Here is a 115343-nt window from a genome sequence, read left to right on the forward strand (position 1 = left end):
ACGATCAGCCGGTCGACCGCCAATCCGGCGCGGTGGGAGAGGAAGATGCCGATGGCCAGCAGGGCGCTCAGACTGCCGCCCCATTTTGCATCAAGCCCCAGCAGCGCGTTCAGACCCAGCCCGGCACCGGCGATGTTGCCGACGTTGAATACCAGCCCGCCGAAGATCACCAGCACCGCTAGCAGGTAACCACTGCCTGGAATCGCTTTGTTGGCCACATCTGCGGCACGCATTCGGGTCAGGGAGACGATACGCCATACGTTAAGTTGAACCACGAAGTCGATCAGAATCGACGCCAGGATACCGAACGCAAATGCCGCCCCCATCTTGGCTGTGAACGTGGCGGTCTGGGTGATGAATCCAGGACCGATGGCAGAAGTCGCCATCATGAAAATCGCGGCGATCAAAGAAGCGCGCCGAGCTTTTGTAAACTCTTGAGTGGTCTGTGTCACGGCATCCACGGCATCATTCCTACGGTGAGAGATACCTTGACAGAGCAATGAGCATGCCAAGAGTCAAGCAAACACCACGCAATGTAGGTAGATCAATGCTTCTTTGTTGAACAATCCAATTCTGATGGTTGAGCTATCGGCACCAAATTGTTACCTCGCCCTATAAAAGTGCTACTTAATGAAGCGCACTACACGTTTCGTCCTTGTGCCATGCACTGAGCTCTGATGGAATAATGGAGCGGTTTTTCTCACCCTGGATTTTTTATGAATGACGCCTCTCCCGCTCTTCCTCGAACACTGGGAGAATCCATCACCCAAGAAATACGCAGAATGCTGGTCGAGGGTGAGCTCGTGCCCGGCCAACGCCTTTCAGAAGCCGCACTGGCCGAAAACCTGGACATTTCGCGGAACACCTTGAGAGAGGCATTCAGAGTCCTGACGCGTGAAGGGTTGCTCAAACACGAACCCAACCGTGGCGTAACAGTTGCGGAGCCTGACATGTCGTCGATTATCGACATCTACAGGGTGCGCCGTTTCATCGAATGCAAGGCGATCGCCCAAGGTTACCCCCAACACCCAGGCACCCTGCACATGCAAGAGGCGGTCGAATTAGGCGTCCGCGCGCGCGAAGCGAAAGACTGGGTAGCGGTCGGCACTGCTAACATGATGTTCCACAAATCAATCGTCGAACTGGCCGACAGTCCACGCCTGCTCGTTTTTTATGGGCAGATATCGGCTGAATTGCGGCTGGCCTTTGGACTGCTCAACGATCCCCAATTCCTGCATTTGCCGTTTCTCGATATGAATGCTTCGATACTTCGATGCGTTGAGGAAGGCCGCTCGGACGAGGCGACTATTATGCTGGATGCCTACCTGGTCCAATCGGAGCGAACTGTCTTGGCAGCCTATGAGCGCAGCAGGAACCGATAGTCGACTTGATGTGCGGTGCAGGTAGGCCTGAAACACCTGTATTCACTGGGTTTCAGGCACAAAAAAAGACGTCCGTGGACGTCTTTTTTTGTTGAAGTGGTGGAGCCGGGGGGATTTGAACCCCCGTCCGCCAGTACTCCGCTGTCGGTACTACATGCGTAGCCGTGTCTATTAAGTTAACCCTCAGCGACCCGACGGGCAGGGTGCTTTGGGCGAGTTGTGTAAGTTTTAGCCGCTTCGTCCACAACGTACTGCACGGCGATTCTGTTCTATATGACAATCACTTTGGGTTTACAGACATCCCCTGATGATTGCTGGACCCGAAGGTACCAGAAGGGAAGGGCTAAGGCTGCTTACGCAGCGAGAGCGTATTCCCCGTAGGTTTCGTCATTGGCAACTATAGAAAGTTGCAACAGTGGATTTACGAGTTCTGTTACCAACTCGGCATGCACCTAAAGTTTCGCAACCGGCGTCGAATCCTAAACGGCCCCGAGCCTGCTGCTCCGTGAATCCAAGTGAGCAACAAGCCTGTGCAGTGTACGCCAACGCGGCTCAGAAGGCCAACCCGCGTTGGCCACCAGCGATTATGGATTGGGTTCATTGCGCAGTTTGTCAGCGAGTGCCGATGCCTGGGTGGCCTCGGTGACGCATTTTTTGTCGTCCCCGGAAGCCTGGGACGCTTCGGCGCTGGACATCAGTCTTTTGATCTCCATCGCGGTGTTGCTGGAGCTCGCCGGCAGTGAGTTCACTTTGCTTTTGAGCTCTTGAAGCTTGCTCGTGCAGAGGTTGTTGTCCGCGGCAAAGACGGGGGAGGCCAACATAGCAGCAGAAATGAACAGACCAGCGAGTGCGGTACGTTTCATGGATATCTCCTTGAACTGATGGTCTCGGTGCTGCCGTATGAGCGTGCGGCTCGGCCGAGGTCGGAAAATAAGCCACGATTGATGAGGCCTACTTAAAAGACTACGGCACTGCGCAGGAATTCGGTTCTTGCAAAAAAGGCTATGGAAAAACTTTTTGATAGAACCAGACCCCAGTTGCACCAAAACCCGCACTTGGCGGGTTTTGGTGTGTTCATTGGGGTGACGCTGGGAGCAGCAGAATGGGGCTAGGGTTTGCCGCCGTCACTGGTCTTCTGAATGGACTGAATGGTTTTGGTGGTCTCGGCGACGCAATCATCAGTCCCTTCCTTGGTGCCTTTTGCATGATCAGCTTTGGCTTTCTTGACGCTGTCCATGACCTGTTCAGTCATATCCGGAGGAATCTGTGTCTTGGCATTTTCGATGGTTTTCAAGTTGACCGCGCAGAGGTCTTCCGCGGCAAACGACGGGGACGCCATCAGCGAGACAGTAACGAACAGACCTAACAGTACAGAACGTTTCATGAGTATCTCCTTGAACTGAGGTGCCAGGCATTTGCTGGCCATCAGGACGGGCTGCCAAGTTTGGGTAAGGCCCGGCAATGGCCGGGCTTAACCAGTGGACTACGACCGTGCGTCAGGGTTCTATTTTTCTTCAGAGGACCCTCGCCCTAGTGACTCGGTCCACCAGATAGACCAGCCCGTGGTAGTCAATTCCCCCGTGTTGCGTCAGACCGATCTCACAGGTGCGGCTGGTGGAAATCCCTTCGCTGCACTGTTGCACCGCATCCTTGAGCGTGCGCAGTGAATGGGCGTTCAGCTCCGGCGTGGTAAAGCCCTTGTCGCCGGCAAATCCACAGCAGTGAATGCCCTCGGGAATGACCACGTTCTTGCTGCATTTACGCGCCAGATCAATCAGCGCCTGGCTCTCTCCCAAGTGTTGAGTGCTGCACGTGACGTGCACGGCGATGGGCGCTTCCTGTGGCGTGAATTCAAGCCGGTCCATCAAATGCGTACGGATGAAACGCACCGGATCGTACAGGTCCAGTCGAACATCACCCAAGTCCTGAACCAGGCGCAGCGTGCAAGGGCTGGTGTCGCAGTAGATCGGGTCGAGCCCGCCACGGCTGGCGTGCAGCAACGCGCCGATCAGTTCCTGGCGTTTGTGTTCGGCTTGCTCGGCGTAACCCTTGGAGGCGAACGGCTGACCGCAGCAGAGGCTGTCCTGATTGTCCGGAAAGACGACCTGGTAACCGGCTTTTTCCAGCAGGCCACGGGTTTTGTCGTACAGCGACATTTGTTCTTTATCACCCGCCGCAGGCCCCATCACCCGCGAGACGCAGGCGGCCAGGTACACCACTCGCGGACGCGCATCCGTCACGGTCGGGCTGAAGCGAATGGCCTTTTCCGGCTGCGGCATGGCGTTGGTCCATTGCGGGACCTGACCTTTGGACAGCTTCGTCAGCGTCGCCGAAAGTTTCGCCAGGCGTGGCGCCCCCAGCAGCATCCGCGCACCGTTAGCCACATGCAGGGTGAAACGCGCGCCTTGCAACGCGGTGGCGAAATTGCCTTCAAGCCAATTAGCAGTTTTCGTATGCGTTGCGTTACGGCTGCGGAGCTTTTTCACCAGCTCGCCGGTGTTGATTCCTACAGGACAACGCTGGGCGCACAAACCGGTGGCGGCGCAGGTGTCGATGCCCTGGTATTCATAAGCGGCTTCGAGTTCAGTGGTGTCCACGCCGGCGCGTTTTTTAGCCTGAATGTCCCGCCAGATCACGATGCGCTGGCGCGGGCTCAGGGTCAGGCCCTTCGACGGGCAAACCGGTTCGCAGAAACCGCACTCGATGCACTTGTCCACAATCTCGTCGGCGGCCGGCAGCGGTTTCAGGTTTTTCAGGTGGATCTGCGGATCGTCGCTGAGCACTACGTCGGGATTGAGAATGCCATTCGGGTCGAGCAGGCGCTTGAGCTGCCACATCAACTGGTAGGCATCGCTACCCCATTCCAGTTCGACGAAGGGCGCCATATTGCGGCCGGTGCCGTGCTCGGCCTTCAGCGAACCGCCGAATTCCACGGCGACCAACTGCGCGACGTCATCCATGAACGCCTGATAGCGTGCGACTTCTTCCGGGTTGTTGAAGCCCTGGGTGAAGACAAAGTGCAGATTGCCTTCCAGGGCGTGTCCGAAAAGAATCGCTTCGTCGTAGTGATGTTTGTCGAACAGCTCGATCAGACGGTTTACGCCGATGGCCAGTTGTTCCACCGGGAAGGTCACGTCTTCGATGATCACCGTGGTGCCGGTTTTGCGCACCGCACCGACGGCGGGAAAGGTGTCCTTGCGAATCGCCCACAGACGAGCGTTTTCGACGGGGTCTTCGGTGAAGTCGACTTGTTTCTCCACCGGGAATGAGGCCAGCGACGCCATGATTTGCGTCAGTTGCTCGTGCAGCAAAGTGGACGACGCGGCGCGGGATTCGATCAGCAGGGCGCAGGCATTGTTCGACAGGTGCTGTACGAAAGCCGGCATGCCGGGTTTGTTCTGCACCGATCGCAGACTGCGGCGGTCCAGCAGTTCCACGGCCGACACCGGTTGGCTTTTCAGCACGGTCACGGCATTGCAGCAGGTTTCCACATCCGGGAACACGATCAGCGCCGAGGCCTTGTTCGGGTGGTCGATCACGGTGTCGTAAGTCACGGCGCTGATGAACCCGAGGGTGCCTTCGGAACCCACCAGCAAGTGGCTCAAGATATCCACAGGCTCGTCGAAATCCACCAGGGCGTTGAGTGACAGGCCGGTGGTATTTTTCAGGCGATATTTGTGGCGGATTTTTGCGGCCAATTCGGAATTGGCGCGGGTCTCGCGGCCCAGCGCCGCCAGACGATCAAGCAGTGCTGCGTGGCTCTGGCGAAATGCCGCGAGACTCGCCGCATCTTCGGTATCGAGGCGGCTGCCGTCGGCGAGCACCAGGCGAATACCGGCCAGCGTGTGATAGGTGTTTTGCGCCGTGCCGCAGCACATGCCGCTGGCATTGTTGGCGACAATGCCTCCGATTTTGCAGGCATTGATCGACGCCGGGTCCGGGCCGATCTTGCGTCCGAACGGTGCCAGCCAGGCATTGGCCTGTGCGCCGATCACGCCCGGTTGCAGGCGGATTTGCGTGCCCTGGCCGCGGATCTCCCGACCGTTCCAGTTATCCCCCAGCACGATCAGCACTGAATCGCTGATGGCCTGGCCGGACAGGCTGGTGCCGGCGGCGCGGAAGGTCACCGGGACTCGATCCCGTTGCGCCAGTCCGAGCAGCGCCACCACTTCGTCTTCGGATTCGACACGGATCACCAGTTTCGGAATCAACCGGTAGAAACTGGCGTCGGTGCCGAAGGCCAATGTCGACAGTGGATCGTCGAAACGTCGGTCTTCAGGGATGAGTTTCTGTGCATCTCGCAGGAAAGCCGCCGGTAGACTCATTGGTCCTCCAGAATCAAAACCACCAGGTCTTTCGGACCGTGAGCGCCGTAGGCCAGGACTTGCTCGATGTCGGCGGTCTTCGACGGGCCGGAGACCAGCAGTGCGTTGGTCGGCATGCCTTGCGCCCAGTTGAATTCCTGCTGCACCTGATAGAAGTTGTCGCGGATTTCACTGGCCTTGAGCAGGGCAAAATGCACCGGCGGCACCAGGCTCATCAAGCGCGGTTCTTCGCGTGTCGGCCAGACAATCAGACTGCCTGTGGCCGCGATTGCACCGAGGGTTCCGGTCAGGCTGGCGGGCGTGTCGTTGAACAGCTGGGCTTTCCATTCTTCGACCGGACGGTCGTAGGACTTGAGCGCTGGTAGCCCCGGATTTTTCTCCCAGTGCTGAGCGACACGTTGACCGTGAGGCGTCGTCGGCGCGATCAGCAGGCTCGGCAATTGGCGATCTCGAAGCAATTGTGCGAGCAGGGCGGGCCAGCCTTCGCCGGAGGTCAGATGGATTTCCGTGTGGACCGCTTCCATCAGTTTGCGCAATTGCGGAATGCGTTGCTCGGGCGCGTAGGTGTAGGGCGCTGTCACCAGTTCGACGTCGAATTCGTCCGGCACGGGCGTGGTGCCGGTCAGACTATTGCGTAACTTGGCGAGGATATTCTGTTTGGCGCTCATCGGCGGTCTCCCTGTTTGGCCAGATGCTCGCGGGCCATGTCGTGCAGTGAGCGGGCAGCGGGTTTCGGGGCGCTGTGGTTTTGCGTCCACGGGCCAACGTTGCTCGGTGCGAGGGCGCGCAGTCGTGTAGCGAAAAAGCCGAACAGCCGGTACAGCGTCGGCGAGCTGTTGAGCTTCGCCCAGGCATTCCAGATAAAGCGTTCCTTGCGCGAATATTTGCTGCCCTGGCCGCGCATGACTTGATGCGGACTGTCCGGTGCTTTGACGTTCTCTTCCCGTAGGCGACGCAGCAAAGCGGGGATAGGAATTTTTACCGGGCACACTTCACCGCAAGCACCGCACAACGACGATGCGCTCGGATGGTCCGGGACATTCGCCAGGCCGACCATGTGCGGGGTGATGATTTTTCCGATCGGCCCAGGGTAAACCTCCCCATAGGCGTGGCCGCCGATTCGAGTGTAGACCGGGCAATGATTCATACAGGCGCCGCAGCGAATGCAGTTCAGGGTCTGGCGCAATTCACTGTCGGCAAAGGCCTGGCTGCGACCGTTGTCCAGCAGCACCAGATGCACTTCCTGCGGGCCATCGAGCTCATGGGCCTTGCGCGGGCCGGAGATCATGTTGACGTAGGTGGTGATGGGCTGGCCGAGCGCTGAGCGGGTCAGCAGCGACAACAGGGGCACCACGTCGCGCAGGTTTTCCACGACTTTTTCGATGCCGGTGACAGCGATGTGCACCGGCGGCACCGTAGTCGTCATGCGCCCGTTGCCTTCGTTTTCCACCAGCAGCAGGGTGCCGGTTTCGGCCACGGCGAAGTTGACGCCGGAGACGCCGATGTCCGCTTCGAAGAATTTCTGTCGCAAGACTTTGCGACCGATCTGAATGAGTTGGTCAACGTCCTTGGTGTACTCCACGCCAAGTTTGTCGTGGAACAAGGACGCGACCTGACCGGCATTCTTGTGGATCGCCGGCATAATAATGTGTGAAGGCTTCTCGTGGTCGAGCTGGACGATGTACTCGCCCATGTCCGATTCCAGGCATTCAATGCCCCGATCAGCGAGGAAATGGTTCATTTCCATTTCTTCGCTGACCATCGATTTGCCCTTGATCACTTGCCGCCCCTCGTGAGCGCGGATGATCGAGAGGACGATGCCATTGGCTTCGTCCACCGTTTCCGCCCAGTGCACTGTCACACCGTTGCGGGTCAGGTTCCGTTCAAGTTGCTCGAGCAGGTCGGGCAACTTCGATAACGCACGGGCGCGGACCGCATTGCCCAGTGCTCGTAGATGTTCTCTTTCGTGGGCATCGCTGAAGGACGCTGCCCGTTTTGTCATCAGTGAATCCATCGCAGTGCGAAAGTTGTTTCGCAACTGCTTGTCACCCAGCGCGGTGTGAGCGCGGGTGCGGAAATCTTCTTCTACGGCAACCGTAGGAATAATCGCGGAAGCGTTCATTGACCGCCTCCGGTTCGCTGCCAGAGGAAACTGGCCAGATGCTGACCGCGTAACGCTTCCTTCTGTTTCTCCAGCGAGCCGTTGATGTTCATCAGGCAACCGCAGTCGGCACTCAGTACCTTGTGCGCCCCGGATTCCTTCAACGACCGGGTCTTGTCAGCCACCATCGCGCCGGAAATGTCCGGCATACGGACGCTGAAAGTCCCACCAAAGCCACAGCATTCACTTTCATGGCTATGGTCGACACGTTCCACATTGCCCAGCTGCGCCAACAACTCGCGGCCGTGCAAGTGGGTGTTCATCTCACGACGTGCCGAGCACGAGGTGTGCAGCGCCACTTTTACCGGTTCGCCACTGTCCTTGAGCTGCACCTTGCAGACGAACAACAGAAACTCGGCCAACTCGTAAGTCCGGGCAGCCAGCGCCTGAACCTGTTTCAGTGTTTGCGGCTCGTCCTTGAACAAGTCGGCGTAGTGTTCGCGCAACATGCCGGCACACGATCCCGACGGCACTACCACTGGATAATCGCCAGCGAACAGCGCCAATTGCGAGCGTGCAACGGCCCGGGCCTGGTCGGTGTAACCAGAGGTGTAGGCCGGTTGCCCGCAACAGCTTTGCCCCTGCGGGTACTCGACACGGATGCCTTCGCGTTCCAACAGGTGAATCGCGTCCATTCCGGCTTCCGGGTAGAACAAATCCACCACGCAGGTCCCGAACAGGTAGACCCGTGACGGTTTTTCGCCGGGGTATTGCCGAGGCTCGGGCAGTGGCGGGGCGACGCGTGTTGCGTTCGGCACGGCGTTGTAAAAAAGCTCGCTCATCAGGCGTGTCTCCGGGTGGGCCCGGTTATCCGTCCGCTGAGGCTGCTGAATATAGTGAGTGATGCTTTCAGCAGCCTTACAGACCGGGTTGTGAATAGCTGACGCCGGAATCGTGGTCCGGCGTCGGTTTTTGCGTTTTTTCTCGTAGTACTTAGTGCACCAGCATGCCGGTGAACCAGTAGGCCTGAGCCAACGTGATCAAGCCGACGATTGTTGCAAAGAACAGACTGTGCTTGAGGGTGAAGCGGAACAGATCCGACTCCTTGCCCACCAGCCCGGTCGCGGCGCAGGCCACGGCGATCGATTGTGGCGAGATCATCTTGCCGGTGACGCCGCCGCTGGTGTTTGCCGCGACCAGCAAGGTGTCGTTGACGCCGATCTGGTGTGCGGTAGTCGCCTGCAACGAACTGAACAGCGCGTTGGACGAGGTATCGGAACCGGTGAGGAACACGCCCAGCCAGCCGAGGAACGGCGAGAAGAACGGGAACGCCGCGCCGGTGCCTGCCAGTACCAGTGCCATGGTCGAGGACATGCCCGAGTAGTTGGTGACGAAAGCAAACGCCAGCACCATACCGATGGACAGAATCGGCCAGCGCAGCTCGTAGAACGTCTCTCTAAAAGTGGTCAGACCAGTTTTGAGATTGATTTTCAGCACCAGCATCGAGATCAGCGCGGAGAAGAAAATCGCCGTGCCGGTCGCGGAAATCGGATCAAGTTTGAACACGGCCGGAATGGCGGTTGGCGCGGTCACGATCGGGGCGACCTTGATCACCATTTGATCGAGGTGCGGGATTGCGAAGTTGAACACCCAGCCGTACATCGAACCGCCAGCGGCAAACATCGCCTTGAACGGCTTCAGGGTCCAGATGGTGACCAGTACGGTGAGGATCAGGAACGGCGACCAGGCCTTGAAAATTTCACCCAGGCTGTAAGGCGAAGCCACGGTTGTGCGCGGCTGGCCGAAACCGCCGGCGCTGGCAGTCACAACGGAGGCCGAGACCGCGCCTGCGATGTGTTGGCCTGCAGCGCGTTTTGGCTGCCAGACTTTCAGGAACAGCGTCAGGGAGATCAGGCTGGCCAAGGCCGAGGTGATGTCCGGCAACTCAGGGCCGATGAAGTTCGACGTGAAGTATTGGGTGATGGCAAAGCTCAAGCCGGCCACCAGCGCTGCCGGCCAGGTTTCCCGCACGCCGCGCAGGCCATCCATCATGAACACCAGCCAGAACGGCACGAACAGCGACAGCAGCGGCAATTGGCGGCCGGTCATGGCGCCGATCTTGAACGCATCGATACCAGTCACTTGCCCGGCCACGATGATTGGAATCCCCAGGGCACCAAACGCCACCGGCGCGGTGTTGGCGATCAGGCACAGGCCTGCGGCGTACAGCGGATTGAAGCCCAGTCCTACAAGCAGTGCGGCAGTAATCGCTACCGGTGCGCCGAAACCGGCTGCACCTTCAAGGAACGCACCGAAGCAGAAACCGATCAGCAACACCTGCAAGCGCTGGTCGTCGGTGATCGACAGGACGGAGCTGCGAATCACCTCGAACTGACCGCTCTTGACCGTCAGCTTGTAGAGGAAAACCGCTGCCACGATGATCCACGCAATCGGCCACAAGCCGTAAGCGAAGCCATACCCGGCGGCGGCGAATGCCATGTCGACCGGCATCTGGAAAGCGAAAATGGCCACGGCGATGGACAAGGCCAGCGTGATGCTGCCCGCCACGTGCCCTTTGAGCCGGAACACGGCCAACGCCAGAAAGAAAAACACGATGGGAATGACGGCCGCGAGCGCGGAAAAGCCGAGGCTGCCGAGCGGGGTATAGAGCTGTTGCCAGGTTTGCATATGGGGTGGCCCCTAATTGTTGTTGGTCATGCACTGTCAGCGTTCTTGGTTAATTGGTAATACCAATTTACAATCGCTGTTCGCTAGGGTAAAAGCCTTGTGGGCGGTGTGTCAATTTGCCGCCCTAAAACTTTTGTCGAACACGCGCTGTGGTTTCCGAGTGATGCGCTCGAACAAATGCCGTCGGGTGGGTGCTGGCACAGCGCCGATAGGCCAGAATAGAGAGCCCGGCGAGCCGTCGGGATCGCGGAGATTTGAGTTATGGGGTTTGATCAAATTCGTCAGCGCCGTTTGTCTGACGATATTGTCGAGCGGCTCGAGGGGATGATCCTCGAGGGCACGCTGAAGGCAGGTGAGCGCTTGCCGGCAGAACGCGCGCTGGCCGAGCAGTTCGGTGTGTCACGCCCTTCGTTGCGCGAAGCGATTCAGAAGCTGGCGGCCAAGGGCTTGCTGGTCAGTCGCCAGGGTGGCGGAAATTATGTGGTGGAATCACTGGGCACGACGTTCAGTGATCCACTTCTTCATCTGCTGGAAAGCAACCCCGAGGCCCAGCGTGATTTGCTGGAGTTTCGCCACACCCTGGAAGCGTCCTGCGCCTATTACGCAGCGCTGCGCGCCACGGATGTCGACCGCGAGCGACTGACCGCGGCCTTTAATGAATTGCAGGATTGCTACACGCGCCACGATGAAGTGAGCCGGGCGGAAGAGGGCGCGGCGGATGCGAAATTTCACCTGGCGATTGCCGAGGCCAGTCACAACGCAGTGTTGCTCCACACGATTCGTGGACTGTTCGATTTGCTCAAGCGCAACGTGGTGACCAACATCGGTGGTATGTACAAACAGCGCACTGAAACCCGCGACATGCTGATCACGCAGCACCGCGAGTTGTACGTGGCGATTATCGAAGGAAGGGCGGAGCAGGCGCGGGAAGTTTCCAGTCGACACATTTTGTATGTGCAGGAAGTACTGGAAGAGGTGCGTCAGGAAGTGCAGCGCATGGCCCGGGCGGAGCGGCGCAAGGGAATGTAGAGAGCGTCTGTGGCGAGGGAGCTTGCTCCCGCTGGGGCGCGAAGCGGCCCTCAAGCCAGTCAATACAAGATTGTATTTACCGGTTTGCGACTGCTTCGCAGCCGAGCGGGAGCAAGCTCCCTCGCCACAAAACGCGCCGGGGTCGGAGAGCTACTCTTCCTTGCCCTTGTTGCGCACCGCGCGCTGCAACTCGCGACCGGCGTCGCGTTCGCGTTCGGTATCACGCTTGTCGTATTCCTTCTTGCCCTTGCCCAGCGCGATCTCGCACTTGACCATGTGCTTGCTCCAGTACCAGGACAGGCACACGCAGGCGTAACCCTTTTGCTGCACGGCGGCGGCCAGCTTTTCCAGCTCGCGGCGGTTGAGCAACAATTTTCGGGTGCGCGTCGGATCAGCGATGACGTGGGTGCTGGCGGTCGTCAGGGGCGTAATGTGGCTGCCGAGCAGCCAGGCTTCGCCATCCTTGAGCAGTACATAACTGTCAACCAGCTGTAGCTTGCTTGCCCGCAGACTTTTTACTTCCCAGCCGGCCAGGACCAGACCAGCCTCGAACCGATGTTCGATGAAGTAATCGTGTCGCGCCTTTTTATTTTGCGCGATGGTCCCTGTTGGGTGTTTCTTCTGTTTAGCCATAGGGGCGGCATTATAGGGAGTTGCAAGCGAGTCGGCTACGGTGACGCAGCGTGCTTGAGCAGGTTGATTGAATCCCGGACAATGCGCCCTCTTTTTTCAATGCTTGGACGTGGTAACGATGTCGACAGACAAGGTTTCTGTCCACGGCAGTTGGGCTAGCCGTTGGGTCTTCATACTCGCCGCGACCGGTTCGGCCGTGGGCCTGGGTAGCATCTGGAAGTTCCCGTACATGGTCGGGGTCTACGGCGGCGGTGCGTTTGTTTTGATGTTCCTCGCCTGTATCGCACTGATCGGCGTGCCGGTCATGCTGGCGGAAACCCTGATCGGTCGGCGCGCCCGGCAAAGTCCGGCCAACGCCTTGAAGGTGCTGGCGCTGGAGGCGGGGCATTCGGGCAAGTGGGCCTGGGGCGCGTTCGCCGGGATGATCACGGCGCTGTTGATCCTGTCTTTCTATAGCGTCGTCGGCGGCTGGTCGCTGGATTACATCATCGACATGGGGCGCGGCGATTTTCAGGGGGCAGCGCCTGATCAGGTTGGCGCTTACTTTGGCAAAGTGATCGCCGATCCATGGCGACTGACACTTTGGCACACGATTTTTATGCTGCTGTCAGCCATTGTGATTGCCAAAGGCGTCGTTGCCGGGCTTGAGCGCAGCCTGCGCATCATGATGCCGTTGCTCTTTGTAATGATTCTGGTGTTGCTGGGCTACAGCATGACCACCGGCCATTTCATGGAGGGCGTGCATTTCATGTTCGACTTCCAACCGGAAAAAGTCCTCGACGGTTTACTGCCCGCCATGGGGCATGCGTTCTTCTCCCTGAGCGTGGGCGTGGGTTCGATCATGATCTACGGCGCTTACATGCCAAAGGATTCGTCGATTTCAGGCACTGTCGTCGGAGTAGCGCTGCTCGATACCTTTGTTTCTCTCGTGGCTGGCCTGGCGTTGTTCCCAATAGTGTTTGCTGCCGGCCTGAATCCGAGTGAAGGCCCTGGCCTGATGTTCGTCAGCCTGCCATTTGCCTTTGGTAACATAGCCTTTGGCCAGTTGATGGGCGTAGTGTTCTTCGTGCTGGTAGCGATTGCGGCCTGGAGTTCGGCGATTTCGTTGCTGGAGCCGATGGTGGCTTACCTGGTTGAGCGTACGAAAGTCAGTCGCGCCTGGGTGACATTCTGGCTGGCGTTCACGTGCTGGTTCGTCGGTCTGGGCACGGTGTTTTCCTTCAATATCTGGAAGCAAGCCAAATTTTTCGTGAACGAAGGCGGGATGTTCCATCTCTATCAATGGGGTGCGACCGGCGGCCTGGATTTCTTTGGTGTGATCGATTTCTTTACCTCGCGGATCATGCTGCCTCTCGGTGGTTTGTGTTTCGTGGTGTTTGCGGGCTGGGTGATGGGGCGTGAAGCGGTGCGCGACGAGTTGTCGATCCGCAGTCCCAGGCTGTTCACTCTGTCCCTGTTTTTGATGCGCTATGTAGCGCCCATCGGCATTCTCGTAGTGTTTGCCGCCCAGCTGTGGAAGTGACGCTGACATGACGACACACATTCAACGTTCGGCCCTGCTGCCGTATCCGGCGCAAGCGCTGTATGACCTGGTCAATGACGTGGCGCGTTACCCGGAGTTTCTGCCGTGGTGCTCGTCGGCCGAAGTCCTGGAAAGCTCTGAGGAGCATATGCGCGCGAGTGTAGGTGTGGCCAAGGGTGGACTCAGCCAGCATTTCGTGACGCGCAACACACTGGTGCACGGGCAATCGATCGAAATGAATCTCGAGGAAGGGCCGTTCACTCAGTTGCACGGCATCTGGGTGTTCAAGGCATTGACCGACAAGGCCTGCAAGATCAGCCTGGACCTTTCGTTCGACTACGCCGGGCCGATTGTCCGCGCAACGCTGGGGCCCTTGTTCAATCAGGCGGCCAATACGCTGGTGGATGCGTTCTGCCAGCGCGCCAAGCAAATGCATGGTTGAGGCCGTGATCGAGGTTGAGGTGGTGTATGCCGCCGTTGATCGTCAAGTGCTTCTGAGTGTGACAGTGCCAGCGGGGGCGACGGTGCGCGCGGCTTTGCTGGCGTCGGGAGTGGATCGCGAGTTCCCTGAGCTGGACCTGGCTGAATGCCCGGTGGGGATCTTCGGCAAGGTGGTCGCGGATCCCGACACTCGTCAGCTTCAGGCGGGGGATCGCATCGAGATTTATCGGCCGCTGCTGGCTGATCCGAAAGAGGTTCGCCGGCTTCGCGCCGCCAAGGCTGCCGAGGCGAAAGCACGGAATCAGTGATGCGCCAAACGCCAGGCAATAAAAAACCCGGACATTCCGGGTTTTTTATTGCGTCGCAAATTATTGCGGCGAGGTGTCCAGCGGTTCTGGCGTCGGGACAGGAACGGTTTCTACGCCGTCCACGTCCTTCTGGATCTGATCCAGCAACGAACCCGGCTTGACCGGTTTTTCCGGTTTCGGCTTCTCGGCGTTTTCTGCAGGTGCGGTCACGTTAGTGCCACTGTCCTTGCCGAGAATGGCTTCGTCCCGGCTCACGCCTGGCATGAAATCGCCAGAGAGGCTGACAAGTTGGTCATTTGGGTTGAAGATAACGCTGATGCGTTCCTGTTGGCGTTCACCGCCACCCGGTTGCAGGCTGTACAGATAATCCCAGCGATCGGCATGGAACGTGTCGGTCAGCAGAGGGTTGCCCATGATAAACCGTACTTGCCGACGGGTCATTCCCGGGCGTAACTGGTCTATCATGTCCTGCGTGACGACATTGCCCTGCTGGATGTCGATTTTGTAAACCCCGGGGAATGAACAACCGGCGAGTGCGAGCAGTCCCACAAAGGTGAAACTGGTTAGCAAGAGCTTGGTGTTTTGCATCGGTGGGCGACTTCCACTATCTTGGCTGGGACAACGTAAACGCCGATCATACCCGCATTAAGAGAAGCTGCGAAGCAGCATCGCGAGAAAGCTGACCATGGTTGAAAATAGCGAACTACGCAAAGCCGGCCTCAAAGTGACCCTGCCACGGGTCAAGATTCTTCAAATGCTCGATTCCGCCGAGCAACGCCACATGAGTGCCGAGGATGTTTACAAGGCGCTGATGGAGGCTGGTGAGGACGTCGGTCTGGCCACGGTTTACCGTGTACTGACCCAGTTCGAGGCAGCTGGCCTTGTGGTGCGGCACAACTTCGACGGAGGCCATGCGGTCTTCGAGCTGGACGACGGCAAGCATCACGACCATATGGTCAACGTCGAGACCAGTGAAGTGATCGAATTCTTCGACGAAGAAATCGAGCGTCTGCAGAAAGCCATTGTCGACAAGTATGGCTTTGAGATGGTTGATCACAATCTTGTGCTGTACGTGCGCAAGAAAAAGTAAGCATGTCGCGCGAACTTCAGGTTCGCGAAACGAGCGAAGGCGACCCCAGGGTCGCCTTCGTGCTTTCTGCCGTTCCTAGATTTTTGCGGTAACGACCATTTTTTTCGCGTGTGCCAAAGATTCCTTGGTCAGGTCGATACCCCCCAGCATCCGGGCGACTTCTTCGACACGATCATTCTTGCTGAGTTTGGAGACGGCCGTGTGGGTCGCATCCTCGCCACGGACCTTGTGCACAAATAGATGCTGATGTCCCTGCGCCGCCACTTGTGGCAAGTGAGTCACCGTCAACACCTGCCCGCGCTCGCCAAGACGACGCAACAGTTGGCCGACAATCTCAGCGGTCGGTCCGCCGATACCCACGTCCACTTCGTCGAATACGAGGGTTGGTACGCGTGAAGTCTGCGCGGTGATCACCTGAATCGCGAGGCTGATCCGCGATAGCTCACCGCCCGAGGCTACTTTTGCCAGGGCTTTCAAGGGCTGGCCGGGGTTGGCACTGACCAGCAGTTCTACCTGTTCGAGCCCGTTAGGCAGCAACTCATCGTTGCTGTTGGGCCGCAGCTCGATGGTGAAGCGACCGCCAGGCATGCCCAGTCGCTGGATTTCCTGCTCCACGGCGCTGGCCAGGCTGCTTGAGGCCTGGTGGCGCAAATCGCTCAATTCCCGCGCCTTCTCCTGATAGTGGCGGGCATAGGACGCCAGCTCGTCACTCAGTCGTTCGATGGATTCGTCGTTCGCATTCAACGTTTCGATTTCATCCAGCAATCGCTGCTGCATCTCGGCCACCTCGGTGGGCTGGATGCGGTGCTTGCGGGCCATGGTGTAGATCGCATCGAGGCGTTCTTCCAGGTATTGCAGGCGCGCCGGATCGGCATCGAAGTTATCGAGGAAGCGGTTCAGCTCGCCCACGGCTTCTTCAACCTGGATCTGCGCACTGGTCAGCAGGCTGCTGGCTTCGCCCAGCGCACCAATCGAGTTGTTCACGCTCGACAGGCGATTAAGGCTGGCGGTCAAGGCGTTCAGGACATTGCCGGAATCACTTTCGCTGCATTGCTCGACCACTTGTCGGCAGATGCCCAGCAAGGTCTCGGCATTGGTCAGGTTTTTGTGTTCCTGCTCCAACTGCTCCAGTTCGCTTTCGCCGAGGCCAAGGTTTTCCAGTTCTTCGAGTTGATAGCTCAGCAATTGATGGCGGGCGCGCTGCTCATCACCGGAGTTGGACAGGCGTTCCAGTTCCTGGCGCGTCTGGCGCCAGCGCTGGGCGGCGAGCTGAACCTGGCGGGCAAGGTCGGTGGCGCCGGCGTACTCGTCGAGCAGGCGGCGGTGAGTGTCGGTCTTGAGCAGGGATTGGTGTTCGTGCTGGCTGTGGATATCAATCAGCAGCTCGCCCAGGGACTTGAGATCCCCGAGGGGGCAGGGCGTGCCATTGATATAGCCGCGCGAGCGTCCTTCGGCGGTGATCACCCGGCGAAGGATGCACGGGCCATCGCTTTCGAGGTCGCGCTCGGCCAGCCAGGCACTGGCTTCCGGAATGTCGACCAGGTCGAAGGTGGCCAGGATGTCGGCCTTGTCGGCGCCGGGGCGGACGACGCCACTGTCGGCACGATCACCGAGGGTCAGGCCGAGGGCGTCGAGCATGATCGACTTGCCGGCGCCGGTTTCCCCTGTGATCACGCTCATCCCGCGATCGAGTTCGAGATCGAGATGTTCGACGATGGCGTAGTTGTGTACGGACAGGTGCACCAGCATAAAGGCCGCTCCCAGGCTTTAGGTCTGGTTATTTATACAGTGTTTTATTTGCGCCTGACAATGCCCTCGCTTAGCTTGATTTGCTTGATCCGACGAAATCGTCAGTGCATCGAGGAATGACAATGCAGCTGTTTTTTGTAGGGTTAATCACAGCAAACCCCTTGAAGCTGATTTTTGCGGCCCCATATAGCTGGGCAGAAGCGCGAGTTGAGCTCGCGGACGATATTGAAAGGAGAAATCTATGGCTGACGAACAGACAGTGGATACGCAAAATCAAGATGCCAACCAGGGCTCCGCGGCTTCGGGTGAAGACCTCGCGGCTCGTGTACAAGTGCTCGAAGAGCAACTGGCAGGCGCGCAGGATCAGGCTTTGCGTGTTGCCGCCGATCTGCAGAACGTCCGCCGTCGCGCTGAGCAGGATGTAGAAAAAGCGCACAAATTCGCCCTGGAAAAATTTGCAGGCGATTTGCTGCCGATCATCGACAGCCTGGAGCGTGGCCTGGAGTTGTCCAACCCGGACGACGAAAGCATCCGCCCTATGCGCGAAGGCATCGAGCTGACCCTGAAAATGTTCCAGGACACCCTGAAGCGTTATCAGCTGGAAGCGATCGATCCGCATGGCGAACCGTTCAATGCCGTTCTTCACCAGGCAATGGCCATGCAGGAAAGCGCTGACGTCGAGCCGAACAGTGTGCTCAAGGTGTTCCAGAAGGGTTATCAGCTCAATGGACGTCTGCTGCGCCCGGCCATGGTCGTGGTCAGCAAGGCCCCGGCACCTGTTTCGCCATCGATTGACGAGCAGGCTTGAAATTAGCCGCAAGGCCCCCATTTAGAAGTCAAGCGTTTAAGTATTACCGCAGTTAGCCACCACTGCTGCGGCAACCAAATCCAAAGTTTCGGGAGAGTGAACATGGGCAAAATTATCGGTATCGACCTGGGGACTACCAACTCCTGCGTCTCCGTGCTTGAAAACGGCGTAGCCAAAGTTATCGAAAACGCCGAAGGCGCGCGTACCACGCCGTCGATCATCGCTTACGCCAACGACGGCGAAATCCTCGTGGGCCAGTCGGCCAAGCGTCAGGCAGTGACCAATCCGCACAACACCCTGTATGCGGTGAAGCGTCTGATCGGTCGTAAGTTCGACGAAGAAGTCGTGCAGAAAGACATCAAGATGGTCCCTTACAAAATCGCCAAGGCTGACAACGGCGACGCGTGGGTAGAAGTGAACGGCCAGAAAATGTCGCCGCCACAAATCTCGGCTGAAATTCTGAAGAAAATGAAGAAGACCGCCGAAGACTACCTCGGCGAGCCTGTGACCGAAGCGGTGATCACCGTTCCGGCCTACTTCAACGACAGCCAGCGTCAGGCGACCAAAGACGCCGGCCGCATCGCGGGCCTGGACGTTAAACGTATCATCAACGAACCGACCGCAGCCGCACTGGCTTACGGTATGGACAAAGCGAAAGGCGATCACACCGTGATCGTTTACGACCTGGGCGGCGGTACTTTCGACGTTTCCGTGATCGAAATCGCTGAAGTCGATGGTGAGCACCAGTTCGAAGTATTGGCCACCAACGGTGACACGTTCCTGGGCGGTGAAGACTTTGACATTCGTCTGATCGACTACCTCGTCGACGAATTCAAGAAAGAAAGCGGCATGAACCTCAAAGGTGACCCGCTGGCCATGCAGCGCCTGAAAGAAGCTGCTGAAAAAGCCAAGATCGAACTGTCTTCGAGCATGTCGACCGACGTGAACCTGCCGTACATCACTGCAGATGCCACCGGTCCTAAGCACTTGAACGTGAAAATCTCCCGCGCCAAGCTTGAAGCGCTGGTAGAAGACCTGGTTCAGCGCACCATCGAACCTTGCCGCATCGCTCTGAAAGACTCCGGCATTGACGTTGGCGCTATCAATGACGTGATCCTGGTGGGCGGTCAGACCCGTATGCCACTGGTTCAGAAGTTGGTGACCGAGTTCTTCGGTAAAGAAGCACGTAAAGACGTGAACCCGGACGAAGCCGTTGCCATGGGTGCTGCTATCCAGGGCGCCGTATTGGCCGGTGACGTGAAAGACGTTCTGCTGCTCGACGTCAGCCCGCTGACCCTGGGTATCGAAACCATGGGTGGCGTGATGACCGCGCTGATCGAGAAAAACACCACGATTCCTACCAAGAAATCGCAAGTGTTCTCGACTGCCGACGACAACCAGGGCGCCGTGACCATTCACGTGCTGCAAGGTGAGCGTAAGCAAGCTGCTCAGAACAAGTCCTTGGGCAAGTTCGACCTGGCCGAGATTCCACCAGCACCACGTGGCGTGCCACAGATTGAAGTGACCTTCGATATCGACGCCAACGGCATCCTGCATGTCGGCGCGAAAGACAAGGCTACCGGCAAGACTCAGTCGATTGTGATCAAGGCCAACTCCGGTCTTTCCGAGGAAGAGATTCAGCAGATGATTCGCGATGCTGAAGCCAACGCCGAGGAAGACAGCAAGTTCGAAGCGCTGGCAGCAGCCCGCAACCAGGGCGACGCGCTGGTTCACTCGACTCGCAAAATGGTCGCAGACGCTGGCGATAAAGTGACGGCTGAAGAGAAGACTGCAATCGAAGCTGCCGTGGTTGCCCTGGAAGCCGCCGTTAAAGGCGACGACAAGGCTGCCATCGAAGCCAAGGTTGAAGAGCTGTCGAAAGTCTCCGCTCCAGTGGCGCAGAAGATGTACGCCGAACAGGCCCAGCCTGCTGAAGGCGCTGCACCGCAAGGCGAATCGGCTGAGAAGGCTGACGACGTTGTCGATGCCGAGTTCGAAGAAGTCAAAGACCACAAGTAAGTCAGTGGTCGTCCGGTTGACTGCCTTGCGGCGGTGACTGGTAGGATGTCGCCGCGCGGGAGCTTGCTCCCGCGTTGGCGTGTCTGGAGTACACGAATTTTTACAGCATGCGACAGCGTTTGTGTGTTGGCGGTATGGCCGAAGATGCTCCTGCTTTTCGGGCCGAAAGTACTGCAATGAAATCAAAGACCAGGATCGTTGAATTGACGTGAGTTGGGTCCGGGCCTGTATTGGGGCTCAACGAGTTTGGCGAGGCTCAGGAGGGGTTTGCCGAACGTCCTTAAGAGTGCAAAGACTTATGGCAAAGCGTGACTATTACGAAGTATTGGGTGTTGAACGAGGCTCAAGCGAAGGGGACCTGAAAAAGGCCTACCGTCGCTTGGCGATGAAGCACCACCCGGACCGTAATCCCGATGACAAAGCGTCGGAAGAAATGTTCAAAGAGGCCAACGAGGCCTACGAAGTGCTGTCCGATTCCAGCAAGCGCGCGGCGTACGACCAGTATGGTCATGCCGGTGTTGACCCAAGCATGGGCGGCGGCGGTGCCGGGTTCGGCGGTCAGAACTTCTCCGACATCTTTGGCGATGTCTTCAGTGACTTCTTCGGTGGCGGTCGCGGCGGTGCTCGTGGCGGCGCTCAGCGCGGCAGCGACTTGCGCTACACCCTGGAGCTGAATCTGGAAGAGGCGGTGCGCGGTACTACCGTCAACATCCGCGTTCCGACACTGGTCAACTGCAAGCCATGCGATGGCTCCGGTGCCAAGAAAGGCTCCTCGCCGGTTACCTGCCCGACGTGCGGCGGTATCGGTCAGGTCCGCATGCAGCAAGGTTTCTTCTCGGTGCAGCAGACCTGCCCGCGCTGCCATGGTCAGGGCAAGATCATTTCCGATCCATGCACCTCCTGCAACGGTGACGGTCGCGTCGAAGAGTACAAGACCCTTTCCGTGAAAGTGCCGGCCGGTGTCGACACCGGTGACCGCATTCGTCTGTCCGGCGAAGGCGAGGCGGGTGCCCAGGGCGGTCCGACTGGCGACCTGTACGTGGTGATCAATGTGCGTGAGCACGCGATCTTCCAGCGTGATGGCAAGCACCTGTTCTGCGAAGTGCCGATCAGCTTCGTCGACGCGGCGCTGGGTGGCGAGCTGGAGATTCCGACCCTCGATGGTCGGGTCAAACTGAAAATCCCTGAAGGGACTCAGACCGGCAAACAATTCCGTGTGCGCGGCAAAGGCGTTGCGCCCGTGCGTGGTGGCGGTGCCGGTGACCTGATGTGCCGTGTGGCGGTAGAGACTCCGGTTAATCTGGGTCGTCGTCAGCGCGAATTGCTGGAAGAGTTCCGCAGTTCGCTGGCGGACGACAACAGCCATTCGCCGAAAACCACCGGTTGGTTCGAAGGCGTGAAGCGCTTCTTCGGCGATCTGTAAGGAGTGAGCATGCGACGTATAGCTGTGATGGGCGCTGCTGGCCGCATGGGCAAAATCCTGGTCGAAGCCGTGCAGCAACGCGCGCCGCAGACAGGTCTGACGGCCGCCATCGTTCGCCCCGGCAGCACTCTGATTGGTGTGGATGCCGGTGAGCTGGCTTCGTTGGGGCGTATCGGTGTGCCGTTGTCCGGTCATGTCGAGGCGGTGGCGGATGAGTTCGATGTGTTGATCGATTTCACGCTGCCGGAAGTCATGCTGAAAAACCTGGCTTTCTGCCGCAAGGCAGGCAAGGCCATGGTGATCGGCACAACGGGGCTCGATGCTGCGCAGAAGCAATTGCTGGTCGAGGCGGGCAAGGACATTCCTGTCGTGTTCGCGGCCAACTTCAGTGTCGGCGTGAATCTGTCGCTGAAGCTGCTCGACATGGCTGCTCGCGTGCTGGGTGATGAGGCGGATATCGAAATCATCGAGGCTCATCATCGGCACAAGATCGACGCGCCTTCAGGCACGGCCCTGCGCATGGGTGAAGTGATTGCCAGCGCACTGGATCGCGATTTGCAGAAGGTCGCGGTCTACGGGCGTGAAGGCCACACTGGTGCGCGTGAACGGGAAACGATCGGTTTTGCGACGGTGCGTGGCGGTGATGTGGTCGGTGATCACACGGTGCTGTTCGCTTGTGAGGGCGAGCGCCTCGAAATCACACACAAGGCGTCGAGTCGCATGACTTTCGCCAAGGGTGCGGTGCGTGCGGCGTTGTGGCTGGACGGTCGTGAGCCTGGCCTTTACGACATGCAAGACGTGCTCGACCTGCGTTAAGATGCACCCGAAACCGGGTTCCGACTCAACGATGGGGCCCGGTTTTATTACGCCAAGCGACGTCCTGTCGCATTCTCCGGCCTTTAAGGCTCATTGGCGGTAGACCAAAAAAGCCTTTTTCTGTAAGCTACAGCTTTAGTGTGTCCACTAAAAGCGCGCAGAATAATTCAGTGAAGAAGCGGGGTGACGTGTCCATACGTCACTCCGCTTTTTTACAACCTGCGATCGCCCTTTCAGGCTTTATTTACGGGAGGTCTTCTTGACTAAGCCAGCCATACTCGCCCTTGCTGATGGCAGCATTTTTCGCGGCGAAGCCATTGGAGCCGACGGTCAAACCGTTGGTGAGGTGGTGTTTAACACCGCAATGACCGGCTATCAGGAAATCCTTACCGATCCTTCCTACGCCCAACAGATCGTTACCCTGACTTACCCGCACATCGGCAACACCGGCACCACGCCGGAAGACGCCGAGTCCGACCGCGTCTGGTCCGCTGGCCTGGTTATCCGTGACCTGCCACTGGTTGCGAGCAACTGGCGTAACACGATGTCCCTGTCCGACTACCTGAAAGCCAACAACGTTGTGGCCATCGCCGGTATCGACACCCGCCGTCTGACACGCATCCTGCGTGAAAAAGGCGCACAGAACGGCTGCATCATGGCCGGTGACAACATTTCCGAAGAAGCGGCCATCGCCGCTGCCCAAGGCTTCCCTGGCCTCAAGGGCATGGACCTGGCGAAAGTCGTCAGCACCAAGGAAACCTACGAGTGGCGCTCGACTGTCTGGGACCTGAAAACCGACAGCCACGCGACCATCGATGCCTCCGAGCTGCCATACCACGTGGTTGCCTACGACTACGGCGTCAAGCTGAACATCCTGCGCATGCTGGTCGCGCGCGGTTGCCGCGTCACCGTGGTGCCGGCGCAAACACCTGCCGCTGATGTGCTGGCGATGAAGCCGGACGGCGTGTTCCTGTCCAACGGTCCTGGTGATCCGGAGCCTTGCGACTACGCGATCCAGGCGATCAAGGACGTACTGGAAACCGAAATCCCGGTGTTCGGTATCTGCCTCGGTCACCAGCTGCTGGCCCTGGCTTCCGGCGCCAAGACCTTGAAAATGGGTCATGGCCACCACGGCGCCAATCACCCGGTCCAGGACCTGGACACCGGCGTGGTGATGATTACCAGCCAGAACCACGGTTTTGCGGTAGACGAAGCGACCTTGCCCGCCAACGTCCGCGCGATTCACAAGTCGCTGTTCGACGGCACCCTGCAAGGGATCGAGCGTACCGACAAGAGCGCCTTCAGCTTCCAGGGTCACCCGGAAGCCAGCCCTGGCCCGAACGACGTAGCGCCTCTGTTCGATCGCTTCATCAACGAAATGGCCAAGCGACGCTGATCGCTGGCCTTGATGCAGCAAGGCCTGGGGGCGGTCCCGACACCGGCGACCCCTCCAGGCTTCACAGATTGAACAAGACGGCTTGCCGACTGACCTGCGGATTTGAGTGACAAACCCATGCCAAAACGTACAGACATTAAAAGCATCCTGATTCTCGGCGCTGGCCCGATCGTTATCGGCCAGGCCTGCGAATTCGACTACTCCGGCGCCCAGGCCTGCAAAGCCCTGCGCGAGGAGGGTTACCGCGTCATCCTGGTGAACTCCAACCCAGCGACCATCATGACCGACCCGGACATGGCCGACGCCACCTACATCGAGCCGATCAAATGGCAGACCGTTGCCAAGATCATCGAGAAAGAGCGTCCGGACGCGCTGCTGCCAACCATGGGCGGCCAGACCGCGCTGAACTGCGCACTGGACCTGGAGCGCGAAGGCGTTCTGGAGAAGTTCGGCGTAGAGATGATTGGTGCCAACGCTGACACCATCGACAAGGCTGAAGACCGTTCGCGCTTTGACAAGGCAATGAAATCCATCGGTCTGGACTGCCCGCGCTCGGGTATCGCCCACAGTATGGAAGAAGCCAACGCAGTGCTCGAGAAGCTTGGCTTCCCGTGCATCATCCGTCCGTCCTTCACCATGGGTGGCACGGGTGGCGGTATCGCTTACAACCGTGAAGAGTTTGAAGAAATCTGCGCCCGCGGCCTGGACCTGTCGCCGACCAAAGAGCTGCTGATTGACGAATCCCTGATCGGCTGGAAAGAGTACGAGATGGAGGTTGTCCGCGATAAGAAGGACAACTGCATCATCGTCTGCTCCATCGAAAACTTTGACCCGATGGGCGTGCACACCGGTGACTCGATCACCGTTGCTCCGGCACAGACCCTGACGGACAAGGAATACCAGATCATGCGTAACGCCTCCCTGGCGGTACTGCGCGAGATCGGCGTGGAAACCGGCGGCTCCAACGTCCAGTTCGGCATCTGCCCGGACACTGGCCGCATGGTGGTCATCGAGATGAACCCGCGTGTATCCCGCTCTTCGGCACTGGCCTCGAAAGCCACTGGTTTCCCGATTGCGCGTATCGCAGCCAAGCTGGCGATCGGCTACACCCTGGACGAACTGCAGAACGAAATCACCGGCGGTGCTACGCCTGCATCCTTCGAGCCGTCCATCGACTATGTCGTGACCAAGCTGCCACGCTTCGCGTTCGAGAAATTCCCGAAAGCCGACGCGCGCCTGACCACTCAAATGAAGTCGGTGGGTGAAGTCATGGCCATCGGCCGGACTTTCCAGGAATCCCTGCAGAAAGCTTTGCGCGGTCTCGAAGTGGGCGTTTGCGGCCTGGACGAGAAGCTTGACCTGAGCAATCCGGAAAGCATGAGCATCCTCAAGCGCGAACTGACCGTGCCGGGTGCTGAGCGTATCTGGTACGTGGCGGACGCGTTCCGCGCCGGTCTGTCGGTCGAAGACATCTTCGGTATGAACATGATCGACCCGTGGTTCCTGGTGCAGATCGAAGATCTGATCAAGGACGAAGAGAAGGTCAAGACCCTGGGTCTGGCCAGCATCGACCGCGACCTGATGTACAAGCTCAAGCGCAAGGGTTTCTCCGACATGCGTCTGGCCAAGCTGCTGGGCGTGACCGAGAAGGCACTGCGTCGTCACCGTCACAAGCTGGAAATCTTCCCGGTCTACAAGCGCGTTGACACCTGCGCGGCCGAGTTCGCCACTGACACCGCCTACATGTACTCGACTTACGAGGAAGAGTGCGAAGCCGCGCCGTCGGGCCGCGACAAGATCATGATCCTCGGCGGCGGTCCAAACCGTATCGGCCAGGGCATCGAGTTCGACTACTGCTGCGTGCACGCGGCGTTGGCTCTGCGCGAAGACGGTTACGAGACCATCATGGTCAACTGCAACCCGGAAACCGTTTCCACCGACTACGACACCTCCGATCGCCTGTACTTCGAGCCGGTGACCCTGGAAGACGTGCTGGAAATCTGCCGCGTCGAGAAGCCGAAAGGTGTGATCGTCCAGTACGGCGGCCAGACCCCGCTGAAACTGGCTCGCGCCCTGGAAGAAGCCGGCGTGCCGATCATCGGCACCAGCCCTGACGCCATCGACCGTGCCGAAGACCGTGAGCGCTTCCAGCAGATGGTCGAGCGTCTTAACCTGCGTCAGCCGCCAAACGCCACTGTGCGCAGCGAAGACGAAGCGATTCGTGCCGCCGCCAAGATCGGCTACCCGCTGGTGGTGCGCCCGTCCTACGTACTGGGCGGTCGTGCGATGGAAATCGTCTACGAAGAAGAAGAGCTCAAGCGCTACCTGCGTGACGCGGTGAAAGTGTCGAACGACAGCCCGGTGCTGCTCGACCACTTCCTCAACTGCGCCATCGAAATGGACGTGGATGCGGTCTGCGACGGCACCGACGTAGTGATCGGCGCAATCATGCAGCACATCGAGCAGGCTGGCGTTCACTCCGGTGACTCCGCTTGCTCCCTGCCGCCGTACTCGCTGCCTGCCCACATCCAGGACGAGATGCGCGAACAGGTCAAGAAAATGGCCCTGGAACTGGGCGTAGTCGGCCTGATGAACGTTCAGTTGGCGCTGCAAGGCGAAGACATCTACGTCATCGAAGTCAATCCGCGCGCTTCCCGTACCGTACCGTTCGTCTCCAAGTGCATCGGTGTGTCCCTGGCGATGATCGCGGCTCGCGTAATGGCCGGTAAAACCCTGAAGGAAATCGGCTTCACCAAAGAAATCATTCCGAACTTCTACAGCGTGAAAGAGGCAGTGTTCCCATTCGCCAAATTCCCTGGCGTGGACCCGATCCTGGGCCCAGAGATGAAGTCCACCGGTGAAGTGATGGGTGTGGGCGATACCTTCGGCGAAGCCTTTGCCAAAGCTCAGATGGGTGCCAGCGAAGTGCTGCCGACTGGCGGTACCGCGTTCATCAGCGTGCGTGACGATGACAAGCCACTGGTTGCAGGCGTGGCCCGTGATCTGATCAACTTGGGCTTCGAAGTGGTCGCCACTGCCGGTACTGCCAAGCTGATCGAAGCCGCAGGCCTGAAAGTGCGTCGTGTGAACAAGGTGACCGAAGGCCGTCCACACGTGGTCGACATGATCAAGAACGACGAAGTCACCCTGATCATCAACACCACCGAAGGTCGCCAGTCGATCGCCGATTCCTATTCCATTCGTCGTAATGCCTTGCAGCACAAGATCTACTGCACCACTACCATTGCTGCTGGCGAAGCTATCTGCGAAGCGCTGAAGTTCGGTCCCGAGAAGACCGTGCGCCGCTTGCAGGATCTACACGCAGGATTGAAGGCATGATCAAATACCCAATGACCGTCCAGGGCGCGAAAGCCCTGGAAGAAGAACACGCTCACCTGACCAAGGTCGTCCGTCCGAAGCTCAGCCAGGACATCGGTACGGCTCGCGAGTTGGGTGACTTGAAGGAAAACGCCGAATACCACGCTGCTCGCGAGCAGCAAGGTATGGTCGAGGCGCGGATTCGTGACATCGAAGGCCGGATTCAGAATCAGGTCATCATCGACGTCACGACCATTCCTCACACCGGCAAAGTGATTTTCGGCACCACCGTTGAAATCGCCAACGTCGAGACTGATGAAAGCGTCACTTACCACATCGTGGGTGAGGATGAGGCTGACTTCAAACTCGGCAAGATTTCGGTAGGTTCGCCATTGGCCCGCGCCTTGATTGCCAAGGAAGAGGGTGATGTGGTCGCGGTGAAAACGCCAGGTGGCGTTATCGAGTACGAGATTGTCGAAGTCCGCCACATCTGAACGCAGGCGCCCGCTTCGAGCGGGCGCGTTGCTTTGGCAGCTGACTCAGATGTTGTGGGTCGGCGGCCTGTGGCTGTTGCATATCGGTCTGTTGCCGGTGCTCGACCATATTGGTCTGGCGCCGCTGCTGATCGACGAAATTGCAGGCATGCTGAACTCGCTGATGGTGGGATTCGCCGCAGCGTGTGTGATTTTTCAGGCTTTGGTGCTGGTTCAGGCCGAGGGCTTTGCCAGTCTATGGCGCGATATTCGCGGGCAGTTGCTGCTGATGGCGTTGTATGCGTGCGCGATGTATGTCGCGGTGCGTGTCGGCTGGCCGGATGCCGTGCGTTGGCAGGTGTTCAGTTATCTGGTTCTGGGTTTTTCCGGGCTGGTGCTGGTACTGCAACCGGTGCCCGGATGGAGTGGCAGGGTGCGCGAAGCACACCCTTGACCCTTGCCATCACTTGAAGCGATGAACGTTCGACAGCTGCTTGTTGACGCTGAAGTTCTTGCGGTAAATCAGTGCCATCTTGCCGATGACCTGAACCAGATCCGCTTTGCCGGCCTTGCAGAGCTCTGCAATGGACGCCAGGCGCGATTCGCGATCGAGGATGTTGAGCTTGATTTTGATCAGCTCGTGATCCGCCAAGGCGCGTTCAAGTTCGGCTAACACACCTTCAGTCAAACCGTTGTCAGCCACGATCAAAACCGGTTTCAGATGGTGGCCGATGGATTTGTACTGTTTCTTCTGCTCTTGAGTGAGCGGCATAATCTGACCCTTTAGTCTGGATTCTGTAAAATGGCGGCCATTTTACCCGAGGGTTCGTGGATCCGCCCAATTAATCACGACCCTTATCATCGAGGTGCCCAATGGCGCGTTCCAAGACAAGCCTTGGTTGGCTGAAAAGACATGTCAATGATCCCTATGTGAAGCAGGCGCAGAAGGATGGTTACCGCTCGCGTGCGAGTTACAAGCTTCTGGAGGTCCAGGAGAAATACAAGCTGATCCGTCCGGGTATGAGCGTTGTCGACCTGGGAGCGGCGCCCGGCGGCTGGTCGCAGGTCACTAGTCGGCTGATCGGTGGTCAGGGGCGTCTGATCGCCTCGGACATCCTGGAAATGGACAGCATTCCGGACGTGACTTTCATCCAGGGTGACTTCACCCAGGACGAAGTGCTCGCTCAGATTCTTGAAGCCGTGGGTAATTCGCAGGTGGACCTTGTGATTTCCGATATGGCCCCCAATATGAGTGGTACGCCTGAGGTGGACATGCCCAAAGCCATGTTCCTATGTGAGCTGGCTCTTGATCTGGCGGCTCGGATACTCAAGCCGGGTGGTAATTTCGTGATCAAGGTGTTTCAGGGTGAAGGGTTTGATGCTTACGTGAAGGACGCTCGTCAGAAATTCGACAAGGTCCAGATGATCAAGCCGGACTCTTCCCGTGGCAGTTCCCGCGAGCAATACATGCTGGCTTGGGGCTACCGCGGCCGTAGTGAGTAAATCGAGGTTTTTTTGCGGGTCGATAGGATTTTCGTATTTCGCCCCGTGAGCTTTAGCGAATACTGTGTAGAAAGTGTTTCACAAAGGGTTACAGACGGCGCCTGCCAGAGCCGTAGGTAATGTAGTAAGTTAGGCCGGTGAATATCATGCGAAGCGCGCGCCATTAGCGGAGCTTGCTTCAGAGGGTAGTTAATTGAACGATATGGCAAAGAATCTGATCCTGTGGTTGATCATCGCGGCTGTCCTGGTGACGGTGATGAACAACTTCTCCAGCCCTAACGAGCCGCAGACCCTCAACTATTCCGACTTCATCCAGCAGGTCAAGGATGGCAAGGTCGAGCGCGTAGCCGTTGATGGCTATGTGATTACCGGTAAGCGCAACGATGGCGACAGCTTCAAGACCATCCGTCCCGCTATCCAGGACAATGGTCTGATCGGCGATCTCGTGGATAACCACGTGGTAGTCGAAGGTAAACAGCCTGAACAGCAAAGCATCTGGACGCAACTCCTGGTCGCGAGCTTCCCGATCCTGGTGATTATTGCCGTGTTCATGTTCTTCATGCGGCAGATGCAGGGCGGCGCCGGAGGCAAGGGCGGGCCGATGAGCTTCGGCAAGAGCAAGGCGCGCCTGTTATCCGAAGACCAGGTGAAAACCACCCTGGCTGACGTTGCCGGTTGCGACGAAGCCAAAGAGGAAGTCGGCGAACTGGTCGAGTTCCTTCGTGATCCGGGCAAGTTCCAGCGTCTGGGCGGTCGCATTCCACGCGGCGTGCTGATGGTCGGTCCTCCAGGTACCGGTAAAACCTTGCTGGCCAAGGCGATTGCCGGCGAAGCCAAAGTCCCGTTCTTCACCATTTCCGGTTCCGACTTCGTCGAAATGTTTGTCGGTGTCGGTGCGAGCCGTGTTCGCGACATGTTCGAGCAGGCCAAGAAGCACGCTCCATGCATCATCTTCATCGATGAAATCGACGCCGTCGGTCGCCACCGTGGTGCCGGTATGGGCGGTGGTCACGACGAGCGCGAGCAGACGCTCAACCAGTTGCTGGTAGAGATGGACGGCTTCGAAATGAATGACGGCATTATCGTCATTGCCGCAACCAACCGTCCGGACGTACTGGACCCTGCGTTGTTGCGTCCGGGCCGTTTCGACCGTCAGGTCGTGGTGGGTCTGCCGGATATCCGCGGTCGCGAGCAGATCCTCAAGGTCCACATGCGCAAAGTGCCGATGGGTGACGACGTTGCTCCGGCGGTAATTGCTCGTGGTACACCTGGCTTCTCCGGTGCTGACCTGGCCAACCTGGTGAACGAGGCGTCGTTGTTCGCTGCCCGTACAGGCAAGCGCATCGTCGAAATGAAAGAATTCGAACTGGCCAAAGACAAGATCATGATGGGCGCCGAGCGCAAATCCATGGTCATGTCCGAGAAAGAGAAGCAGAACACCGCTTATCACGAAGCAGGCCACGCCATCGTGGGTCGCGTCGTGCCAGAGCATGATCCGGTCTACAAAGTGTCGATCATCCCGCGCGGTCGTGCACTGGGTGTGACCATGTTCCTGCCGGAAGAAGATCGCTACAGCCTGTCCAAGCGTGCATTGATCAGTCAGATCTGCTCGCTGTACGGCGGCCGTATCGCTGAAGAAATGACCCTGGGCTTCGACGGTGTGACCACCGGTGCGTCCAACGACATCATGCGTGCCAGCCAGATTGCACGGAACATGGTGACCAAGTGGGGGCTTTCGGAAAAACTCGGTCCGTTGATGTATGCCGAAGAAGAGGGTGAAGTGTTCCTCGGTCGCGGCGGCGGTGGTCAGAGTGCAAGTTTCTCCGGTGAGACAGCCAAGCTGATCGACTCCGAAGTGCGCAGCATCATTGATCAGTGCTACGGCACGGCCAAGCAGATCCTCACGGATAACCGTGACAAGCTCGACGCCATGGCTGATGCCCTGATGAAGTACGAAACGATCGATGCTGATCAGATCGACGACATCATGGCAGGTCGTACGCCTCGCGAACCTCGCGACTGGTCGGGCGGCACCGGTACTTCCGGAACACCTCCGGCAGTACAGGATCCGCGTCCGGAAACACCGATCGGCGGTCCGGCTGCTGACGTTTAAGGTTTGAAATGACTTCTGTTCAGTCCTCGACCCGGTTGCCATGCGGCAACCGGGTTCTCGATTTGGCCCAGACGCATGTCATGGGCATTCTCAATGTCACTCCCGATTCATTCTCTGACGGCGGCCAATACAGCCAGCTCGACGCGGCCTTGCGTCACGCTGAGGCCATGGTGTTGGCTGGCGCGACGCTGATTGATGTCGGCGGCGAATCGACCCGGCCCGGTGCCAGGGCGGTTTCCCCCCTCGAAGAGCTGGAGCGCGTAGCGCCGATCGTTGAGCGCATCAATCGCGAGCTGGATGTGATCATCTCGGTCGATACCTCCACGCCAGCCGTCATGCGTGAAACCGCGCGGCTTGGGGCAGGTTTGATCAATGACGTTCGCGCATTGCGCCGTGAAGGCGCCCTTGACGCGGCCGCGGACACCGGTTTGCCGGTTTGTCTGATGCATATGCTGGGCGAGCCGGGCGACATGCAGGACAATCCGCATTATCAGGACGTGACCAAGGAAGTGAGCGAGTTTCTCGCCGAGCGCATGGCGCAGTGTGCATTGGTCGGAATTCCGGCTGAACGGATCATCCTGGATCCGGGTTTCGGCTTCGCCAAAAACTTGCAGCACAATCTAAGTTTGTTCAAACATATGGAAGCCCTGCATATCTTCGGGCGCCCCTTGTTGGTCGGGGTTTCGCGCAAGAGCATGATAGGTCAGGCCTTGAATCGCCCGGTTGGAGAGCGACTGCATGGCGGTTTGGCGCTCGCGGCGCTGGCTTCATTCAAGGGGGCGCGTATATTGCGCGTCCATGATGTGGCCGAAACCGTCGATGTGGTGCGAATGATCGCTGCAGTGGAATCAGCCGAATAAGAATGATGGAGTACTTATGACTAAGAAATACTTTGGCACCGACGGGATTCGTGGTCGGGTCGGCGAATATCCGATTACTCCTGAATTCATGCTCAAGCTCGGCTGGGCTGCAGGCATGGCGTTCCGCAAAATGGGCGCCTGCAAGGTGCTGGTGGGCAAGGACACCCGGATCTCCGGGTACATGTTCGAATCGGCGCTCGAGGCCGGGCTGACTTCGGCGGGTGCCGACGTGATGCTCCTGGGCCCGATGCCGACCCCGGCCATCGCTTATCTGACGCGTACGTTCCATGCCGAAGCCGGGATCGTGATCAGTGCCTCGCACAATCCTCACGATGATAATGGCATCAAGTTTTTCTCCGGAAAGGGCACCAAGCTCCCGGATGAAGTCGAGCACATGATCGAAGAGTTGCTCGACACCCCGATGACCGTTGTTGAATCGAGCAAGATCGGCAAAGTGTCGCGAATCAACGACGCTTCGGGTCGGTATATCGAATTCTGCAAGAGCAGCGTGCCGACCGGCACCAGCTTTTCGGGCCTGAAGATCGTGATCGATTGCGCTCACGGTGCGACCTACAAAGTGGCGCCAAGTGTGTTCCGCGAGTTGGGCGCCGACGTTGTTGTGCTTTCCGCACAGCCGAACGGCCTGAATATCAATGACAACTGCGGTTCGACCCATATGGGCCCGCTGCAGGCTGCCGTACTGGCTGAGCATGCCGATCTCGGGATTGCTTTCGACGGTGATGGCGATCGGGTCCTGATGGTCGATCACACGGGCGCCGTCGTCGATGGTGACGAGCTTTTGTTCATCATTGCCCGCGACCTGCATGAGCGTGACCTGTTGAAAGGCGGTGTGGTCGGGACATTGATGAGTAACCTGGGGCTGGAGCTGGCCCTCGCGGATCTGTCGATTCCATTTGTGCGTGCGAATGTCGGTGACCGTTATGTGATCGCGGATTTGCTGGAGCGCAACTGGCTGGTGGGTGGTGAGAACTCGGGTCATATCGTTTGCTTCAATCACACCACCACCGGTGATGCGATTATTGCAGCGTTGCAGGTGCTGATGGCATTGCAGACGCGCTCCGAAGGGCTGGGTCAGGCCCGGCAGGCGCTGCGCAAGTGCCCTCAGGTGCTGATCAACGTGCGGTTCGGCGGTGGTGCGAGCCCGCTGGATCATCCGTCAGTGAAAGAGGCCGGCGAGCGTGTGACCAAAGCCATGGCGGGCCGTGGGCGCGTGCTGTTGCGTAAGTCCGGTACGGAGCCGTTGGTGCGAGTCATGGTCGAAGGCGAAGACGAAACACAGGTTCGCGGCTACGCCGAAGAGCTGGCAAAACTGGTTACTGAAGTTTCTGCCTGAATTCGGCTTGCCAGCCATGATTGTGTTGGGTAACATCTGCGCCCACTTTGACCGACGAGGTACAGCATGCGTCGCCCTATGGTAGCTGGTAACTGGAAGATGCACGGTACCCGCGCCAGCGTCGCTGAGCTGATCAAAGGCTTGCGTAATTTGGCCTTGCCGAGCGGTGTTGATGTTGCGGTATTCCCGTCTTTCTTGCATGTCAATCAAGTGATTGATGGTCTGGAAGGCAAGTCGATCAAGGTCGGCGCGCAGAACGCTGCGGTGGAATCCAAGCAAGGTGCGTTGACCGGTGAAGTTGCGCCGAGTCAGTTGGCTGATGAAGGTTGTTCCCTGGTGCTCGTCGGGCATTCCGAACGCCGCCAGGTCATCGGCGAGAATGATGAAACACTGATTCGCAAGTTCGCAGCGGCACAGGAATGTGGCTTGATTCCGGTGTTGTGCATAGGGGAAACCCTCGAGCAGCGCGAAGCCGGTAAAACGCTTGAAGTTGTCGGGCGTCAGCTCGGCAGCGTCATCGAGAAGCTGGGTGTCGGTGTTTTTGCAAAGGCAGTAATCGCTTACGAGCCGGTCTGGGCCATTGGCACCGGGCTGACTGCTTCGCCGCAACAGGCGCAGGATGTGCACGCAGCCATTCGCGCTCAGTTGGCGGCAGAGAATTCTGAGGTCGCACAAGGTGTGCGGCTTCTATACGGCGGCAGCGTGAAGGCGGCCAATGCGGTCGAACTGTTCGGCATGCCGGATATCGATGGGGGGCTCATTGGTGGAGCTTCCCTGAATGCAGATGAGTTCGGTGCGATTATTCGCGCCGCGGGAAACTGAAAAAATGCTGGAAACAGTCGTAGTCGTTTTTCATCTGCTGGGTGCATTGGGCGTAGTTGCTCTGGTATTGCTGCAGCAGGGTAAAGGTGCGGATGCTGGCGCGTCTTTCGGAGCAGGTGCTTCAAATACTGTGTTCGGAAGCCAAGGTTCCTCTACCTTTCTTAGTAAGTTTACTGCTATACTTGCCGCCGGTTTCTTCATAACCAGCTTGGGGTTAGGTTACTTTGCTAAAGAGAAGGCTCACCAGCTGACTCAAGTAGGTTTGCCAAACCCGGCAGTGTTGGAAGTTCCAAAGCAACAACCGGCTTCTGATGATGTCCCGGTGCTTCAAGAGCAAAAGTCGGCTACTCCAGCGACTGACGTGCCTCCAGCTCAAGAGCAAAAGTAAGAAGGGTTTCAAACGTAGTATTGCCGAGGTGGTGGAATTGGTAGACACGCAACCTTGAGGTGGTTGTGCCCATAGGGTGTAGGGGTTCGAGTCCCCTTCTCGGTACCAATTATCAGGAGAGCCCGCTGTTGCGGGCTTTCTTGTAGGTGGAAGGTTACATTGACCCTGTCAGGGATCGGTCGTATACTTCCGCCCCAGCTTTGTCGCGGGGTGGAGCAGTCTGGTAGCTCGTCGGGCTCATAACCCGAAGGTCGTCGGTTCAAATCCGGCCCCCGCAACCAGTTTAAGGAGCCCCTTTTAAGGGGCTTTTTGTTAGCTGGACACTTTCTACGCCGCTGTTCGACGGCGTTTCAAGGATGGGCGTTTCGCCCATTTTTTTATTTTGCATAGCATGCACATACATGCACGAGGGGGTTCAGGTGTCGAGCAAGCTAGAAGAGTTGCAGGCCTTGCTGGCCCCGGTGGTCGTGGCCCTAGGCTATGAATGCTGGGGTATTGAGTTCTCGGCTCAAGGTCGCCACTCAATGTTGCGCGTTTATATTGATAAAGAAGGCGGCGTGTTGGTGGACGATTGCGCCATCGTCAGCCGTCAGATCAGCGGTGTCCTGGATGTTGAAGATCCAATCGCCGTTGAATACACCCTTGAAGTTTCCTCGCCTGGCATGGAACGCCCACTGTTCACTATTGAGCAGTTTGCAAAATTTGCCGGTGAACAAGTGAAGATCAAGCTGCGCTCGCCTTTTGAAGGGCGACGCAACTTTCAGGGCCTTCTGCGCGGTGTAGAAGAGCAGGACGTCGTGGTGCAGGTAGAAGACCATGAATTCCTGTTGCCGATCGATATGATCGACAAGGCCAACATTATTCCCAGTTTTGACTGAGACGCGGATCCCGCGGATCCAATGGCTTGCGAAAGGCGAGGCGTACGATGAGCAAAGAAGTACTGCTGGTTGTTGAGTCGGTATCCAATGAAAAGGGCGTACCGGCAAACGTAATTTTTGAAGCGCTGGAGCTGGCTCTGGCCACCGCTACCAAAAAGCGGTTTGAGGACGAAGTCGATCTGCGTGTGGAAATCAATCGCCACACCGGTGCTTACGAGACATTCCGTCGCTGGACGGTTGTCGAAGAAGCAGACCTGGACGATCCGGCCATCGAAACCTGGCCGAGCAAGGTTGCCGAAACGCATCCTGGCGCCAAGGTTGGCGATGTAGTCGAAGAAAAAATCGAATCCATCGAGTTCGGCCGTATCGCGGCACAGACTGCCAAGCAAGTCATTGTGCAGAAAGTTCGCGAAGCCGAGCGTGCTCAAGTCGTTGACGCCTATCGCGAGCGCCTGGGGGAAATCATCTCCGGCACCGTGAAGAAAGTGACCCGCGACAACGTGATCGTCGACCTGGGCAACAACGCCGAAGCGTTGCTGGCTCGTGAAGACATCATCTCTCGCGAAACCTTCCGGGTGGGTGTGCGCCTGCGTGCGCTGCTCAAGGAAATCCGCACCGAGAACCGCGGCCCGCAGCTGATCCTGTCGCGTACCGCGCCGGAAATGCTGATCGAGTTGTTCCGCATCGAAGTGCCGGAAATCGCTGAAGGCCTGATCGAAGTAATGGCAGCTTCCCGTGACCCGGGTTCGCGCGCCAAGATCGCGGTCCGCTCCAAGGACAAACGCATCGACCCGCAAGGCGCTTGCATCGGTATGCGCGGTTCGCGCGTCCAGGCAGTGTCGGGTGAGTTGGGTGGTGAGCGTGTCGACATCGTCCTGTGGGACGACAACCCGGCTCAGTTCGTGATCAATGCAATGTCGCCGGCTGAAGTGGCGGCAATTATCGTTGACGAAGATGCCCATGCAATGGACATCGCCGTTGGCGCAGACAATCTGGCTCAGGCCATCGGTCGTGGTGGTCAGAACGTGCGTCTGGCCAGCCAATTGACTGGCTGGACCCTGAACGTGATGACCGAATCGGACATCCAGGCTAAGCAGCAAGCAGAAACCGGCGACATCCTGCGCAACTTCATCGACGAGCTGGAAGTCGACGAAGACCTGGCACAGGTGCTGGTAGATGAAGGCTTCACCAGCCTGGAAGAGATTGCCTACGTACCGTTGGAAGAAATGCTCAACATCGACGGCTTTGACGAAGAAACCGTCAACGAGCTTCGCGCTCGTGCCAAGGATCGTTTGTTGACCAAAGCCATCGCTACTGAGGAAAAGCTGGCAGACGCCCATCCGGCCGAAGACCTGCTCTCGCTTGAGGGTATGGACAAGGATTTGGCGATGGAACTGGCGGTGCGCGGCGTAATTACCCGCGAAGACCTGGCCGAGCAGTCTATTGACGACCTGCTCGACATCGACGGCATTGACGATGATCGTGCCGGCAAGTTGATCATGGCCGCCCGAGCCCACTGGTTCGAGTAATTAGGCGCGGCCTGAGGAGAGAAGTGCATGACGCAAGTCACGGTGAAACAACTGGCCGATGAGGTCAAAACACCGGTAGAGCGCCTGTTGCAGCAGATGCGTGAGGCAGGTCTGCCGCACACCGCCGCCGAAGAACATGTGACTGACAGTGAGAAGCAATCTTTGCTGACTCACTTGAAAAGCAGCCACAAGGCGAAAGTGGAAGAACCACGCAAGATCACACTGCAGCGTAAAACCACTAGCACCCTGCGTGTTGCTGGCAGCAAAAGCATCAGTGTTGAAGTCCGTAAAAAGAAAGTTTTCGTACAGCGCAGCCCGGAAGAAATCGAAGCCGAGCGCAAACGCGAACTGGAAGAACGTCGCGCAGTAGAAAATGCTGCTCGTCAGAAGGCTGAAGAAGAAGCCAAGCGTCGCGCCGAAGAAGAAGCGCGTCGTCAGCCTGCTGCTGCGCAAACCGCTTCCAACGACGCCGTTGCAGCGCCGGTTGCAGTTGCCGAACCCGTACGTGAAAGCGCACCGGTTGTTGCAGCTGCGCCAGCTCCGTCTGCTGACGTTCGCAACAAGCAGAACGAACAGCGCCGTCCGGACAAACCACGTGCCGACGATAACAATCGTCGTGGCAGTGGCGATGGCGAGCGCAAAAACGCTCCGCATCGTGCTTCGGTCAAAGAGAAAGCGCCTGCTCCACGTGTTGCGCCACGTACTACCGACGAAGAAAGCGATGGCTTCCGTCGTGGTGGTCGCGGCAAGGCCAAGCTGAAGAAACGCAACGCTCACGGTTTCCAGAGCCCAACCGGCCCTGTAGTGCGCGAAGTGAAGATCGGCGAGACCATCACTGTTGGCGATCTCGCCCAGCAGATGTCGGTCAAGGCGGCTGAAATCATCAAGTTCATGTTCAAACTGGGTACTCCAGCGACCATCAACCAGGTACTGGACCAGGAAACTGCCCAGCTGGTTGCCGAAGAGCTGGGCCACAAAGTGACCCTGGTCAGCGACACCGCCCTGGAAGATTCCCTGGCCGAGTCCCTGAAGTTTGAAGGTGAAGCGTTCTCCCGTGCTCCGGTCGTGACCGTAATGGGCCACGTTGACCACGGTAAGACCTCGCTGCTCGACTACATCCGTCGTGCCAAGGTAGCTGCAGGCGAAGCCGGCGGTATTACCCAGCACATCGGTGCGTACCACGTTGAAACCGAACGCGGCATGGTCACCTTCCTCGACACCCCGGGTCACGCCGCGTTTACCGCAATGCGTGCTCGTGGTGCCAAGGCGACCGACATCGTGATCCTGGTGGTTGCAGCGGACGACGGCGTAATGCCGCAGACCGTTGAAGCTGTTCAGCACGCGAAGGCTGCCGGTGTTCCGCTGGTTGTAGCTGTGAACAAAATCGACAAGCCGGGCGCCGATCTCGATCGTATCCGCAGCGAACTGTCGGTTCACGGCGTGACCTCGGAAGAGTGGGGCGGCGACACCCCGTTCGTATCGGTTTCGGCGAAAGTCGGTACTGGCGTGGACGAGTTGCTCGAAGCTGTTCTGCTGCAAGCCGAAGTTCTGGAACTGAAAGCAACTCCGTCGGCTCCGGGCCGTGGCGTTGTGGTTGAATCGCGTCTCGACAAAGGTCGTGGCCCGGTTGCAACCGTTCTGGTTCAAGACGGTACCCTGCGCCAAGGCGACATGGTCCTGGTCGGTTCGAACTATGGCCGTGTACGTGCCATGCTCGACGAGAACGGCAAGCCAATCAAGGAAGCCGGTCCTTCCATCCCTGTCGAGATTCTCGGCCTGGACGGTACCCCGGACGCTGGCGACGAGATGAGCGTGGTTGCCGACGAGAAGAAAGCCCGTGAAGTGGCTTTGTTCCGTCAAGGCAAGTTCCGCGAAGTCAAACTGGCCCGTGCTCACGCCGGCAAGCTTGAAAACATCTTCGAGAACATGGGTCAGGAAGAGAAGAAGACGCTCAACATCGTCCTCAAATCCGACGTCCGTGGTTCGCTGGAAGCGTTGAACGGTGCCTTGAACGGCCTGGGTAACGACGAAGTGCAAGTGCGTGTTGTCGGTGGCGGTGTCGGTGGTATCACCGAGTCCGACGCCAACCTGGCACTGGCCTCCAACGCTGTACTGTTCGGCTTCAACGTGCGTGCCGATGCCGGCGCTCGCAAGATCGTCGAGCAGGAAGGTCTGGATATGCGTTACTACAACGTGATCTACGACATCATCGAAGACGTCAAGAAAGCCCTCACCGGTATGCTGGGCAGCGATGTTCGCGAGAACATCCTGGGTACCGCTGAAGTCCGTGACGTGTTCCGTTCGCCGAAGTTTGGCGCGATCGCTGGTTGCATGGTTATCGAAGGTGTTGTTCACCGTAACCGTCCAATCCGTGTACTGCGTGAAGACATCGTTATCTTCGAAGGCGAGCTGGAATCCCTGCGCCGCTTCAAGGATGACGCTTCCGAAGTACGTGCCGGCATGGAATGCGGTATCGGCGTGAAGAGCTACAACGACGTCAAAGTCGGTGACAAGATCGAAGTCTTCGAGAAGGTTCAGGTTGCTCGCAGCCTCTAACTCGCGCACTTCAAGGGCCACGCCAAGCCGCCGCATGCAAATGCGCGACATAGCGTCAGGACTCTAAACGCAACGCCCGGTCTGGCTTTTGTCAGGCCGGGCGTTTGCCGCTTTCAGACCCTTCGGGTTTCACCGTGGGGCAGTAACAGGTAACAAGACATGGCAAAAGAATACAGCCGTACCCAACGTATCGGCGATCAGATGCAGCGTGAGCTGGCACAGCTGATCCGTCGTGAAGTCAAAGACCCGCGCGTCGGCCTGGTCACCATTACCGCTGTTGAAGTCAGCCGTGACGTCGGTCACGCCAAGATTTTCATCACCGTGATGGGCCAGGACAACGCCGAAGACATCGCGCAAAGCATCAAGGTGCTCAACTCCGCCGCCGGTTTCCTGCGCATGCAGCTGGCCCGCGAAATGAAGTTGCGCAGCGTTCCGCAGCTGCACTTCCACTACGACGAAAGCGTCGTGCGTGGCGCGCACCTGTCGGCCCTGATCGAGCGTGCGGTGGCTGAAGACAATCAGCACCCGGTTGCGGCAGACGCCGAAGACACCAAGGAGTAATCGGTGGCTCAGGTCAAACGTATCCGTCGTAACGTCAGCGGCATCATCCTGCTCGACAAACCGCTGGGGTTCACCTCCAACGCGGCGTTGCAGAAGGTCCGCTGGTTGCTGAACGCCGAGAAGGCCGGGCACACCGGCAGTCTCGATCCGCTGGCCACCGGCGTGTTGCCGTTGTGCTTCGGTGAGGCCACCAAGTTCTCGCAATACCTGCTCGATTCCGACAAGGGTTACGAAACCCTGGCGCAACTGGGCAAAACCACCACCACGGCAGATGCCGAAGGTGAAGTTTTGCAGGAGCGTCCGGTGACCGTTGGTCGATCCGATGTCGAAGCGGTACTGCCGAAATTTCGTGGTCAAATCAGTCAGATACCGCCGATGTACTCGGCGCTCAAGCGTGATGGCCAGCCGCTGTACAAGCTGGCACGTGCAGGCGAAGTAGTGGAGCGCGAACCGCGTTCTGTTACTATTGCGCGCTTGGAATTGCTGGCCTTTGAAGGTGATACTGCGCGGCTTGCGGTGGATTGCAGCAAAGGCACCTATATCCGCACCCTGGTGGAGGATATTGGTGAGCAACTCGGTTGTGGCGCTTACGTTGCAGAACTGCGACGTACCCAGGCCGGGCCTTTCACACTGGCGCAGACAGTCACGCTTGAAGAGCTGGAAGCGGTACATGCCGAAGGCGGCAACGAAGCGGTCGACCGCTTCCTGATGCCATCGGACAGTGGCCTGCTGGATTGGCCTCTGTTGCAATTCTCGGAGCATAGCTCGTTCTACTGGCTCAACGGCCAACCGGTACGAGCCCCGGATGCACCGAAGTTCGGCATGGTACGGGTACAGGATCACAACGGTCGCTTCATCGGTATCGGTGAAGTGAGCGAAGACGGGCGCATCGCGCCGCGTCGACTGATTCGGTCAGAATGACCGGACGAGGGTGGCTGTTAACAGGCACGGTCACTTCCTCATTTTTAGATACAGGGATTTGTCCCTGGCCTGTTGAAGCTGTTTTTTTGAAACAGTTTCCTGATAAAAGGATTGCCACATGGCTCTCGACGTTCAAGAAAAAGCTCAAATCGTAGCTGACTACCAGCAAGCTGTTGGTGACACTGGTTCGCCAGAAGTGCAAGTTGCACTGCTGACCCACAACATCAACAAACTGCAAGGTCACTTCAAGGCCAACGGTAAAGACCACCACTCCCGTCGTGGTCTGATCCGCATGGTAAACCAGCGCCGTAAGCTGCTGGACTACCTGAAAGGCAAGGATCTGGGCCGTTACCAGGCTCTGATCGGTCGCCTGGGTCTGCGTCGCTAATAAGCGATTGCGCTAGAGGTTGGTTGTCTGTCGTACGTCAGTGGGTTTCCCGCTGGCGTAGGGCAGGCTCCCAGCCTCAAGTTTTATCTGGATACACGTTTTACCCTGGACAGGCGTTGGGCCGATTCCCGACATTGCCCAAGAATTTCGCAAGAAGACAAGTTCCCCAAGAGCCACAAAAGAAGGTAGGACACCGTGAACCCGGTAATCAAAAAATTCCAGTTCGGTCAGTCGACCGTTACCCTCGAGACTGGCCGTATCGCCCGTCAGGCCTCCGGCGCAGTATTGGTCACCGTTGACGACGACGTCAGCGTGTTGGTGACTGTAGTCGGTGCCAAGCAAGCCGATCCAGGCAAGGGCTTCTTCCCTCTGTCCGTTCACTACCAGGAAAAGACTTACGCTGCCGGTAAGATCCCTGGCGGTTTCTTCAAGCGCGAAGGCCGTCCTTCCGAGAAAGAAACCCTGACTTCCCGACTGATCGACCGTCCGATCCGTCCGCTGTTCCCGGAAGGCTTCATGAACGAAGTGCAGGTTGTCTGCACTGTCGTTTCCACCAGCAAGAAGAGCGATCCGGACATCGCTGCGATGATCGGTACCTCGGCTGCGCTGGCTATCTCCGGCATTCCTTTCGATGGCCCGATCGGCGCTGCCCGCGTTGCGTTCCACGAAAGCACCGGCTACCTGCTGAACCCGACTTACGAACAACTGAAAGCATCGAGCCTGGACATGGTCGTTGCCGGTACTTCGGAAGCCGTTCTGATGGTTGAATCGGAAGCCAAAGAGCTGACCGAAGACCAGATGCTGGGCGCGGTACTGTTTGCTCACGACGAGTTCCAGGTTGTGATCAACGCTGTCAAGGAACTGGCTGCCGAAGCTGCGAAGCCGACCTGGACCTGGGCTCCACAGCCAGAAGCCACTGCGCTGCTGGGCGCGATCCGTGCCGAGTTCGGCGAAGCGATCTCCCAGGCTTACACCATCACTGTCAAAGCCGACCGTTATGCACGTCTGGGCGAGCTGAAAGACCAGGTGGTTGCCAAGCTGTCCGGTGAAGAAGGTCAGCCGACTTCCGCTGAAGTCAAAGCTGCTTTCGGTGAAATCGAATACCGCACCGTTCGCGAAAACATCGTTAACGGCAAGCCACGTATCGACGGCCGCGACACCAAGACCGTACGTCCTTTGAACATCGAAGTCGGTGTTCTGCCAAAGACCCACGGTTCGGCACTGTTCACCCGTGGCGAAACCCAGGCTCTGGTTGTTGCAACACTGGGCACCGCCCGTGACGCACAGCTGCTGGACACCCTGGAAGGCGAGAAAAAAGACCCTTTCATGCTGCACTACAACTTCCCTCCGTTCTCGGTAGGCGAGTGTGGTCGCATGGGTGGCGCCGGTCGTCGCGAAATCGGCCACGGCCGTCTGGCCCGCCGTTCGGTTCAGGCCATGCTGCCTGCTGCCGACGTGTTCCCGTACACCATCCGTGTGGTGTCGGAAATCACCGAGTCCAACGGTTCGAGCTCCATGGCTTCGGTCTGCGGCGCTTCCCTGGCCCTGATGGACGCCGGTGTTCCGATGAAGGCACCGGTTGCCGGTATCGCCATGGGTCTGGTTAAAGAAGGCGAGAAGTTCGCCGTCCTGACCGACATCCTGGGTGACGAAGACCACCTGGGCGACATGGACTTCAAAGTAGCCGGTACCGCCAAAGGTGTGACCGCGCTGCAGATGGACATCAAGATCAAAGGCATCACCGAAGAAATCATGGAAATCGCTCTGGGCCAAGCCCTGGAAGCGCGCCTGAACATCCTCGGTCAGATGAACCAGATCATTGGCCAGTCGCGTACCGAGCTGTCGGAAAACGCTCCGACCATGATCGCGATGAAAATCGACACCGACAAAATCCGTGATGTCATCGGTAAAGGCGGCGCGACCATTCGTGCGATCTGTGAAGAGACCAAGGCTTCGATCGACATCGAAGACGACGGCTCGATCAAGATCTTCGGCGAAACCAAGGAAGCGGCTGAAGCAGCACGTCAGCGCGTACTGGGCATCACCGCAGAAGCTGAAATCGGCAAGATCTACGTTGGTAAGGTTGAGCGTATCGTCGACTTCGGCGCATTCGTCAACATCCTGCCAGGCAAGGATGGTCTGGTTCACATCTCGATGCTGAGCGATGCTCGCGTCGAGAAAGTGACCGACATCCTGAAAGAAGGCCAGGAAGTGGAAGTACTGGTACTGGACGTGGACAACCGCGGCCGTATCAAGCTGTCCATCAAAGACGTCGCAGCAGCCAAGGCTTCGGGCGTTTAATCACTCCCCACGCCTGACCGCTTCAACGTTATAAAAAATGCCTCGCCGTGAAAACGGCGGGGCATTTTTTTGTCCGCATGAAATTGAGGCAATTTGGGAAGTTGCCTGACCCTAAAGTCAGTGCTAGGTTTAGCCCACCGCCCGTGTAGCTCAGTTGGTAGAGCAGCGCACTCGTAACGCGAAGGTCGCAGGTTCAATTCCTGTCTCGGGCACCAGCGACACTTTGTTTTCAAATGATCCACGAATGGTTCTGAAGGCCAGACAAACCGGGCTTCACACGGTTTTTTGCGTCAGAGAGATCCTTGATGATCCAGATCCATCTTCCATTCCCCCGATCAGCGAGAACGACATGACCGTTAAAGAATTGACCCAGGAAGCCAGGCACGAAGAAGCACTGAAGAAGTACTTGCTTGATTCGCCCCAGCTCTCCGATGAGATCAAGGACCTGCCCGCCGACGATCAGAAAGACCAGATCCAGTGGGCGTTCGAGGATGAGGCGGAAGCCCAGGGCTTGCAGCCGTGGGAACTGACGCTCAAGTACACCTCGAGCCCGGAAGAGTTCGAGGCGTCGCGCCTGGCGCTGCACAAAGAGGCGGCCGAGGTATTGGGCGTCGAGTGGGAAGAGTACTGCGAGATGAACAATCTGGTGGTCTGACAAAAACGCCAGCCTCAATGAGGCTGGCGTTTTTCATTCAACCAGGCGTGATCAGAGGCTCAAACGCATCGACAGATCGACAGCCTTCACGTCCTTGGTCATCGCACCAATCGAAATGTAATCCACCCCTGTTTCGGCGATCGGCAGCAACGTGCTTTCGTTGATACCGCCGCTGGCCTCCAGTTTTGCCTTGCCGCCATTCAGGCGCACGGCTTCGCGCATGTCATCCAGGCTCAACTCGTCGAGCATGATGATATCGGCACCGGCGGCCAAGGCCTCCTTCAGCTCTGCCAGGCTTTCCACTTCGATCTCCACCGGTTTGCCCGGGGCAATCTTGTGCGCGGCGTTGATCGCTTCAGGGATGCCCCCGCAGGCGGCGATGTGGTTTTCCTTGATCAGGAACGCGTCGTACAAGCCGATGCGGTGGTTGTGGCAGCCGCCGCAGGTCACGGCATACTTCTGTGCCAGACGCAGCCCCGGCAGGGTTTTACGGGTATCGAGCAGCTTCACCTGCGTCTGGCCAACGAAATCCGCCAGGTATTGCGCGCGTGTGGCCACGCCGGACAGCAATTGCAGGAAATTCAGTGCGCAGCGTTCGCCTGTGAGCAGCGAGCGCGCGGGGCCTTCGAGGTGGAACAGCGCCTGATTGGGTTTCACCCGTTCGCCATCGCGCACCTGCCAGTGCACGGCCACTCGCGGGTCCAGTTGCCGGAACACGGCATCGACCCAGGCGGTGCCGGCGATGACCGCGGCGTCACGGGTGATGATGGTGGCTTTGGCCAGGCGTTCGGCCGGGATCAGCTGCGCGGTGATGTCGCCGCTGCCGATGTCTTCACGCAACGCACGGCGCACGTTGGCTTCGATTTCGGCGGTCAGATCGGCGAGACGTAGATTCGGCATAACGGACTCCACAAACAAAGTGGCCCGATTATAGGGCCATGGCGCAGAGCAACCCAAGGCGTGAGAGACCTTCCGGTCGCTCTGAAACCTGTATTTGGTCGATTTGCCCGAGCCGTTGGCGCTAAGCGGCGGTCTATCCGGAACGTCTATTTCAATAAGAGGCCCAGAGTCCGCTGGCACACGGGACATCTTTTGCAAGATAATGCGCCTTTCATTTGACGTCATAGTTTTGACGTACTTTATGTCCCGAATTATTGAATGACAGCGGATGGGCAGTGTCCACCGTTGAGCGCCGGTGTGAGTCCGGCGCACCGATCTACCGACGCATCACCGTTTCAGGAGGCCAGGATGCACAACGACGGGAATGTAGTGCCTTTGCACAAGGCGGCTACCGATCAGGCGACACCTTCGCCGCTCGCCCGTGTGCCTGTGATTCTGCTTCAGGTTCGCGACAAGGCCGCGCTACAGCTCAGGCATGGTTTGCAGGAACTGTTCGATAACGCCGACGACACGCTGTTTGAAATGGCTGACCGTGCCCGCGACGACGTCGAGCAGAACCTCTATTTCGAAGCCATGCGCGACTTGCGCCTCAAGCGCAAAAGTATCGAGCGGGTTTTTCTGGAGCAATTCCTTGAGGCCTTTGTCGGGCTCACCCGGAACGACACTACCAAGCCAGCCTTGCCCAGGGCACTGGTCTTCGACACGCTGGCTGCGCAGTCCGGCGATGACCTGGAACGCAGCGTGGCGGTGGAGGCCATGGTCAACAAGGTGCTGAGCCGTGACGGTTTCGGTCTCGATCAACTGACCGCTCGGCTCAGCATGTTGCTGGGCAAGAAGCTGGTGGCTCAGCACAACCCGTTGGGCCCGGCGATGCTGTGTGAATATTTCATGGAGGCCGGGCGTAATCTGGGGGTGGAGATCAAGGTCAAGCTGATCATTCTGAAACTCTTCGAGCGCTATGTGCTCAGCGACACCGACCAGCTCTACACCGAAGCCAATCAACTGCTGATCGCCACCGGCATATTGCCCGACCTCAAGCCCGCGCCGGCGCGGCGTGCGACCGATCGGGCGGAGGCCAGTGTCCATGCCGAGCCCGCCGAAGCCGGTATCCACGCCGGTAGCATGCAGATCGACGATGGCGTGCAGGAAGTTTTCGCGGCACTGCAGGAACTGCTGTTTCACGTGCGCGGCAGTGTCGCGCCGACACTGGAAGTCAGCGCCACGGCGCAGCCGATTTCTACCCGCGACCTGCTGCGCCTGCTCTCGCATTTGCAGCAATACGTGCCGGCGCCTGCTGCCCAGGACGATTTCGACCTGCGCAACCAGCTTGAACAGCTGCTGACCCGGGTCAGCGTCAAAAGCGGCAAGTCGCGCGTTGTTGGTGTGGCTGATGAAGACGTGATCAACCTGATCGCCATGCTGTTCGAATGCATCCTCGATGATCGCAACCTGCCGGATTCTCTCAAGGCGCTGATCAGCCGCTTGCAGATCCCGATGCTCAAAGTGGCGGTGCTCGACAAAAGTTTCTTCAGTCGCAGTAGTCATCCGGCACGCCGTCTGCTCAACGAAATCGCCGCTGCCGCCATGGGGTGGGGGGAATGCGATGACTATCAGCGCGACAGTCTGTACTTGCGTATCGAGCAAGTGGTTCAGCGCTTGTTGAACGATTTTGTCGACGATCCAGCTATTTTTTCCGAACTGTTGGCGGATTTTCTCGCGTTCACCAGCGATGAACGTCGTCGCAGCGAGCTGCTGGAACAACGCACCCGCGACGCTGAAGAAGGTCGCGCCAAAACCGAAATGGCCCGTCAGCGTGTCGAACGGGCGCTGAACCAGGTGCTGATGGGCAAGATTCTGCCGCAGCGGGTGGTGGCGTTTGTCCAGGAGGCCTGGAGCCAGGTACTGTTGCTGACCTGCCTCAAGCACGGCGATCAGTCGGCCGAATGGCAAGCCGATGTGCAAACCATGGAACAGCTGGTCTGGAGCGTGCAGCGGCATGACGAACCTGACGCCAGCCTGCGCCTGTTGGCGCTGGTGCCGGGGTTGCTCAAGTCCCTGCGTGACGGGTTGAACAGTTCGGCGTTCGATCCGTTCGCCACCGGCGAGTTTTTCAGTGAGCTGGAAAGCCTGCACGTTCAGCTGTTCGAGCGCCCGGATCAGACTCCGGCATCCACCCGGGAAGCCGATGCGCCGGTGATGGTGCAAGTGCAGGAAGAAATCGTACTGCGCACCGCTGACGAAGGGGCGGTGGCGTCGACCTCCGCACGTTTGTCGACGGATGATGCGGGGCTGATTCAGGTCGATCAACTGCGCGTGGGCTGCTGGGTCGAGTTTCAGGAGGAGGAAGATCACAACCTGCGCTGCAAGCTGGCTGCGATCATCGAGGCCACGGGCAACTACATTTTCGTCGACCGCACCGGGATGAAAGTACTGGAACGCAGCCGTACCGGCCTGGCCCTGGATTTTCGCCGGGGTGCGGTGCGAATCCTGGACGACACCTTGCTCTTCGACCGGGCGCTGGAGTCGGTCATCGGCAACCTGCGGCGTCTCAATCGCGGCAAGTGATCGCGCGCCAGGGGGCTATCGCGGCATACTGGGCGCCAACACAGTCGACGTTGAAGGAACCTGTATGCAGTTGGACCCCGCGAGCGGTTGGTGTCAGGGCGTGAATGTCTGCCCTTCACCCAACTTCAATGCGCGCCCCACGGGCGAAATTTCCCTGCTGGTGATCCACAACATCAGTCTGCCGCCGGCGCAGTTCGCCACCGGCAAGGTGCAGGAGTTTTTCCAGAACCGGCTGGATGTCACAGAGCATCCCTATTTTGAAGGGATCGCTGACCTGCGGGTGTCCGCGCACTTTCTGATTGAGCGTAACGGTACTGTCACTCAGTTTGTCTCGTGTCTCGAGCGCGCCTGGCATGCCGGCGTGTCATGTTTCGATGGCCGGGACACCTGTAACGATTTTTCCGTGGGCATCGAGCTCGAAGGCACGGATGATCTGCCGTTCACCGACGCTCAATATGCGTCGTTGACGGCCCTGACCTTGCAGCTGCAAAGCACTTTCACGGCCATCACCACGCAGCGCATCTGCGGACATAGCGACATCGCGCCGGGGCGCAAGACCGATCCGGGGCCGGCGTTCGATTGGGCGCGTTACCGCGCGGCCCTGGCTAAAGAGGAACAAGAATGAGTTTTCTGGTGTTGCTGTTGGCGGTATGGATCGAAAAATTCTCGGCCCTGCGCCATCGGATTCAACGTGACGGCGGCTGGGTACGCGAGCTGCACAAGCTTGAAGCCAGCCCGCGTCTGGCCAACCGTCCATGGTTGATATTGGTGATTCTGGTGTTGCTGCCAGTGGCGTTGCTGGGCCTGTTACTGGTGGTTCTGGAGCCGGTGGCTTACGGTCTGTTGGCGTTGCCGGTGCATTTGCTGGTGGTCATTTACAGCCTGGGTCGCGGCGATCTGCTGGCCGGTCTCGGGCCGTTTCGCGATGCCTGGCGCCGGGAAGACCTGCAGGCCGCCGCTCACGTGGCAAAGCGCGACCTGGATATCTGCGCCGACAGCGGCGAGCAACTGCTGGAACGGGTGGAAGGTCATTTGCTCTGGGAGGCCTACCAGAGCTTTTTTGCGGTGATTTTCTGGTATTTCCTGTTGGGCCCGGTGGCGGCGTTGAGCTACCGACTGCTGGCACTTGCCGAAGAACACGGGCAGAACCTCGCAGTCGTCGAGCGCGCCGCACAATTGCGCCACGCGTTCGATTGGGTGCCGGTGCGTCTGCTGGCGGCCAGCTTCGCGTTGGTCGGTAACTTTGTCGCGGTCAGCCGGGTGATGCTGCACGAACTGCTGAACTGGAACATCAGCGCCGCCCGGTTGATCGAGAAGGTCGGGCTGGTGGCCGGTGAAATTCCCGCGCCGGTGGTCGGCCCGGACGGCATCAACAGTCTCGACCGGATCTGGGAGTTGCTGCTGCGAGCGGCGGTGCTCTGGTACGCCGGTTTTGCCCTGTGGACGGTCCTTCCGTAATTCCGACATCCATTCCTCTGTGACGAGGGCGCTTGCTCCCGCTGGGGTGCGAAGCGCCCCCCGGCATTCCATCAGACAGACCTGGTTCCCTCCCGTTAACCTTAAGTTACAAACCCCCCAGCCGATTTAAGCTATACAGAGATAGCACTGAATAGTGGCTATCTGCTGCCTGTCTGTGCCTGCCAATAAAAATAAGAATGCAAAGGGAGACTTCCAGTGAAGAGCTTGCTCTATCCCGCCGTCGCGCTAATGAATCGCCTGAGCTTCGGCATGAAGTTCAGCCTGATCAGCGTGCTGTTCCTGGTGCCGATGCTGGTGACCAACTTTTACCTGGTGCGCGATTCCTATCGTGAATTCCAGGGCACCCGGGTCGAACTGCAGAGCCTCGACCTGCTGGGCAGCAGCCTGACCTTGCGACGGGATCTGGAAACCCTGAACAACCTGGTGCAGATCAACGTCATCCTGGGCCAGTCCGGCAAGGCAGCGGGTGTCGAACCCAAGATCAGTGCGTTGGAGCAAAGCGTTCTGGCCCGCCTGGAAGGACTTGCGGCGATGACCACCGATCCGGAACAAATCACGGTTTTCGATGGCAAGCGCGATGAAATGCTCGCCGCGTTCAAGGCCCAGCAAGCAGAAAACTCCCTGCAAAGCAAAAGTGCGTTGATCGGCAAATTGCTTGGCAATGCGCAGATTTTCAGCCAGATCATTGCCAGCCAGGCAGGGTTGAGCCGCGACAGCCAGAGCGACATGCGTCAGCTTACCGAACTCATTACCAACGTCACGCCGCCCGTGACCCAGACCTTGGGCGATGGCCGTGCGATGGGCTCCTACTCGCTGGGGCAAGGGTTCCTCAACTCGTCTTCGAGCACCCGTTTCGATGAGTTGCTGGCGCAGATCGAAAAGCTCCAGGCCGAATACGGCCTGAAATTGCAGGACGCGCTGGGCTCAAGCAAAGCGGCGAGTGAAACCCTGGCCGCCCAGGCCGAGAGCAGTAAGGCGACGCTCAAAAAAGCCAGTGAACTGTTCGAAGAACAAGTGGTAATGGCCGACACCCTCGATGCGCCGTGGCAGGCCTTTTATGATCAGGTCACCGGCCTGATGGACCAGACTTATCAACTCAACGAAGCCACCCTGAAATTCCTCGACACCCAGTTGCAACAGCGGCTGACTCAGAACCGCACGCACATGGTCTTGCAGGCCGTCGCGTTGTCGGTGGTGTTTGTGTTGATCTTCTACCTCTATGGCGGTTTCTACGCCTCGACCCGCACCACCCTCAAGCGTCTTGGCGCGATGATGGACAAGGTGGCAGCCGGTGACATGACCGTGACCTTCAACGCCAACAGCCGTGATGAGCTGGGCGAGTTGGGCGAGGTGTTCAACGGCACCGTGAAGAAAATCCATGACCTGATCGAGCGTGTGGGCCATACCGTCGGTGAAGTCGAGCGTCAGGCCGGTCAGGTCGAGAATGTGTCGGCCCAGAGTAACCAGGCCGTTGCGGGGCAGCGCACACAGATCGAACAGGTCGCCACGGCCATGAATCAGATGTCGGCCACGTCACTGGAGGTGGCTCGTAGTGCGGCGGCGGCGGTCAGCAGTGCCCACAGTGTCAACGACGAGACGGTCAGCGGTCGCGGTCTGGTGGAATCGCAACAGGGCAGCATTGCCGCACTGGCCAGCGAGATCGATCAATCGGTGCTGGTGATCAATCAACTGGCCAGCGACAGCCAGTCCATCAGTCGGGTGCTGGAGGTGATCAAGAGCATCGCCGAGCAGACTAACCTGCTGGCGCTCAACGCTGCCATCGAGGCGGCGAGGGCGGGCGAGCAGGGGCGTGGCTTCGCGGTGGTGGCGGACGAGGTCCGGACCCTGGCCAAACGCACCCAACAATCCACTGAAGAAATCGAGCAGATGATTGCCAAGCTGCACAGCGGTGTCGGCGCGGCGGTGAAAGCCATGGGCACCAGCCATCAAATGGCCAATGGCACGGTGGGCCAGTCGGAAAAGGTCCAGCAGGCGCTGGAAAATATCCTTGGGGCGGTGGGAATGATCGTCGATCAGAACCAGCAGATCGCCGCTGCCGTGGAACAACAGACCGCCGTGGCGCACGACATCGACCAGAACATCGTCGAGATCAACCGAGCCGGCGAGCGCACCGCCGAAGGCGCGCACCAGACCGAGAACGCCAGTCGGGCGTTGTCGGCTCAGGTGGTGGAGCTTAAACAGCTGATCAGCGCGTTCCGGGTCTAGAGAAAGTTAAACAACTCACAGGCATTGTTCGTGCTCGCGGTGGCCAGTTGTTCCGGACTGATCGCCATGATTTCAGCCAGCGCCGCACAGATCGCCGGCAAATGCGCCGGGCTGTTGCGTTGACCGGGAAACATGGCGGGCGCCATGTCCGGTGAGTCGGTTTCCAGCACCACCGACTCCAGCGGCAACTCGGCGAGGACGCGGTGCATGCGCAAGGCCTGCGGCCAGGTCGCCGCGCCGCCAAGACCCAGTTTGAAACCGAGCTTGATGTACTCGCGGGCCTCTTCCTTGCTGCCGGCGAAGGCGTGAATGATGCCCGCACGTTTCAACTTGAACCGTTTGAGCGTGGCAATCACCGCCGCATGGCTGCGTCGCACATGAATCAGCGCCGGCAGATTGAAGTCCGCCGCCAGTTGCAATTGCGCGTCGAACAGCGCCTGCTGGCGCTGGCGATCGAGGGTTTCGATGAAGTAATCCAGGCCGATTTCGCCCACCGCACACAATTGGCGGTGACCGGCTAAACGCGTCAGCCAGTCGCCCAGCTCGTGCAAATCGTCGGGGCGATGATCCTCCAGATACACGGGGTGCAAACCGAACGCCGCATGCAGATCGGGATCGCTCAGCACCAAATCCCAGACGCGCTGCCAATTGGCCTTATAAACCCCCAGCACCACGATCCGTCGCACACCGAGGGCGCGGCTCTCGGCGAGCAGCGCCTGACGATCCTCGTCGAAATCCGGAAAATCCAGATGCGTGTGGGTGTCGATCAGCTCCACGGTTCAGTCCTGGCGAATACGCTGCTTGAAGGTCCGCGCGATGGCTTGCACGCCGGGCTGGTAATCGGATTGCTCGATGGCGGCGAGGGCCAGTTGCAGCGCTTTGTCGGCGATCAACTGGTGCTGCTGGGCCATGGCGTTGACCGGCAGCGGCAGGAAGTCCAGCAACTGCGTGTCACCGAACGTGCCGAGGCGCAGCGGACGGGTTTTCAACGGGAAGTCGTGCAGTGCGTCGAACACGCCCTGAAGCAACACGTAGGACGTGGTCACCAACGCGTCCGGCAGATGGCCCAGGCGCTGGATCATGTCTTCCATCAACTGTTTGCCGCACTCGCGGCTAAAGGATTCGCCGTGTTCGATCAGGATCTCGCCTTTGAACCCGGCCAGCGCTTCCTTGAACCCGGCCGCCCGCTCCTGGCTGATGCTCAGTTCGGGGCGTGCGCCGATCAGGGCGATCTGCTTGGGTAACGGGTCGAGCAGGCTGCGTGTCAGTTGCAGGCTGGCTTCGCGATCATCGCTGATCACCGAGCAGAAATGCTCAGGCTCCATGACCCGGTCAATGGCGATGATCGGGACACCCTTGGCCTGCAACTGACGGTAACTGTCGTCACCGGTCGGCAGGCAGCTGGCGACGATCAACGCGTCGCAACGACGGGCGCGGAACAGTTGCAGCAATTGCCGTTCGCTGTCCGGCGCGTCGTCGGAGCTGGCGATCAGCAACTGATAACCACGGGCCCGGGCACCTTGTTCCAACAGTTTGGCGATGCGTGCGTAGCTGGGGTTTTCCAGGTCCGGCAAAATGAAGCCCAACGTGCGGGTGTGCCGACTGCGCAGCCCGGCCGCCTGGGGGTTGGGCGTGAAGCCATGTTGCTCGACGACCGCGCGCACGCGCTCGACGGTGGCGCTGCTGATGCGTTGCTGTTCGGCCTTGCCATTGATGACATAACTGGCGGTGGTCACGGACACACCAGCCAGCTGGGCGATATCACTGAGTTTCAACTCGGGTTTTCCTTGTTTGTCGGCCGACATTTTCGCCAATCCTACCCGATTCGGGCAGGCAACTATTGTCGCAGCCAATCCGACAAGTTGGGCTTCAAGGATGGGACATAATCGAGTAACGTGCCAATCATTCTAGATTAAACGTTTCAGCAAGCGTATTTTCTACGTTTCAGGTGCATTTGGCCGGTTCTGCCGTGAAACCGCCAAAAGTGATGATTAAGCGCCTAAGCTGACTCATTCAAAACAATACCTGGCACCTCAAGGTGCCAAAAAGGAGAAAGCATGCTCGAGCTCACCATAGAGCAGATTTCCATGGGCCAGTCGGCCGTGGACAAGTCCGCAGCGTTGCAGTTACTGGCTCGGCATCTGGTCACCGATGGTCTTGTGGCCGAAGGTTATCTCGCCGGTTTGCAAGCACGCGAAGCCCAGGGCTCGACCTTTCTCGGCCAAGGTATTGCCATCCCCCACGGTACGCCGGAAACCCGCGACCAGGTGTTTTCCACCGGTGTGCGGCTGATGCAGTTTCCCGACGGCGTGGATTGGGGCGACGGCCAGATCGTTTACCTGGCGATCGGCATCGCCGCCAAATCCGATGAACACTTGCGGCTCCTGCAACTGCTGACCCGCGCCCTTGGCGAGACCGATCTGGGCCAGGCCCTGCGTCGCGCCAGCTCTGCCGAAGCCTTGCTGAAACTGCTGCAAGGCGCGCCGCAGGAGCTGGCGCTGGATGCACAGATGATCGGCCTGGGTGTGTCGGCCGATGACTTCGAAGAACTGGTCTGGCGCGGTGCCCGTTTGCTGCGTCAGGCAGATTGTGTGAGCAATGGTTTCTCCGCCGTGTTGCAACAGGTCGAAGCGCTGCCACTCGGCGATGGCCTGTGGTGGTTGCACAGCGAACAGACGGTCAAGCGTCCGGGCCTGGCCTTCGTCACCCCGGACAAACCGATGCGTTATCTCGGTCAGCCACTGAGTGGTCTGTTCTGCCTGGCCAGCCTCGGCGAGGCGCATCAGGCCTTGCTCGAACGCCTTTGCGCGCTGCTGATCGAAGGCCGTGGCCATGAACTGGGCCGCGCCACCAGTAGTCGTAAAGTCCTCGAAGTGCTCGGCGGCGAGTTGCCGGCGGACTGGCCGAGCGCGCGCATTGCACTGGCCAACGCCCACGGCTTGCACGCGCGCCCGGCGAAAATCCTTGCGCAACTGGCGAAGAGTTTTGAAGGCGAGATTCGCGTCCGGCTCGTCGAGGGACAGGACAGCGCCGTGTCGGTGAAGAGCTTGAGCAAGTTGCTCAGCCTCGGCGCCCGTCGCGGCCAGGTACTCGAATTTGTCGCCGAGCCAAGCATTGCCGCCGACGCCTTGCCAGCCTTGCTGGCCGCGATCGAAGAAGGCCTCGGTGAAGAAGTCGAGCCATTGCCGGTGGTGAGCCAACAGCGCGAAGTCGTCGCGGATGTGGCCGAAGTGTTGCTCGCCCCGGCGTCCGGCAGCGTGGTTCAAGCCATACCGGCAGCACCGGGCATTGCCATTGGCCCGGCACACATTCAAGTGCTGCAAACCATCGAATACCCGTTGCGCGGTGAGTCTGCCGCCCTTGAACGTGAGCGCCTCAAGCAAGCGCTGGCAGATGTGCGTCGCGACATCGAAGGGTTGATCGAGCGCAGCAAATCCAAAGCCATTCGCGAAATCTTCATCACCCACCAGGAAATGCTCGACGACCCGGAATTGACCGATGAAGTCGAGACTCGCCTCAAGCAGGGCGAAAGCGCTGAAGCGGCGTGGATGGCCGTGATCGAAGCGGCGGCGAAACAACAGGAAGCGCTGCAGGATGCGTTGCTCGCCGAGCGCGCGGCAGATTTGCGCGATATCGGCCGACGCGTGCTGGCGCAACTGAGCGGTGTCGAAACCCCGAGTGAACCTGATCAGCCGTACATTCTGGTGATGGATGAAGTCGGTCCTTCCGACGTGGCGCGTCTCGATCCTACCCGCGTCGCCGGCATTCTTACCGCCCGGGGCGGCGCCACTGCGCACAGCGCCATCGTCGCCCGTGCGCTCGGTATTCCGGCGTTGGTCGGCGCAGGGGCGGCGGTGTTGCTGCTGGCACCGGGCACGCCGTTGCTGCTCGACGGCCAGCGCGGTCGTTTGCATGTCGATGCCGATGCGGCGACCTTGCAGCGCGCCACCGAAGAGCGTGACACCCGCGAGCAACGCTTGAAAGCGGCGGCCGAACAGCGTCATCAACCGGCACTGACTACCGATGGTCACGCGGTGGAAGTGTTCGCCAACATCGGTGAAAGCGCCGGCGTCACCAGCGCAGTGGAGCAGGGTGCTGAAGGCATTGGCCTGCTGCGTACCGAACTGATTTTCATGGCCCACTCGCAAGCGCCGGACGAAGCGACCCAGGAAGTCGAATACCGTCGCGTGCTCGATGGCCTCGCCGGTCGCCCCCTGGTGGTGCGCACCCTCGACGTCGGCGGCGACAAACCGCTGCCGTATTGGCCGATCGCCAAGGAAGAGAACCCTTTCCTCGGCGTGCGCGGCATTCGCCTGACCTTGCAGCGTCCGCACATCATGGAAGCGCAATTGCGCGCCCTGCTGCGGGCTGCTGACAACCGCCCGCTGCGCATCATGTTCCCGATGGTCGGCAGCGTTGACGAGTGGCGGCAGGCGCGGGACATGACCGAGCGGCTACGTCTGGAAATCCCGGTGGCGGACCTGCAACTGGGGATCATGATCGAGGTGCCATCGGCTGCACTGCTGGCGCCGGTGCTGGCCAAGGAAGTCGACTTCTTCAGCGTCGGCACCAATGACCTCACGCAATACACCCTCGCCATCGACCGTGGTCATCCGACCTTGTCGGCCCAGGCTGACGGCTTGCACCCGGCGGTGCTGCAACTGATCGACATCACCGTGCGCGCGGCCCATGCCCATGGCAAATGGGTCGGCGTGTGCGGCGAGCTGGCGGCCGATCCGCTGGCGGTGCCGGTGCTGGTCGGTCTCGGCGTGGACGAGTTGAGCGTGTCGGGCCGCAGCATTGCCGAGGTCAAGGCGCGCATTCGCGAACTCAGTCTGACCCAGACTCAAACCCTTGCCCGACAGGCCCTGGCCGTGGGCAGCGCCAATGAAGTGCGCGCATTAGTGGAGGCCCTGTAATGGCCAAAATCCTGACCCTGACCCTCAACCCGGCGCTGGACCTGACGGTGCAGTTGCCGTGCCTTGAACCCGGCCAGGTCAATCGCAGCGACGAGATGCACACCCACGCCGCCGGTAAAGGCGTGAACGTGGCGCAGGTGCTGGTGGACCTTGGGCATTCGCTCACCGTCTGCGGTTTTCTCGGCGAAGACAATCTTCAGGCGTTCGAAACCCTGTTTGCCAAACGCGGTTTTGTCGACGCGTTTATCCGCGTCCCCGGCGAAACCCGCAGCAATATCAAACTGGCGGAACACGACGGGCGCATCACCGACATCAACGGCCCCGGCCCCTTGGTGAGTGCAGCGGCGCAGCAGGCGTTGCTGGATCGCCTCGATCAGATTGCGCCGGGTCATGATGCCGTCGTCGTTGCCGGCAGCCTGCCTCAGGGCATCAGTCCCGAGTGGTTGCAGGCGCTGATTGTGCGCTTGAAGAATCTTGGTTTGAACGTCGCCCTGGACACCAGTGGCGAAGCGTTGCGCGCGGCGCTCAAGGCCGGCCCGTGGCTGATCAAACCCAACACCGAAGAACTGGCCGAAGTGCTCGGCTGCGAAGTGGTGTCGGTCGCGGCTCAAGCCGAGGCAGCGAGCCGCTTGCATGCGCAAGGCATCGAGCACGTGGTGATTTCCCACGGCGCCGATGGCGTGAACTGGTTCAGTGTCGGTTCGGCGATGCATGCCACGCCACCCAAGGTTAGCGTCGCCAGCACGGTCGGCGCGGGTGATTCGCTGTTGGCCGGCATGCTCCACGGTCTGCTCAGCGCCGACACACCGGAACAGACCCTGCGCACCGCCACGGCGATTGCCGCGATGGCGGTGACCCAGATCGGTTTCGGCATCGGTGATGCGGCGCAATTGGCGCGGCTTGAACAGGGTGTGCGCGTGCGTCCCCTGACAGAACAATAAGAGGGTTTGTCATGAAGTTAGCCATTGTTACGGCTTGCCCCAACGGCATGGTCACCAGCGTGCTGTGCGCCCGTTTGCTCGATGCGGCAGCGCAGCGTCAGGGCTGGAGCACCAGTGTCGAAGTCAACGATGTCGCGCACCCTGAACGCCAATTGTCGGCGGCAACGATCGAGGCGGCCGAGTGGGTATTGCTGGTGACCAGCACGCCGGTGGACATGTCGCGATTCGTCGGCAAACGCGTGTTCCAGAGTACCCCGGCGCACGCCCTGCAAGATGTCGAAGCCGTGCTGCGTCGTGGTGCCGAAGAAGCTGAGGTTTACGTCGCACCTGCAGCGGTCGCCGAACCTGTAGCTGTCACGAAAAACGCCCCCCGGCTGGTCGCGATCACCGCGTGCCCGACCGGCGTTGCTCATACCTTCATGGCCGCTGAAGCCTTGCAGCAAGCGGCGAAGCGTTTGGGCTACGACCTGCAGATCGAAACACAAGGCTCGGTCGGTGCACGTAATCCGTTGAGCGCGACGGCAATTGCCGACGCCGACGTGGTGCTGCTGGCCTGCGATATCGAAGTCGCGACCGAGCGTTTTGCCGGCAAGAAAATCTACCGTTGCGGCACCGGCATCGCCTTGAAGCAAGCCGAAGCGACGCTGAACAAAGCGCTGGCCGAAGGCAAACAGGAAAGCGCCGCGACCGGCGCCAACGGCCCGGTCAAAAAGGAGAAGACCGGCGTCTACAAACACCTGCTGACCGGCGTGTCGTTCATGCTGCCGATGGTGGTGGCGGGCGGTCTGATGATCGCGTTGTCGTTCGTCTTCGGCATTACCGCCTTCAAGGAGGAAGGCACACTCGCCGCCGCCCTGATGCAGATTGGCGGCGAGACCGCGTTCAAACTGATGGTGCCATTGCTGGCGGGTTACATCGCCTACTCGATTGCCGACCGCCCGGGGCTTGCGCCGGGGATGATCGGTGGTCTGCTGGCGAGCACGTTGGGCGCCGGTTTCATCGGCGGGATCATTGCCGGTTTCATCGCCGGTTACGCGGCGCAGGCGATCAATCGGTATGCGCGTTTGCCACAAAGCCTTGAGGCGCTGAAACCGATCCTGATCATCCCGTTGCTGGCGAGTCTGTTCACCGGGTTGGTGATGATCTACGTGGTCGGCAAACCGGTGGCCGGGATGCTCGCGGGGCTCACGCATTTCCTCGACAGCATGGGCACCACCAACGCTATTCTGCTCGGCGTATTGCTGGGCAGCATGATGTGCGTCGACCTCGGTGGGCCGATCAACAAGGCGGCCTATGCGTTTTCGGTGGGGCTGCTGGCGTCGCAAAGTTATGCACCGATGGCGGCGACGATGGCCGCCGGGATGGTGCCGCCGATTGGCCTGGGCATCGCCACGTTCATTGCCCGACGCAAGTTCGCCCAGACTGAACGCGAGGCCGGGAAAGCGGCACTGGTGCTGGGGCTGTGCTTTATCTCCGAAGGGGCGATTCCGTTTGCCGCCAAGGACCCGCTGCGGGTGATTCCGGCGAGCATTGCCGGTGGTGCGCTGACGGGCGCACTGTCGATGTATTTCGGCTGCAAACTGATGGCGCCGCACGGGGGATTGTTTGTGTTGGCGATTCCGAATGCGATCAACCATGCGTTGCTGTATTTGCTGGCGATTGTGGCCGGGAGTTTGCTGACGGCGGTGGTGTATGCGGTGGTCAAGCGGCCGGAAGTTGCTGAGCTGGCGGTAGAACCCGTCAGCGCCTGACGTAAACCTGTAGGAGCCAGGCTTGCTCGCGAAAGCGGTCTTTCAGCCAACATAGATGTTGAATGCGAGTCCGTCATCGCGGGCAAACCCGCTCCCACAGTGATCTCTTTCGTACACAAGATTTGTGGCAAACGCCTTAACCTGCGGGCTTGCCCGCGATGGCGTCAGTGGCAACACCATCAAGCAGGGGTTTTGTACTCATTCTCCCGCTGCAACGCCCGCGCCTGAACCACATCCAGCACCGCACAGCCCTCTCGCATCAGCAGATGCACGGCGCGGGTGATCCGCGTCAGATCACAATCGGAAATGTTTTTCAGATTCAGGCTGGTGAACGTGTCTGCCAGATCGCGAACCACGGTGAAGCGATGCATGGCGCAGGCGGTGAGTTCGCTGAGTTCTTTGTGGGTGTTGACGAAGAGCACCGGTGTTTCGGCGTCGTAGGTGTCGATCGGGAGGTAACGCGGCATGACTTGGAACATTATGTAACTCCTGTAATTGGAGCTACCACCACTCGCGGCCAAACGAGGGTGGCAGCCATACGCGGGTTGGCCGACCGGGTACAGGAACCGGCACACCCGAAGGTGTCCCACGCACAGCCGCCATAAAACAACGCCTCAGGCACGAAGTACCTGAGGAGGTGTTGTTACGCTGTAGCGTTCCTGCACCGACCGGCCAAGGTCGTTCGCGGTGTTTTCCGCGAGCCCGAACTATGGAGTCGATCCCGAAACGCGGCAACAAGATACGTTGTAGGAAACGTCTTGAAAAGTTGTGTGCCTCGCGATGATCATTTCCGCCCGTGTGGGAGAACGATGCAGGCCTTGTAGGAGCCGTGTCATCCGTGGGTCATGCAGGCGTGTTTTAGTTTTCCTTTTTCAGGGAGAACACCATGAGCGAATTCAACCTCGGTCGCCGTCGTGTCATGCAAGCGGTCGGCGCCGGGCTGTTGATGCCCAGCCTTGCACCGGCGGTGATTGCGTCGGTCAAGGACCGGCCGCAACTCACCGATGGCGTGCAGTCCGGCGACGTGCTGGGTGATCGGGCGATGGTCTGGAGCCGTAGCGATCGTGCGGCGCGGATGGTGGTGGAATGGGACACGCGGAGTCTGTTCACCAACCCTCGGCGTTTTGTCTCGCCACTGGCTGATGCCCGCAGCGATTTCACCGCGCGTGTGGAGCTCACTGGTCTGCCTGCCGATCAGGCGATTTTCTATCGCGTGCACTTCGAAGACGCCCAGAGCGGTGTCACCAGCGAACCCTGGTTCGGTCACCTGCGCAGCGTGCCGCAGACCCGGCGCGACATCCGTTTCGTCTGGAGCGGCGACACCGTCGGCCAGGGGTTCGGCATCAACCCGGAGATCGGCGGCATGCGCATATACGAAGCCATGCGCCTGCGCCTGCCGGACTTCTTTATCCACAGCGGCGACACCATCTACGCCGACGGTCCGGTGCCCGCGCAGCTGACCACGGAAAGCGGCCGCGTGTGGCGCAACATCACCAGCGAGGCCAAGAGCAAAGTCGCCGAAACCCTCGATGAGTATCGCGGCAATTACCGTTACAACCTGATGGACGAAAACGTCCGTCGCTTCAACGCCGAAGTGCCGCAGATCTGGCAGTGGGACGACCACGAAGTGGTGAACAACTGGTCGCCGGGCAAGCAACTGGACGAGCGCTACAAGAGCAAGGATATCCACAGCCTGGTGGGGCGCGCGCGCCAGGCCTGGCTGGAATATGCACCGATGCGTTTGCAGAGCGCCGACGGTGGCGGGCGGATCTATCGCCAAATCAGTTATGGGCCGATGCTGGATGTGTTTGTGCTCGATATGCGCAGCTATCGCGAAGCCAATGACAACAATCTGGGGGCCGCCAAACCCTTTCTCGGACGTGAGCAACTGGACTGGCTCAAGCGTGAATTGAAGGCCTCCAGCGCCCAGTGGAAAGTCATCGCCGCCGACATGCCGATCGGTCTCGGCGTGCCCGATGGCGAAATCAGCCCCGGCGTGGCGCGCTGGGAAGCGGTGGCCAATGGCGATCCGGGACCTGCCCAGGGGCGAGAGCTGGAAATCGCTGAATTGCTCGGGTTTCTACGGGCGCAACAGGTGCGCAATTTCGTGTTCCTGACGGCGGATGTGCATTACTGCGCGGCACATCATTACCACCCGGATCGGGCGGCGTTTCAGGATTTCGAACCGTTCTGGGAGTTTGTCGCCGGGCCTTTGAATGCGGGGAGTTTCGGGCCTAACCCGCTGGATAAAACCTTCGGTCCTGAAGTGGTGTTCGAGAAGGCACCGCCGGCGCAGAACACCTCGCCGTTTGCCGGGTTTCAGTTTTTTGGCGAGGTGAATATCGAGGGCGCGACGGGGGCGATGAGTGTGGTATTGCGGGATCTGGATGGGGTGGCGGTGTTTGAGCAGAAATTGCAGCCGGTGTGAGAATTATCCGACTGGCATCGATCAATGTGTGCGGGCTTGCTCGCGAAAGCGGTTTAACAGGCAACACAGATGTTGAATGTTAGTCAGCCTTCGCGAGCAAGCCCGCTCCCACATTTAATTGTGGTAGGTCAGTAAACGTCTCGGCGATAGCGACCTTGCTCGATCAGGCGGTCGACCTCTTCAATCCCCAGCACTTCGTTGAGCACGTGATCCACCCCTGAAGCCATGCCCTGCAAGCTGCCGCAGATGTAAATCACGGCGCCGTCGGCCAGCCATTGCTTGAGCAGATTGGCCGATTCACGCAAGCGATCCTGCACGTAGATCTTTTCAGCCTGATCCCGCGAAAACGCCAGGTCCAGACGCTCGATGTCCCCGGAAATCAACCACTCTTCCAGCTCGGCACGGCACAGGTAGTCATGCTCGCGATTGCGCTCGCCAAACAGCAGCCAATGGCGAGTCTGCCCATCGGCAATCCGCGCCTTGAGCAAACTGCGCAGCCCGGCCAGGCCGGTGCCGTTGCCCAGCAGGATCATCGGCACCGGTTCGACCGGCAGATGGAAACCGCTGTTGCGCCGTACGCGCAAGCTGAGGGTGCTGCCCACCGGCGCGTGTTCGGTCAGCCATCCGGAACCGACGCCCAGGCTGCCGTCGGAATGCACCTCCTGGCGCACGATCAGTTCCAGCACGCCGTCGGCGGCAATCGAGGCGATGGAGTATTCGCGCATGGCCAACGGCACCAGCGCGTCCACCAGTGCTTGCGCGTGCAGGCCGACTAGGTGGGTGCGGTTTGAAGGTAATTGGCGAGTGGCGAGCGCTTGTTCCAGCGATTGCGACAAGCCATCAAGCACCACCGCCGCCCGCCCATCGATCCCAAGACCATCGAGGAAATGCTCGATCGCCCACGGGCAGTTGCGGGGCAACACTTCCACCAGGTCACCGGCCAGCCAGCTGCTGGTGGTCGGGGCGGTGAGGCCCAGCAAGTACACCGGCGAACCGTTGCTGTCCGGGTTCATCAATTCGCGGCGGGTGAGCGTCCAGTTGTCGTAGCTCGGTGCTTGCCAGGTGTCCACGGGCGCCTGTCCGGTCAGCAGGCCGAGTTGTTGCTGCCAGTGACGCAAGGCGTAAGGGTCGCCGCAATCGACTTCCACGGGCGCGAACAGGTGCTTGCCGCCGTGCTCGCCGAGCCAGGTGTGCAAGCGGCGAGCGAAACCGCAGAAGTGTTGATACTGGCGATCACCGAGTCCGAGCACCGCGTAATTCAGGCTCTCCAGGCTCAACGCGCGGCCCAGTACCTTGCGTTCGAAACCGCGAGCGCTGTCCGGCGCTTCGCCGTCACCGAAGGTACTGACTACGAACAGCGCGTTATTGGAATCACGCAGGTCCTGCTCGCTGACAGTGGCCAGCGGCTGAACCTTCACCGGCAAGCCTGCCGCTTGCAGTTGCCCGGCGGTCTGCCACGCCAGTTGCTCGGCAAACCCGCTCTGGCTGGCGAAACCGATCAGCCACGCCGGGGCATCGCTGTCCGGTTGTTCAAGGCCCTTGCGGGCGTCCTTGATCTGCTTTTTCTTTCGTCGACGATCGAGGTACAGCAGCCAGCCGGTAATGAAAAACAGCGGCATGGTCAGCGCGCTGAGTGTCAGGACGATCCGGCCGACAATCCCGAAGTAACTGCCGACGTGCAGCGCGTAGAGGCTGGTCAGTAGCTGCGCCTTGAAGCTTTTGTCGCTGTAGCGGTCGTGGCGTTTGACGAGGCCGGTGGCCGGATCGAGGGTGATCTGGTTCAGCGCGCGGTCGTGCGGCGAGGAGTCCAACAGGTAAAACACGGTCGCCGGTTGTCCGGCCACGGGCGGCATGCGGATGTTGTAGGCGCTCAGTGTCGGACCGGCAGCGCTGTAGATGCTGCTCCACATCGCGGCGTAATCGGCGGTCGGTGCCGGGCCATCAGGCGCAGGACCACGATTGCGAACCCGCTCGTTCTGCGGTGAGTCGGACAGCAATCGGGTCAGGCCTTTGTTGTACCACTCGTAGGACCAGGACAACCCGGTCAGTGCCGCCAGGAGGTAAAACACCAGGCACCAGGTGCCGGCCACCGAGTGCAAATCCCAGTTGAAGCTGCGGCCCTTTTTCTTCCAGTCGAGGGTCAGCCAGGCGCGCCAGCTTTTCCACTGGCGCGGCCAGCGCAGGTAAAGGCCGGACAGGCAGAAAAACACCAGGATCAGCGTGCAGGCGCCGGTGATTTGTCGACCGGTATCGCCCATGGCGAGGAAGCGGTGCAGTTGCAGCATCAGGCCGAAGAAATCCTGGCCGATGGCGTTGCCCATGAACTCGGCGGTATAGGGATCGAAGTAGCGCATCTCGCCGCGACGCTCGCCCGGTGGCGGGGTAAACGACACCCGTGCGGCGTTGCCGCTGTCGGTGTCGACCCAGATCATCGCGACTTTCTTGCCTGAGGCGCCTTCGATTTTTTCCACCAGCTCAGCGGGCGGCAGCACGCCGGCGACCTGTTTCTCGACCTGCAACACCGACGGGTTCAGTGCGCGCAGGATTTCATCCTCAAACGACACTGTCGCCCCGGTGATGCCCATGAGGGCCAGGACCAGCCCGGCACTGATACCGAAAAACCAGTGCAACTGGAACAGGGTTTTCTTCAACACGTTGCTCGCCTTGTTCGTTCGAAATTGTCATCACGGCGCGCATTATGCCGTGGGCTGTCGAGAAGCATTCTTTTTTACGCACAAAAGCCCCGTTCATGTGGATGAACGGGGCTTTGACCTCACGCTTCCGTCAGAAGTGGAAGTTGGCGCTCAGCAGGGCGGTACGACCCGCCGCCACGTGGGCGTAGTGCGTCTGGAATACCTGGTCGAAGTAACGCTTGTCGGTCAGGTTCTGTACGTTGAGTTGCAGGTCGACGTTTTTGGTCAGGCGGTAGCTGGCCATCGCGTCGTAACGCCAGTAGGAAGGAATCTCCACCGAGTTGGCGATGTTGCCGAATTGCGAATCAACGAATGTGGCACCCGCACCGATGGTCAACTTTTCCGGTATCACGTCATAGGTCGACCATAGGGTGAAGTTGTTCCGCGGGGTGCTCGGCATATGGTTGCCTTCATCGGCGGCGAGGGTGGTTTTGACCACTTCGCTTTCCATGTAGGTGTAGCCGCCGTAGACCTTCCAGTGACGGGTCAGCTTGCCGGTGTAGGTCAGTTCCAGGCCGTTGACCTGCTGTTCGCCGTCCAGCACTTGCGTGGTGGCGCCATCCGGATCGTCGATGCGGGCGTTGGTTTTCTCGGTGCGGAACAGCGCTGCGGTCAACGACAGGTCATCACCGAAGAAGTCCCACTTGGTGCCGATCTCGTAGTTGCGGTTCTTTTCCGGGTCGAGGTCGCTGTTGTTGGCGGCCAGTTCCAGGCTGCCGTTACCGCTGGTTTCGCCCGCCGGGTTGCTGGAGGTCGAGTAGGCCGCGTAAATGCTGCCGTTCGGCAATGGGTTATAGACCACACCAATCTGGTAGTTCACCAGGTCGCTGGTGTTCTCCCGGGAGAAATTGCCCGCTACCGATCCACGACCACCGGTGCTGTAACCGCTGGATTCGGTCTTGTAGTTGTCATAACGCAGGCCCAGGTTCAGGGACCACTGCTCGTTGAACTTCAGCGTGTCGAACACATAGGCGGCGGCAGTCTTGGTGTCGGTATCGGTGAACGCCGTGCTGTCGGTGATCCGTCCGTTCCAGTTATCCCCAGGCGTCGGATTTTGCAGGCTGGTGCAGTCGCCGGAGCGCAAGAGTGCTGGGTTGCACGTCGTGCCGCTGGCGGCCGACGTCAGGATATACGGGCGGTTGTGGGTGTCCTGATAAGAAAACTCGACACCGGTGACCAGGCTGTGTTCGATGGCGCCGGTGTCGAACCTGGCGCTCAGGTCGGTCTGGTTGATCCAGCCGCTGGACGTCGAGTTACGGTTCTTGGTGCCACGGTACACGCTGCCCCTGGCGACGTTGCCCTTGCTGTCGTCCGGGTTGGTGACGATGTAGTCCAGGGTCGAGCGGGACATGCGGAAGCTGTTGGACACGGTCAGGTCTTCATTCAGATCGTGCTCGATCTTGAAGGTGCCGCTGTCATTGGTGGTTTCGCGATAGTCGCGATTGGTGATGCCGTAGAAATTGTCGCGATCGACATGCACCGGCTTGTCGACGTTGTACTTGCTGCGGGCCGGGTTCAGGGTCAGCGGAATGCCGTAGTCCGGCATGTCATCGGTTTCGACGTGGTAGTAACCGAGGGTCACGCGGGTATCGGTGCCCAGGCCGAAAGCGAACGTCGGTGCCACACCCCAGCGGCTGACGTCGACGGTGTCACGGCCCGCGACATTGGCTTCGTGTTTCATCAGGTTCAGGCGCAAGGCCGAGGTATCGGTCATCTGCTGGTTCAGGTCGAGTGTGGTGCGCTTGGTCTGATCCGAGCCCCAGGTGAAGCCGCCGTTGTAGAAGCTGCCCAGTTTGGCGGTCTTGCTCACCAGGTTCAGGCTGCCACCGGTGGAGCCGGCGCCGGTGAAGGCCGACCCCGGGCCTTTGCTGACTTCGATCGACTCAACGTTGAAGATTTCGCGGCTCTGGGACGCCGGGTCGCGCATGCCGTCCACGAAGGTGTCGCTTTCAGCGTTGAAGCCACGAATGATCGGACGGTCGCCCGCCGGGTTGCCGCCTTCGCCAGCACCGAAGGTGATGCCCGGTGTGGTGCGCAAAGCGTCGACCAGGCTGGTGGCGCCGGTGTCGCGGATCACTTGCTGCGGAATCACGGTGACGCTTTTCGGCGTCTCGCGCAGCGGTGCGGTGTATTTCTTGTTGGCCGACGTATCGGTCTTGTAGGAGGTGTCGTCCTGAGCTTCGCCGGTGATGTCGGTAGCGCCCAGGGAAATCACATTGCCCGGTGCTTTTTCGTCGGTTTTTTCAGCCGCGAAAACCATGTGGCCCGCGGAGCCGGCGGTGATCGCCACGCCAATTGCAGAAGCGAGTAAACGCGGTGAACTGACCGGTGATTGTGGTTGTTGGCGTGACATGTGAATTCCCCTCCCCAAGGATTTGAGGCCGCGAAATATAGGGTAGACGCGTCTATGTATCAATTGCGAAACGTTACTATTCGCACTGAATTTACATTCTTTACAATTTTCCTTTACGGTTTTTGCTGTTTCATTCGTCTCGGGGGTTTTACAGTGCCAATAAGAATCAATACCATTGGCACCTCTTTGTCCTCAGGTGTATTCCCATGCTGCTGCACATCCCCGGCGTGTTCGCTAAAGAAGAGGTGCAGCGCATCCGCGAGGCTCTGGAACAGGCGGATTGGGCCGACGGCAAAATCACTGCCGGCTACCAGTCGGCCAAGGCGAAACACAATCTGCAACTGCCGGAAGGTCATCCGCTGGCCAAGGAAGTCGGCGCGGCGATGTTGGATCGGTTATGGAAGAATCCACTGTTCATGTCCGCGGCACTGCCGCACAAGGTTTTTCCTCCGTTGCTGAACTGTTACACGGCCGGGGGCAGTTTCGATTTTCATATCGACAACGCCGTGCGTCAGCCCAAAGGCAGCATCGAGCGTGTGCGCACCGACCTGTCGGCCACGCTGTTCTTCAGCGAGCCGGAGGATTACGACGGCGGTGAACTGGACATCCAGGACACCTTTGGCACCCAGCGCGTGAAGCTGCCTGCCGGTGACATGGTCCTGTATCCCGGCACCAGCCTGCACAAGGTCAATGCCGTCACCCGTGGCACTCGCTATGCCTCATTCTTCTGGACCCAAAGCCTGGTTCGCGAAGATAGCCAGCGCGCGCTGCTGTTCGAAATGGACGGGGCGATCCAGCAGCTGACGCAGGACATGCCGGATCACCCATCGCTGATCCGACTCACGGGCACGTACCACAACCTGTTGCGTCGCTGGGTCGACGTATGAGTTATCAATTGCGCCGCGAAGAAGTGCTCGACGGCGATCAACTCAAAGCCATGCTCAATGAAAGTCCGGCGCGTGCTGCTCAGGCGATCCTGATCGCTGCCCGCGAAGGGGTTCTCGATGCCCAGGCTTTGCTCGGCCAGATTCTGCTGGACGGGCAGGGGATCGAACAGGACCAGCCTTTGGCCGTGCGCTGGTTCGGGATCGCCGCGCAGCGCGGGCATCTGATGGCGCGCAACATGCTCGGTCGCTGCCACGAACACGGCTGGGGTTGCGTGGCGGATGCCTCGGTCGCCGCCCAGCATTATCGCGTCGGCGCCGAAGCCGGACTGGATTGGGCGATGTACAACTACGCCAATCTGCTGGCGACAGGGCGAGGGGTGATCGAGGATCAGCTGCAAGCGCTGGCACTCTACCGTCGCGCGGCAGAACTTGGCCATGCGAAGTCGATGAACCTGCTGGGACGTTATCTTGAAGAAGGGCGGGTTTGCCCGGCGGATCCGGTCGGCGCTGTCGATTGGTATCGGCGTTCGGCGACGGGTGGGGATTTTCGTGGGCAGTTCAGTTATGCCGCGGTGCTGGCGGATGAAGGAAAAATAAACGAGGCGCTGGAATGGTTGCGCAAGGCATTGGCCGGGGGGAATTTGAATTTCCTGCGGGTGGCGAGTCAGACGTTGTTGAGCGCTGTGAATCCGCACATTCGTGAAATGGCGGCTCTCTATCATCAGCGCGTCGTTCAGATGAGCGATGAGCGGTCCGTGCCAGGGGTTGTTGAGCTGGTTTAAATCACTATGATTGGAAACTAATCAAATCTCATCAATGTCTTCCTGGAGACGAAATCATGGCTGCTACCAAAGTGCTGACGGCCCATGTCCCCTTGGAACTGGCTGATAAAGTCGATCAGATGGCTGCGAAGATGGAGCGTTCACGGGGCTGGATCGTGAAGCAAGCGCTTGCCGACTGGGTTGATCATGAAGAGGCGCGCAGCCGGCTTACTCGAGAGGCAATGGCAGATGTTGACGCCGGACGAGTGATTGATCATCAGTCTGTCCAGGCCTGGGCAGAAAGTTTGGATACTGATAAGCCGCTGCCGGTCCCGTACTGATGGAGTTGAAGTGGACGAGCAAGGCGTTATCGGACCTCGCCCGACTTTTTGATTTTCTTGCAGTGGTCAATCGTCCTGCTGCAGCCCGCACCGTGCAATCTCTCACTCAGGCTCCTACAGCTTTACTCAGCAATCCGCGGATCGGAGAACGGGTTGACGAGTTTGTACCGCGAGATGTGCGACGACTTTTGGTCGGCCATTACGAAATGCGGTATGAGATTCAAGGCTCAACGCTCTACATCCTTCGTCTTTGGCATGTGAGATAAGACCGATAACAGTCGCTCCGACCGCCCGGAGTGTCTGTTACAAAAAAGCCCATGACTCGTCATGGGCTTTTTGATTTCTGCGTGCAGCGTTTTACACGTAGAACGACTTCAGCGGCGGAAAGCCGTTGAATTCAACCGCGCTGTAACTGGTGGTGTACGCACCGGTCGACAGCCAGTACAAACGATCACCGATCGCCAGGTTCAGCGGCAGGCCGTATTTGTAGTTCTCGTACATGATGTCGGCGCTGTCGCAGGTCGGGCCGGCGATGACCACTTCTTCCACTTCGCCTTTCTTCTCGGTCCAGATCGGGAACTTGATGGCTTCGTCCATGGTTTCGATCAGGCCGGAGAACTTGCCCACGTCCGTGTACACCCAGCGCTCGACGGCGGTACGGGATTTACGCGCCACCAGTACCACTTCGCTGACCAGGATGCCGGCGTTGGCGATCAGCGAACGGCCCGGCTCCAGGATGATTTCCGGCAGGTCATCACCGAAGTCTTCCTTGAGGAAACGGATGATTTCTTCGGCGTAGGTTTCCAGGCTGTTGGTGCGGGTGATGTAGTTGGCCGGGAAGCCGCCGCCCATGTTGATCAGTTTGAGGTGGATGCCGTCTTCTTCTTTCAGACGCTCGAAGATCACTTTGACCTTGGCGATCGCCGCGTCCCAGACGCTGATGTCGCGCTGTTGCGAACCGACGTGGAACGAGATGCCGTAAGGCACCAGGCCCAGGTCGCGAGCGAGGATCAGCAGGTCCATGGCCATGTCGGTCTGGCAGCCGAATTTGCGCGACAACGGCCAGTCAGCGGTGGTCGAGCCTTCGGTAAGGATGCGCACGTAGACTTTCGAACCCGGTGCCGCCTTGGCGATGTTGCGCAGGTCGGCTTCGGAGTCGGTGGCATACAGACGCACGCCCTTCTCGTAGAAGTAGCGAATGTCCTTGGATTTCTTGATGGTGTTGCCATAGCTGATGCGATCCGGGCCGACGCCCTGGTTCATCACTTTGTCGAGCTCGTAGATCGAAGCGATGTCGAAGTTCGAGCCTTTCTCTTTGAGCAGGTCGATGATTTCGACGGCCGGGTTGGCCTTGACCGCGTAGTAGACCTTGGCGAATTCGAAACCGGCGCGCAGGTCGTCATAGGCCTGGCTGATCATCGCGGTGTCGATCACCACGAACGGGGTTTCTTGTTTGTCGGCGAAGGCCTTCATTTTCTGGAAGGTATCGCGCGCGAAATAGTCTTCGACGTTGATCGACATGCTGGGAACTCCTACTGGCAAACTGAAATTATCAATGGGCGCAAATGAACGTCCTCCGTATCCCCACTTTGGTTCGCCTACTTCCCAAGGCATGTCGCCGAAAGCAAAAAGGCCACGGGAGGCGGTGCTGCCCTTGGCCTTGCTGTCTCGTCGTCAGTACTTGAGCCGGATGGATCGTTTCCAGCATGGACGTTCGGCGCGAACTTTAGGGCGTGAGGGGCTTGAGATCAACAAAAAATGTCGCGTTTTTGCACACTTCCGTCGTGCGGTCCTGGACAGTTACTGATGTAACCGACCTGCATGACAGTGTGATGTTCCCCGAATGGGGATTTTTGAAGGGAGACAGGATGTCTTTGTGGCGAGGGGATTTATCCCCGTCCGGCTGCGAAGCAGTCGTAAAACCTTAGCGTGCGGTATATCAGGTACACCGTGGGTGCAGGTTTTAGGGCTGCTCCGCAGCCCAACGGGGATAAATCCCCTCGCCACAGGGTCAGGTCAGGCCAACGCAGTCTCGGCTGGCGAAACAATGCTGGTCTTGCCCCCACGGGATTTGCCCGAGCTCAAATACTCGGCAATCGATTCCTGAGTCACTTCCCCGAGGAACACCCGCTCGGCATCCATCACCGGCAACCACGAGCGATTGAACTCGTACATCCGCGACAGCAGGATGCGCAAATGCTCGTCGTACGCCGCGGTGGCATTGAACTCACGCAGGTATTGCGCGCAAGTGCCGGTCTGACGGTGCAGGTCGCGACGTCGTACATAACCGAGCGCCTTGTTCTCACCATCGGTGACCACCACGTAACGACGGTCCAGTTCGTCCATCAATTCCAGTGCTTCGGTCACCGAGGTTTCCGGACTGACCGACGGCGCGTTGTCCGCCGCGTCTTCAGCCTTCACCAGCAACAGACGCTTGAGCGTGCTGTCCTGGCCGACGAAGTTGCTGACAAAGTCGTCTGCCGGGTGCGCAAGCAAAGTGTCGGGGTGGTCGATCTGCAGCAGTTTGCCGGCGCGGAAGATTGCAATCTTGTCGCCCAGTTTGATCGCCTCGTCGATGTCGTGGCTGACCATGATCACGGTCTTGTTCAGCGCGCGCTGCATCTCGAAGAATTCGTTCTGGATCATCTCGCGGTTGATCGGGTCGACCGCGCCGAACGGTTCGTCCATCAGCAACAGCGGTGCATCCGCCGCCAGTGCGCGAATCACCCCGATCCGCTGCTGTTGGCCGCCGGACAGTTCCCGCGGGTAGCGCGTCAGATACTGCTTGGGCTCCAGCTTGATCATGCTCATCAACTCGCGGGCGCGGTCGTGGCATTTCTGTTTGTCCCAGCCCAGCAGGCGCGGAACGATGGTGATGTTTTCCTCGATGGTCATGTTCGGGAACAGGCCGATCTGCTGGATCACATAACCGATGTTGCGACGCAGGGTCACTTCGTCGAGGTCGGTGGTGTCTTCGCCGTTGATCAGGATCTTGCCCGAGGTCGGTTTGATCAGGCGGTTGATCATCTTCAACGTGGTGCTTTTGCCGCAGCCCGATGGCCCGAGGAACACACAGATCTCGCCTTCATTGACGGTCAGGCTCACCGAGTCCACGGCTTTCACATCTTTGCCGTTGCTTTGGAAGGTCTTGCTGAGGTTTTGAAGTTCGATCATTTCAGGAGTCCTTTTGGAGTCAGCGTGCGTTGCAGCCATTGCAGAAGCAGGTCGGCGAAGATGGCCAGGAGACTGACCAGCACGGCGCCGACGATCAGCATCGACATGTCGCTGCGGCTGATGGAAGCGAGAATGAGTACACCGAGGCCACCGGCGCCGATGGTCGCGGCGATGGTCATGACACCGATGTTCATGACCACGGCAGTGCGTACACCGGCGAGGATCACCGGCACGGCAATCGGCAGTTCGACCATGCGCAGGCGCTGGCCGAAAGTCATGCCGATGCCGCGCGCGGCTTCGCGAATACCCGGTTCAACGCCGGTCAGGGCGAGGTAGGTGTTACGCATGATCGGCAGCAGCGAGTACAGAAACACCGCGGTGATCGCCGGCATCGGACCCAGGCCCTGGCCGAATTTCGAGTAAAACGGCAGCAGCAGACCGAACAGTGCAATCGACGGCACGGTCAGCAGCACCGTGGCGCTGGCCTGCAAGGGGCCGGCGAGCGTCGGGAAGCGCGTCATCAGAATGCCCAGCGGCACGCCGACCAGAATCGCCAATGTCACGGCGATGCCGACCAGGGTGATGTGCTGCCAGGTCAGGTGCAGCACCAGCGGCCAGTCGAGATGGGAAAAGGCGTTGAGAAATTCCATGGCTTTTCCTCCTTAGTTGAGTGGATGCTGGCGCAGGAAATCGGCGGCAACGGATGAAGGGCTTTCGTGATCGACATCGACCCGTGCGTTCAACGCACGCATGGTGTCGTCATCGAACAGCTCGGCCAGTGGCTTGATCTCCTCCGCGAGTTTCGGGTGGGCATCGAGGTAAGCCTGACGCACCACCGGCGCGGCGGTGTAGTCCGGGAAGTAGTGCTTGTCGTCTTCGAGCAGCTTGAGCTTGAAGGCGTTCAGGCGACCGTCGGTGGTGTAGACCAGGCCGGCAAATACCTGGCCATTGCGCAGGGCGGTGTAGACCAGCCCGGCATCCATCTGCCGGATGTTTTTGCGGGTCAGGTTCATGCCGTAAAGGTCGACCATGCCGTCCAGGCCGTCGGAACGGTTGGCGAACTCGGTGTCCAGCGCGACCAGGTGATTAGTCTTCGCCTCAGCCTGCAGCACCGTGTTCAGCTCGCTGATGGTGTTGATCTGCGGGTAGGCCTTCGCGGTTTTTTCCGGCAGGGCCAGGGCGTAGGTGTTGCTGAATTTCGACGGAGTGAGCCAGATCAGGCCTTTTTTCGCGTCGAGTTCTTTCACCTTGGCGTAGGACTGAGCGCTGTCGAGTTTTTCGGTGACATGGTTGTAAGCCACCAACGACACGCCGGTGTATTCCCACATCAAATCCAGCTGACCACTTTCGTGGGCGCTGCGGGCCAGGTTGCTGCCCAATCCACCAGTCACCTGGGTGTCATAACCCTTGGTGCGCAGATATTGGGCGGTGATTTCCGCGAGCAGGGTTTGCTCGGTGAACACCCGGGCGCCGATGCGGATCACGGGTTTTTCAGCGGCTTGGGTAAATCCTGCGAACAGCAGGGCGCAGCCTATAAATAAGCATATTTTTTTCATGTCAGTTCCTTTGCCGAGGCTTAAGACGGGCGCAAGCCGCGTTCGAGCCAGAGGCGGCTGGCGAGTGTCACCAGACCGTCGAGCAGCAAGGCCAGCAGGGCGGTGCAGGCCGCGCCGAGCAGCAGTTGCGGCTGATTGTTCAGGGCAATGCCGGGGAAAATCAGGCTGCCCAGGCTGTTGGCACCGATCAGGAACGCCAGTGGCGCGGTACCGACGTTGATCGCCAGCGCCACACGCACACCGCCGATGATGATCGGCACGGCGTTCGGCAGTTCGACCCGCCACAGCACTTGAGTCGGCGTCATGCCGATGCCGACGGCCGCTTCCTTGAGTGAACCCTGGACGTTTTTCAGGCCTTCATAGGTGTTGCGCACGATCGGCAACAACGAGGCGAGGAACAGGGCGAAGATCGCGGGGCCGCTGCCGATGCCGAGGATACCCAGGGCGATGGCGAGTACGGCGAGAGGCGGCACGGTGTTGCCGATGTTGAAGATCTGCATGAAGCGTTCAGCGCGGCCCACCATGGTCGGGCGGCTGAGGAAGATACCGGCGGGGATGCCCACAACGAGGGCGGCCAGCATGGAAACGAGGACGAGAATCAGGTGAGCTTGCAGGTAAAACAACAAATCGTCGCGGTAATGTTCGATCGTGTTGATGCCAATCCAGTGGACCAGCAGGGCCAGAAGGGCGACGACAACCGCACCTCCTGTCAGCCCCTTGCCATAGCGAATAGCCACAGGCGGACTCCTTTTTTTCTTTGTCGGCGAACGCAGTCCCGAGTGGCAATGCCATTCCTGGCTGCCGGGATTATCAACGTTCGCGAGAAGCAGCTCTTCATGCTGATGCAACCGCATGAGATCGAGCCATAAGCGCAGCCTCGTCAGGCTAACTTGCAGGTTCTTCAAACCCTGCTACGAGAGCTGTAACAGGGGAGTGGACGTCTCTACCTTTTAAAAGGTTCCATATTTAACAGCAGATTGCCACCCTTAATGCCCTGGCGCGTCCCCGCGCGATGCCACAACACGCTCCTACAAAGATCCGTGTGGCGGGCCGAGCGGTGGTCTGCCAAGGTCTGTTTGCGCTATACTCGCCGCCCTTTTTTGAATCACCGCCAGGCGATTTCCCATGACCAAACAGGCCGCCGAAGTCGCGAAACGCCGCACTTTCGCCATTATTTCCCACCCCGATGCCGGTAAGACCACCATCACCGAGAAGCTCTTGCTGATGGGCAAGGCGATTGCGGTTGCCGGCACGGTGAAGTCTCGCAAGTCCGACCGCCATGCCACCTCCGACTGGATGGAAATGGAAAAGCAGCGTGGTATCTCGATTACCACGTCGGTCATGCAGTTCCCGTATCGCGATCACATGATCAACCTGCTCGACACCCCGGGCCACGAAGACTTCTCCGAAGACACCTACCGCACCCTGACGGCGGTCGACTCGGCGTTGATGGTTCTCGACGGTGGTAAGGGTGTAGAGCCACGGACCATCGCGCTGATGGACGTCTGCCGTCTGCGTGATACGCCGATTGTCAGCTTCATCAACAAACTCGACCGTGACATTCGCGACCCGATCGAACTGCTCGACGAAATCGAAGCGGTCCTGAAGATCAAGGCGGCGCCGATCACCTGGCCGATCGGTTGCTACCGCGACTTCAAGGGCGTTTATCACCTCGCCGATGACTACATCATCGTGTACACCGCCGGTCATGGCCACGAGCGTACCGATGTGAAAATCATCGAGAAGCTCGACTCCGACGAAGCCCGCGCGCATCTGGGAGATGAATACGATCGCTTCGTCGATCAGCTGGAGCTGGTGCAGGGCGCCTGCCACGAATTCAATCAGCAGGAATTCCTCGACGGCCAACTGACACCGGTGTTCTTCGGTACTGCGCTGGGCAACTTCGGTGTCGATCATGTGCTCGACGCCGTGGTCGACTGGGCGCCGAAACCGCTGGCCCGTGTCGCCAACGAGCGCACCGTGGAACCGGTCGAAGAGAAATTCACCGGCTTCGTGTTCAAGATCCAGGCGAACATGGACCCGAAACACCGCGACCGTATCGCCTTCATGCGTATCTGCTCCGGCAAATACGAGAAGGGCATGAAGATGCGCCACGTGCGCACCGGCAAGGACGTGCGCATCGGCGATGCCCTGACGTTCTTCTCTTCCGAGCGTGAGCAACTGGAAGAGGCGTTTGCCGGCGACATCATCGGCCTGCACAACCACGGCACCATCCAGATTGGCGACACCTTCACCGAAGGCGAAGTCCTGGGCTTCACCGGTATCCCGCACTTCGCTCCGGAACTGTTCCGTCGCGTGCGCCTGCGTGACCCGCTGAAATCCAAGCAACTGCGTCAAGGCTTGCAGCAATTGGCCGAAGAAGGCGCCACCCAGGTGTTCTTCCCCGAGCGCAGCAACGACATCATCCTCGGCGCCGTCGGTGTGCTGCAGTTCGATGTGGTCGCCAGTCGCTTGAAAGAGGAATACAAGGTCGAGTGCTCCTACGAGCCGATCACCGTGTATTCCGCACGCTGGATCGATTGCGACGATAAGAAGAAGTTCGAGGAGTTCCAGGTCAAGGCCGTGGAAAACCTCGCGGTTGACGGCGGTGGTCACCTGACTTACCTGGCCCCGACCCGAGTCAATTTGGCGTTGATGGAAGAGCGCTGGCCGGATGTGAAATTCCGTGCGACGCGTGAGCATCACTAAGCGCTGAGTTGAAACAATAAAAAGCCCCGGTCGCGAAAGCACCGGGGCTTTTTCATACCTGACGCGGTCAACGGTGGGAGCCAGCCTGCTGGCGATGGCATTTTTTCATTCAATCAATGTGTTGAATGTCACTCCGCTATCGCCAGCAGGCTGGCTCCCACAGGGATCAGCGTTGTTGGTGGGGTTGGGTATAAACATTATTCCAAACCAGTCTCCCCATTCATGGCATTTCCCGCGCATCGTCAGAGTCCTATCTGGAGAACCCGCCCCATCGGAACCGAATGTCTCTCAGTGCCGTCGGGCTTCAACGTTTCACCTGTAAAAGGATGGAATCGGTCATGAGCATTTTTCAACGCATTGTGTTGTTGCTGAAGGTTTTGGTCCTGCTGTCGGTTGGCATGTCAGCGGCGTGGGCGGAATGTTCGTCTCATGATGAGCAAGCGTCGAGAGGGCAGGTGGCGCACACCGGGCTGATGATCGCCGCGTCCGAGTCGGAGCCCGGCGATCAAGGTCAGGGCGGCAGCGCGGATGATGACGATTCGACCACCGAGGATCCGGATGCCGATACCGATGAAGATGAAGGGGCTTAAGTAGCAGGCAAAAGAAAACCCCTTCTGCCCTGACTGATGCGCAGCCAGGGCAGAAGGGGTTTTTGAACAGGCCGGGTGTCCCCTGTGGCAGCGAGCAAGCCCGCTCCCACAGGTTTTTCTTCGCCCGTTATGCCGCGCCGTCGAGGAACTGCTCGGCGTAGTGGCACGCCACCTGGCGGCTGTCGAGCAGGCGCAAGGCCGGCTCTTCCGTGCTGCAACGCTCGGTCGCGTACGGGCAGCGCTTGTGGAAAGCGCAGCCCGACGGCGGGTTCAACGGGTTGGGCAACTCGCCGACGATCTTGATTTTCGGCTTGTTCGGGTCCGGGTGAATGGTCGGGGTGGCCGACAGCAACGCCTGGGTGTAGGGGTGCAGCGGGCGTTCGTAGATGTCGTTCTTCGGGCCCATTTCCACCGGGCGGCCGAGGTACATCACCATCACGTCATCGGCAACGTGTTGAACCACCGCCAGGTTGTGGGAGATGAACACGTAGGCCGTGTTGAACTCTTGCTGCAAATCCATGAACAGGTTCAGCACCTGCGCCTGGATCGACACGTCCAGCGCCGAGGTCGGTTCGTCCGCCACCAGCACTTTTGGCTGCAGCATCATCGCGCGAGCGAGGGCGATCCGCTGGCGCTGACCGCCAGAGAACATGTGCGGGTAACGCTGATAATGCTCAGGGCGCAAACCCACCTGCTTCATCATCGCCTGGACTTTCTCGCGACGTTCGGTTGCGCTCAGGCTGGTGTTGATCAGCAGCGGTTCAGCCAGTTGATCGCCGACTTTCTGCCGAGGGTTCAACGAGGCGTATGGGCTTTGGAACACCATCTGCACGTCTTTGCGCAGTTGTTTGCGCTGGGCCTTGTCAGCACCGGCGACTTCCTGTCCGGCGATTTTCAACGAGCCGGAAGAGGGCTCTTCGATCAGCGTCAGGGCCCGGGCCAGGGTGGATTTGCCGCAACCCGATTCGCCTACGACGGCCAGTGTCTTGCCGGCTTCCAGTTCGAACGACACACCGTTCAGGGCGCGTACGGTCGCATGACCCTTGAACAGGCCACGGGACACTTCGTAGTGACGGGTGAGGTCGCGGGCGGTAAGTACGACGGCCATTACGCCACCTCCTGGTTCAGCGGGTAGAAGCAGCGGGCGAGGCTGTTGCTTTTCGGGTCAAGGGTCGGACGTTGCGCACGGCAGTTGTCCTGCACATACGGGCAGCGCGGCGACAGCAGGCAACCTTGCGGACGGTCATAACGACCGGGGACGATGCCTGGCAGCGTGGCCAGGCGCGTGGCGCCGAGGCTGTGTTCCGGAATCGCCTTGAGCAGCGCTTCGCTGTACGGGTGCGCCGGAATGTCGAACAGCTGCGGCACCTGACCGACTTCAACCGCCTGGCCGGCGTACATCACGCACACGCGCTGAGCGGTTTCGGCCACGACCGCGAGGTCGTGCGTGATCAGCACCAGGCCCATGTTCTGCTCTTTCTGCAACGCCAGCAGCAGGTCCATGATCTGCGCCTGGATCGTTACGTCCAATGCCGTGGTCGGTTCGTCGGCGATCAGCAGTTTCGGTTCGCCGGCAATTGCCATGGCGATCGCAACACGCTGGCTCATACCGCCGGACAATTGATGCGGGTAAGCATCCATACGGCTGGCGGCGCCCGGGATTTCCACTTTTTCCAGCAGTTCGATGGCGCGGGCGCGGGCTTGCTTGCCGGACATCTTCAGGTGCAGGCGCAGCACTTCTTCGATCTGGAAGCCGACGGTGTAGCTCGGGTTCAGCGCGGTCATCGGGTCCTGGAAGACCATGGCCAGGTCTTTGCCGACAATTTGCCGACGCTGACGGTTGCTGAGCTTGAGCATGTTCTTGCCGTCGAAATTCAGGGCGTCGGCGGTGACGATCCCCGGGTGCTCGATCAGGCCCATCAGCGCCATCATGGTCACGGATTTACCGGAGCCCGACTCGCCAACGATGGCCAGCACTTCACCCTTGTCCACGGAAATGTCGAGCCCGTCGACCACCGGAACGGCGTTCTTGTCGCCGAAGCGAACGTTGAGATTCTTGATTTCTAACAGTGACATTTGAATCTCCTCAGGCGGCGTTCTTGAGTTTCGGGTCCAGCGCATCGCGCAGGCCGTCGCCCATCAAGTTGATTGCCAGCACGCTGAGCAAAATGGTCAAACCAGGCAGACTGACGACCCACCAGGCGCGTTCAATGTAGTCGCGAGCCGAAGCCAGCATGGTGCCCCACTCAGGCGTCGGCGGTTGTACGCCAAGGCCGAGGAAGCCCAGTGCCGCGGCATCGAGAATCGCCGAGGAGAAGCTCAGGGTCGCCTGAACAATCAGTGGTGCCATGCAGTTAGGCAGCACGGTGACGAACATCAGGCGTGGCAGACCGGCACCCGCCAGGCGCGCGGCGGTCACGTAGTCGCGGTTCAATTCGCCCATCACCGCGGCGCGGGTCAGACGAACATAGGACGGCAACGAAACCACGGCGATGGCAATAATGGTGTTGATCAGGCCAGGGCCGAGGATGGCGACAATCGCCACGGCCAGCAGCAGGGACGGCAGGGCCAGCATGATGTCCATCAGACGCATGATGGTCGGGCCGAGCACGCGCGGGAAGAACCCGGCGAACAGACCCAGGAGGATGCCCGGAATCAGCGACATCACCACCGACGACAAGCCGATGAGCAGGGACAGGCGCGAACCGTTGATCAGTCGCGACAGCAGATCGCGCCCCAGTTCATCGGTGCCGAGCAGGAACTGGATCTGCCCGCCTTCCAGCCAGGACGGCGGGGTCAGCAGGAAGTCGCGGTATTGCTCGCTCGGGTTATGCGGGGCAACCCACGGCGCGAAGATTGCGCAGAAAATCACCAGCAGCATGAACATCAGGCCGGCAACGGCGCCTTTGTTCTTGGAAAACGCCTGCCAGAATTCTTTGTACGGGGACGGATACAGCAGGCTTTGATCGACTGCTACCGCTGGAATTGGAGTGGTCATGGTCATGATGATCTCAGCGCTGATGACGGATGCGTGGGTTGGCAAAGCCGTAGAGGATGTCCACCACGAAGTTGACCAGAATCACCAGGCAGGCGATTAACAGGATGCCGTTCTGCACCACGGGATAGTCCCGTGCGCCAATGGCTTCGATCAGCCATTTGCCGATGCCGGGCCACGAGAAGATGGTTTCGGTCAGGACCGCACCGGCCAGCAATGTGCCGACTTGCAGGCCGACCACGGTCAGCACCGGAATCAGCGCGTTGCGCAGGCCGTGCACGAACACCACGCGCGACGGCGACAGGCCTTTGGCGCGGGCGGTACGGATGTAGTCCTCACGCAGCACTTCGAGCATCGACGAACGGGTCATCCGCGCAATAACCGCCAGCGGAATGGTGCCGAGCACGATGGCCGGCAGGATCAGGTGATGCAAGGCATCGAAGAACGCACCGACGTCATCGGCCAGCAGCGTGTCGATGAGCATGAAACCGGTGCGCGGCTCGATGTCATAGAGCAGGTCGATCCGCCCGGACACCGGGGTCCAGCCCAGGGACACCGAGAAGAACATGATCAGGATCAGGCCCCACCAGAAGATCGGCATCGAATATCCCGCCAGGGAGATGCCCATCACCCCATGGTCGAACAGGGATCCTCGCTTGAGTGCCGCGATCACCCCGGCCAACAGGCCCAGGATGCCGGCGAACAACAGGGCGGCCATGGACAGTTCCAGGGTCGCGGGGAATAGGGAAGTGAATTCGCTCCAGACGCTTTCCCGGGTACGCAGGGATTCGCCGAGATCGCCGTGGGCCAGTTTGCCAATGTAATCCAGGTATTGGGCATACAGCGGTTTGTTCAGACCTAGGCGTTCCATTGCCTGAGCATGCATTTCGGGGTCGACTCGACGTTCGCCCATCATTACTTCCACGGGGTCGCCTGGAATCATGCGAATCAACGCGAAAGTCAGCAAGGTGATGCCGAAGAACGTGGGGATCAATAACCCCAATCGGCGGGCAATAAAACTAAACATCTTGTGGTGTACCTCATCAGCCGGTTAGGCGTGCCTGGTGTCCCTGGAGTCAGGGACACCGGGAGTTTTCTTATCTACTTCACCTGGGTGGTGGCGAAGTTATTAGTGGTGAGGGGGCTAATGTGATAGCCCTCTACGTTGTTGCGCATTGCGGTGAACATTCTAGTGTGCGCCATGCTGATCCATGGCTGGTCCTGGTTAAAAATAACCTGGGCCTGTTCGTACAGCGCTGCCCGCTCGGCCGGATCGGTTTTTTCCCGGGCCTGGTCGATCAGTGCCTGGAACTTGTCATTGCACCAGCGCGCATAGTTTTCGCCGTTCTTCGCGGCTTCGCAACTGAGCATAGGCGTCAGGAAGTTATCCGGGTCGCCGTTGTCGCCCGCCCATCCGGCGGAAACCATATCGTGCTCGCCGTTTTTCGCGCGTTTGAGCATTTCGCCCCATTCCATCACGCGGATGTCGATCTTGATACCGACCTTGGCCAGGTCGGCCTGCATCATCTGCGCGCCGAGCATCGGGTTCGGGTTGGTTGGACCGCCGCCGTTGCGGGTGAACAGGGTGAAGGTGGTGCCTTCCGGTACGCCGGCTTCCTTGAGCAGGGCGCGTGCCTTGTCCAGGTCACGGGCCGGATTTTTCAGGCTGTGGTTGTAGCCCAGCAGCGTATCCGGGAACGGGTTGACCGCCACGGTCGCATTGCCTTTGCCAAACAGCGCGTTGACATAAGCCTCTTTGTCGAAGGCGATGTCGATGGCTTTACGCACGCGCACATCACTCATGTATTTGTGCGTGGTGTTCATGGCGATGTACGAAACGGTCATCGCGTTCAGCTCGTCAACCTTCAGTTTGGCGTCTTTCTTGATGCTCGGGATGTCATCCGGCTTCGGATACAGCGCCACCTGGCACTCGTTGGCCTTGAGTTTTTGCAGGCGCACGTTGTTGTCGGTGGCGATGGCCAGGATCAACGAGTCCGCCGGCGGCTTGCCACGGAAGTAGTCCGGGTTGGCCTTGAAGCGAACCTGCGCGTCCTTCGCGTAACGCTGGAAAATGAACGGGCCGGTGCCGACCGGTTTGTTGTTCAGGTCGCCGGTCTTGTTCGCCTTGAGCAGCTGGTCGGCGTACTCGGCGGAATAGATCGAGGAGAAGGCCATGGCGATGTCGGCCAGGAATGGCGCTTCGCGGCGGGTCAAGGTGAAGGTGACGGTGTTGTCGTCGATCTTCTCGACGCTTTTGAGCAGTTCCTTGAAGCCCATGCTTTCAAAGTACGGGAAGCCCACGCTCGACAGCTTGTGCCACGGGTGATTCGGGTCCAGCTGACGCTGGAAGCTCCAGACCACGTCGTCGGCGTTCATGTCGCGGGTCGGCTTGAAGTAGTCGGTGGTGTGAAACTTGACGCCTTTGCGCAGGTGGAAGGTATAGGTCAGGCCGTCCTCGCTGATATCCCAGGACTCGGCCAGCGCCGGAATCACTTCCGTGGTGCCGGGCTTGAAGTCCGCCAGGCGGTTGAAGATGGTTTCGGCCACCGCATCGGCTGTGACTGCAGTCGTGTACTGGACCATGTCGAAGCCTTCCGGACTGGCTTCGGTGCAAACCACCAGGGGTTTGGCCGAGACGCCAACGGCAACACTCAGCAACGCGGCAGCGATGGCCGCACGTAGGGGAAGCATTTTCATCAAGAACCCTCTGCAATCGGTTGAACAGGAAGAAACCGAACGGCCGACTCATCATGAGTCAGCCGTCGGCTGGCGCTTTTTACAAAATTTTGAACGGGATGGTGGTCACGAGACGGAACTCGTTGATGCTACCGTCAGCCTGGTTATCGCTGGCGCGGTGGGTGGTGTAGGTAGCGCGGACTGTGGTGGCCTTGAGCGGACCGCTTTGTACGGCGTACGACGTACCGATGCCGTATTCATAGTGGTTCTCACCGTCCATTTTACGTACGTCGTAGGCGGTACCGGTGTAGTGCGTACCGTCGATGCCCCAGCCGCGAGCCTGGTAGATGTTGAACTTCAGCCCCGGCACGCCGTATTCGGCCATGTTCAGGCCGTAGGCGATCTGGAAGGACTTCTCGTTCGGGCCGTTGAAGTCGGACAGCAGGGAGTTGGCCAGGTAAATGCCGTTGGTTTCATGCAGGTAGTCGAAGTACTCGTTACCGTTCACTTCCTGATAAGAGAACGTCAGGCTGTGGGCGAGGTGAGTCAGTCCCAACGACAGCGAGTAAGTGTCGTTGTCGATCTCACCCATCAACTTTTTGCCTTCGTCGACGGTTTTGTAATAGTTCAGGCCGGTGGTCAGGCTCAGGATCGAGCTGTCCCCCAGTTCGTGAGTGGCGCCAAAGTAGTACTGGTTCCAGAAATCTTCTACGTTGCTCGCGTACAGGCTGGTTTTCAGGCTTTTCAGCGGCTGATAGTTCAGACCTGCGGTGTTTACGTGGTCGGTTTCAGCGCCATTTGCCGAGTACTCGGACGTGAATTTGGTCAGGCTCTGTTCGGTACGAGGCGATACGCGGTCGAAGGTGCCGAGGTCGAACGACAGGTTGTCGAACTCTTCGCTGTGAATGGCCACACCTTCAAAGCTCGAAGGCAGCGGACGGTTGCCGATGACGTCGACGATCGGGCTGCTGAAGTTCTGGCGACCAGCGGTCAGGGTGGTGTTGGAGATACGCGCCTTGACGTTGGCCAGGCCCAGTTTGCTCCACTGATCCACCGCGTCGCCGTTGGTGTGAGCCAGGGTACGGTTGGAACCGCCCTTGATGTCTTCGCGGCTACGATCCAGTGCAATGGCATTGTAAGCAGCGACTTCGGTGCTGAAACCCACGGTGCCTTGGGTGAAACCCGAGGTGTAATTCAGGATGGTGCCCTGAACCCAGTTGATACGGCGCGTGCCGTTCAGGGTTTCGCCGTGGCGCTCGTACTTGTAGGTAGCGCCTCGCTGTTTATCTTCGTTGGCGTACCAGTTACGGGTGCTGCCCGACAGGCTTTGACCATCAATGAAGCCCTTGGCTTCCGACTGTGCGTTGGTGCTTGCCAGTTGGGTTGGAACGAAGTCCTGGCTCTGGGATTCTGCGTACGCCGTGGCGGTGACGCTGCTGATGGCCAGGGCTAATAACGCGGTGCTGCTCAGTTTCATGGGTGAAGCTCCTTACTTTCTTTTTTTAATGTCGGTCTTTTTGGGTGATCCGACTATTGGTTTTGGAACTCATGCAGGGCATCGCAAACGTTTGCTTCAGGCCTTAAAGGCAAATTGCGGCAATACGCTTGCGCGAGGGCGGAATCCGCCCCCAGCGTTTTGGCTAATCGGTTATTGGTCGATACTGACGCCCGAGAACACGTTGCGGCCGAATGGACTCACCTTGAATCCTTCGACTTTGGCGCTTAACGGCTGGTTGACCGTCGAGTGGGCGACAGGCGTGATCGGCACTTGCTGCTTGAGCAACTGCTGGGCCTGTTTGTAGAGCACGGTGCGCTGGTCACGATCGGTGACGACCTTGGCCTGCTTGATCAGCTTGTCGTAAGCCGGATCACACCATTGGGAGTAGTTGTTGCCGCCAATGGCGTCGCAGCTGTAAAGCGTGCCGAGCCAGTTGTCCGGGTCCCCGTTGTCACCGGTCCAGCCAATCAGGCTGACGTCGTGCTCGCCATTCTTGGTGCGCTTGATGTACTCGCCCCATTCGTAGCTGACGATCTTCACTTTGAGACCGATTTTCCCCCAGTCAGCCTGGAGCATCTCGGCCATCAACTTGGCGTTCGGGTTGTACGGGCGCTGAACCGGCATCGCCCATAAAGTGATTTCGGTGCCTTCTTTCACGCCGGCAGCCTTGAGCAGTTCCTTGGCTTTTTCCGGGTTGTAGGCGGCGTCCTTGATGGTCTCGTCGTAGGACCATTGGGTCGGCGGCATGGCGTTTTGCGCAAGTTGCCCGGCGCCTTGGTACACCGCGTTGAGAATGCCTTGTTTGTTCACCGCCATGTCCAGGGCCTGACGCACTTCGAGCTGGTCGAACGGCTTGTGGCGCACGTTGTAGGCGATGTAGCCGAGGTTGAAACCGGGCTTCTCGATGAGTTTGAGCTTGGCGTCGTTCTTCAACGCTTCAACGTCGGCAGGGCGCGGGTGCAAGGTGATCTGGCACTCGTTGGCCTTGAGCTTCTGCACGCGCACCGAGGCGTCGGTGTTGATGGCGAAAATCAGGTTGTCGAGCTTGACCCGGCTCGGGTCCCAGTACTGCTTGTTGCCGCTGTAACGGATGTTGGAATCTTTCTGGTAGCTCTTGAACACGAACGGCCCGGTGCCGATCGGCTTCTGGTTGATGTCGCTCGGCTTGCCTTCGGCGAGTAGCTTGTCGGCGTATTCGGCGGACAGGATGGCGGCGAAGCTCATGGCGATGTTCTGGATGAACGCGGCGTCCACGCTGTTGAGCGTCATGACCACGGTCAGCGGCCCGGTCTTCTCGACCTTGGCGATGTTCTTGTTCAGGCTCATCCCGTTGAAGTACGGGAATTCGGTTGGATAAGCCTTACGGAAAGGTTGCTGCGGATCGAGCATGCGATTGAAGGTGAACAGCACGTCGTCGGCGTTGAAGTCACGGGTCGGCGTGAAGTACTTGGTCGTGTGAAATTTCACCCCTTCGCGCAGGTGGAAAGTGTACTTGAGGCCGTCCTCGGAAATATCCCAGCTTGTTGCCAGGCCTGGTACGACGTTGGTGGCGCCTTTTTCGAATTCTGCCAGTCGGTTGTACAACGGCTCGGCGGCATCGTTATCGGTCGCGGTCGTGTACTGCGCGGTGTCGAAGCCAGCCGGGCTGCCTTCGGAGCAGAACACCAGGCTGTTGTTGGCGGCCTGGCTGATGGAAGTGGCGGCCAGCAGGCCGGTGCCCAGCAATGCGGATAAAACCAAGGTATGGCGCATGACGCTCCCTTTTTCTTTCTCTAAGTGTTTTCAATGAGCCGCGGTCCCGTCCGGGACGTGGAGGCATCATTGATCTCAAGCCATGACGTGCAGCAAAAACCGAAAGCCCACGCATAAGCTGGTCAGATCCCGACGGTATGAACCGTGGGTCTGGCAGTAAATGCGAAGAGTCCTAAAGACTCGTAGGAAAGGGCAACGCGTCCGACCCCGCCGCTGTAGTACTCGGCAGAATTGGATGTAGGTGTTTTCCTGCTTTCTCGGTAGATAAAGCAACGGCGACGTCAAAAACGTCGCCGTTGCCAGATCTTATTTGCTGACGCTAACGCCGTAGAAGGAGTTCAAGCCGAATGGGCTGATCTTGAAATCCTGCACTTCGTTGCGCATGGGTTGGAACACCGTCGAGTGAGCGATAGGTGTCATCGGAACAGCGTCTTTGAGGACGTGTTGCGCCTGCTTGTACAGTTCGGTGCGCTTGGCCTGGTCGGTCGTGCGCTTGGCTTCCTTGACGATGCCGTCGAACTTCTTGTCGCACCACTTGGAGAAGTTGTTGCCCTGCAGCGAATCGCAGCCGAACAGCACGTTCAGCCAGTTGTCCGGGTCACCGTTGTCGCCGCTCCAGCCAATCAGCATCGCGCCGTTTTCACCGCCTTTGGAGCGCTTGATGTACTCGCCCCACTCGTAGGTCACGATCTTGGCTTTGATGCCGATCTTGGCCCAGTCGGACTGCAGCATTTCTGCCATCAGCTTGGCGTTCGGGTTGTAAGGACGCTGCACCGGCATCGCCCACAGGTTGATCTCGGTGCCTTCCTTGACGCCGGCTTCCTTGAGCAGCTCCTTGGCTTTCTCAGGGTTGTACGGCGCATCCTTGATGGTGGTGTCGTAAGACCACTGGGTCGGCGGCATGGCGTTGACGGCCAGTTGACCTGCACCCTGGTAAACGGAATCAATGATCTGCTGCTTGTTGACGGCCATGTCCAGCGCTTGACGCACTTTCAGTTGGGCCATCGGGTTCGGCTGATCGCTGCCCTTGATCTTGTCCATCACGTTGTAGGCGATGTAACCCAGGTTGAAACCAGCCTGGTCAGGCACCTTCAGGCTCTTGTCTTCTTTCAGCGCCTTCAGGTCAGCCGGACGCGGGAACAGAGTGATCTGGCACTCGCCCTTCTTCAGCTTCTGGATACGCACCGACGGGTCGGTGGTGATGGCGAAGATCAGGTTGTCGATCTTGACGTCGTCAGGCTTCCAGTAGTCCTTGTTCCCGGTGTAGCGGATGTTGGAGTCTTTCTGGTAGCTCTTGAACACGAACGGGCCAGTGCCGACCGGCTTCTGGTTGATGTCGGCGGCTTTGCCTTCTTTCAACAGTTGAGCGGCGTACTCGGCGGACTGTACCGAAGCGAAACTCATGGCCATGTTCTGGATGAACGCAGCGTCCACTTCTTTGAGGGTGAACTTGACGGTGTGGTCGTCGACTTTATCGATCTTGGTGATGTTGGTGTCCATCCCCATGTCGGTGAAGTACGGGAATTCGGTCGGGTACGCCTTACGGAACGGGTCATCCTTGTTAATCATGCGATTAAAGGTGAACAGCACGTCGTCGGCGTTGAACTCGCGAGTCGGCTTGAAGTACGGGGTGGTGTGGAACTTGACGCCTTCACGCAGGTGGAAGGTGTACGTCAGGCCGTCATCGGAGATGTCCCATTTGGTCGCCAGACCAGGAATAACGGCGGTGCCGCCGCGCTCGAACTGAGTCAGGCGGTTGAACATGGTTTCTGCAGAGGCGTCGAAGTCGGTTCCGGTGGTGTACTGACCAGGATCAAAACCGGCCGGGCTCCCTTCGGAGCAAAACACCAGGTTAGTCGCCGCTTGGGCGAAAGGTGCGGCAGCTAACAAGCTGGCGCCGACTAAAAACGGAATGACCGCGTGTTTAAGCATGTTGGCCTCATGATTTGTTGTCATTTTTGGAATTAGAGGACGACCTCGTGAGCCGTGCCTGCGGATACTTATGCAGGGGCCATACCCAATGCAAGATCCTGAGCGACCACAGGCGTTAAACAGTGGCACGAACGTACCTTAATGTCGCATATGTGTAAATTCGTGCGCATTTGACCGTTTGCGCAGGGTTTTTTCGGTGCAAACCATGCACTGGCAGGGGGCGATCGTGGTGTCTGGCGCACCCGGTTGGAGCGCGGTGTTACTTATTTATACCCCCCCAGTTTGGCTCGTTGCTGTTTGTCAGTGGACACCTTGGTGGTTTGCAGTGATCTTTATCTTGGCGGCCTGGTAGCCGACCAGGTTCTGGCTGATTGAGTACATATCCATTTCTGCGGTAACGGCGGCTGGCGGTTTCGCCCTTACGGCGACTCACTTTTTTTTCAAACGCCAAAAAAAAGTAAGCAAAAAAAGGCTCGCCCCGAGCGTCCGGCCCCTCGCTGAGGCTCGGCGTTCCTTCGCTCCGGTATTCATCCGGGGACACTGCCCTCCGGTCTGCTTCGCGACGACCTACATGCAGCGTGTTCGACTGCGTCGAACGGCGCTGCGCGCCACTCCCCGGATGAACACCTCCACTCAGCCTCCCGAGGGGCGGGTAGATCAAGATCAAGAGCGCAAGGCGAGCTAACGCTCGGCCTCGTGGTTTGGTGGGTGGGGGGCGCTGATCCATTGCGTGGGATGGCGGCCTGACAGCCGACCTGTTCTTGTGGATGTACCGGGATCCTGTGGGAGCTGGCCTGCCAGCCGACCTGTTCCTGCGGATGTACCGGAATCCTGTGGGAGCTGTTTTGCCAGCGATGGCGGCCTGCCAGCCGACCTGTTCTTGCGGAGGTACCGGAATCTTGTGGGAGCTGTTTTGCCAGCGATGGCGGCCTGACAGCCGGCCTGTTCTTGTGGATGTACCGGAATCCTGTGGGAGCTGGCCTGCCAGCGATGGCGGCCTGACAGCCGGCCTGTTCTTGTGGAGGTACCGGAATCCTGTGGGAGCTGGCCTGCCAGCGATGGCGGCCTGACAGCGGACCTGTTCTAGCGGATGTACCGGAATCTTGTGGGAGCTGTTTTGCCAGCGATGGCGGGCTGACAGCCGGCCTGTTTTTGTGGATGTACCGGAATCCTGTGGGAGCTGGCCTGCCAGCGATGGCGGGCTGACAGCCGACCTGTTCTTGTGGATGTACCGGAATCCTGTGGGAGCTGTTTTGCCAGCGATGGCGGCCTGCCAGCCGGCCTGTTTTTGTGGATGTACCGGAATCTTGTGGGAGCTGGCCTGCCAGCGATGGCGGCGGTGCGATCGCCACATATCAGGCAGTTCCACCGCTGCCTTTTGTCAGGCAATAAAAAACGGCGATCACTTCGGTGATCGCCGTTTTTTTTGTACGGGTTATCGAATCAAGGCAGCAACACTTCAACCACCCCGTCCGCCGTCATGCTGACCTGGCTGGTGCCGGCCTCGACTTCGGGGGTCACCGGTGCGGCGTCCATGCTGGCGGCTTTCATCATCATCGGGCCGCGCATGTACGGTTGTGGGTAACCGTTGCTGTTGAGGTTCAGGTTGACGATTTTGTAACCCTTGCCGCCCAGTGCATCGGTGGCCAGTTGCGCGCGGGCTTTGAAGGCCGTTACAGCATCTTTCAGCAGTGCATCTTCGCTGGCCTTGCGGGTTGGCGTGGCGATGGCGAAGTCCATGCCGCCCATTTTCAGGTCGGTCAGCAGTTCGCCGGTCAGCTTCGACAGCGCAGCGAAGTCGGAGCTTTCCAGGCGCAGTTCCGCACGCTCACGCCAGCCGGTGATTTTCTGGCCCTTGGTGTCGTAGATCGGGTAGCTGTTGCGGCTGCCCTGGCGCAGGGTGATGTCCTTGACTTGCTTGGCCTGGGCCAGCGCCTTGTTCATGGTGGTGCTGACGTCCGCGGCGAGTTTGGCCGGGTCGGTGTTTTGTTCTTCGGTGTAGAGGGTCACGATCATCAGGTCGCGGGCGACTTCCTGACTGACTTCGGCGCGCAGGGATATCTGGTTGTAATGCAGCTCGTCGGCAGCCAGGGCCGGGAGGCTGGCGATGGTGCCAACGCTGAGGGCGAGGAGGGCGGCGCTGCGGCGGAAAGTGTGCATGAAAACTCCTTGGGCGATGCGCAGGGGTTGGGTCCGAGCCTGCGTGAAACCATCAGACTCTAGCTTTAATGATCCGGTTCGCACAGTTACAACTTCTATACAGATGGACCGGTGATCCACTGAAGGACTTTTGTGGCGAGGGAGCTTGCTCCCGCTCGGCTGCGCAGCAGTCGCAAATCGGCTGACGCGGTTTGACTGTTGAATCGCGGTGGCAGGTTTTGGAACTGCTGCGCAGTCCAGCGGGAGCAGGCTCCCTCGCCACATGGGAAACTCGTTGGCGCCTGTGGCCGTTTGCCGCACTTTTGCCTGTCAGCCCCCGTGCTTGGTTATACTCCGTGCGATCCGCCTGGAGCGCTCATCAGGAGAGCTCATGCTCGCCCCCGTTCAAATCACTTCCGCGACTCGTCAGAATCTCTGGCGGCTGACGTTCATCCGCACCTTGGTGCTGGCCGCCCAGGCCGGTTCCGTGGGCCTGGCCTACTGGCTCGACTTGCTGCCGCTGCCCTGGTTTCAACTGGCCGCGACCCTCGGTTGTTCGATGTTGCTGTGCGCGTTCACGGCGATCCGCTTGCGCACCTCATGGCCCGTCACCGAACTCGAATACGCCGTGCAACTGGCCTGCGACCTGTTTATCCACAGTGCCTTGCTGTATTTCTCCGGGGGCTCGACCAACCCTTTCGTCTCTTATTACCTGGTGCCGCTGACGATCGCCGCCGTGACGCTGCCATGGCGTTATTCGGTGATCCTGTCGGGCATTGCGCTGACGATGTACACCTTGCTGCTGGCCGGTTTCTATCCGTTGCAAACCTTCCCGATTGCCCGGGAAAACCTGCAGGTCTACGGGATGTGGCTGAGTTTCGCCCTGGCCGCCGCGGTGATCACCTTCTTTGCCGCGCGCATGGCCGAAGAGCTGCGCCGCCAGGAAGAACTGCGCGCCATCCGTCGCGAAGAGGGCCTGCGTGATCAGCAATTGCTGGCCGTCGCGACCGAGGCCGCCGGTGCCGCCCATGAACTGGGCACGCCGCTGGCGACCATGAGCGTGCTGCTCAAGGAAATGCGCCAGGACCATCATGACCCGATGTTGCAGGACGACCTGAGCGTACTGCAGGATCAGGTCAAGCTCTGCAAGGAAACCTTGCAACAGCTTGTTCGGGCGGCGGAGGCCAATCGCCGTTTGGCGGTGGAAATGCAGGACGTCACCGACTGGCTCGACGAAGCGCTGAACCGCTGGCACCTGATGCGCCCGGAAGCCAGCTACCGCTTCCAGCGTCTGGGCCAGGGCACCGTGCCGCGCATGGCGCCGCCGCCTGACCTGACCCAGGCGCTGCTGAATCTGCTCAACAACGCCGCCGACGCTTGCCCCGAAGGGCTGCAAGTGACGCTGGACTGGAATGCCGAGGATTTGACCATCAGCATTCGCGACCACGGCGCCGGTGTGCCGCTGGCCATTGCCGAACAGATCGGCAAACCGTTTTTTACCACCAAGGGCAAAGGTTTCGGCCTGGGCCTGTTTTTGAGCAAGGCCAGCGTGACACGCGCCGGCGGCTCAGTGAAACTCTACAGTCATGAGGAAGGCGGCACGCTCACCGAGCTGCGCCTGCCCCGTGTCGCCCGAGGAGACGAACATGAGTGACGAGATCCAAGTCGAAGGCGAAGAGCTGCCGCATTTGCTGCTGGTAGATGACGACGCCACGTTCACCCGCGTGATGGCGCGAGCCATGGCCCGCCGCGGTTTTCGCGTCAGCACTGCCGGTTCCGCCGAAGAAGGCCTGACCATCGCCCAGGCCGACATCCCGGACTACGCCGCGCTGGACCTGAAAATGGACGGCGATTCGGGCCTGGTGTTGTTGCCCAAACTGCTCGAACTCGACCCGGACATGCGCGTGGTGATCCTCACCGGTTACTCGAGCATTGCCACCGCCGTCGAGGCGATCAAGCGCGGTGCGTGCAACTACCTGTGCAAACCGGCAGATGCCGATGACGTCCTCGCCGCGTTGCTCTCCGAGCACGCCGACCTCGACACCTTGGTGCCGGAAAACCCGATGTCGGTGGATCGCCTGCAGTGGGAACACATCCAGCGTGTGTTGACCGAACACGAAGGCAATATCTCCGCCACTGCCCGCGCCCTGGGCATGCACCGCCGCACGCTGCAGCGCAAACTGCAGAAACGTCCCGTTCGTCGCTGAACCTGCGCTGAACGAATGCCGGCCACGCCTCGCGACAGACCGAACCGATCCTCTATGATCGGTTCGTGCGTGTTCTTTTCTTTATCGAGCCTTTTCCATGAATCAGAACGCTGAATATTCCGCGGTCAACGATGCTGTGCGCGGGCAGTTTTTTCGCAAAGTCTGGGCGATGATCACGCCTTACTGGCGCAGTGAAGAGAAGGGCAAGGCCTGGACGCTGCTGATCGCGGTGATTGCGTTATCTCTGGTCAGCGTGGGCATCTCGGTGTGGTTCAACACCTGGTACAAGGATTTTTACAACGCGCTGCAGCAAAAGGACGAGGCCGCGTTCTGGCGGCTGATTCTATATTTCTGCGGGATTGCCGCGGTGGCGATTATCGGCGCTGTGTACCGGCTCTACCTGACCCAGATGCTGACCATTCGCTGGCGTGCCTGGCTCACTGAAAAGCATTTTGCCCGCTGGCTCGGCAACAAGAACTACTACCAGCTGGAGCAGGGCGGTTACACCGATAACCCGGACCAGCGGATTTCCGAAGACCTCAACAACTTCACCTCGAACACCCTGGAACTGGGCATCGGTCTGCTGCGCAACATTGTGAGCCTGGTGTCGTTCTCGATCATCCTTTGGGGCGTTTCGGGCAGCATTGAGGTGTTCGGTTTCACCATTCCCGGCTATATGTTCTGGTGCGTGCTGGTCTATGCCGTGATCGGCAGCTGGCTGACCCATTTGATCGGCCGTCGCTTGATCGGCCTCAACAACCGACAACAACGCTTCGAAGCCGACCTGCGTTTCTCCATGGTCCGCGTCCGTGAAAATGCCGAAAGCATCGCCTTGTACAACGGCGAGCCCAATGAAAACCGTCGCCTGAGCAACCGCTTCGGGCTGGTCTGGCACAACTTCTGGGACATCATGAAGGTGTCCAAGCGTCTTACGTTCTTCACCGCAGGTTACCAGCAGGCCGCCATCATCTTTCCGTTCATGGTCGCCGCGCCACGTTACTTCGCCGGCAAGATCGAGCTCGGAGAGCTGATGCAGATCAGTTCGGCGTTCGGCAATGTGCAGGAGAGTTTCAGCTGGTTTATCAGTGCGTATCAGAACCTCGCGTCGTGGCGCGCCACCTGCGATCGTTTGCTGAGTTTCCGCCAGGCCATGACCGACAATGAAGAGCGTGCGCCAGCCATCGACGTGCAGAATCAGGGTGATGCGTTGAAGGTGCATGACCTGGGCCTCGACCTTGCTGATGGTCGTCATCTGCTGACCAACGCCGACATGACCGTGGAGGAGGGCGAGCGCGTGATGCTCAGCGGCCGCTCTGGCAGTGGCAAGTCCACACTGTTGCGGGCGATGGGTCATCTGTGGCCTGCGGGCCATGGCAGCATTCGTCTGCCGGCGGCGCGCTATCTGTTCCTGCCGCAAAAGCCTTACCTGCCGATTGGCACGCTGCGCGAGGCGCTGAGTTATCCACAGCCTGGCGAGACCTACCCGCACGAGCGTTACGTTCATGTGTTGGAAACCTGCCGTTTACCACACCTGGTTTCGCGCCTGGATGAAGCGAATCACTGGCAACGCATGCTTTCCCCGGGTGAACAGCAACGCCTGGCCTTTGCCCGCGCGCTGCTTTATGCACCGCAATGGCTGTACATGGACGAAGCGACCTCGGCGATGGACGAAGAGGATGAGGCGTCGCTGTATCAGGCACTGATCGATGAGATTCCGGGGCTGAGCATTGTCAGCGTCGGGCATCGCAGTAGCTTGAAGCGCTTCCATCCGCGGCATGTGCGCATTGAAAATGGCCATCTGGTGGACCAGACCGTGACCGCATGAACACCACAAGACTCTGTGTGGGCTTTTGTGGTGAGGGGATGAATCCCCTCGCCACAATTCGCGCCCACAGGGAGTGGTGGTGATCGTACAACCGCCTTGAGCTATGATGCGGTTTCAGCCGAATTTTTCGAGACAGACGTTCACCATGGAAAACCCGATCGATGCACCACGCCTTCCACGCAAGCGCCGCAGCCTCGCACAGGAATTGGTGACGGTGCTGTCCGAGCAGATTCGAGACGGTCACCTCAAGCGCGGCGACAAGTTGCCCACCGAGTCGGCGATCATGGATGCCCATGGCGTCAGCCGCACGGTGGTGCGCGAAGCGATTTCCCGTTTGCAGGCGGCCGGGCAGGTGGAAACCCGCCACGGCATCGGCACCTTCGTGCTCGATACGCCGAGCCCGAGCGGTTTTCGTATCGACCCGGCCACCGTGGTGACGCTGCGTGATGTGCTGGCGATTCTGGAATTGCGCATCAGCCTCGAAGTGGAATCCGCCGGCCTCGCCGCACAACGCCGCAGCCCTGAACAGTTGGCGTTGATGCGCGCCGCGCTGGACGCCTTGAATGAAAGCGCGGCACACGCCAGCGATGCCGTGGCCTCGGACTTTCAGTTCCACCTGCAAATCGCGCTGTCGACCGGCAACCGCTATTTCACCGACATCATGACCCACCTCGGCACCAGCATCATTCCGCGCACTCGACTCAACTCGGCACGCCTGGCCCATGATGACCAGCAACACTACATGAGCCGTCTGAGCCGTGAGCACGAAGAGATTTACGATGCGATTGCGCGCCAGGATTCCGATGCGGCGCGGGCAGCGATGCGCTTGCATTTGACCAACAGCCGCGAGCGGTTGCGTCATGCGCATGAAGAGGCTGAGGCGCAGCGGGGGTAGTTTCCAGGCCGGGCAGTTCTATTGTTCTCTGGATTGCCATCGCCGGCGTGCCGGCGATGGGGCCATTGGCCTCAGACGGTTTTCAGAATCGAGCGATCCACTCTCACGGTCAACCTGGCAGCCGCAGACTTAACATCGAACGTCACACTTTCGTTTTTATCCACGACTCCTTTCGCAATCGGCTTGCCATCAGCCAACAACTCCAGCGGCGCACCCTTGAGCGATTGGCCCGAGACCAGCTCCAGTTTCAATTTGATCGTCATGATTGATCTCCTTATCAGGCCACGTTGCCAGTCGGCTTGTAGTCCTTGAGCAGCAGGTAAGTGCTCCAGCCCCACCAGTCATCCACCGTGGCGGTATCGTTCAGGTTGTTGACGTCCTTGCGTCGCAGCACCTTGTTACCCTCGACCTTGAATAACGGCGAGAAATTACCCACAGGGTTCAGTACCGCTTGCAGGTCAGGCAGTTTTTTCAATGCCGCGAAACTGCTGGGTGACGGTGCGATACCGCTGAGGTACGCCGCGAATATCTCATCCGCAGACACTTGAACCGCTTGATTGACCTGGAGGCGGTTGGCGCTGTCGATGGCATCGAAGTAGCGTTTGTCGCCATACGCATGCCATTGAGCGCCATCGCCATTACGCACGTTGAGGCCGAACTTGCTGTCTTCGTCGTGCATGAAGCGGGTGATCAACGAGCCCAGATCACTCGGCGTGACCACTGCCGCCAACTGTTTGCGTGGCACGCGCAGATGGCCGGCGGAAAACAGGTCGGTCAGGTAGTGATCGGCGAAAGCGTTCAGCGCATAGGCCAGTTCCAGCGACTGGTCGTCAGCTGTGTTGTGGGCGATCACCGCTTGTTGCAACGCGGCCGTGTGCCCGGCGATGTAGGCCAGCAGTGCCCATTCGGCGAAGTGATCGGCATTGTTGGCGGCCAGTTTCAGGTAGCGCCCCAGTGGGTACAGGGCGGAAACGAAGCTGCCGCCGCCGGTGATTTTGTTCCACTCTTCCGACAACGTATCACCCAAGGCGTCATACGCCTCGTGGGGCTGCTTGCCATCCTTGATCGCCTGTTTGACTGCGGCGATTTCCTTCTGCATGACGCCGAGAATCAGCTTCGCCTCGGCATTGGACGCGGGCAGGACCGCCAGGGAATTGAAAGCCTCGGTAAAACGCTGGACCCGGTCGGCAGCGGTTGCGCCTTCGCTGACCGGTTTATCCGCAATTCCATAGAAATCACCCCCCAGGGCAACGATCTGCCCATAGGTCAGTGCCAAGCCGTTCGGCAAGTGCAACTCGACCTGCGACGCCACTACAGCAGGGGCATCCTTGACGAAACGTAGCAGCGTGTTATCACCGATGGCCGTGTGTTCACCCCCCTCGAACCTCAGCCGTGGCTTGCCTTTCAAGGCGTTGACGGATGCAGAGGTGGACGGTTGATGGGTGTCGGAGCCAGGGGCGTCGAGGTGCAGGAGCAGGTGGTCATTACCCGTAATGGCGATGCCGTTCTCGTTGAACAGATCATCCAGACTTGCGATGACCGGCTTCGGTTGTTCCTGGGTTTGTGTGTGTAGACCTGACATTTCTATCTCCTTGATATGTCGTCGGTATGCTTCAAGTTAACTGTATGTATATACAGTTATTCAGAGCATAGAGGAGAACTTTCCTACGTCAAGAAAATACTTTTCCGACGCATAAATTTTGGATGCGGCGATGAAATGCAGTTGACGGTTGTTTTTTAAGTTGTACGATGACCTACAACTTCGGCGCAGGCTGAACGATTTCCTCACACACAAACGTGCTACCCAGGGTGTTCGAATAATGAATCCACAAGAACTGAAGTCCATCCTCTCTTCCGGTCTGCTGTCTTTCCCGGTTACCGATTTCAATGCTCAGGGCGATTTCCATCGCGCTGGCTACATCAAGCGTCTCGAATGGCTGGCCCCATACGGCGCCTCGGCTCTGTTCGCCGCAGGCGGCACTGGTGAGTTCTTCTCTCTGGCGGCCAGCGAATATTCGGAAATCATCAAGACCGCCGTCGACACCTGCGAAACCAGCGTGCCGATCCTGGCCGGTGTGGGTGGTTCGACCCGCCAGGCGATCGAGTACGCACAGGAAGCCGAGCGTCTGGGCGCCAAAGGCCTGTTGCTGCTGCCGCACTACCTGACCGAAGCCAGCCAGGACGGCGTTGCCGCTCACGTTGAAGCCGTGTGCAAATCGGTGAAGATCGGCGTAGTGGTTTACAACCGCAACGTCTGCCGCCTGACCGCGCCGTTGCTGGAACGTCTGGCCGAGCGTTGCCCGAACCTGATCGGCTACAAAGATGGCCTGGGCGATATCGAGTTGATGGTGTCGATCCGTCGTCGCCTCGGCGATCGCTTCAGCTACCTGGGTGGTTTGCCGACCGCCGAAGTCTACGCAGCGGCCTATAAGGCACTGGGCGTGCCGGTTTACTCCTCGGCGGTGTTCAACTTCATCCCGAAAACCGCGATGGATTTCTACCACGCTATCGCTCGCGAAGATCACGCCACCGTCGGCAAGATCATCGACGACTTCTTCCTGCCGTACCTGGACATCCGTAACCGCAAAGCCGGTTACGCGGTGAGTATCGTCAAGGCCGGGGCAAAAATTGCCGGCTATGACGCAGGTCCTGTGCGTGCGCCGCTGACCGACCTGACCGGCGAAGAGTACGAATTGCTCGCCGCGTTGATCGACAAGCAAGGTGCGCAGTAACACACCCGATTAAACAAGGCCGCTGAGTGATCAGCGGCCTTTTGCGTGAGGAGATTCCCCAGTGGCAGATGCAAAGCGTTTTGATAACTACATCAACGGTGAATGGGTTGCCGGCAGTGATTACTGCGCCAACATCAACCCGTCCGAACTGACCGATACCATCGGCAACTACGCCAAGGCCGATCTGGCCCAGGTCCACGCCGCCATCGACGCCGCCCGCGCTGCGTTTCCGGCCTGGTCGACGTCGGGCATTCAGGCTCGCCACGACTCACTGGACAAGGTCGGTACTGAAATCCTCGCTCGCCGCGAAGAGCTCGGCACTTTGCTCGCCCGTGAAGAAGGTAAAACCCTGCCTGAAGCCATCGGCGAAGTGACCCGCGCCGGTAACATCTTCAAGTTTTTCGCCGGGGAAACACTCCGACTGTCCGGCGACTACTTGCCGTCGGTACGTCCGGGCGTCAACGTCGAAGTGACGCGCGAAGCCTTGGGCGTGGTTGGCCTGATCACCCCGTGGAACTTCCCGATCGCCATCCCGGCGTGGAAAATCGCCCCGGCCCTGGCCTACGGCAACTGCGTGGTACTGAAACCCGCCGACCTGGTCCCGGGTTGCGCCTGGGCGCTGGCTGAAATCATCTCTCGCGCAGGCTTCCCGGCCGGCGTGTTCAACCTGGTGATGGGCAGCGGTCGTGTGGTGGGCGATGCGTTGGTGCAGAGCCCGAAAGTCGACGGCATCAGTTTCACCGGCTCTGTCGGTGTCGGTCGTCAGATCGCCGTCAGCTGCGTGTCGCGCCAGGCCAAGGTTCAGCTGGAAATGGGCGGCAAGAACCCGCAGATCATTCTCGATGACGCCGACCTCAAGCAAGCGGTCGAGCTGTCGGTTCAGAGCGCGTTCTACTCCACCGGCCAGCGTTGCACCGCTTCCAGCCGCTTCATCGTTACCGCCGGCATCCACGACAAATTCGTCGAAGCCATGGCCGAGCGCATGAAGTCGATCAAGGTCGGTCACGCGCTGAAAACCGGCACCGACATCGGTCCGGTGGTTTCCCAGGCTCAGCTTGAACAGGACATGAAGTACATCGACATCGGCCAGTCCGAAGGTGCGCGTCTGGTCAGTGGCGGTGGTCTGGTGACTTGCGATACAGAAGGCTACTACCTCGCGCCAACCCTGTTTGCCGACAGTGAAGCCGCGATGCGCATCAGCCGTGAAGAGATCTTTGGCCCGGTGGCCAACGTGGTTCGCGTTGCGGATTACGAAGCGGCACTGGCCATGGCCAACGACACCGAATTCGGTCTGTCGGCGGGCATCGCCACCACGTCGCTGAAGTACGCCAACCACTTCAAGCGCCACTCCCAGGCCGGGATGGTGATGGTCAACCTGCCGACCGCCGGTGTGGATTACCACGTTCCGTTCGGTGGGCGTAAAGGTTCATCCTATGGCTCCCGCGAGCAGGGTCGCTATGCGCAAGAGTTCTACACCGTCGTGAAAACCTCCTACATCGGTTCCTGATTCACGCAATACCTGTGGGAGCTGGCCTGCCAGCGATGGCAGCACCTCGGTGTGAAGGACATACCAAGGTGCCCGCATCGCTGGCAGGCCAGCTCCCACAAAAAACAATCGTTATGACCCGCATAAAAATAATCAGTGGGAGTACATCTACATGCAATCGACTCAGAAGCCGACTCACGTCCGCTATTTGATCCTGCTCATGCTGTTTCTGGTGACCACGATCAACTACGCCGACCGGGCGACCATCGCTATCGCCGGCTCCAGCCTGCAAAAAGACCTCGGTATCGACGCGGTCACTCTCGGTTATATCTTCTCTGCATTCGGTTGGGCCTACGTGGCCGGGCAAATTCCCGGTGGCTGGCTGCTGGACCGTTTTGGTTCGAAAAAAATCTATGCGCTGAGCATCTTCACCTGGTCGCTGTTCACCGTGCTGCAGGGCTATGTCGGCGAGTTCGGCATGTCCACGGCGGTGGTTGCGCTGTTCATGCTGCGCTTCCTGGTGGGCCTGGCCGAAGCGCCATCCTTCCCCGGCAACGCCCGCATCGTCGCGGCCTGGTTTCCGACGGCTGAACGCGGCACCGCTTCGGCGATCTTCAACTCGGCGCAATACTTCGCCACCGTGTTGTTCGCGCCGCTGATGGGCTGGATCGTCTACAGCTTCGGCTGGCAGCACGTGTTCATCGTGATGGGCGTGATTGGCATCATCTTCTCGGGCATCTGGCTCAAGGTTATCCACAGCCCACGCCAGCACCCGATGATCAACGACGCGGAGTTCCAGCACATCGCCGATAACGGCGGCATGGTCGATATGGACCAGGACAAAGGCAAAGGCAAAAAAGGCGACGGTCCGAAGTGGGACTACATCCGCCAGTTGCTGACCAACCGCATGATGCTTGGCGTGTACCTCGGCCAATACTGCATCAACGGCATCACCTACTTCTTCCTGACCTGGTTCCCGGTATACCTGGTGCAAGAACGCGGCATGACCATCCTCAAGGCCGGTTTCATTGCCTCGTTGCCGGCGATCTGTGGCTTCATCGGTGGTGTGCTCGGCGGGGTGATTTCCGATTACCTGCTGCGCAAGGGCCATTCCCTGACCTTCGCCCGCAAGGCGCCGATCATTGCCGGTTTGCTGGTTTCCAGCAGCATCGTGGCCTGCAACTATGTCGATGTTGAATGGATGGTCGTCGGCTTCATGGCCCTGGCATTCTTCGGCAAAGGCGTGGGTGCGCTGGGCTGGGCGGTGGTGTCCGATACTTCGCCGAAACAAATCGCCGGTCTCAGCGGTGGCTTGTTCAACACCTTCGGTAACATCGCTTCGATCACCACTCCCATCGTGATTGGCTACATCATCAGCTCCACCGGTTCGTTCAAATGGGCGCTGGTGTTTGTCGGTTGCAACGCACTGGTCGCAGTGTTCAGCTACCTGGTGATCGTTGGTCCGATCAAGCGTGTGGTGCTCAAAGAGCCGCCGGTCAACGGCCCTGAAACAAACAACAAATTGTCTCAAGCGCATTCCTGAGGAGCGGCGTCATGCAGTTGATTGAACACTCCGACTCGCCGCGCTACATCCGCCTGCACGAGCGGGACAACGTAGTGATTGTGGTCAATGACCAGGGCGTGCCCGCCGGCACCGAATTTCCCGATGGCCTGGTGACGGTGGACTTCGTGCCGCAGAGCCATAAAGTCACTTTGGAAGACATTCCGGAGGGCGGCCAGGTGATTCGTTACGGCCAGACCATCGGCTATGCGTTGCAGCCGATTCCACGCGGCAGTTGGGTCAAGGAAGATCAACTGCGCATGCCCACCGCACCGCCGCTGGACAGCTTGCCGCTGTCCACCGAAGTGCCGGCCGCGCAGGCACCGCTGGAAGGTTTTACGTTCGAGGGTTATCGCAACGCCGACGGCACCGTCGGCACGCGCAACATTCTGGGGATTACCACCACGGTTCAGTGCGTCACCGGCGTGCTCGATCACGCGGTCAAGCGCATCAAGGATGAATTGCTGCCCAAGTACCCGAACGTCGATGACGTGGTGGCGCTGACCCACAGCTACGGCTGTGGCGTGGCGATCACCGCCACCGACGCGTACATCCCGATTCGCACCGTGCGCAATCTGGCGCGCAACCCGAACCTGGGCGGCGAAGCCTTGGTCATCAGCCTGGGCTGCGAGAAATTGCAGGCCGGGCAGGTGATGCACGAGAACGACAGTTCGGTCGATCTCAGCGAGCCGTGGTTGTACCGCTTGCAGGATTCGAGTCACGGTTTCACCGAGATGATCGAGCAGATCATGGCGCTGGCCGAGACCCGTCTGAAGAAGCTCGATCAGCGTCGCCGGGAAACCGTGCCGGCGTCCGAGCTGATCCTCGGCATGCAGTGCGGCGGCAGCGATGCGTTCTCCGGCATCACCGCCAACCCGGCGCTGGGTTACGCCTCTGACCTGTTGCTGCGCGCTGGTGCGACGGTGATGTTTTCCGAAGTCACCGAAGTGCGCGACGCGATTTACCTGCTGACTTCCCGCGCCGAAACCGAGGAAGTCGCTCAGGAGCTGGTGCGGGAAATGGACTGGTACGACCGTTACCTGGCCAAGGGTGAAGCCGATCGCAGCGCGAACACTACGCCGGGGAACAAGAAGGGCGGGCTGTCGAACATTGTCGAGAAGTCGTTGGGCTCGATCGTCAAATCCGGCAGCAGCGCGATCAACGGGGTGCTGGGCCCTGGCGAACGCTTCAAGCGCAAAGGCCTGATTTTCTGTGCGACCCCGGCCAGTGATTTTGTCTGCGGGACGTTGCAACTGGCGGCAGGAATGAACCTGCACGTGTTCACCACCGGGCGCGGTACGCCGTATGGTCTGGCGATGGCGCCGGTGGTGAAGGTGTCGACCCGGACTGAACTGGCGCAGCGCTGGCCTGACCTGATCGACATCGATGCCGGGCGGATTGCAACCGGGCGGGCTTCGATTGAAGACCTTGGCTGGGAGTTGTTTCACTACTACCTGGACGTGGCCAGCGGGAAGAAGCAGACGTGGGCGGAGCAGCATAAGCTGCATAACGACATCACGTTGTTCAACCCGGCGCCGATCACCTGATACCGCGTTATCGTTCATCGCCAGCAGGCTGGCTCCCACAGTGATCTTCGGTGTTCACACAGTTTGTGCAACAAAGAAGATCTCCTGTGGGAGCGAGCCTGCTCGCGATGGCGATCTACCAGACGCCAACGTCCTCGGTGGCTTATCATTAGCCAACTAACGACACCCTCAAGGTTCTCCTCGGCATGCTGGCAATTTTCCTCGAAACCCTGAACATCACCGCGCCGGTGTTTGCCATGCTGTTTCTGGGGGTGCTGCTCAAGCGCATCGACTGGATCAACGACAATTTCATCCACACCGCGTCGGCCCTGGTGTTCAACGTCACCATGCCGGCGTTGCTGTTCCTGGGCATCCTGCATGCCGACCTGCACGCCGCCCTGCAACCGGCGCTGCTGATCTATTTCTCGATTGCGACGCTGGTGTGTTTCGCCATCGCCTGGGGCTGGGCGATCTGGAAGTGTCCGCGTGAGGACCGGGGGATTTACACCCAGGGTGCGTTTCGCGGCAACAACGGCGTCATTGGCCTCGCGCTGGCGGCGAGCATGTACGGCGATTACGGGATTTCCCTCGGGGCGATTCTCGCGGCGTTGGTGATCCTGTTTTACAACACGCTCTCGACCATTGTGCTGGCGGTCTACAGCCCGGTGATCAAGTCCGATCCGTGGAGCATCTGCAAAAGCGTGATGATCAACCCGTTGATCATCAGTGTTTTTGCGGCAGCGCCGTTTGCGTATTTCAAGATCGGTTTGCCGGGTTGGCTGGAGACGTCCGGCCAGTACCTGGCGCAAACCACGTTGCCATTGGCGTTGATCTGCATCGGCGGCACGCTGTCGCTGGCGGCCATGCGCAAGAGCGGCAATATGGCGCTGAGTTCAAGCCTGGTGAAGATGATCGGCCTGCCGGTGCTGGCGACGCTGGGGGCTTGGTTGTGGGGCTTTCGCGGGGCGGAGTTGGGGATTCTGTTCCTGTACTTCGGCAGCCCGACCGCTGCGGCCAGTTTTGTCATGGCGCGTCAGGCCAACGGTAATCATGAACTCGCGGCAGCGATCATTGTGATCACCACGCTGATGGCGGCGGTGACCACCAACGTCGGGATCTTTTTGTTGCAGTGGGGTGGGTGGATTTAGCCCTGAGATTTTGGGTTGTTCTTTCGGGCCTCATCGTCGGCAAGCCGGTCTCGCTCCCACAGTGATCTTGGGTGTTCACACAATTTGTGCAACAAAGGAGATCCCCTGTGGGAGTGAGCCTGCTCGCGATGACGGTAGATCTTTCACCGCAACCTTCGAATATTCATTCCGGCTTCTGGTAGCTATCAATCACTTCCTGCGCCGCCCGAAACGCATCGATCGCCGCCGGCACGCCGGCATACACCGCGCAATGCAGCAACGCCTCACGGATCTCTTCCACGGTGCAGCCGTTGTTCAGCGCGCCACGCACGTGACCTTTCAACTCTTGCGGGCATTTCAGCGCGGTCAACGCGGCAAGAGTGATCAGGCTGCGGGTTTTCAGCGGCAGGCCTTCGCGATTCCACACACTGCCCCAGGCGTGTTCATTGACGAAATCCTGCAACGGCTGGGTGAACTCGGTGGCATTGCCCAGCGCGCGGTCGACGAAAGCGTCGCCCATCACTTGGCGGCGGACTTCAACGCCGGGCTTTTTATGGTCGGTCATGGCAATTCTCTCTTGTGGTGTTGGCGACGCCAGGCGCGCAGCGACGTGAACAATAGAAACGCCACCAGCGCCGGCAGGACGAAAAACAGCATCAGGTGTTCAAGCCTGCCGGCCAGCGGCATGCCGGTGGTGAACGACACCACGTGCAGACCGTACGCCAGGTACAAGCCCAGAAACAGCAGACCTTCGGCGCGGGTCACCCGGTAGCCGGAATAGAACACCGGCAAGCACAGCACCGCGACGCCGAGCATCACCGGCAAGTCGAAATCCAGCGCGTTGGGCGAGACCGACAGCGGCGACGGCGCAATCAGTGCGGTAACGCCGAGTACGCCCAACAGGTTGAACAGGTTGCTGCCGACCACGTTGCCGACGGCGATGTCGCGCTGACCACGCAACGCCGCGATCAATGAGGTCGCCAGTTCCGGCAACGAAGTGCTGACGGCGACGATGGTCAGGCCGATGATCCTTTCCGACAGCCCCAGATCCGTAGCGACCGACACCGCGGCGCCCAACAGCAAGTGCCCGGCGTACACCAGCATCGCAAGACCGGCGACGATCATCAGCAGGCTGCTCAACCAAGGCACCTGCGGGGCTTCATGCGTTGTCGATTGCGGACGGACCGAGTGCCGCGACTGTCGCAGCAACAAGCCCAGATACAGTGCCAGCGCCGTCAGCAGCAGCACGCCATCGACGCGGGTCAGTTCTTCATTCCACGCCAGAACGAACACCAGCAGGCTGGCCCCGATCATCAACGGAATATCCAGGCGCACCAGTTGCCGCGAGACCCGCAGCGGGATGATCAGCGCCGAGAGCCCGAGGGTGACGAGTATGTTGAAGATACCGCTGCCGATAACACTGCCGACTGCAATGTCGGCGTTCAGCGCGAGGGTGGCTTGCAGGCTGACCGCCATCTGCGGCGCGCTGCTGCCCAGGGCGACGATGGTCAGGCCAATGATCAGCGGTCGCACATGCAGTCGCGCGGCCAGGCGCACCGCGGCGCGCACCATCAGCTCGGCGCCGGCGATCAGCAGAATCAGGCCGCTGAGCAGTTCAATCATGCTGAGCAGGGGGATGTCGGCAAGTCCGAAAATGGTCGGGGCTCCGTCAGTCAGTCGAGGGCTTGCACGCGAACCCGCGCGGTGCCGCTTTTGAGCATGCCCAGTTGCTCGGCGGCTTCATGAGACAAGTCGATCAGGCGCCCGCGAGTGTGTGGCCCGCGGTCATTGATACGCACCACGCAGGACTTGTCGTTTTTCAGATTGGTGACCTTCACCCGCGTACCAAAGGGTAGTTGGCGATGGGCGGCGGTCAGGGAATTCTTGTCGAAACGTTCACCACTGGCGGTGCGTTTGCCCTGGTGTCTGGCGCCGTAGTAGGACGCCACGCCTGTCTGGTCGTAACCGTGTGGATCGACGACGTCGGTGCTGGCGCAACCGGCGAGCAGAGAGAGCAGGGCGCAAAGGCTGAACAGACGCTTCATTCAAGGTTTCCCGAAAACAAATGTGGGAGCCAGATTTGACGGCTGGCTCCATTCTCATCAGCCTTCGAGCTTGCTTTTCAGCAGTTCGTTGACCTGTTGCGGGTTGGCCTTGCCTTTGGAGGCTTTCATGGCCTGGCCGACGAAGAAGCCGAACATCTTGCCGCGTTTGGCTTCGTCTGCCGCGCGGTATTGCTCGACCTGCTCGGCGTTGGCCGCGAGCATTTCGTCCAGCACCGCCGAGATCGCGCCAGTGTCGGTCACCTGCTTGAGGCCGCGCTTGTCGATGATCTCGTCGGCGCTGCCTTCGCCGTTGGCCATCGCTTCAAACACCACTTTGGCGATCTTGCCGGAGATGGTGTTGTCCTTGATGCGCAGCAGCATGCCGCCCAGTTGCTCGGCCGAAACCGGCGACTGATCGATGTCCAGGCCCTGTTTGTTCAACAGGCTGCCCAGTTCAACCATGACCCAGTTGGCCGCCAGTTTGGCGTCGCCGCCGATGCTCGCGACTTTCTCGAAGTAGTCGGCTTGCTCGCGGCTGGTGGCCAGGACGCTGGCGTCGTAGACCGACAGACCGAACTGCTCCTGGAAGCGCTCGCGTTTCTGCGGTGGCAGTTCCGGCAATGTCGCACGCACTTCATTGAGGAACGAGTCCTCGATGACCACCGGCAACAGGTCCGGATCGGGGAAGTAACGGTAGTCGTTGGCTTCCTCTTTGCTGCGCATCGGACGGGTTTCGTCCTTGTTCGGATCGTACAGGCGAGTCTGCTGGATCACCTTGCCGCCGTCTTCGATCAGCTCGATCTGACGCTGTACTTCGGTGTTGATCGCCTTCTCGATGAAGCGGAACGAGTTGACGTTCTTGATCTCGCAGCGGGTGCCGAACTCAACCTGGCCTTTCGGACGGATCGACACGTTGCAGTCGCAACGCAGCGAGCCTTCGGCCATGTTGCCGTCGCAGATGCCCAGGTAACGCACCAGCGCGTGGATCGCCTTGACGTAGGCCACGGCTTCCTTGGCGCTGCGCATGTCGGGTTCGGAGACGATCTCCAGCAGCGGCGTGCCGGCGCGGTTCAGGTCGATGCCGGTGGCGCCGCTGAATTCTTCGTGCAGGCTTTTACCGGCGTCTTCTTCCAGGTGCGCGCGGGTGATGCCGACGCGTTTGACGGTGCCGTCTTCCAGGGCGATGTCCAGGTGGCCCTTGCCGACAATCGGCAATTCCATCTGGCTGATCTGGTAGCCCTTCGGCAGGTCCGGGTAGAAATAGTTTTTACGGGCGAACACGTTGTGCTGGCCGATCTCGGCATCGATCGCCAGACCGAACATCACCGCCATGCGCACCGCTTCCTGGTTCAGCACCGGCAGTACGCCGGGCATGCCGAGGTCAACCAGGCTGGCCTGGGTGTTCGGCTCGGAACCGAAGGTGGTGGAACTACCGGAAAAGATTTTCGACCGGGTGGTGAGCTGGGTATGAATCTCCAGCCCGATCACGACTTCCCATTGCATGTGTTTCTCCTCAGAAGCCGGTTGGGGTGCGGGTGTGCCAGTCAGTGTTCAACTGATACTGGTGGGCAACGTTCAACAGGCGGCCTTCCTGGAAATACGGGGCGAGCAGTTGCACGCCGACCGGCAGACCGTCGACAAAACCTGCAGGCATGGACAGGCCCGGCAGACCGGCGAGGTTGGCGGTGATGGTGTAGACGTCTTCCAGGTACGCAGCGACCGGGTCGCTGTTCTTGGCGCCGAGCTTCCAGGCCGGGTTCGGCGTGGTCGGGCCGAGGATGATGTCGACCTCATTGAAGGCGGCCATGAAGTCGTTCTTGATCAAGCGACGAATCTTCTGTGCCTTCAGGTAGTAGGCGTCGTAGTAACCGGCGGACAGCGCGTAGGCACCGACCATGATCCGGCGCTGTACTTCAGCGCCGAAGCCTTCGCCACGGGAACGCTTGTACAGGTCTTCCAGGTTTTTCGGGTCTTCGCAGCGATGGCCGAAACGCACGCCGTCGAAACGCGACAGGTTGGAAGACGCTTCAGCCGGGGCGATCACGTAGTACGCAGGAATCGCGTGCTGCATGTTCGGCAGGCTGATTTCCTTGATCACGGCGCCGAGCTTCTTCAGCTCTTCGACACTGGCCATGACCAGGTCGGCAATACGCCGGTCCAGGCCGGCGCTGAAGTATTCCTTCGGCACGCCGATGCGCAGGCCTTGCAGCGAACCGTTGAGGCTGGCGCTGTAGTCAGGCACGGGTTCGTCGATGCTGGTGGAATCCTGCGGATCGAAACCGGCCATGCCTTGCAGCAGGATTGCGCAGTCTTCGGCCGTGCGGGCCAGCGGGCCGCCCTGATCGAGGCTGGAGGCGTAGGCGATCATGCCCCAGCGCGAAACGCGACCGTACGTCGGTTTCAGGCCGGTGAGGTTGGTCAGTGCAGCAGGCTGACGGATCGAGCCGCCGGTATCGGTGCCGGTAGCCGCCGGCAACAGGCGCGCCGCGACCGCCGCAGCGGAACCGCCGGACGAACCGCCCGGAACGTATTCCAGGTTCCACGGGTTTTTCACCGGGCCGTAGTAGCTCGACTCGTTGGCCGACCCCATGGCGAATTCGTCCATGTTGGTCTTGCCCAGGGTCACTGCGCCGGCAGCGGCCAGCTTGGCAACGACCGTGGCGTCGTACGGGGCCTTGAAGTTGTCGAGCATCTTCGAACCGCAGCTGGTGCGGATGCCCTGGGTGCAGAACAGGTCTTTATGGGCAATCGGCGCGCCGAGCAGGGCGCCGCTCTCACCATTGGCCCGGCGTACGTCAGCGGCTTTCGCCTGCTGGAGCGCCAGGTCTTCGGTGAGGCTGATGAAACTGTTGAGCTGAGGGTCGAGCTGGGCGATACGCGCCAGCAGGGTTTTGGTCAGCTCTTCGGAAGAAAACTTTTTATCGGCGAGTCCGCGGGCGATCTCGGCCAGAGTCAATTGATGCATTGCAGGCTCTTTCCCTTTAGTCGATGACTTTCGGAACCAGGTACAGGCCGTTTTCGACCGCTGGTGCGATGGACTGATAGGCCTCGCGATGATTGGTCTCGGTCACGACGTCTGCACGCAGGCGCTGGCTGGCTTCCAGTGGGTGGGCCAGTGGCTCGATACCGTCGGTATTGACCGCCTGCATTTCGTCGACCAGCCCCAGAATGCTGTTCAGGGCCGAAGTAATATGTGGAAGATCGGCATCATCGAGGCCAAGGCAGGCCAGATGAGCGATTTTTTCCACGTCGGAGCGTTCAAGCGCCATTGCGATTCTCCAGTGGAAAACAGAACGGACGGCGTCCGTGTGTTAGATTGTCGGAACACTACCGCATTTCTACGGTCATAAGGCCGCGATTGTGGGGGTTGGTGCACAGAAAAGCGGCCAATTTAACATATTGGCGCCTTGCCCAAAATCCCTGTCGTTGTTAGAGTTTGCCGCACTTTTTTACCCACGCGTTGCCTAGGGTCCCTTTCCCATGTTCAAGAAACTGCGTGGCATGTTTTCCAGCGATCTTTCCATTGACCTGGGCACTGCCAACACCCTTATTTACGTGCGCGAGCGCGGCATCGTCCTGAATGAGCCATCGGTTGTGGCTATTCGGACACACGGTAACCAGAAAAGTGTCGTTGCTGTCGGCACCGAGGCCAAGCGCATGCTCGGCCGTACGCCGGGCAACATCGCGGCCATTCGTCCGATGAAGGACGGCGTCATTGCCGATTTCAGCGTCTGCGAAAAGATGCTGCAGTACTTTATCAACAAGGTTCACGAAAACAGCTTCCTGCAGCCTAGCCCTCGTGTGCTGATCTGCGTTCCATGCAAATCCACTCAGGTTGAGCGTCGAGCCATCCGTGAATCGGCCCTTGGTGCCGGCGCACGTGAAGTGTTCCTGATCGAAGAGCCAATGGCGGCTGCGATCGGTGCCGGCCTGCCGGTTGAAGAAGCCCGCGGCTCGATGGTCGTCGATATCGGTGGGGGTACCACCGAAATCGCACTGATCTCCCTGAACGGTGTGGTTTATGCCGAATCCGTACGGGTTGGCGGCGACCGCTTCGACGAAGCGATCATCACCTACGTGCGTCGCAACTACGGCAGCCTGATCGGCGAATCCACCGCCGAGCGCATCAAACAGGAAATCGGTACGGCCTACCCGGGCGGCGAAGTTCGTGAAGTCGACGTTCGTGGCCGTAACCTCGCCGAAGGCGTTCCACGTGCATTCACCCTGAACTCCAATGAAGTGCTGGAAGCTCTGCAAGAGTCGCTGGCCACCATCGTTCAGGCCGTGAAAAGTGCGCTGGAGCAATCGCCGCCGGAGCTGGCTTCCGACATCGCCGAGCGTGGCCTGGTACTGACCGGTGGTGGCGCCTTGCTGCGTGACCTCGACAAGTTGCTGGCCCAGGAAACCGGTCTGCCGGTGATCGTTGCCGAAGACCCGCTGACCTGCGTTGCTCGCGGCGGTGGCCGTGCATTGGAAATGATGGATAAACACACCATGGACCTGCTGTCGAGCGAGTGATCTCGCCCGATGCATCTATGCTGTTGAGCGCGCAGGCGGCACTTTGCAGTGCTGCCTGTTTGCGTTTACCTTCTGTCAGTCTGTATCCAGGCCGGTCTGCCGTATGAATAAACAAAACATTTGCCTGGGAGGAGCGGCTTATTAAACCGCTTTTCACCAAAGGGCCTTCACTGGGCGTGCGCTTGTTGGTGCTGGTCGTGCTATCGGTCGCGCTGATGGTGGTCGATGCCCGCTTCACACTGCTCAAGCCAGTGCGTAGCCAGATGTCGCTGGTGCTGATGCAGTCTTACTGGATCACCGACCTGCCGCAGCGGCTATGGCAAGGTGTGGCCAGCCAGTTTGGCAGCCGTACCGAACTGGTCGCCGAAAACGAAAAACTCAAAACCGAAAACCTGCTGCTGCAGGGTCGCATGCAAAAGCTTGCCGCCCTCACCGAGCAGAACGTTCGGCTGCGCGAGCTGCTCAATTCCTCCGCGCTGGTCAACGAGAAGGTCGAAGTGGCCGAGTTGATCGGCATGGACCCCAATCCGTTCACCCATCGCATCATCATCAATAAAGGTGAGCGCGACGGTGTGGTCCTCGGTCAGCCGGTGCTCGATGCCCGCGGCCTGATGGGCCAGGTGGTCGAGTTGATGCCATACACCTCCCGTGTGCTGCTGCTGACCGACACCACCCACAGCATTCCGGTGCAGGTGAACCGGAACGGTCTGCGGGCGATTGCCAGTGGCACCGGCAACCCTGAGCGCCTGGAGTTGCGTCACGTTGCCGACACGGCGGATATCAAGGAAGGCGATCTGCTGGTCAGCTCCGGCCTTGGCCAGCGGTTCCCGGCGGGTTACCCGGTGGCGACGGTCAGGGAAGTGATTCACGATTCCGGCCAGCCGTTCGCCATTGTCCGCGCCGTGCCGACGGCTGCGCTGAACCGCAGCCGTTACTTGCTGCTGGTGTTCAGCGACACCCGGACGCCGGAAGAGCGCGCAAACGATGCTGCTCAGGCCCAGGAAAGCCTGGATGCGCAGGGCGGCGGGCCAATCATTCCCGCGACCGTGCCCAAGCCTGTCGGCGTGATTGCCCCGGCTGCCACTGCAGTCCCGGCCGTTCCCGCCGCTGCACCTGCGACGGCTACCCCGGCCAAACCTGCTGCCGCTACCCCGGCCAAACCCGCTGCCGCACATCCCGCCGCCGCCAAGCCGCCCGTGACGACGCCGGCTGCCAAGCCACCGGCGACGCAACCCGCTGTCGTGAAGCCTGCTGCCAAACCGCCTGTCTCCGCGCCGGCCACCCCTGGGGGAAGAGAATAATGGTCGGTGCTACCGCCTCCCGAAACGGCTGGATGGTCTGGCTGACATTCGCCATTGGCATGCTGCTCAGCGTTTCGCCGCTGCCGCAATTCATGGAAATCCTCCGTCCGCTCTGGCTCGCCTTGCTGCTGGCGTTCTGGGCGTTGGCCCTGCCGCAGAAAGTCGGCATGGTCACCGCATGGTGCCTGGGCCTGGCCGAAGATGTGCTCTACGGCACGTTGCTGGGCCAGAACGCGTTGATCCTGACCCTTATCACTTTCCTGGTGCTGTCGCTGCAACAGCGGCTGCGGATGTTTCCGATGTGGCAACAGAGCCTGGTGATCCTGGTGATCTTCGGGCTCGCGCAGCTCGTTCAGCTATGGCTCAGCGCCCTGACCGGCAACCGTCAGCCAACGCTGGCACTGGTCTTGCCGGCATTGGTCAGCGCATTGCTCTGGCCATGGATCAGCTTCGGTTTGCGCGGTCTGCGTCGACGTTACAAAATCAACTAATTCGGTTCAGGCATTTGCCCACACCTCGACAAGGGAGATGTCTTGATGAAACGGTTGTACCTCGCCTCAGGCTCGCCGCGTCGGCGTGAACTGCTCACGCAGATCGGCGTGCCGTTCTCCGCCATCAGCGCGGACATCGACGAAACCCCTTTGAATCATGAATCGCCGTCGGCCTATGTCGAGCGCCTCGCGCGCGGCAAGGCTGAAGCCGGGCGCGGCGCAATCGTGTCCGACGCCGCATTCTGCGTACTGGGCGCCGACACCGCCGTGGTGCTGAACGGGAAAATTCTCGGCAAACCGGTGGACGAAGCCGATGCGTGCGCCATGCTTATGATGTTGGCAGGGCAAGAGCACGAAGTGCTGACCGCCATTGCCGTGCTTGACGGTGAGCGTTGCGAGTCGCGGGTTGTGCGCAGCCTGGTACGTTTTCGCCCCATCGGCCGCGATGAAGCGGCGGCCTACTGGGCCAGCGGCGAACCTCAGGACAAGGCCGGTGGCTATGGCATTCAAGGACTGGGCGCGGTGTTTGTCGCCGGGCTCAATGGCAGCTACTCGGCGGTGGTCGGACTGCCGCTGTGCGAAACCGCTGAGCTGCTCGGCCATTTCGGCATACCCTGTTGGCAAACCCTTAACGCGCGCTGAGCGTCGTACTGACAAGATGCGGCCATTATCGTGAACATGCCTGAACGAGACCCTGCCATGAGTGAAGAGATCCTGATCAACATCACGCCGATGGAATCGCGCGTGGCGGTGGTTGAAAACGGTGTCCTGCAAGAGGTCCACGTCGAGCGCACGCAAAAACGCGGGATCGTCGGCAACATTTATAAAGGCAAAGTCGTGCGGGTATTGCCGGGGATGCAGGCGGCTTTCGTCGACATCGGCCTGGATCGCGCCGCGTTCATTCATGCTTCGGAAATTTCCCTGCGTGAAGGCCCTGCGGTCGAGAGCATCAGCGCGCTGGTTCACGAAGGCCAGAGCCTGGTGGTGCAAGTCACCAAGGACCCGATCGGTTCCAAAGGCGCACGCCTGACCACGCAACTGTCGATTCCTTCGCGTTATCTGGTGTACATGCCGCGCACCGCGCATGTCGGTATTTCCCTGAAGATCGAAGACGAGGCCGAGCGCGAACGCCTCAAGCAAGTGGTCACCGATTGCGTGGCCAAAGAAGGCATCAAGGAGGCCGGCGGCTTCATCCTGCGGACTGCCGCCGAAGGCGCGGGCGCCGATGAAATTCTCATGGACATCCGCTACCTGCGCAGGCTCTGGGATCAGATCAACGAGCAGATCAAAACCATCAGCGCGCCGAGTGTGATCTACGAAGACCTCGGCCTGGCGCTGCGGACTTTGCGCGATCTGGTGAGCCCGAAGATCGAGAAGATCCGTATCGACTCCCGGGAAACGTTCCAGAAAACCACGCAGTTTGTCGCCGAACTGATGCCGGAAATTGCTGATCGTCTGGAGCATTACCCGGGTGAACGGCCGATTTTCGACCTGTACGGCGTCGAAGACGAAATCCAGAAAGCCCTCGAACGCAAAGTCCCGCTGAAGTCTGGCGGTTACCTGGTGGTGGACCCGGCGGAAGCCATGAGCACCATCGACGTCAATACCGGGGCGTTCGTCGGTCATCGCAATCTCGAAGAAACCATCTTCAAGACCAACCTCGAAGCCGCGACCGCTATCGCTCGCCAGCTGCGCCTGCGCAACCTGGGCGGGATCATCATCATCGACTTCATCGACATGGAAGACGAAGAGCACCAGCGTCAGGTGCTGCGCACGCTTGAGAAACAATTGGAACGCGATCACGCCAAGACCAACATCATCGGCATCACCGAGTTGGGCCTGGTGCAGATGACCCGCAAGCGCACCCGCGAAAGTCTCGAGCAGGTGTTGTGCGAACCCTGCAGCAGCTGCCAGGGGCGCGGCAAGCTCAAGACGCCGGAAACCGTTTGCTACGAAATCTTCCGCGAAATTCTCCGCGAGGCGCGCGCCTATCAGGCGGAGGGCTATCGTGTATTGGCGAACCAGAAAGTCGTCGATCGCCTGCTGGATGAAGAGTCGGGCAACGTCGCCGAGCTCGAAGGTTTTATCGGGCGCACCATTCGGTTCCAGGTGGAAACCATGTATTCCCAGGAACAATACGACGTGGTGCTGCTCTGAATCGCTGTGTTTCACCCCCACTAGAACGGCTGGCCTCAGCTTTTTGCACTGTTTTTGCCATGGGAGCCAACTGACATGGAGCGTCTGACACGCATTTTGGCCGCACTGACCCGCTGGGGTCTGGGCCTGTGCGCGTTGGCTTTGGTGCTGATGGCGCTTTACGTCAGTCTCGGCCGCGAACTGACGCCGCTGGTGGCCGAGTATCGGGCCGAAGTCGAAGCCAAAGCCGGCGCTGCCCTGGGCATGCCGCTGCACATCGGTGAACTGGAAGGCAACTGGCACGGCTTCGCGCCGATTCTGCTGGCCCACGACGTGATGGTCGGCGAGGGCGCCAACACCCTGCGCCTGGATCAGGTACGTGCGGTGCCGGATCTTTGGGCCAGCCTGCTGGCTCGTGAAGTGCGCATCGCCCACCTTGAACTCAACGGTTTGAAGATCAGCTTCAAGGAAGGCGAGGACGGTCATTGGGCGCTGGAAGGCCTGCCGGTGCAACAGGATCAGCCGCTGGACCCGGAACAGTTGCTCAATCGCATGCAGATGGTCCAGCAGTTGTCGGTGCTCGACAGTCAGGTCACCTTGCAGCCGCTGGATCACCCGCCGCTGACCTTGACCTACGTTGGCCTGAACCTGAAAACCGGCGTCTACCGTCAGCGACTCGACGCGCGGCTGACCCTGCCCGACGGTCAGCCAGTGGCCATGAGCCTGCGTACTCGCATTCGCGCCAGCCAGTGGCAGGACGGCGAAGCGGATGCTTACGTAAGCCTGCCGCAAAGTGACTGGTCGAAATGGCTACCCGAGCGCCTGACCCGGCAATGGAATTTTTCCGAGATCAAGGCCGGTGGCGAGCTTTGGGTCAACTGGAGCAAAGGCGCGCTGCAAAGCGCTGCGATCCGCTTGAACGCGCCGCAGATCAAGGGTGCCTACGCCGAGCGCAAGCCGGTCCAGATCAACAACCTGGCGCTCAACAGCTATTTCCAGCGCAGTGCCGAAGGCATTCTGGTGACGGTGGACTCGCTGTCCATGAACATCGGCGAGACCCGCTGGGAATCGCGCCTGCAACTCAAACAAAGCCAAGCCACCGACAAGACCGAAGAACTCTGGCATCTGCAAGCCGACCGCCTCGACCTCACGCCACTCACACCGCTGCTTAATGCCTTGGGGCCGTTGCCTGAAGGCGTCGCCACCGCCGTGGAGCGACTCAAGGTGACCGGTGGTTTGCGCAACGTGTTGGTCGACTTCCGGCCCAACGCCACCGACGACAGCAAGGTCAGTTTCGCCGCCAACCTCGATCGGGTGGGGTTTGACGCCTATCACGGCGCGCCAGCGGCGCGAAATGTCAGCGGCAGCATCAGTGGTGACCTCGGTCACGGCGAACTGCGCATGGACAGCAAGGATTTTGTCCTGCACCTGGACCCGATTTTCGCCAAGCCATGGCAATACATTCAGGCCAACGCCCGGCTGACCTGGAAGCTCGACAAAGAAGGCTTCACCCTCATCGCGCCGTACCTGAAAGTGCTGGGCGAGGAGGGCAAGATTGCCGGCGACTTCCTGATCCGCCTGCATTTCGACCATACCCAGGAAGACTACATGGACCTGCGGGTCGGCCTGGTGGACGGCGACGGCAAGTACACCGCCAAGTACCTGCCGGAAGTGCTCAGTCCGGCACTGGACGAATGGCTGCGCACGGCGATTCTCAAGGGTGCGGTCGACCAGGGCTTCTTCCAGTATCAGGGCTCGCTGAATCATGGCGCCGCCGACACGGCTCGCAGCATCAGCCTGTTCTTCAAGGTTCACGATGCCGAGCTGGCGTTCCAGCCGGGTTGGCCGCATGTCAGCAAGGTCAGTGGCGATGTGTTC

General features: G+C 59.5%; 97 protein-coding genes, 3 tRNA genes and 1 other RNA gene (2 of these 101 cut by a window edge). 60 read left to right on the forward strand and 41 right to left on the reverse strand.

The annotated features are described in order from the left end of the window. A protein-coding gene (locus ACM6IQ_RS16385) for an NRAMP family divalent metal transporter (protein WP_031318365.1) crosses the window boundary here: on the reverse strand, positions 1-452 show its start. It extends 781 nt beyond the left edge of the window; only the first 452 of its 1233 coding nucleotides appear in the window; its start codon is at positions 450-452; the stop codon falls past the left edge of the window. Positions 453-716: 264 nt separating this feature from the next. Here ACM6IQ_RS16385 and ACM6IQ_RS16390 point away from each other — a divergent pair, with 264 nt between their 5' ends. Beyond that, a complete protein-coding gene (locus tag ACM6IQ_RS16390; protein ID WP_080995107.1) occupies positions 717-1382 on the forward strand; it encodes a GntR family transcriptional regulator in 666 nt (221 codons plus the stop codon). A gap of 97 nt (positions 1383-1479) precedes the next feature. Here ACM6IQ_RS16390 and ssrA read toward each other — a convergent pair. From ssrA to ACM6IQ_RS16430, 8 genes are all read right to left on the reverse strand, one after another. After that, positions 1480-1873, reverse strand: a transfer-messenger RNA (tmRNA) gene (ssrA, locus tag ACM6IQ_RS16395). A 93-nt stretch (positions 1874-1966) separates the two neighbouring features. Continuing rightward, positions 1967-2245, reverse strand: coding sequence for a hypothetical protein (locus tag ACM6IQ_RS16400; protein WP_414879333.1), 279 nt, complete (start codon positions 2243-2245; stop codon positions 1967-1969). A 245-nt stretch (positions 2246-2490) separates the two neighbouring features. Continuing rightward, positions 2491-2766, reverse strand: coding sequence for a hypothetical protein (locus tag ACM6IQ_RS16405; RefSeq protein WP_414879334.1), 276 nt, complete (start codon positions 2764-2766; stop codon positions 2491-2493). Between the two features lie 130 nt (positions 2767-2896). Then, positions 2897-5707 (reverse strand): FAD-binding and (Fe-S)-binding domain-containing protein, encoded by a 2811-nt coding sequence (locus ACM6IQ_RS16410; RefSeq protein WP_414879335.1) that lies wholly within the window; start codon positions 5705-5707, stop codon positions 2897-2899. Further along, entirely contained in the window at positions 5704-6375 is a 672-nt protein-coding gene (locus ACM6IQ_RS16415; RefSeq protein WP_017336451.1) for a LutC/YkgG family protein, read from the reverse strand. Before ACM6IQ_RS16415 ends, ACM6IQ_RS16410 begins: the two co-directional genes overlap by 4 nt. Next, complete coding sequence (locus tag ACM6IQ_RS16420; RefSeq protein WP_017336452.1) at positions 6372-7829, reverse strand: LutB/LldF family L-lactate oxidation iron-sulfur protein; 1458 nt, start codon at positions 7827-7829, stop codon at positions 6372-6374. Before ACM6IQ_RS16420 ends, ACM6IQ_RS16415 begins: the two co-directional genes overlap by 4 nt. Continuing rightward, a complete protein-coding gene (locus tag ACM6IQ_RS16425; protein ID WP_017336453.1) occupies positions 7826-8650 on the reverse strand; it encodes a (Fe-S)-binding protein in 825 nt (274 codons plus the stop codon). Before ACM6IQ_RS16425 ends, ACM6IQ_RS16420 begins: the two co-directional genes overlap by 4 nt. Before the next feature lie 151 nt (positions 8651-8801). Beyond that, positions 8802-10496, reverse strand: coding sequence for a lactate permease LctP family transporter (locus tag ACM6IQ_RS16430; protein ID WP_017336454.1), 1695 nt, complete (start codon positions 10494-10496; stop codon positions 8802-8804). 261 nt (positions 10497-10757) lie between these two features. Between ACM6IQ_RS16430 and ACM6IQ_RS16435 the strand changes: the two genes are divergently transcribed. Then, entirely contained in the window at positions 10758-11525 is a 768-nt protein-coding gene (locus ACM6IQ_RS16435) for a GntR family transcriptional regulator (protein ID WP_017336455.1), read from the forward strand. 150 nt (positions 11526-11675) lie between these two features. Here ACM6IQ_RS16435 and smpB read toward each other — a convergent pair whose 3' ends face one another. Beyond that, positions 11676-12158 carry an SsrA-binding protein SmpB gene (gene smpB / locus ACM6IQ_RS16440; protein ID WP_008029800.1) on the reverse strand — a complete coding sequence of 161 codons (483 nt, stop codon included), beginning with the start codon at positions 12156-12158 and terminating at the stop codon, positions 11676-11678. Between the two features lie 118 nt (positions 12159-12276). Here smpB and ACM6IQ_RS16445 point away from each other — a divergent pair, with 118 nt between their 5' ends. From ACM6IQ_RS16445 to ACM6IQ_RS16455, 3 genes are read left to right on the forward strand one after another with little or no spacing between them, the layout of a single operon-like run. Continuing rightward, positions 12277-13680, forward strand: a complete 1404-nt coding sequence (locus ACM6IQ_RS16445; RefSeq protein ID WP_414879336.1) for a sodium-dependent transporter — start codon at positions 12277-12279, stop codon at positions 13678-13680. 7 nt (positions 13681-13687) lie between these two features. Then, positions 13688-14122 carry a type II toxin-antitoxin system RatA family toxin gene (locus ACM6IQ_RS16450; protein ID WP_017336457.1) on the forward strand — a complete coding sequence of 145 codons (435 nt, stop codon included), beginning with the start codon at positions 13688-13690 and terminating at the stop codon, positions 14120-14122. Further along, on the forward strand, positions 14115-14429 hold the full coding sequence (locus ACM6IQ_RS16455) for an RnfH family protein (RefSeq protein WP_414879337.1): 315 nt from the start codon (positions 14115-14117) through the stop codon (positions 14427-14429). The genes ACM6IQ_RS16450 and ACM6IQ_RS16455 overlap by 8 nt, the downstream gene beginning before the upstream one ends. 60 nt (positions 14430-14489) lie before the next feature. Here ACM6IQ_RS16455 and ACM6IQ_RS16460 read toward each other — a convergent pair whose 3' ends face one another. Continuing rightward, positions 14490-15017: an outer membrane protein assembly factor BamE gene (locus ACM6IQ_RS16460; RefSeq protein ID WP_017336459.1), complete on the reverse strand. Its 528-nt coding sequence runs from the start codon at positions 15015-15017 to the stop codon at positions 14490-14492. Between the two features lie 97 nt (positions 15018-15114). Here ACM6IQ_RS16460 and fur point away from each other — a divergent pair, with 97 nt between their 5' ends. After that, a complete protein-coding gene (fur, locus tag ACM6IQ_RS16465) occupies positions 15115-15519 on the forward strand; it encodes a ferric iron uptake transcriptional regulator (RefSeq protein WP_003197684.1) in 405 nt (134 codons plus the stop codon). Positions 15520-15594: 75 nt separating this feature from the next. Here the strand turns inward: fur and recN are convergent, their stop codons facing one another. Next, the gene (recN, locus tag ACM6IQ_RS16470) at positions 15595-17268 is read right to left on the reverse strand and encodes a DNA repair protein RecN (protein WP_414879338.1); all 1674 of its coding nucleotides are present in this window, start codon (positions 17266-17268) and stop codon (positions 15595-15597) included. 241 nt (positions 17269-17509) lie between these two features. On the opposite strand from recN, the gene grpE reads away from it, so the two are divergent. From grpE to ACM6IQ_RS16510, 8 genes are all read left to right on the forward strand, one after another. After that, positions 17510-18076: a nucleotide exchange factor GrpE gene (grpE, locus tag ACM6IQ_RS16475; protein ID WP_017336461.1), complete on the forward strand. Its 567-nt coding sequence runs from the start codon at positions 17510-17512 to the stop codon at positions 18074-18076. Positions 18077-18178: 102 nt separating this feature from the next. After that, entirely contained in the window at positions 18179-20095 is a 1917-nt protein-coding gene (gene dnaK, locus ACM6IQ_RS16480) for a molecular chaperone DnaK (RefSeq protein WP_017336462.1), read from the forward strand. A 298-nt stretch (positions 20096-20393) separates the two neighbouring features. Continuing rightward, positions 20394-21518, forward strand: coding sequence for a molecular chaperone DnaJ (gene dnaJ / locus ACM6IQ_RS16485; RefSeq protein ID WP_017336463.1), 1125 nt, complete (start codon positions 20394-20396; stop codon positions 21516-21518). A gap of 9 nt (positions 21519-21527) precedes the next feature. After that, the gene (gene dapB, locus ACM6IQ_RS16490; RefSeq protein ID WP_017336464.1) at positions 21528-22334 is read left to right on the forward strand and encodes a 4-hydroxy-tetrahydrodipicolinate reductase; all 807 of its coding nucleotides are present in this window, start codon (positions 21528-21530) and stop codon (positions 22332-22334) included. A 259-nt stretch (positions 22335-22593) separates the two neighbouring features. Next, entirely contained in the window at positions 22594-23730 is a 1137-nt protein-coding gene (carA, locus tag ACM6IQ_RS16495) for a glutamine-hydrolyzing carbamoyl-phosphate synthase small subunit (RefSeq protein ID WP_017336465.1), read from the forward strand. 117 nt (positions 23731-23847) lie between these two features. Beyond that, the gene (carB, locus tag ACM6IQ_RS16500) at positions 23848-27069 is read left to right on the forward strand and encodes a carbamoyl-phosphate synthase large subunit (protein WP_017336466.1); all 3222 of its coding nucleotides are present in this window, start codon (positions 23848-23850) and stop codon (positions 27067-27069) included. Continuing rightward, complete coding sequence (greA, locus tag ACM6IQ_RS16505; protein ID WP_010463507.1) at positions 27066-27542, forward strand: transcription elongation factor GreA; 477 nt, start codon at positions 27066-27068, stop codon at positions 27540-27542. The genes carB and greA overlap by 4 nt, the downstream gene beginning before the upstream one ends. A gap of 28 nt (positions 27543-27570) precedes the next feature. Further along, positions 27571-27975: a hypothetical protein gene (locus tag ACM6IQ_RS16510; protein ID WP_031318371.1), complete on the forward strand. Its 405-nt coding sequence runs from the start codon at positions 27571-27573 to the stop codon at positions 27973-27975. A 9-nt stretch (positions 27976-27984) separates the two neighbouring features. On the opposite strand, the gene ACM6IQ_RS16515 is transcribed toward ACM6IQ_RS16510, so the two are convergent. Continuing rightward, positions 27985-28293 carry a YhbY family RNA-binding protein gene (locus ACM6IQ_RS16515; RefSeq protein WP_017336468.1) on the reverse strand — a complete coding sequence of 103 codons (309 nt, stop codon included), beginning with the start codon at positions 28291-28293 and terminating at the stop codon, positions 27985-27987. 101 nt (positions 28294-28394) lie between these two features. Between ACM6IQ_RS16515 and rlmE the strand changes: the two genes are divergently transcribed. From rlmE to ACM6IQ_RS16600, 17 genes are all read left to right on the forward strand, one after another. Further along, positions 28395-29024 (forward strand): 23S rRNA (uridine(2552)-2'-O)-methyltransferase RlmE, encoded by a 630-nt coding sequence (gene rlmE, locus ACM6IQ_RS16520; RefSeq protein WP_007900501.1) that lies wholly within the window; start codon positions 28395-28397, stop codon positions 29022-29024. A 202-nt stretch (positions 29025-29226) separates the two neighbouring features. Then, positions 29227-31137 (forward strand): ATP-dependent zinc metalloprotease FtsH, encoded by a 1911-nt coding sequence (gene ftsH, locus ACM6IQ_RS16525; protein WP_017336469.1) that lies wholly within the window; start codon positions 29227-29229, stop codon positions 31135-31137. Between the two features lie 8 nt (positions 31138-31145). Beyond that, positions 31146-31997 (forward strand): dihydropteroate synthase, encoded by an 852-nt coding sequence (gene folP / locus ACM6IQ_RS16530; protein WP_017336470.1) that lies wholly within the window; start codon positions 31146-31148, stop codon positions 31995-31997. 16 nt (positions 31998-32013) lie between these two features. Continuing rightward, a complete protein-coding gene (gene glmM / locus ACM6IQ_RS16535; protein ID WP_017336471.1) occupies positions 32014-33351 on the forward strand; it encodes a phosphoglucosamine mutase in 1338 nt (445 codons plus the stop codon). A gap of 66 nt (positions 33352-33417) precedes the next feature. Next, on the forward strand, positions 33418-34173 hold the full coding sequence (tpiA, locus tag ACM6IQ_RS16540; protein WP_414879339.1) for a triose-phosphate isomerase: 756 nt from the start codon (positions 33418-33420) through the stop codon (positions 34171-34173). Between the two features lie 4 nt (positions 34174-34177). Next, positions 34178-34561 (forward strand): preprotein translocase subunit SecG, encoded by a 384-nt coding sequence (secG, locus tag ACM6IQ_RS16545; RefSeq protein WP_017336473.1) that lies wholly within the window; start codon positions 34178-34180, stop codon positions 34559-34561. Positions 34562-34583: 22 nt separating this feature from the next. After that, positions 34584-34669, forward strand: a tRNA-Leu gene (locus ACM6IQ_RS16550). 96 nt (positions 34670-34765) lie between these two features. Next, a tRNA-Met gene (locus tag ACM6IQ_RS16555) sits at positions 34766-34842 on the forward strand. A 138-nt stretch (positions 34843-34980) separates the two neighbouring features. Next, positions 34981-35439, forward strand: a complete 459-nt coding sequence (gene rimP / locus ACM6IQ_RS16560) for a ribosome maturation factor RimP (RefSeq protein WP_010463487.1) — start codon at positions 34981-34983, stop codon at positions 35437-35439. Positions 35440-35486: 47 nt separating this feature from the next. Further along, positions 35487-36968 carry a transcription termination factor NusA gene (nusA, locus tag ACM6IQ_RS16565; RefSeq protein WP_007900474.1) on the forward strand — a complete coding sequence of 494 codons (1482 nt, stop codon included), beginning with the start codon at positions 35487-35489 and terminating at the stop codon, positions 36966-36968. 27 nt (positions 36969-36995) lie between these two features. Continuing rightward, positions 36996-39524 carry a translation initiation factor IF-2 gene (infB, locus tag ACM6IQ_RS16570; protein ID WP_017336475.1) on the forward strand — a complete coding sequence of 843 codons (2529 nt, stop codon included), beginning with the start codon at positions 36996-36998 and terminating at the stop codon, positions 39522-39524. A 159-nt stretch (positions 39525-39683) separates the two neighbouring features. Beyond that, complete coding sequence (gene rbfA, locus ACM6IQ_RS16575) at positions 39684-40085, forward strand: 30S ribosome-binding factor RbfA (protein ID WP_017336476.1); 402 nt, start codon at positions 39684-39686, stop codon at positions 40083-40085. Positions 40086-40088: 3 nt separating this feature from the next. Further along, positions 40089-41006 (forward strand): tRNA pseudouridine(55) synthase TruB, encoded by a 918-nt coding sequence (gene truB / locus ACM6IQ_RS16580; protein ID WP_017336477.1) that lies wholly within the window; start codon positions 40089-40091, stop codon positions 41004-41006. 118 nt (positions 41007-41124) lie between these two features. Next, complete coding sequence (rpsO, locus tag ACM6IQ_RS16585; RefSeq protein ID WP_003176135.1) at positions 41125-41394, forward strand: 30S ribosomal protein S15; 270 nt, start codon at positions 41125-41127, stop codon at positions 41392-41394. A 195-nt stretch (positions 41395-41589) separates the two neighbouring features. Then, a complete protein-coding gene (gene pnp, locus ACM6IQ_RS16590; protein ID WP_414879340.1) occupies positions 41590-43695 on the forward strand; it encodes a polyribonucleotide nucleotidyltransferase in 2106 nt (701 codons plus the stop codon). A 139-nt stretch (positions 43696-43834) separates the two neighbouring features. Continuing rightward, positions 43835-43910: transfer RNA gene (locus tag ACM6IQ_RS16595), tRNA-Thr, on the forward strand. Between the two features lie 134 nt (positions 43911-44044). Next, positions 44045-44350: a DUF6388 family protein gene (locus tag ACM6IQ_RS16600; RefSeq protein WP_031318375.1), complete on the forward strand. Its 306-nt coding sequence runs from the start codon at positions 44045-44047 to the stop codon at positions 44348-44350. 51 nt (positions 44351-44401) lie between these two features. On the opposite strand, the gene nadC is transcribed toward ACM6IQ_RS16600, so the two are convergent. After that, positions 44402-45250 carry a carboxylating nicotinate-nucleotide diphosphorylase gene (gene nadC, locus ACM6IQ_RS16605; RefSeq protein ID WP_052909685.1) on the reverse strand — a complete coding sequence of 283 codons (849 nt, stop codon included), beginning with the start codon at positions 45248-45250 and terminating at the stop codon, positions 44402-44404. Between the two features lie 348 nt (positions 45251-45598). On the opposite strand from nadC, the gene ACM6IQ_RS16610 reads away from it, so the two are divergent. The 4 genes from ACM6IQ_RS16610 to ACM6IQ_RS16625 all read left to right on the forward strand — a co-directional run bounded on the left by ACM6IQ_RS16610 (position 45599) and on the right by ACM6IQ_RS16625 (position 51520). Continuing rightward, a complete protein-coding gene (locus ACM6IQ_RS16610) occupies positions 45599-47815 on the forward strand; it encodes a DUF1631 domain-containing protein (protein ID WP_414879341.1) in 2217 nt (738 codons plus the stop codon). Between the two features lie 64 nt (positions 47816-47879). Further along, the gene (ampD, locus tag ACM6IQ_RS16615; RefSeq protein ID WP_017336482.1) at positions 47880-48440 is read left to right on the forward strand and encodes a 1,6-anhydro-N-acetylmuramyl-L-alanine amidase AmpD; all 561 of its coding nucleotides are present in this window, start codon (positions 47880-47882) and stop codon (positions 48438-48440) included. After that, on the forward strand, positions 48437-49273 hold the full coding sequence (gene ampE, locus ACM6IQ_RS16620; RefSeq protein WP_017336483.1) for a regulatory signaling modulator protein AmpE: 837 nt from the start codon (positions 48437-48439) through the stop codon (positions 49271-49273). The genes ampD and ampE overlap by 4 nt, the downstream gene beginning before the upstream one ends. 1542 nt (positions 49274-50815) lie before the next feature. Then, entirely contained in the window at positions 50816-51520 is a 705-nt protein-coding gene (locus ACM6IQ_RS16625) for a methyl-accepting chemotaxis protein (protein WP_414879635.1), read from the forward strand. Here the strand turns inward: ACM6IQ_RS16625 and ACM6IQ_RS16630 are convergent. Together ACM6IQ_RS16630 and cra are read right to left on the reverse strand one after the other, a co-directional pair. After that, a complete protein-coding gene (locus ACM6IQ_RS16630) occupies positions 51517-52296 on the reverse strand; it encodes a TatD family hydrolase (protein WP_414879342.1) in 780 nt (259 codons plus the stop codon). The two genes, ACM6IQ_RS16625 and ACM6IQ_RS16630, sit on opposite strands and share 4 nt — an antisense overlap. A gap of 3 nt (positions 52297-52299) precedes the next feature. Then, positions 52300-53295: a catabolite repressor/activator gene (gene cra, locus ACM6IQ_RS16635; RefSeq protein ID WP_031318379.1), complete on the reverse strand. Its 996-nt coding sequence runs from the start codon at positions 53293-53295 to the stop codon at positions 52300-52302. 282 nt (positions 53296-53577) lie between these two features. Here cra and ptsP point away from each other — a divergent pair, with 282 nt between their 5' ends. Genes ptsP through ACM6IQ_RS16650 form a run of 3 tightly spaced genes read left to right on the forward strand, consistent with a single transcriptional unit; the run spans position 53578 to position 59131 of the window. Further along, positions 53578-56439 carry a phosphoenolpyruvate--protein phosphotransferase gene (gene ptsP / locus ACM6IQ_RS16640; protein WP_017336487.1) on the forward strand — a complete coding sequence of 954 codons (2862 nt, stop codon included), beginning with the start codon at positions 53578-53580 and terminating at the stop codon, positions 56437-56439. Continuing rightward, complete coding sequence (gene pfkB / locus ACM6IQ_RS16645; protein WP_017336488.1) at positions 56439-57380, forward strand: 1-phosphofructokinase; 942 nt, start codon at positions 56439-56441, stop codon at positions 57378-57380. The genes ptsP and pfkB overlap by 1 nt, the downstream gene beginning before the upstream one ends. Positions 57381-57391: 11 nt before the next feature. Continuing rightward, positions 57392-59131, forward strand: coding sequence for a PTS fructose-like transporter subunit IIB (locus ACM6IQ_RS16650; protein ID WP_414879343.1), 1740 nt, complete (start codon positions 57392-57394; stop codon positions 59129-59131). A gap of 179 nt (positions 59132-59310) precedes the next feature. Here ACM6IQ_RS16650 and ACM6IQ_RS16655 read toward each other — a convergent pair whose 3' ends face one another. Next, complete coding sequence (locus ACM6IQ_RS16655) at positions 59311-59610, reverse strand: hypothetical protein (RefSeq protein ID WP_017336490.1); 300 nt, start codon at positions 59608-59610, stop codon at positions 59311-59313. A 407-nt stretch (positions 59611-60017) separates the two neighbouring features. Here ACM6IQ_RS16655 and ACM6IQ_RS16660 point away from each other — a divergent pair, with 407 nt between their 5' ends. After that, a complete protein-coding gene (locus tag ACM6IQ_RS16660; protein WP_414879344.1) occupies positions 60018-61559 on the forward strand; it encodes an alkaline phosphatase D family protein in 1542 nt (513 codons plus the stop codon). 128 nt (positions 61560-61687) lie between these two features. Here ACM6IQ_RS16660 and ACM6IQ_RS16665 read toward each other — a convergent pair whose 3' ends face one another. Next, complete coding sequence (locus ACM6IQ_RS16665) at positions 61688-64213, reverse strand: PepSY domain-containing protein (protein WP_031318381.1); 2526 nt, start codon at positions 64211-64213, stop codon at positions 61688-61690. A gap of 130 nt (positions 64214-64343) precedes the next feature. After that, the gene (locus ACM6IQ_RS16670; protein ID WP_017336493.1) at positions 64344-66605 is read right to left on the reverse strand and encodes a TonB-dependent receptor; all 2262 of its coding nucleotides are present in this window, start codon (positions 66603-66605) and stop codon (positions 64344-64346) included. 206 nt (positions 66606-66811) lie between these two features. Here ACM6IQ_RS16670 and ACM6IQ_RS16675 point away from each other — a divergent pair, with 206 nt between their 5' ends. The 4 genes from ACM6IQ_RS16675 to ACM6IQ_RS16690 are packed head-to-tail and all read left to right on the forward strand — an operon-like array spanning position 66812 to position 68860. Then, entirely contained in the window at positions 66812-67492 is a 681-nt protein-coding gene (locus ACM6IQ_RS16675; protein ID WP_414879345.1) for a Fe2+-dependent dioxygenase, read from the forward strand. Continuing rightward, positions 67489-68274, forward strand: a complete 786-nt coding sequence (locus ACM6IQ_RS16680) for a tetratricopeptide repeat protein (RefSeq protein ID WP_414879346.1) — start codon at positions 67489-67491, stop codon at positions 68272-68274. The genes ACM6IQ_RS16675 and ACM6IQ_RS16680 overlap by 4 nt, the downstream gene beginning before the upstream one ends. A gap of 56 nt (positions 68275-68330) precedes the next feature. After that, positions 68331-68594 carry a CopG family ribbon-helix-helix protein gene (locus ACM6IQ_RS16685; protein ID WP_017336496.1) on the forward strand — a complete coding sequence of 88 codons (264 nt, stop codon included), beginning with the start codon at positions 68331-68333 and terminating at the stop codon, positions 68592-68594. Then, a complete protein-coding gene (locus tag ACM6IQ_RS16690; protein ID WP_080995108.1) occupies positions 68594-68860 on the forward strand; it encodes a type II toxin-antitoxin system RelE/ParE family toxin in 267 nt (88 codons plus the stop codon). The genes ACM6IQ_RS16685 and ACM6IQ_RS16690 overlap by 1 nt, the downstream gene beginning before the upstream one ends. A 91-nt stretch (positions 68861-68951) precedes the next feature. Here the strand turns inward: ACM6IQ_RS16690 and ACM6IQ_RS16695 are convergent, their stop codons facing one another. From ACM6IQ_RS16695 to ACM6IQ_RS16715, 5 genes are all read right to left on the reverse strand, one after another. After that, a complete protein-coding gene (locus ACM6IQ_RS16695; RefSeq protein ID WP_008024420.1) occupies positions 68952-70115 on the reverse strand; it encodes a type III PLP-dependent enzyme in 1164 nt (387 codons plus the stop codon). Between the two features lie 495 nt (positions 70116-70610). Continuing rightward, entirely contained in the window at positions 70611-71768 is a 1158-nt protein-coding gene (locus ACM6IQ_RS16700; RefSeq protein WP_414879347.1) for a betaine/proline/choline family ABC transporter ATP-binding protein, read from the reverse strand. Beyond that, positions 71765-72418, reverse strand: coding sequence for an ABC transporter permease (locus ACM6IQ_RS16705; RefSeq protein ID WP_007942812.1), 654 nt, complete (start codon positions 72416-72418; stop codon positions 71765-71767). Before ACM6IQ_RS16705 ends, ACM6IQ_RS16700 begins: the two co-directional genes overlap by 4 nt. A gap of 12 nt (positions 72419-72430) precedes the next feature. Then, complete coding sequence (locus ACM6IQ_RS16710) at positions 72431-73324, reverse strand: glycine betaine ABC transporter substrate-binding protein (protein WP_414879348.1); 894 nt, start codon at positions 73322-73324, stop codon at positions 72431-72433. Between the two features lie 20 nt (positions 73325-73344). After that, positions 73345-74061: an ABC transporter permease gene (locus tag ACM6IQ_RS16715; protein ID WP_017336499.1), complete on the reverse strand. Its 717-nt coding sequence runs from the start codon at positions 74059-74061 to the stop codon at positions 73345-73347. A 388-nt stretch (positions 74062-74449) separates the two neighbouring features. Here ACM6IQ_RS16715 and ACM6IQ_RS16720 point away from each other — a divergent pair, with 388 nt between their 5' ends. Then, a complete protein-coding gene (locus ACM6IQ_RS16720) occupies positions 74450-76033 on the forward strand; it encodes a peptide chain release factor 3 (RefSeq protein ID WP_017336500.1) in 1584 nt (527 codons plus the stop codon). A 338-nt stretch (positions 76034-76371) separates the two neighbouring features. Beyond that, on the forward strand, positions 76372-76623 hold the full coding sequence (locus ACM6IQ_RS16725; RefSeq protein ID WP_414879349.1) for a hypothetical protein: 252 nt from the start codon (positions 76372-76374) through the stop codon (positions 76621-76623). 127 nt (positions 76624-76750) lie between these two features. Here ACM6IQ_RS16725 and ACM6IQ_RS16730 read toward each other — a convergent pair whose 3' ends face one another. The 9 genes from ACM6IQ_RS16730 to ACM6IQ_RS16770 form a co-directional block, all read right to left on the reverse strand. Then, complete coding sequence (locus ACM6IQ_RS16730) at positions 76751-77731, reverse strand: peptide ABC transporter ATP-binding protein (RefSeq protein ID WP_414879350.1); 981 nt, start codon at positions 77729-77731, stop codon at positions 76751-76753. After that, positions 77731-78699 carry an ABC transporter ATP-binding protein gene (locus ACM6IQ_RS16735; RefSeq protein WP_017336503.1) on the reverse strand — a complete coding sequence of 323 codons (969 nt, stop codon included), beginning with the start codon at positions 78697-78699 and terminating at the stop codon, positions 77731-77733. Before ACM6IQ_RS16735 ends, ACM6IQ_RS16730 begins: the two co-directional genes overlap by 1 nt. Positions 78700-78709: 10 nt before the next feature. Next, a complete protein-coding gene (locus ACM6IQ_RS16740) occupies positions 78710-79621 on the reverse strand; it encodes an ABC transporter permease subunit (RefSeq protein ID WP_031318385.1) in 912 nt (303 codons plus the stop codon). 13 nt (positions 79622-79634) lie between these two features. Further along, positions 79635-80645, reverse strand: a complete 1011-nt coding sequence (locus ACM6IQ_RS16745; protein WP_017336505.1) for an ABC transporter permease subunit — start codon at positions 80643-80645, stop codon at positions 79635-79637. 74 nt (positions 80646-80719) lie between these two features. Then, positions 80720-82315, reverse strand: a complete 1596-nt coding sequence (locus tag ACM6IQ_RS16750) for an ABC transporter substrate-binding protein (RefSeq protein ID WP_414879351.1) — start codon at positions 82313-82315, stop codon at positions 80720-80722. Between the two features lie 79 nt (positions 82316-82394). Beyond that, on the reverse strand, positions 82395-83771 hold the full coding sequence (locus ACM6IQ_RS16755; RefSeq protein WP_017336507.1) for an OprD family porin: 1377 nt from the start codon (positions 83769-83771) through the stop codon (positions 82395-82397). A gap of 171 nt (positions 83772-83942) precedes the next feature. After that, a complete protein-coding gene (locus tag ACM6IQ_RS16760) occupies positions 83943-85544 on the reverse strand; it encodes an ABC transporter substrate-binding protein (RefSeq protein ID WP_017336508.1) in 1602 nt (533 codons plus the stop codon). A gap of 306 nt (positions 85545-85850) precedes the next feature. Beyond that, positions 85851-87476, reverse strand: a complete 1626-nt coding sequence (locus ACM6IQ_RS16765) for an ABC transporter substrate-binding protein (RefSeq protein ID WP_414879352.1) — start codon at positions 87474-87476, stop codon at positions 85851-85853. Positions 87477-88919: 1443 nt separating this feature from the next. Continuing rightward, positions 88920-89636 (reverse strand): SIMPL domain-containing protein, encoded by a 717-nt coding sequence (locus ACM6IQ_RS16770; RefSeq protein WP_017336509.1) that lies wholly within the window; start codon positions 89634-89636, stop codon positions 88920-88922. 370 nt (positions 89637-90006) lie between these two features. Here ACM6IQ_RS16770 and ACM6IQ_RS16775 point away from each other — a divergent pair, with 370 nt between their 5' ends. From ACM6IQ_RS16775 to ACM6IQ_RS16790, 4 genes are all read left to right on the forward strand, one after another. Then, positions 90007-91269, forward strand: coding sequence for an ATP-binding protein (locus ACM6IQ_RS16775; RefSeq protein ID WP_017336510.1), 1263 nt, complete (start codon positions 90007-90009; stop codon positions 91267-91269). After that, positions 91262-91822, forward strand: a complete 561-nt coding sequence (locus tag ACM6IQ_RS16780; protein WP_017336511.1) for a response regulator transcription factor — start codon at positions 91262-91264, stop codon at positions 91820-91822. The genes ACM6IQ_RS16775 and ACM6IQ_RS16780 overlap by 8 nt, the downstream gene beginning before the upstream one ends. A 97-nt stretch (positions 91823-91919) precedes the next feature. Then, positions 91920-93647, forward strand: coding sequence for an ABC transporter ATP-binding protein/permease (locus ACM6IQ_RS16785; protein WP_017336512.1), 1728 nt, complete (start codon positions 91920-91922; stop codon positions 93645-93647). 145 nt (positions 93648-93792) lie between these two features. After that, positions 93793-94542 carry a FadR/GntR family transcriptional regulator gene (locus ACM6IQ_RS16790; protein ID WP_031318393.1) on the forward strand — a complete coding sequence of 250 codons (750 nt, stop codon included), beginning with the start codon at positions 93793-93795 and terminating at the stop codon, positions 94540-94542. Positions 94543-94613: 71 nt separating this feature from the next. Here the strand turns inward: ACM6IQ_RS16790 and ACM6IQ_RS16795 are convergent, their stop codons facing one another. Both ACM6IQ_RS16795 and ACM6IQ_RS16800 read right to left on the reverse strand, forming a co-directional pair. Then, positions 94614-94805, reverse strand: coding sequence for a hypothetical protein (locus tag ACM6IQ_RS16795; protein ID WP_017336513.1), 192 nt, complete (start codon positions 94803-94805; stop codon positions 94614-94616). A gap of 14 nt (positions 94806-94819) precedes the next feature. After that, a complete protein-coding gene (locus ACM6IQ_RS16800; RefSeq protein WP_414879353.1) occupies positions 94820-96124 on the reverse strand; it encodes a phospholipase in 1305 nt (434 codons plus the stop codon). 238 nt (positions 96125-96362) lie between these two features. Here ACM6IQ_RS16800 and kdgD point away from each other — a divergent pair, with 238 nt between their 5' ends. The 5 genes from kdgD to ACM6IQ_RS16825 all read left to right on the forward strand — a co-directional run bounded on the left by kdgD (position 96363) and on the right by ACM6IQ_RS16825 (position 102995). Next, entirely contained in the window at positions 96363-97274 is a 912-nt protein-coding gene (kdgD, locus tag ACM6IQ_RS16805) for a 5-dehydro-4-deoxyglucarate dehydratase (protein WP_414879354.1), read from the forward strand. Between the two features lie 61 nt (positions 97275-97335). Continuing rightward, entirely contained in the window at positions 97336-98781 is a 1446-nt protein-coding gene (locus ACM6IQ_RS16810; protein ID WP_414879355.1) for an aldehyde dehydrogenase family protein, read from the forward strand. 151 nt (positions 98782-98932) lie between these two features. Then, entirely contained in the window at positions 98933-100303 is a 1371-nt protein-coding gene (locus tag ACM6IQ_RS16815; RefSeq protein ID WP_414879356.1) for an MFS transporter, read from the forward strand. Positions 100304-100314: 11 nt separating this feature from the next. Beyond that, positions 100315-101868, forward strand: coding sequence for a galactarate dehydratase (gene garD, locus ACM6IQ_RS16820; protein WP_018929532.1), 1554 nt, complete (start codon positions 100315-100317; stop codon positions 101866-101868). A 185-nt stretch (positions 101869-102053) separates the two neighbouring features. After that, positions 102054-102995 (forward strand): AEC family transporter, encoded by a 942-nt coding sequence (locus tag ACM6IQ_RS16825; protein WP_414879357.1) that lies wholly within the window; start codon positions 102054-102056, stop codon positions 102993-102995. A 163-nt stretch (positions 102996-103158) separates the two neighbouring features. Here ACM6IQ_RS16825 and ACM6IQ_RS16830 read toward each other — a convergent pair whose 3' ends face one another. The 6 genes from ACM6IQ_RS16830 to gatC are packed head-to-tail and all read right to left on the reverse strand — an operon-like array spanning position 103159 to position 108288. Next, positions 103159-103539 (reverse strand): carboxymuconolactone decarboxylase family protein, encoded by a 381-nt coding sequence (locus tag ACM6IQ_RS16830; RefSeq protein ID WP_017336520.1) that lies wholly within the window; start codon positions 103537-103539, stop codon positions 103159-103161. Then, positions 103536-104597 carry a calcium/sodium antiporter gene (locus ACM6IQ_RS16835; protein ID WP_414879358.1) on the reverse strand — a complete coding sequence of 354 codons (1062 nt, stop codon included), beginning with the start codon at positions 104595-104597 and terminating at the stop codon, positions 103536-103538. Before ACM6IQ_RS16835 ends, ACM6IQ_RS16830 begins: the two co-directional genes overlap by 4 nt. Positions 104598-104647: 50 nt before the next feature. Then, positions 104648-105019, reverse strand: a complete 372-nt coding sequence (locus tag ACM6IQ_RS16840) for a septal ring lytic transglycosylase RlpA family protein (protein WP_017336522.1) — start codon at positions 105017-105019, stop codon at positions 104648-104650. A 57-nt stretch (positions 105020-105076) separates the two neighbouring features. Beyond that, entirely contained in the window at positions 105077-106522 is a 1446-nt protein-coding gene (gatB, locus tag ACM6IQ_RS16845) for an Asp-tRNA(Asn)/Glu-tRNA(Gln) amidotransferase subunit GatB (protein WP_017336523.1), read from the reverse strand. Positions 106523-106532: 10 nt separating this feature from the next. Next, positions 106533-107984 (reverse strand): Asp-tRNA(Asn)/Glu-tRNA(Gln) amidotransferase subunit GatA, encoded by a 1452-nt coding sequence (gene gatA, locus ACM6IQ_RS16850; protein ID WP_414879359.1) that lies wholly within the window; start codon positions 107982-107984, stop codon positions 106533-106535. 16 nt (positions 107985-108000) lie between these two features. After that, the gene (gatC, locus tag ACM6IQ_RS16855) at positions 108001-108288 is read right to left on the reverse strand and encodes an Asp-tRNA(Asn)/Glu-tRNA(Gln) amidotransferase subunit GatC (protein WP_007941222.1); all 288 of its coding nucleotides are present in this window, start codon (positions 108286-108288) and stop codon (positions 108001-108003) included. Between the two features lie 211 nt (positions 108289-108499). On the opposite strand from gatC, the gene mreB reads away from it, so the two are divergent. The 6 genes from mreB to ACM6IQ_RS16885 form a co-directional block, all read left to right on the forward strand. After that, positions 108500-109537 (forward strand): rod shape-determining protein MreB, encoded by a 1038-nt coding sequence (gene mreB / locus ACM6IQ_RS16860; RefSeq protein ID WP_002555108.1) that lies wholly within the window; start codon positions 108500-108502, stop codon positions 109535-109537. Between the two features lie 140 nt (positions 109538-109677). Next, on the forward strand, positions 109678-110838 hold the full coding sequence (gene mreC, locus ACM6IQ_RS16865; RefSeq protein ID WP_080995109.1) for a rod shape-determining protein MreC: 1161 nt from the start codon (positions 109678-109680) through the stop codon (positions 110836-110838). Further along, positions 110838-111329, forward strand: a complete 492-nt coding sequence (gene mreD, locus ACM6IQ_RS16870) for a rod shape-determining protein MreD (protein ID WP_017336526.1) — start codon at positions 110838-110840, stop codon at positions 111327-111329. Before mreC ends, mreD begins: the two co-directional genes overlap by 1 nt. A 45-nt stretch (positions 111330-111374) precedes the next feature. Further along, a complete protein-coding gene (locus ACM6IQ_RS16875; protein ID WP_414879360.1) occupies positions 111375-111971 on the forward strand; it encodes a Maf family protein in 597 nt (198 codons plus the stop codon). 57 nt (positions 111972-112028) lie between these two features. Next, entirely contained in the window at positions 112029-113486 is a 1458-nt protein-coding gene (rng, locus tag ACM6IQ_RS16880; RefSeq protein WP_008008603.1) for a ribonuclease G, read from the forward strand. 75 nt (positions 113487-113561) lie between these two features. After that, positions 113562-115343 carry the 5' portion of a YhdP family protein gene (locus ACM6IQ_RS16885; protein ID WP_414879361.1) on the forward strand. Its footprint extends 2022 nt past the window's final position, so 1782 of the gene's 3804 nt are visible here — the first part of the coding sequence; its start codon is at positions 113562-113564; its stop codon lies beyond the right edge, outside the window.

It is taken from the genome of Pseudomonas sp. IT-P100, from assembly GCF_949767185.1.
GTDB classification, from domain to species: Bacteria; Pseudomonadota; Gammaproteobacteria; order Pseudomonadales; family Pseudomonadaceae; genus Aquipseudomonas; species Aquipseudomonas fluorescens_B.

What these genes read in the sequence shown, in the direction of transcription:
- ACM6IQ_RS16390 (WP_080995107.1), top strand. Translation starts at nt 717, where the DNA reads ATGAATGACGCCTCTCCCGCTCTTCCTCGAACACTGGGAGAATCCATC.
- ACM6IQ_RS16400 (WP_414879333.1), bottom strand. Translation starts at nt 2,245, where the DNA reads ATGAAACGTACCGCACTCGCTGGTCTGTTCATTTCTGCTGCTATGTTG.
- ACM6IQ_RS16405 (WP_414879334.1), bottom strand. Translation starts at nt 2,766, where the DNA reads ATGAAACGTTCTGTACTGTTAGGTCTGTTCGTTACTGTCTCGCTGATG.
- ACM6IQ_RS16410 (WP_414879335.1), bottom strand. Translation starts at nt 5,707, where the DNA reads ATGAGTCTACCGGCGGCTTTCCTGCGAGATGCACAGAAACTCATCCCT.
- ACM6IQ_RS16415 (WP_017336451.1), bottom strand. Translation starts at nt 6,375, where the DNA reads ATGAGCGCCAAACAGAATATCCTCGCCAAGTTACGCAATAGTCTGACC.
- ACM6IQ_RS16420 (WP_017336452.1), bottom strand. Translation starts at nt 7,829, where the DNA reads ATGAACGCTTCCGCGATTATTCCTACGGTTGCCGTAGAAGAAGATTTC.
- ACM6IQ_RS16425 (WP_017336453.1), bottom strand. Translation starts at nt 8,650, where the DNA reads ATGAGCGAGCTTTTTTACAACGCCGTGCCGAACGCAACACGCGTCGCC.
- ACM6IQ_RS16430 (WP_017336454.1), bottom strand. Translation starts at nt 10,496, where the DNA reads ATGCAAACCTGGCAACAGCTCTATACCCCGCTCGGCAGCCTCGGCTTT.
- ACM6IQ_RS16435 (WP_017336455.1), top strand. Translation starts at nt 10,758, where the DNA reads ATGGGGTTTGATCAAATTCGTCAGCGCCGTTTGTCTGACGATATTGTC.
- smpB (WP_008029800.1), bottom strand. Translation starts at nt 12,158, where the DNA reads ATGGCTAAACAGAAGAAACACCCAACAGGGACCATCGCGCAAAATAAA.
- ACM6IQ_RS16445 (WP_414879336.1), top strand. Translation starts at nt 12,277, where the DNA reads ATGTCGACAGACAAGGTTTCTGTCCACGGCAGTTGGGCTAGCCGTTGG.
- ACM6IQ_RS16450 (WP_017336457.1), top strand. Translation starts at nt 13,688, where the DNA reads ATGACGACACACATTCAACGTTCGGCCCTGCTGCCGTATCCGGCGCAA.
- ACM6IQ_RS16455 (WP_414879337.1), top strand. Translation starts at nt 14,115, where the DNA reads ATGGTTGAGGCCGTGATCGAGGTTGAGGTGGTGTATGCCGCCGTTGAT.
- ACM6IQ_RS16460 (WP_017336459.1), bottom strand. Translation starts at nt 15,017, where the DNA reads ATGCAAAACACCAAGCTCTTGCTAACCAGTTTCACCTTTGTGGGACTG.
- fur (WP_003197684.1), top strand. Translation starts at nt 15,115, where the DNA reads ATGGTTGAAAATAGCGAACTACGCAAAGCCGGCCTCAAAGTGACCCTG.
- recN (WP_414879338.1), bottom strand. Translation starts at nt 17,268, where the DNA reads ATGCTGGTGCACCTGTCCGTACACAACTACGCCATCGTCGAACATCTC.
- grpE (WP_017336461.1), top strand. Translation starts at nt 17,510, where the DNA reads ATGGCTGACGAACAGACAGTGGATACGCAAAATCAAGATGCCAACCAG.
- dnaK (WP_017336462.1), top strand. Translation starts at nt 18,179, where the DNA reads ATGGGCAAAATTATCGGTATCGACCTGGGGACTACCAACTCCTGCGTC.
- dnaJ (WP_017336463.1), top strand. Translation starts at nt 20,394, where the DNA reads ATGGCAAAGCGTGACTATTACGAAGTATTGGGTGTTGAACGAGGCTCA.
- dapB (WP_017336464.1), top strand. Translation starts at nt 21,528, where the DNA reads ATGCGACGTATAGCTGTGATGGGCGCTGCTGGCCGCATGGGCAAAATC.
- carB (WP_017336466.1), top strand. Translation starts at nt 23,848, where the DNA reads ATGCCAAAACGTACAGACATTAAAAGCATCCTGATTCTCGGCGCTGGC.
- greA (WP_010463507.1), top strand. Translation starts at nt 27,066, where the DNA reads ATGATCAAATACCCAATGACCGTCCAGGGCGCGAAAGCCCTGGAAGAA.
- ACM6IQ_RS16515 (WP_017336468.1), bottom strand. Translation starts at nt 28,293, where the DNA reads ATGCCGCTCACTCAAGAGCAGAAGAAACAGTACAAATCCATCGGCCAC.
- rlmE (WP_007900501.1), top strand. Translation starts at nt 28,395, where the DNA reads ATGGCGCGTTCCAAGACAAGCCTTGGTTGGCTGAAAAGACATGTCAAT.
- ftsH (WP_017336469.1), top strand. Translation starts at nt 29,227, where the DNA reads ATGGCAAAGAATCTGATCCTGTGGTTGATCATCGCGGCTGTCCTGGTG.
- folP (WP_017336470.1), top strand. Translation starts at nt 31,146, where the DNA reads ATGACTTCTGTTCAGTCCTCGACCCGGTTGCCATGCGGCAACCGGGTT.
- glmM (WP_017336471.1), top strand. Translation starts at nt 32,014, where the DNA reads ATGACTAAGAAATACTTTGGCACCGACGGGATTCGTGGTCGGGTCGGC.
- tpiA (WP_414879339.1), top strand. Translation starts at nt 33,418, where the DNA reads ATGCGTCGCCCTATGGTAGCTGGTAACTGGAAGATGCACGGTACCCGC.
- secG (WP_017336473.1), top strand. Translation starts at nt 34,178, where the DNA reads ATGCTGGAAACAGTCGTAGTCGTTTTTCATCTGCTGGGTGCATTGGGC.
- nusA (WP_007900474.1), top strand. Translation starts at nt 35,487, where the DNA reads ATGAGCAAAGAAGTACTGCTGGTTGTTGAGTCGGTATCCAATGAAAAG.
- infB (WP_017336475.1), top strand. Translation starts at nt 36,996, where the DNA reads ATGACGCAAGTCACGGTGAAACAACTGGCCGATGAGGTCAAAACACCG.
- rbfA (WP_017336476.1), top strand. Translation starts at nt 39,684, where the DNA reads ATGGCAAAAGAATACAGCCGTACCCAACGTATCGGCGATCAGATGCAG.
- rpsO (WP_003176135.1), top strand. Translation starts at nt 41,125, where the DNA reads ATGGCTCTCGACGTTCAAGAAAAAGCTCAAATCGTAGCTGACTACCAG.
- ACM6IQ_RS16600 (WP_031318375.1), top strand. Translation starts at nt 44,045, where the DNA reads ATGACCGTTAAAGAATTGACCCAGGAAGCCAGGCACGAAGAAGCACTG.
- nadC (WP_052909685.1), bottom strand. Translation starts at nt 45,250, where the DNA reads ATGCCGAATCTACGTCTCGCCGATCTGACCGCCGAAATCGAAGCCAAC.
- ACM6IQ_RS16610 (WP_414879341.1), top strand. Translation starts at nt 45,599, where the DNA reads ATGCACAACGACGGGAATGTAGTGCCTTTGCACAAGGCGGCTACCGAT.
- ampD (WP_017336482.1), top strand. Translation starts at nt 47,880, where the DNA reads ATGCAGTTGGACCCCGCGAGCGGTTGGTGTCAGGGCGTGAATGTCTGC.
- ampE (WP_017336483.1), top strand. Translation starts at nt 48,437, where the DNA reads ATGAGTTTTCTGGTGTTGCTGTTGGCGGTATGGATCGAAAAATTCTCG.
- ACM6IQ_RS16625 (WP_414879635.1), top strand. Translation starts at nt 50,816, where the DNA reads ATGTCGGCCACGTCACTGGAGGTGGCTCGTAGTGCGGCGGCGGCGGTC.
- ptsP (WP_017336487.1), top strand. Translation starts at nt 53,578, where the DNA reads ATGCTCGAGCTCACCATAGAGCAGATTTCCATGGGCCAGTCGGCCGTG.
- pfkB (WP_017336488.1), top strand. Translation starts at nt 56,439, where the DNA reads ATGGCCAAAATCCTGACCCTGACCCTCAACCCGGCGCTGGACCTGACG.
- ACM6IQ_RS16650 (WP_414879343.1), top strand. Translation starts at nt 57,392, where the DNA reads ATGAAGTTAGCCATTGTTACGGCTTGCCCCAACGGCATGGTCACCAGC.
- ACM6IQ_RS16655 (WP_017336490.1), bottom strand. Translation starts at nt 59,610, where the DNA reads ATGTTCCAAGTCATGCCGCGTTACCTCCCGATCGACACCTACGACGCC.
- ACM6IQ_RS16660 (WP_414879344.1), top strand. Translation starts at nt 60,018, where the DNA reads ATGAGCGAATTCAACCTCGGTCGCCGTCGTGTCATGCAAGCGGTCGGC.
- ACM6IQ_RS16670 (WP_017336493.1), bottom strand. Translation starts at nt 66,605, where the DNA reads ATGTCACGCCAACAACCACAATCACCGGTCAGTTCACCGCGTTTACTC.
- ACM6IQ_RS16675 (WP_414879345.1), top strand. Translation starts at nt 66,812, where the DNA reads ATGCTGCTGCACATCCCCGGCGTGTTCGCTAAAGAAGAGGTGCAGCGC.
- ACM6IQ_RS16680 (WP_414879346.1), top strand. Translation starts at nt 67,489, where the DNA reads ATGAGTTATCAATTGCGCCGCGAAGAAGTGCTCGACGGCGATCAACTC.
- ACM6IQ_RS16685 (WP_017336496.1), top strand. Translation starts at nt 68,331, where the DNA reads ATGGCTGCTACCAAAGTGCTGACGGCCCATGTCCCCTTGGAACTGGCT.
- ACM6IQ_RS16690 (WP_080995108.1), top strand. Translation starts at nt 68,594, where the DNA reads ATGGAGTTGAAGTGGACGAGCAAGGCGTTATCGGACCTCGCCCGACTT.
- ACM6IQ_RS16695 (WP_008024420.1), bottom strand. Translation starts at nt 70,115, where the DNA reads ATGTCGATCAACGTCGAAGACTATTTCGCGCGCGATACCTTCCAGAAA.
- ACM6IQ_RS16700 (WP_414879347.1), bottom strand. Translation starts at nt 71,768, where the DNA reads ATGATCGAACTTCAAAACCTCAGCAAGACCTTCCAAAGCAACGGCAAA.
- ACM6IQ_RS16705 (WP_007942812.1), bottom strand. Translation starts at nt 72,418, where the DNA reads ATGGAATTTCTCAACGCCTTTTCCCATCTCGACTGGCCGCTGGTGCTG.
- ACM6IQ_RS16710 (WP_414879348.1), bottom strand. Translation starts at nt 73,324, where the DNA reads ATGAAAAAAATATGCTTATTTATAGGCTGCGCCCTGCTGTTCGCAGGA.
- ACM6IQ_RS16720 (WP_017336500.1), top strand. Translation starts at nt 74,450, where the DNA reads ATGACCAAACAGGCCGCCGAAGTCGCGAAACGCCGCACTTTCGCCATT.
- ACM6IQ_RS16725 (WP_414879349.1), top strand. Translation starts at nt 76,372, where the DNA reads ATGAGCATTTTTCAACGCATTGTGTTGTTGCTGAAGGTTTTGGTCCTG.
- ACM6IQ_RS16730 (WP_414879350.1), bottom strand. Translation starts at nt 77,731, where the DNA reads ATGGCCGTCGTACTTACCGCCCGCGACCTCACCCGTCACTACGAAGTG.
- ACM6IQ_RS16735 (WP_017336503.1), bottom strand. Translation starts at nt 78,699, where the DNA reads ATGTCACTGTTAGAAATCAAGAATCTCAACGTTCGCTTCGGCGACAAG.
- ACM6IQ_RS16740 (WP_031318385.1), bottom strand. Translation starts at nt 79,621, where the DNA reads ATGACCACTCCAATTCCAGCGGTAGCAGTCGATCAAAGCCTGCTGTAT.
- ACM6IQ_RS16745 (WP_017336505.1), bottom strand. Translation starts at nt 80,645, where the DNA reads ATGTTTAGTTTTATTGCCCGCCGATTGGGGTTATTGATCCCCACGTTC.
- ACM6IQ_RS16750 (WP_414879351.1), bottom strand. Translation starts at nt 82,315, where the DNA reads ATGAAAATGCTTCCCCTACGTGCGGCCATCGCTGCCGCGTTGCTGAGT.
- ACM6IQ_RS16755 (WP_017336507.1), bottom strand. Translation starts at nt 83,771, where the DNA reads ATGAAACTGAGCAGCACCGCGTTATTAGCCCTGGCCATCAGCAGCGTC.
- ACM6IQ_RS16760 (WP_017336508.1), bottom strand. Translation starts at nt 85,544, where the DNA reads ATGCGCCATACCTTGGTTTTATCCGCATTGCTGGGCACCGGCCTGCTG.
- ACM6IQ_RS16765 (WP_414879352.1), bottom strand. Translation starts at nt 87,476, where the DNA reads ATGCTTAAACACGCGGTCATTCCGTTTTTAGTCGGCGCCAGCTTGTTA.
- ACM6IQ_RS16770 (WP_017336509.1), bottom strand. Translation starts at nt 89,636, where the DNA reads ATGCACACTTTCCGCCGCAGCGCCGCCCTCCTCGCCCTCAGCGTTGGC.
- ACM6IQ_RS16775 (WP_017336510.1), top strand. Translation starts at nt 90,007, where the DNA reads ATGCTCGCCCCCGTTCAAATCACTTCCGCGACTCGTCAGAATCTCTGG.
- ACM6IQ_RS16780 (WP_017336511.1), top strand. Translation starts at nt 91,262, where the DNA reads ATGAGTGACGAGATCCAAGTCGAAGGCGAAGAGCTGCCGCATTTGCTG.
- ACM6IQ_RS16785 (WP_017336512.1), top strand. Translation starts at nt 91,920, where the DNA reads ATGAATCAGAACGCTGAATATTCCGCGGTCAACGATGCTGTGCGCGGG.
- ACM6IQ_RS16790 (WP_031318393.1), top strand. Translation starts at nt 93,793, where the DNA reads ATGGAAAACCCGATCGATGCACCACGCCTTCCACGCAAGCGCCGCAGC.
- ACM6IQ_RS16795 (WP_017336513.1), bottom strand. Translation starts at nt 94,805, where the DNA reads ATGACGATCAAATTGAAACTGGAGCTGGTCTCGGGCCAATCGCTCAAG.
- ACM6IQ_RS16800 (WP_414879353.1), bottom strand. Translation starts at nt 96,124, where the DNA reads ATGTCAGGTCTACACACACAAACCCAGGAACAACCGAAGCCGGTCATC.
- kdgD (WP_414879354.1), top strand. Translation starts at nt 96,363, where the DNA reads ATGAATCCACAAGAACTGAAGTCCATCCTCTCTTCCGGTCTGCTGTCT.
- ACM6IQ_RS16815 (WP_414879356.1), top strand. Translation starts at nt 98,933, where the DNA reads ATGCAATCGACTCAGAAGCCGACTCACGTCCGCTATTTGATCCTGCTC.
- garD (WP_018929532.1), top strand. Translation starts at nt 100,315, where the DNA reads ATGCAGTTGATTGAACACTCCGACTCGCCGCGCTACATCCGCCTGCAC.
- ACM6IQ_RS16825 (WP_414879357.1), top strand. Translation starts at nt 102,054, where the DNA reads ATGCTGGCAATTTTCCTCGAAACCCTGAACATCACCGCGCCGGTGTTT.
- ACM6IQ_RS16830 (WP_017336520.1), bottom strand. Translation starts at nt 103,539, where the DNA reads ATGACCGACCATAAAAAGCCCGGCGTTGAAGTCCGCCGCCAAGTGATG.
- ACM6IQ_RS16835 (WP_414879358.1), bottom strand. Translation starts at nt 104,597, where the DNA reads ATGATTGAACTGCTCAGCGGCCTGATTCTGCTGATCGCCGGCGCCGAG.
- ACM6IQ_RS16840 (WP_017336522.1), bottom strand. Translation starts at nt 105,019, where the DNA reads ATGAAGCGTCTGTTCAGCCTTTGCGCCCTGCTCTCTCTGCTCGCCGGT.
- gatB (WP_017336523.1), bottom strand. Translation starts at nt 106,522, where the DNA reads ATGCAATGGGAAGTCGTGATCGGGCTGGAGATTCATACCCAGCTCACC.
- gatA (WP_414879359.1), bottom strand. Translation starts at nt 107,984, where the DNA reads ATGCATCAATTGACTCTGGCCGAGATCGCCCGCGGACTCGCCGATAAA.
- gatC (WP_007941222.1), bottom strand. Translation starts at nt 108,288, where the DNA reads ATGGCGCTTGAACGCTCCGACGTGGAAAAAATCGCTCATCTGGCCTGC.
- mreB (WP_002555108.1), top strand. Translation starts at nt 108,500, where the DNA reads ATGTTCAAGAAACTGCGTGGCATGTTTTCCAGCGATCTTTCCATTGAC.
- mreD (WP_017336526.1), top strand. Translation starts at nt 110,838, where the DNA reads ATGGTCGGTGCTACCGCCTCCCGAAACGGCTGGATGGTCTGGCTGACA.
- ACM6IQ_RS16875 (WP_414879360.1), top strand. Translation starts at nt 111,375, where the DNA reads ATGAAACGGTTGTACCTCGCCTCAGGCTCGCCGCGTCGGCGTGAACTG.
- rng (WP_008008603.1), top strand. Translation starts at nt 112,029, where the DNA reads ATGAGTGAAGAGATCCTGATCAACATCACGCCGATGGAATCGCGCGTG.